Annotated in this window: 113 protein-coding genes, 1 tRNA gene, 1 pseudogene and 1 riboswitch (1 of these 116 cut by a window edge); of the genes and pseudogenes, 77 read left to right on the forward strand and 38 right to left on the reverse strand. The window is 53.8% G+C overall.

From position 1 onward, the window contains the following. Positions 1–484 precede the first annotated feature (484 nt). The 3 genes from AC6CHM_RS08230 to hrpB form a co-directional block, all read right to left on the reverse strand. The gene (locus AC6CHM_RS08230) at positions 485–1,048 is read right to left on the reverse strand and encodes an ActR/PrrA/RegA family redox response regulator transcription factor (protein ID WP_115051510.1); all 564 of its coding nucleotides are present in this window, start codon (positions 1,046–1,048) and stop codon (positions 485–487) included. Between the two features lie 95 nt (positions 1,049–1,143). Next, positions 1,144–2,445: an ActS/PrrB/RegB family redox-sensitive histidine kinase gene (locus AC6CHM_RS08235; protein ID WP_115051509.1), complete on the reverse strand. Its 1,302-nt coding sequence runs from the start codon at positions 2,443–2,445 to the stop codon at positions 1,144–1,146. Positions 2,446–2,581: 136 nt separating this feature from the next. Next, on the reverse strand, positions 2,582–5,029 hold the full coding sequence (gene hrpB, locus AC6CHM_RS08240) for an ATP-dependent helicase HrpB (RefSeq protein WP_498172689.1): 2,448 nt from the start codon (positions 5,027–5,029) through the stop codon (positions 2,582–2,584). A gap of 197 nt (positions 5,030–5,226) precedes the next feature. On the opposite strand from hrpB, the gene AC6CHM_RS08245 reads away from it, so the two are divergent. From AC6CHM_RS08245 to fghA, 4 genes are read left to right on the forward strand one after another with little or no spacing between them, the layout of a single operon-like run. Further along, positions 5,227–6,339, forward strand: coding sequence for an S-(hydroxymethyl)glutathione dehydrogenase/class III alcohol dehydrogenase (locus AC6CHM_RS08245; protein WP_307286334.1), 1,113 nt, complete (start codon positions 5,227–5,229; stop codon positions 6,337–6,339). Further along, positions 6,339–6,812: a GNAT family N-acetyltransferase gene (locus AC6CHM_RS08250; protein WP_498172691.1), complete on the forward strand. Its 474-nt coding sequence runs from the start codon at positions 6,339–6,341 to the stop codon at positions 6,810–6,812. Before AC6CHM_RS08245 ends, AC6CHM_RS08250 begins: the two co-directional genes overlap by 1 nt. After that, positions 6,812–7,468 (forward strand): DUF1345 domain-containing protein, encoded by a 657-nt coding sequence (locus AC6CHM_RS08255; RefSeq protein WP_336440729.1) that lies wholly within the window; start codon positions 6,812–6,814, stop codon positions 7,466–7,468. Before AC6CHM_RS08250 ends, AC6CHM_RS08255 begins: the two co-directional genes overlap by 1 nt. A gap of 19 nt (positions 7,469–7,487) precedes the next feature. Continuing rightward, on the forward strand, positions 7,488–8,321 hold the full coding sequence (gene fghA / locus AC6CHM_RS08260; protein ID WP_498172692.1) for an S-formylglutathione hydrolase: 834 nt from the start codon (positions 7,488–7,490) through the stop codon (positions 8,319–8,321). Here the strand turns inward: fghA and AC6CHM_RS08265 are convergent. The 3 genes from AC6CHM_RS08265 to AC6CHM_RS08275 all read right to left on the reverse strand — a co-directional run bounded on the left by AC6CHM_RS08265 (position 8,318) and on the right by AC6CHM_RS08275 (position 11,018). Beyond that, the gene (locus tag AC6CHM_RS08265) at positions 8,318–9,082 is read right to left on the reverse strand and encodes an RES family NAD+ phosphorylase (RefSeq protein WP_498172693.1); all 765 of its coding nucleotides are present in this window, start codon (positions 9,080–9,082) and stop codon (positions 8,318–8,320) included. The genes fghA and AC6CHM_RS08265 overlap by 4 nt on opposite strands. Then, complete coding sequence (locus AC6CHM_RS08270) at positions 9,042–9,425, reverse strand: MbcA/ParS/Xre antitoxin family protein (RefSeq protein ID WP_115051504.1); 384 nt, start codon at positions 9,423–9,425, stop codon at positions 9,042–9,044. The genes AC6CHM_RS08265 and AC6CHM_RS08270 overlap by 41 nt, the downstream gene beginning before the upstream one ends. 213 nt (positions 9,426–9,638) lie before the next feature. Then, positions 9,639–11,018, reverse strand: a complete 1,380-nt coding sequence (locus AC6CHM_RS08275; RefSeq protein ID WP_307282225.1) for a cytochrome P450 — start codon at positions 11,016–11,018, stop codon at positions 9,639–9,641. A 253-nt stretch (positions 11,019–11,271) separates the two neighbouring features. Here AC6CHM_RS08275 and AC6CHM_RS08280 point away from each other — a divergent pair, with 253 nt between their 5' ends. The 13 genes from AC6CHM_RS08280 to thiD all read left to right on the forward strand — a co-directional run bounded on the left by AC6CHM_RS08280 (position 11,272) and on the right by thiD (position 25,770). Continuing rightward, positions 11,272–13,014: a S10 family serine carboxypeptidase-like protein gene (locus tag AC6CHM_RS08280; RefSeq protein ID WP_354342743.1), complete on the forward strand. Its 1,743-nt coding sequence runs from the start codon at positions 11,272–11,274 to the stop codon at positions 13,012–13,014. After that, on the forward strand, positions 13,011–13,439 hold the full coding sequence (locus AC6CHM_RS08285) for a hypothetical protein (protein WP_354342742.1): 429 nt from the start codon (positions 13,011–13,013) through the stop codon (positions 13,437–13,439). The genes AC6CHM_RS08280 and AC6CHM_RS08285 overlap by 4 nt, the downstream gene beginning before the upstream one ends. A gap of 274 nt (positions 13,440–13,713) precedes the next feature. Further along, the gene (locus AC6CHM_RS08290) at positions 13,714–13,920 is read left to right on the forward strand and encodes a hypothetical protein (RefSeq protein ID WP_115051500.1); all 207 of its coding nucleotides are present in this window, start codon (positions 13,714–13,716) and stop codon (positions 13,918–13,920) included. Continuing rightward, positions 13,917–16,358: a DNA topoisomerase (ATP-hydrolyzing) subunit B gene (gene gyrB, locus AC6CHM_RS08295; protein ID WP_115051499.1), complete on the forward strand. Its 2,442-nt coding sequence runs from the start codon at positions 13,917–13,919 to the stop codon at positions 16,356–16,358. The genes AC6CHM_RS08290 and gyrB overlap by 4 nt, the downstream gene beginning before the upstream one ends. A 281-nt stretch (positions 16,359–16,639) precedes the next feature. Continuing rightward, positions 16,640–17,692 (forward strand): dipeptidase, encoded by a 1,053-nt coding sequence (locus tag AC6CHM_RS08300; protein WP_307282232.1) that lies wholly within the window; start codon positions 16,640–16,642, stop codon positions 17,690–17,692. Positions 17,693–17,763: 71 nt separating this feature from the next. After that, positions 17,764–19,371, forward strand: a complete 1,608-nt coding sequence (locus AC6CHM_RS08305; RefSeq protein ID WP_115051627.1) for an ABC transporter substrate-binding protein — start codon at positions 17,764–17,766, stop codon at positions 19,369–19,371. 31 nt (positions 19,372–19,402) lie between these two features. Beyond that, on the forward strand, positions 19,403–20,455 hold the full coding sequence (locus tag AC6CHM_RS08310; protein WP_115051497.1) for an ABC transporter permease: 1,053 nt from the start codon (positions 19,403–19,405) through the stop codon (positions 20,453–20,455). After that, complete coding sequence (nikC, locus tag AC6CHM_RS08315; protein WP_115051496.1) at positions 20,452–21,375, forward strand: nickel transporter permease; 924 nt, start codon at positions 20,452–20,454, stop codon at positions 21,373–21,375. Before AC6CHM_RS08310 ends, nikC begins: the two co-directional genes overlap by 4 nt. Further along, the gene (locus AC6CHM_RS08320) at positions 21,372–22,205 is read left to right on the forward strand and encodes an ABC transporter ATP-binding protein (protein WP_498172695.1); all 834 of its coding nucleotides are present in this window, start codon (positions 21,372–21,374) and stop codon (positions 22,203–22,205) included. Before nikC ends, AC6CHM_RS08320 begins: the two co-directional genes overlap by 4 nt. Beyond that, positions 22,202–22,972, forward strand: coding sequence for an ABC transporter ATP-binding protein (locus AC6CHM_RS08325; protein ID WP_307282238.1), 771 nt, complete (start codon positions 22,202–22,204; stop codon positions 22,970–22,972). The genes AC6CHM_RS08320 and AC6CHM_RS08325 overlap by 4 nt, the downstream gene beginning before the upstream one ends. A gap of 148 nt (positions 22,973–23,120) precedes the next feature. After that, a complete protein-coding gene (locus tag AC6CHM_RS08330; protein WP_498172697.1) occupies positions 23,121–24,089 on the forward strand; it encodes a TadE/TadG family type IV pilus assembly protein in 969 nt (322 codons plus the stop codon). Positions 24,090–24,139: 50 nt separating this feature from the next. Next, a riboswitch (TPP riboswitch) is annotated at positions 24,140–24,243 on the forward strand. 64 nt (positions 24,244–24,307) lie between these two features. Next, positions 24,308–24,973, forward strand: a complete 666-nt coding sequence (gene thiE / locus AC6CHM_RS08335) for a thiamine phosphate synthase (RefSeq protein ID WP_498173288.1) — start codon at positions 24,308–24,310, stop codon at positions 24,971–24,973. Then, positions 24,970–25,770, forward strand: coding sequence for a bifunctional hydroxymethylpyrimidine kinase/phosphomethylpyrimidine kinase (gene thiD / locus AC6CHM_RS08340; protein ID WP_337353981.1), 801 nt, complete (start codon positions 24,970–24,972; stop codon positions 25,768–25,770). The genes thiE and thiD overlap by 4 nt, the downstream gene beginning before the upstream one ends. Positions 25,771–25,792: 22 nt before the next feature. Here thiD and AC6CHM_RS08345 read toward each other — a convergent pair whose 3' ends face one another. Further along, entirely contained in the window at positions 25,793–26,566 is a 774-nt protein-coding gene (locus AC6CHM_RS08345) for a transglycosylase SLT domain-containing protein (RefSeq protein WP_370878774.1), read from the reverse strand. A gap of 304 nt (positions 26,567–26,870) precedes the next feature. Here AC6CHM_RS08345 and AC6CHM_RS08350 point away from each other — a divergent pair, with 304 nt between their 5' ends. The 9 genes from AC6CHM_RS08350 to AC6CHM_RS08390 all read left to right on the forward strand — a co-directional run bounded on the left by AC6CHM_RS08350 (position 26,871) and on the right by AC6CHM_RS08390 (position 34,517). After that, positions 26,871–27,614, forward strand: a complete 744-nt coding sequence (locus AC6CHM_RS08350; RefSeq protein WP_336440720.1) for a FadR/GntR family transcriptional regulator — start codon at positions 26,871–26,873, stop codon at positions 27,612–27,614. Positions 27,615–27,647: 33 nt separating this feature from the next. Continuing rightward, positions 27,648–28,622, forward strand: a complete 975-nt coding sequence (locus tag AC6CHM_RS08355; protein ID WP_498172699.1) for a sialic acid TRAP transporter substrate-binding protein SiaP — start codon at positions 27,648–27,650, stop codon at positions 28,620–28,622. 66 nt (positions 28,623–28,688) lie between these two features. Next, positions 28,689–29,261 (forward strand): TRAP transporter small permease, encoded by a 573-nt coding sequence (locus AC6CHM_RS08360; RefSeq protein WP_498172700.1) that lies wholly within the window; start codon positions 28,689–28,691, stop codon positions 29,259–29,261. Between the two features lie 3 nt (positions 29,262–29,264). Then, positions 29,265–30,671, forward strand: a complete 1,407-nt coding sequence (locus tag AC6CHM_RS08365; RefSeq protein ID WP_498172701.1) for a TRAP transporter large permease — start codon at positions 29,265–29,267, stop codon at positions 30,669–30,671. Further along, complete coding sequence (locus AC6CHM_RS08370) at positions 30,668–31,714, forward strand: L-idonate 5-dehydrogenase (protein ID WP_307282251.1); 1,047 nt, start codon at positions 30,668–30,670, stop codon at positions 31,712–31,714. Before AC6CHM_RS08365 ends, AC6CHM_RS08370 begins: the two co-directional genes overlap by 4 nt. Before the next feature lie 82 nt (positions 31,715–31,796). Beyond that, positions 31,797–32,654: a D-alanyl-D-alanine carboxypeptidase family protein gene (locus AC6CHM_RS08375; protein WP_336440716.1), complete on the forward strand. Its 858-nt coding sequence runs from the start codon at positions 31,797–31,799 to the stop codon at positions 32,652–32,654. 114 nt (positions 32,655–32,768) lie between these two features. Continuing rightward, a complete protein-coding gene (locus AC6CHM_RS08380; RefSeq protein ID WP_336440715.1) occupies positions 32,769–33,353 on the forward strand; it encodes a hypothetical protein in 585 nt (194 codons plus the stop codon). Beyond that, the gene (locus AC6CHM_RS08385) at positions 33,353–33,940 is read left to right on the forward strand and encodes a hypothetical protein (RefSeq protein WP_115051483.1); all 588 of its coding nucleotides are present in this window, start codon (positions 33,353–33,355) and stop codon (positions 33,938–33,940) included. The genes AC6CHM_RS08380 and AC6CHM_RS08385 overlap by 1 nt, the downstream gene beginning before the upstream one ends. A gap of 4 nt (positions 33,941–33,944) precedes the next feature. Beyond that, positions 33,945–34,517 carry a hypothetical protein gene (locus AC6CHM_RS08390; protein ID WP_498172703.1) on the forward strand — a complete coding sequence of 191 codons (573 nt, stop codon included), beginning with the start codon at positions 33,945–33,947 and terminating at the stop codon, positions 34,515–34,517. Between the two features lie 7 nt (positions 34,518–34,524). Here the strand turns inward: AC6CHM_RS08390 and AC6CHM_RS08395 are convergent, their stop codons facing one another. From AC6CHM_RS08395 to AC6CHM_RS08405, 3 genes are all read right to left on the reverse strand, one after another. Further along, on the reverse strand, positions 34,525–35,811 hold the full coding sequence (locus tag AC6CHM_RS08395) for a hypothetical protein (protein WP_498172705.1): 1,287 nt from the start codon (positions 35,809–35,811) through the stop codon (positions 34,525–34,527). 67 nt (positions 35,812–35,878) lie between these two features. Then, a complete protein-coding gene (locus AC6CHM_RS08400) occupies positions 35,879–37,063 on the reverse strand; it encodes an MFS transporter (RefSeq protein ID WP_498172706.1) in 1,185 nt (394 codons plus the stop codon). A gap of 218 nt (positions 37,064–37,281) precedes the next feature. Continuing rightward, positions 37,282–38,106, reverse strand: coding sequence for an aldo/keto reductase (locus tag AC6CHM_RS08405; RefSeq protein WP_498172707.1), 825 nt, complete (start codon positions 38,104–38,106; stop codon positions 37,282–37,284). Between the two features lie 138 nt (positions 38,107–38,244). On the opposite strand from AC6CHM_RS08405, the gene AC6CHM_RS08410 reads away from it, so the two are divergent. Genes AC6CHM_RS08410 through AC6CHM_RS08420 form a run of 3 tightly spaced genes read left to right on the forward strand, consistent with a single transcriptional unit; the run spans position 38,245 to position 39,829 of the window. Further along, positions 38,245–39,147 carry a LysR family transcriptional regulator gene (locus AC6CHM_RS08410; protein ID WP_115051478.1) on the forward strand — a complete coding sequence of 301 codons (903 nt, stop codon included), beginning with the start codon at positions 38,245–38,247 and terminating at the stop codon, positions 39,145–39,147. Positions 39,148–39,207: 60 nt separating this feature from the next. Then, positions 39,208–39,438 carry a helix-turn-helix domain-containing protein gene (locus tag AC6CHM_RS08415; protein ID WP_115051477.1) on the forward strand — a complete coding sequence of 77 codons (231 nt, stop codon included), beginning with the start codon at positions 39,208–39,210 and terminating at the stop codon, positions 39,436–39,438. A gap of 49 nt (positions 39,439–39,487) precedes the next feature. Next, positions 39,488–39,829: a hypothetical protein gene (locus tag AC6CHM_RS08420; RefSeq protein ID WP_498172709.1), complete on the forward strand. Its 342-nt coding sequence runs from the start codon at positions 39,488–39,490 to the stop codon at positions 39,827–39,829. A gap of 6 nt (positions 39,830–39,835) precedes the next feature. On the opposite strand, the gene AC6CHM_RS08425 is transcribed toward AC6CHM_RS08420, so the two are convergent. Together AC6CHM_RS08425 and AC6CHM_RS08430 are read right to left on the reverse strand one after the other, a co-directional pair. Next, positions 39,836–40,693 carry a DMT family transporter gene (locus AC6CHM_RS08425; RefSeq protein ID WP_498172710.1) on the reverse strand — a complete coding sequence of 286 codons (858 nt, stop codon included), beginning with the start codon at positions 40,691–40,693 and terminating at the stop codon, positions 39,836–39,838. Between the two features lie 10 nt (positions 40,694–40,703). After that, positions 40,704–41,117 carry a VOC family protein gene (locus tag AC6CHM_RS08430; protein ID WP_115051474.1) on the reverse strand — a complete coding sequence of 138 codons (414 nt, stop codon included), beginning with the start codon at positions 41,115–41,117 and terminating at the stop codon, positions 40,704–40,706. A gap of 170 nt (positions 41,118–41,287) precedes the next feature. On the opposite strand from AC6CHM_RS08430, the gene AC6CHM_RS08435 reads away from it, so the two are divergent. Then, entirely contained in the window at positions 41,288–41,449 is a 162-nt protein-coding gene (locus AC6CHM_RS08435) for a Thivi_2564 family membrane protein (protein ID WP_115051473.1), read from the forward strand. A 33-nt stretch (positions 41,450–41,482) separates the two neighbouring features. Here AC6CHM_RS08435 and gcvA read toward each other — a convergent pair whose 3' ends face one another. After that, the gene (gcvA, locus tag AC6CHM_RS08440) at positions 41,483–42,373 is read right to left on the reverse strand and encodes a transcriptional regulator GcvA (protein ID WP_115051472.1); all 891 of its coding nucleotides are present in this window, start codon (positions 42,371–42,373) and stop codon (positions 41,483–41,485) included. Between the two features lie 120 nt (positions 42,374–42,493). Here gcvA and AC6CHM_RS08445 point away from each other — a divergent pair, with 120 nt between their 5' ends. Continuing rightward, positions 42,494–42,733 carry a hypothetical protein gene (locus AC6CHM_RS08445; RefSeq protein WP_337353971.1) on the forward strand — a complete coding sequence of 80 codons (240 nt, stop codon included), beginning with the start codon at positions 42,494–42,496 and terminating at the stop codon, positions 42,731–42,733. 6 nt (positions 42,734–42,739) lie between these two features. Here the strand turns inward: AC6CHM_RS08445 and AC6CHM_RS08450 are convergent, their stop codons facing one another. The 3 genes from AC6CHM_RS08450 to AC6CHM_RS08460 form a co-directional block, all read right to left on the reverse strand. Then, positions 42,740–42,928: a hypothetical protein gene (locus AC6CHM_RS08450; protein WP_498172712.1), complete on the reverse strand. Its 189-nt coding sequence runs from the start codon at positions 42,926–42,928 to the stop codon at positions 42,740–42,742. Positions 42,929–42,991: 63 nt separating this feature from the next. Continuing rightward, entirely contained in the window at positions 42,992–43,393 is a 402-nt protein-coding gene (locus AC6CHM_RS08455) for a (R)-mandelonitrile lyase (RefSeq protein WP_354342715.1), read from the reverse strand. Then, a complete protein-coding gene (locus tag AC6CHM_RS08460) occupies positions 43,390–43,770 on the reverse strand; it encodes an ArsR/SmtB family transcription factor (protein WP_336440705.1) in 381 nt (126 codons plus the stop codon). The genes AC6CHM_RS08455 and AC6CHM_RS08460 overlap by 4 nt, the downstream gene beginning before the upstream one ends. 121 nt (positions 43,771–43,891) lie before the next feature. Here AC6CHM_RS08460 and AC6CHM_RS08465 point away from each other — a divergent pair, with 121 nt between their 5' ends. Beyond that, positions 43,892–45,067 carry an MFS transporter gene (locus AC6CHM_RS08465; RefSeq protein WP_307282280.1) on the forward strand — a complete coding sequence of 392 codons (1,176 nt, stop codon included), beginning with the start codon at positions 43,892–43,894 and terminating at the stop codon, positions 45,065–45,067. Between the two features lie 24 nt (positions 45,068–45,091). Here the strand turns inward: AC6CHM_RS08465 and AC6CHM_RS08470 are convergent, their stop codons facing one another. Further along, positions 45,092–46,123, reverse strand: a complete 1,032-nt coding sequence (locus AC6CHM_RS08470) for a fatty acid desaturase (protein WP_115051466.1) — start codon at positions 46,121–46,123, stop codon at positions 45,092–45,094. A gap of 229 nt (positions 46,124–46,352) precedes the next feature. Here AC6CHM_RS08470 and AC6CHM_RS08475 point away from each other — a divergent pair, with 229 nt between their 5' ends. Continuing rightward, positions 46,353–46,592 carry a hypothetical protein gene (locus tag AC6CHM_RS08475; RefSeq protein WP_115051465.1) on the forward strand — a complete coding sequence of 80 codons (240 nt, stop codon included), beginning with the start codon at positions 46,353–46,355 and terminating at the stop codon, positions 46,590–46,592. 86 nt (positions 46,593–46,678) lie between these two features. On the opposite strand, the gene AC6CHM_RS08480 is transcribed toward AC6CHM_RS08475, so the two are convergent. Beyond that, positions 46,679–47,071 carry a nuclear transport factor 2 family protein gene (locus tag AC6CHM_RS08480; RefSeq protein ID WP_115051464.1) on the reverse strand — a complete coding sequence of 131 codons (393 nt, stop codon included), beginning with the start codon at positions 47,069–47,071 and terminating at the stop codon, positions 46,679–46,681. 304 nt (positions 47,072–47,375) lie between these two features. On the opposite strand from AC6CHM_RS08480, the gene AC6CHM_RS08485 reads away from it, so the two are divergent. Continuing rightward, positions 47,376–48,578, forward strand: a complete 1,203-nt coding sequence (locus tag AC6CHM_RS08485) for an MFS transporter (RefSeq protein ID WP_354342712.1) — start codon at positions 47,376–47,378, stop codon at positions 48,576–48,578. A 76-nt stretch (positions 48,579–48,654) separates the two neighbouring features. Here AC6CHM_RS08485 and AC6CHM_RS08490 read toward each other — a convergent pair. Continuing rightward, positions 48,655–48,731 (reverse strand) — tRNA-Arg (locus AC6CHM_RS08490). Positions 48,732–48,868: 137 nt separating this feature from the next. On the opposite strand from AC6CHM_RS08490, the gene AC6CHM_RS08495 reads away from it, so the two are divergent. Further along, entirely contained in the window at positions 48,869–49,108 is a 240-nt protein-coding gene (locus tag AC6CHM_RS08495; protein ID WP_498172715.1) for a hypothetical protein, read from the forward strand. A 38-nt stretch (positions 49,109–49,146) separates the two neighbouring features. On the opposite strand, the gene AC6CHM_RS08500 is transcribed toward AC6CHM_RS08495, so the two are convergent. Then, positions 49,147–50,037: a LysR family transcriptional regulator gene (locus AC6CHM_RS08500; RefSeq protein ID WP_498172716.1), complete on the reverse strand. Its 891-nt coding sequence runs from the start codon at positions 50,035–50,037 to the stop codon at positions 49,147–49,149. 180 nt (positions 50,038–50,217) lie between these two features. Here AC6CHM_RS08500 and AC6CHM_RS08505 point away from each other — a divergent pair, with 180 nt between their 5' ends. The 3 genes from AC6CHM_RS08505 to AC6CHM_RS08515 all read left to right on the forward strand — a co-directional run bounded on the left by AC6CHM_RS08505 (position 50,218) and on the right by AC6CHM_RS08515 (position 53,079). Continuing rightward, positions 50,218–50,958, forward strand: coding sequence for a sulfite exporter TauE/SafE family protein (locus tag AC6CHM_RS08505; RefSeq protein WP_498173289.1), 741 nt, complete (start codon positions 50,218–50,220; stop codon positions 50,956–50,958). 90 nt (positions 50,959–51,048) lie between these two features. Then, positions 51,049–52,299 carry a serine hydrolase domain-containing protein gene (locus AC6CHM_RS08510; protein ID WP_498172718.1) on the forward strand — a complete coding sequence of 417 codons (1,251 nt, stop codon included), beginning with the start codon at positions 51,049–51,051 and terminating at the stop codon, positions 52,297–52,299. A 96-nt stretch (positions 52,300–52,395) separates the two neighbouring features. Then, positions 52,396–53,079 carry a superoxide dismutase gene (locus AC6CHM_RS08515; RefSeq protein WP_336440700.1) on the forward strand — a complete coding sequence of 228 codons (684 nt, stop codon included), beginning with the start codon at positions 52,396–52,398 and terminating at the stop codon, positions 53,077–53,079. Between the two features lie 68 nt (positions 53,080–53,147). Here AC6CHM_RS08515 and amaB read toward each other — a convergent pair whose 3' ends face one another. Both amaB and hglS read right to left on the reverse strand, forming a co-directional pair. Beyond that, positions 53,148–54,659, reverse strand: a complete 1,512-nt coding sequence (amaB, locus tag AC6CHM_RS08520) for an L-piperidine-6-carboxylate dehydrogenase (protein WP_307282302.1) — start codon at positions 54,657–54,659, stop codon at positions 53,148–53,150. A gap of 72 nt (positions 54,660–54,731) precedes the next feature. Next, complete coding sequence (gene hglS / locus AC6CHM_RS08525) at positions 54,732–56,120, reverse strand: 2-oxoadipate dioxygenase/decarboxylase HglS (RefSeq protein ID WP_498172719.1); 1,389 nt, start codon at positions 56,118–56,120, stop codon at positions 54,732–54,734. A 122-nt stretch (positions 56,121–56,242) separates the two neighbouring features. Between hglS and AC6CHM_RS08530 the strand changes: the two genes are divergently transcribed. The 3 genes from AC6CHM_RS08530 (at position 56,243) to AC6CHM_RS08540 (ending at position 59,449) form a co-directional block, all read left to right on the forward strand. Continuing rightward, positions 56,243–57,169, forward strand: a complete 927-nt coding sequence (locus AC6CHM_RS08530) for a LysR substrate-binding domain-containing protein (protein ID WP_115051458.1) — start codon at positions 56,243–56,245, stop codon at positions 57,167–57,169. 88 nt (positions 57,170–57,257) lie between these two features. Next, positions 57,258–58,541 carry an NAD(P)/FAD-dependent oxidoreductase gene (locus AC6CHM_RS08535; protein WP_498172721.1) on the forward strand — a complete coding sequence of 428 codons (1,284 nt, stop codon included), beginning with the start codon at positions 57,258–57,260 and terminating at the stop codon, positions 58,539–58,541. A gap of 41 nt (positions 58,542–58,582) precedes the next feature. Beyond that, entirely contained in the window at positions 58,583–59,449 is an 867-nt protein-coding gene (locus AC6CHM_RS08540; RefSeq protein ID WP_435530081.1) for an endonuclease/exonuclease/phosphatase family protein, read from the forward strand. On the opposite strand, the gene AC6CHM_RS08545 is transcribed toward AC6CHM_RS08540, so the two are convergent. Continuing rightward, positions 59,421–60,881, reverse strand: a complete 1,461-nt coding sequence (locus AC6CHM_RS08545) for a phospholipase D-like domain-containing protein (RefSeq protein ID WP_115051455.1) — start codon at positions 60,879–60,881, stop codon at positions 59,421–59,423. The genes AC6CHM_RS08540 and AC6CHM_RS08545 overlap by 29 nt on opposite strands. 17 nt (positions 60,882–60,898) lie before the next feature. Further along, positions 60,899–62,413: a sensor histidine kinase gene (locus AC6CHM_RS08550; protein ID WP_498172722.1), complete on the reverse strand. Its 1,515-nt coding sequence runs from the start codon at positions 62,411–62,413 to the stop codon at positions 60,899–60,901. 260 nt (positions 62,414–62,673) lie between these two features. Between AC6CHM_RS08550 and rpmH the strand changes: the two genes are divergently transcribed. From rpmH to yihA, 4 genes are all read left to right on the forward strand, one after another. Then, positions 62,674–62,808, forward strand: a complete 135-nt coding sequence (rpmH, locus tag AC6CHM_RS08555) for a 50S ribosomal protein L34 (RefSeq protein ID WP_040853797.1) — start codon at positions 62,674–62,676, stop codon at positions 62,806–62,808. Between the two features lie 47 nt (positions 62,809–62,855). Then, positions 62,856–63,218, forward strand: coding sequence for a ribonuclease P protein component (gene rnpA / locus AC6CHM_RS08560; protein WP_307282321.1), 363 nt, complete (start codon positions 62,856–62,858; stop codon positions 63,216–63,218). A 47-nt stretch (positions 63,219–63,265) separates the two neighbouring features. After that, entirely contained in the window at positions 63,266–65,104 is a 1,839-nt protein-coding gene (yidC, locus tag AC6CHM_RS08565; protein ID WP_115051452.1) for a membrane protein insertase YidC, read from the forward strand. Positions 65,105–65,324: 220 nt separating this feature from the next. Continuing rightward, a complete protein-coding gene (gene yihA / locus AC6CHM_RS08570; RefSeq protein WP_307286340.1) occupies positions 65,325–65,960 on the forward strand; it encodes a ribosome biogenesis GTP-binding protein YihA/YsxC in 636 nt (211 codons plus the stop codon). An 82-nt stretch (positions 65,961–66,042) separates the two neighbouring features. Here yihA and AC6CHM_RS08575 read toward each other — a convergent pair whose 3' ends face one another. The 3 genes from AC6CHM_RS08575 to AC6CHM_RS08585 form a co-directional block, all read right to left on the reverse strand. After that, a complete protein-coding gene (locus AC6CHM_RS08575) occupies positions 66,043–66,594 on the reverse strand; it encodes a fasciclin domain-containing protein (protein WP_115051451.1) in 552 nt (183 codons plus the stop codon). Between the two features lie 83 nt (positions 66,595–66,677). After that, positions 66,678–67,382, reverse strand: coding sequence for an anti-sigma factor (locus tag AC6CHM_RS08580; RefSeq protein WP_498172725.1), 705 nt, complete (start codon positions 67,380–67,382; stop codon positions 66,678–66,680). Continuing rightward, on the reverse strand, positions 67,379–67,918 hold the full coding sequence (locus tag AC6CHM_RS08585; RefSeq protein WP_115051449.1) for a sigma-70 family RNA polymerase sigma factor: 540 nt from the start codon (positions 67,916–67,918) through the stop codon (positions 67,379–67,381). The genes AC6CHM_RS08580 and AC6CHM_RS08585 overlap by 4 nt, the downstream gene beginning before the upstream one ends. A 172-nt stretch (positions 67,919–68,090) precedes the next feature. On the opposite strand from AC6CHM_RS08585, the gene argB reads away from it, so the two are divergent. Beyond that, positions 68,091–68,993, forward strand: a complete 903-nt coding sequence (gene argB / locus AC6CHM_RS08590; RefSeq protein ID WP_115051448.1) for an acetylglutamate kinase — start codon at positions 68,091–68,093, stop codon at positions 68,991–68,993. Here the strand turns inward: argB and AC6CHM_RS08595 are convergent, their stop codons facing one another. After that, positions 68,994–69,476: an Lrp/AsnC family transcriptional regulator gene (locus AC6CHM_RS08595; RefSeq protein WP_307282328.1), complete on the reverse strand. Its 483-nt coding sequence runs from the start codon at positions 69,474–69,476 to the stop codon at positions 68,994–68,996. 122 nt (positions 69,477–69,598) lie between these two features. On the opposite strand from AC6CHM_RS08595, the gene phhA reads away from it, so the two are divergent. Continuing rightward, a complete protein-coding gene (gene phhA / locus AC6CHM_RS08600; protein WP_307282330.1) occupies positions 69,599–70,432 on the forward strand; it encodes a phenylalanine 4-monooxygenase in 834 nt (277 codons plus the stop codon). Between the two features lie 6 nt (positions 70,433–70,438). Here phhA and AC6CHM_RS08605 read toward each other — a convergent pair whose 3' ends face one another. After that, the gene (locus tag AC6CHM_RS08605) at positions 70,439–71,194 is read right to left on the reverse strand and encodes a GGDEF domain-containing protein (protein WP_307282332.1); all 756 of its coding nucleotides are present in this window, start codon (positions 71,192–71,194) and stop codon (positions 70,439–70,441) included. Positions 71,195–71,378: 184 nt separating this feature from the next. Between AC6CHM_RS08605 and AC6CHM_RS08610 the strand changes: the two genes are divergently transcribed. Then, positions 71,379–72,116, forward strand: coding sequence for a pyrimidine 5'-nucleotidase (locus AC6CHM_RS08610; protein WP_307282334.1), 738 nt, complete (start codon positions 71,379–71,381; stop codon positions 72,114–72,116). Between the two features lie 36 nt (positions 72,117–72,152). On the opposite strand, the gene AC6CHM_RS08615 is transcribed toward AC6CHM_RS08610, so the two are convergent. Next, positions 72,153–72,995 (reverse strand): LOG family protein, encoded by an 843-nt coding sequence (locus tag AC6CHM_RS08615; protein ID WP_307282336.1) that lies wholly within the window; start codon positions 72,993–72,995, stop codon positions 72,153–72,155. 150 nt (positions 72,996–73,145) lie between these two features. On the opposite strand from AC6CHM_RS08615, the gene dapD reads away from it, so the two are divergent. Continuing rightward, positions 73,146–74,000, forward strand: coding sequence for a 2,3,4,5-tetrahydropyridine-2,6-dicarboxylate N-succinyltransferase (gene dapD, locus AC6CHM_RS08620; RefSeq protein WP_307282338.1), 855 nt, complete (start codon positions 73,146–73,148; stop codon positions 73,998–74,000). Here the strand turns inward: dapD and AC6CHM_RS08625 are convergent. Continuing rightward, a complete protein-coding gene (locus AC6CHM_RS08625) occupies positions 73,997–75,013 on the reverse strand; it encodes a 2-dehydropantoate 2-reductase (protein WP_307282340.1) in 1,017 nt (338 codons plus the stop codon). The two genes, dapD and AC6CHM_RS08625, sit on opposite strands and share 4 nt — an antisense overlap. Positions 75,014–75,096: 83 nt before the next feature. Here AC6CHM_RS08625 and dapE point away from each other — a divergent pair, with 83 nt between their 5' ends. Both dapE and AC6CHM_RS08635 read left to right on the forward strand, forming a co-directional pair. Further along, positions 75,097–76,284 (forward strand): succinyl-diaminopimelate desuccinylase, encoded by a 1,188-nt coding sequence (gene dapE, locus AC6CHM_RS08630; RefSeq protein WP_115051441.1) that lies wholly within the window; start codon positions 75,097–75,099, stop codon positions 76,282–76,284. Positions 76,285–76,291: 7 nt separating this feature from the next. Continuing rightward, positions 76,292–76,906, forward strand: a complete 615-nt coding sequence (locus AC6CHM_RS08635) for a hypothetical protein (RefSeq protein ID WP_354342684.1) — start codon at positions 76,292–76,294, stop codon at positions 76,904–76,906. On the opposite strand, the gene truA is transcribed toward AC6CHM_RS08635, so the two are convergent. From truA to def, 4 genes are read right to left on the reverse strand one after another with little or no spacing between them, the layout of a single operon-like run. Further along, on the reverse strand, positions 76,864–77,643 hold the full coding sequence (gene truA, locus AC6CHM_RS08640; protein ID WP_115051439.1) for a tRNA pseudouridine(38-40) synthase TruA: 780 nt from the start codon (positions 77,641–77,643) through the stop codon (positions 76,864–76,866). The two genes, AC6CHM_RS08635 and truA, sit on opposite strands and share 43 nt — an antisense overlap. Then, on the reverse strand, positions 77,643–78,137 hold the full coding sequence (locus AC6CHM_RS08645) for a GNAT family N-acetyltransferase (protein WP_115051438.1): 495 nt from the start codon (positions 78,135–78,137) through the stop codon (positions 77,643–77,645). Before AC6CHM_RS08645 ends, truA begins: the two co-directional genes overlap by 1 nt. Next, the gene (fmt, locus tag AC6CHM_RS08650; protein WP_337353924.1) at positions 78,134–79,063 is read right to left on the reverse strand and encodes a methionyl-tRNA formyltransferase; all 930 of its coding nucleotides are present in this window, start codon (positions 79,061–79,063) and stop codon (positions 78,134–78,136) included. Before fmt ends, AC6CHM_RS08645 begins: the two co-directional genes overlap by 4 nt. 9 nt (positions 79,064–79,072) lie before the next feature. After that, positions 79,073–79,603 carry a peptide deformylase gene (gene def, locus AC6CHM_RS08655; protein WP_115051437.1) on the reverse strand — a complete coding sequence of 177 codons (531 nt, stop codon included), beginning with the start codon at positions 79,601–79,603 and terminating at the stop codon, positions 79,073–79,075. Between the two features lie 241 nt (positions 79,604–79,844). On the opposite strand from def, the pseudogene AC6CHM_RS08660 reads away from it, so the two are divergent. Continuing rightward, positions 79,845–80,951: pseudogene (locus tag AC6CHM_RS08660) on the forward strand (DNA recombination protein RmuC); the annotation flags it as partial. 37 nt (positions 80,952–80,988) lie between these two features. On the opposite strand, the gene AC6CHM_RS08665 reads toward AC6CHM_RS08660, so the two are convergent. Beyond that, positions 80,989–81,951 (reverse strand): cation diffusion facilitator family transporter, encoded by a 963-nt coding sequence (locus tag AC6CHM_RS08665; RefSeq protein WP_336440687.1) that lies wholly within the window; start codon positions 81,949–81,951, stop codon positions 80,989–80,991. Between the two features lie 131 nt (positions 81,952–82,082). On the opposite strand from AC6CHM_RS08665, the gene AC6CHM_RS08670 reads away from it, so the two are divergent. From AC6CHM_RS08670 to AC6CHM_RS08745, 16 genes are all read left to right on the forward strand, one after another. Next, a complete protein-coding gene (locus tag AC6CHM_RS08670; RefSeq protein ID WP_498172731.1) occupies positions 82,083–84,098 on the forward strand; it encodes a hydantoinase/oxoprolinase N-terminal domain-containing protein in 2,016 nt (671 codons plus the stop codon). Between the two features lie 104 nt (positions 84,099–84,202). Then, positions 84,203–86,371 carry a malate synthase G gene (locus AC6CHM_RS08675; RefSeq protein ID WP_498173290.1) on the forward strand — a complete coding sequence of 723 codons (2,169 nt, stop codon included), beginning with the start codon at positions 84,203–84,205 and terminating at the stop codon, positions 86,369–86,371. A gap of 93 nt (positions 86,372–86,464) precedes the next feature. Continuing rightward, entirely contained in the window at positions 86,465–87,151 is a 687-nt protein-coding gene (gene tsaB / locus AC6CHM_RS08680) for a tRNA (adenosine(37)-N6)-threonylcarbamoyltransferase complex dimerization subunit type 1 TsaB (protein ID WP_498172733.1), read from the forward strand. Further along, complete coding sequence (gene rimI / locus AC6CHM_RS08685; protein WP_115051432.1) at positions 87,148–87,666, forward strand: ribosomal protein S18-alanine N-acetyltransferase; 519 nt, start codon at positions 87,148–87,150, stop codon at positions 87,664–87,666. The genes tsaB and rimI overlap by 4 nt, the downstream gene beginning before the upstream one ends. A gap of 1 nt (position 87,667) precedes the next feature. Beyond that, complete coding sequence (gene olsA / locus AC6CHM_RS08690; protein ID WP_336440741.1) at positions 87,668–88,531, forward strand: lyso-ornithine lipid O-acyltransferase; 864 nt, start codon at positions 87,668–87,670, stop codon at positions 88,529–88,531. Between the two features lie 10 nt (positions 88,532–88,541). Continuing rightward, positions 88,542–89,960 (forward strand): tRNA (N6-isopentenyl adenosine(37)-C2)-methylthiotransferase MiaB, encoded by a 1,419-nt coding sequence (miaB, locus tag AC6CHM_RS08695; protein ID WP_354342674.1) that lies wholly within the window; start codon positions 88,542–88,544, stop codon positions 89,958–89,960. 51 nt (positions 89,961–90,011) lie between these two features. Beyond that, positions 90,012–91,037 carry a PhoH family protein gene (locus AC6CHM_RS08700; protein WP_307282363.1) on the forward strand — a complete coding sequence of 342 codons (1,026 nt, stop codon included), beginning with the start codon at positions 90,012–90,014 and terminating at the stop codon, positions 91,035–91,037. Positions 91,038–91,046: 9 nt separating this feature from the next. After that, positions 91,047–91,535 carry an rRNA maturation RNase YbeY gene (gene ybeY / locus AC6CHM_RS08705; protein WP_354342672.1) on the forward strand — a complete coding sequence of 163 codons (489 nt, stop codon included), beginning with the start codon at positions 91,047–91,049 and terminating at the stop codon, positions 91,533–91,535. Between the two features lie 14 nt (positions 91,536–91,549). Beyond that, positions 91,550–92,632, forward strand: a complete 1,083-nt coding sequence (locus AC6CHM_RS08710) for a hemolysin family protein (RefSeq protein ID WP_115051430.1) — start codon at positions 91,550–91,552, stop codon at positions 92,630–92,632. 22 nt (positions 92,633–92,654) lie between these two features. After that, positions 92,655–94,244, forward strand: coding sequence for an apolipoprotein N-acyltransferase (lnt, locus tag AC6CHM_RS08715; RefSeq protein WP_498172736.1), 1,590 nt, complete (start codon positions 92,655–92,657; stop codon positions 94,242–94,244). A 100-nt stretch (positions 94,245–94,344) separates the two neighbouring features. Next, on the forward strand, positions 94,345–94,764 hold the full coding sequence (locus AC6CHM_RS08720) for a helix-turn-helix domain-containing protein (protein ID WP_115051428.1): 420 nt from the start codon (positions 94,345–94,347) through the stop codon (positions 94,762–94,764). A gap of 514 nt (positions 94,765–95,278) precedes the next feature. Next, on the forward strand, positions 95,279–96,544 hold the full coding sequence (gene metK, locus AC6CHM_RS08725; RefSeq protein WP_115051615.1) for a methionine adenosyltransferase: 1,266 nt from the start codon (positions 95,279–95,281) through the stop codon (positions 96,542–96,544). 22 nt (positions 96,545–96,566) lie between these two features. Next, a complete protein-coding gene (gene trmB / locus AC6CHM_RS08730) occupies positions 96,567–97,265 on the forward strand; it encodes a tRNA (guanosine(46)-N7)-methyltransferase TrmB (protein WP_115051427.1) in 699 nt (232 codons plus the stop codon). Between the two features lie 206 nt (positions 97,266–97,471). Next, positions 97,472–98,422: a Bug family tripartite tricarboxylate transporter substrate binding protein gene (locus AC6CHM_RS08735; RefSeq protein WP_115051426.1), complete on the forward strand. Its 951-nt coding sequence runs from the start codon at positions 97,472–97,474 to the stop codon at positions 98,420–98,422. Further along, entirely contained in the window at positions 98,419–98,910 is a 492-nt protein-coding gene (locus AC6CHM_RS08740; protein ID WP_337353525.1) for a tripartite tricarboxylate transporter TctB family protein, read from the forward strand. Before AC6CHM_RS08735 ends, AC6CHM_RS08740 begins: the two co-directional genes overlap by 4 nt. 5 nt (positions 98,911–98,915) lie before the next feature. Then, a complete protein-coding gene (locus AC6CHM_RS08745) occupies positions 98,916–100,460 on the forward strand; it encodes a tripartite tricarboxylate transporter permease (RefSeq protein WP_115051424.1) in 1,545 nt (514 codons plus the stop codon). Between the two features lie 26 nt (positions 100,461–100,486). Here the strand turns inward: AC6CHM_RS08745 and AC6CHM_RS08750 are convergent, their stop codons facing one another. Next, entirely contained in the window at positions 100,487–100,651 is a 165-nt protein-coding gene (locus AC6CHM_RS08750; protein ID WP_498172738.1) for a hypothetical protein, read from the reverse strand. Between the two features lie 268 nt (positions 100,652–100,919). Here AC6CHM_RS08750 and rimP point away from each other — a divergent pair, with 268 nt between their 5' ends. The 6 genes from rimP to truB all read left to right on the forward strand — a co-directional run bounded on the left by rimP (position 100,920) and on the right by truB (position 108,230). After that, positions 100,920–101,573: a ribosome maturation factor RimP gene (gene rimP, locus AC6CHM_RS08755; protein ID WP_115051423.1), complete on the forward strand. Its 654-nt coding sequence runs from the start codon at positions 100,920–100,922 to the stop codon at positions 101,571–101,573. A gap of 62 nt (positions 101,574–101,635) precedes the next feature. After that, positions 101,636–103,237, forward strand: coding sequence for a transcription termination factor NusA (nusA, locus tag AC6CHM_RS08760; RefSeq protein ID WP_115051422.1), 1,602 nt, complete (start codon positions 101,636–101,638; stop codon positions 103,235–103,237). 16 nt (positions 103,238–103,253) lie between these two features. Continuing rightward, positions 103,254–103,907 (forward strand): RNA-binding protein, encoded by a 654-nt coding sequence (locus AC6CHM_RS08765; RefSeq protein ID WP_115051421.1) that lies wholly within the window; start codon positions 103,254–103,256, stop codon positions 103,905–103,907. Further along, on the forward strand, positions 103,904–106,723 hold the full coding sequence (gene infB / locus AC6CHM_RS08770; protein WP_307282379.1) for a translation initiation factor IF-2: 2,820 nt from the start codon (positions 103,904–103,906) through the stop codon (positions 106,721–106,723). Before AC6CHM_RS08765 ends, infB begins: the two co-directional genes overlap by 4 nt. A gap of 79 nt (positions 106,724–106,802) precedes the next feature. Beyond that, a complete protein-coding gene (gene rbfA / locus AC6CHM_RS08775) occupies positions 106,803–107,258 on the forward strand; it encodes a 30S ribosome-binding factor RbfA (protein WP_115051419.1) in 456 nt (151 codons plus the stop codon). Then, a complete protein-coding gene (truB, locus tag AC6CHM_RS08780; protein WP_498172741.1) occupies positions 107,259–108,230 on the forward strand; it encodes a tRNA pseudouridine(55) synthase TruB in 972 nt (323 codons plus the stop codon). Here the strand turns inward: truB and AC6CHM_RS08785 are convergent. After that, entirely contained in the window at positions 108,227–108,574 is a 348-nt protein-coding gene (locus AC6CHM_RS08785; RefSeq protein ID WP_498172742.1) for a gamma-glutamylcyclotransferase family protein, read from the reverse strand. The genes truB and AC6CHM_RS08785 overlap by 4 nt on opposite strands. Before the next feature lie 241 nt (positions 108,575–108,815). Between AC6CHM_RS08785 and rpsO the strand changes: the two genes are divergently transcribed. From rpsO to AC6CHM_RS08800, 3 genes are all read left to right on the forward strand, one after another. After that, positions 108,816–109,085, forward strand: a complete 270-nt coding sequence (gene rpsO, locus AC6CHM_RS08790; protein WP_008122441.1) for a 30S ribosomal protein S15 — start codon at positions 108,816–108,818, stop codon at positions 109,083–109,085. Between the two features lie 217 nt (positions 109,086–109,302). Next, entirely contained in the window at positions 109,303–111,444 is a 2,142-nt protein-coding gene (gene pnp / locus AC6CHM_RS08795) for a polyribonucleotide nucleotidyltransferase (RefSeq protein WP_115051415.1), read from the forward strand. An 81-nt stretch (positions 111,445–111,525) separates the two neighbouring features. Beyond that, positions 111,526–112,156: the 5' portion of a class I SAM-dependent methyltransferase gene (locus AC6CHM_RS08800; protein WP_498172743.1), read on the forward strand. Its footprint extends 386 nt past the window's final position; only the first 631 of its 1,017 coding nucleotides appear in the window; the start codon lies at positions 111,526–111,528; its stop codon lies off the right edge, out of view.

The raw sequence follows: 112,156 nt of genomic DNA on the forward strand, positions 1-112,156 counted from the left end.
CTCGGCCTCAGCTATACCGGCCAGTTCTCCAGCCAGTCCCATGACAATGCCATCAAGGCCGATCTGAGCGTGCGGTTTTAGGAGCGGTAAACAAGGGCGGCAGATGATGCCGTCCTTGTTGCTTCTATATAACAGGAAGGCAGATTGACCTGTGGCAAGAGCCTTGTGGTTCGCCCTTTGACAGGCTCAGGAGGGCTCACCATGAGGAAGGCGGGGGCTGCAACAACCACCAAAGCCGTGGATATTGGCTCCCTGCTACGTTTATGAGGTGGTTGATCTAGCAGTAGACGCCCACAGAATAACCTCCCTGCAATCCTCAACCTTCCTCATGGTGAGCCCTCCTGAGCCTGTCGAAGGGCGAACGACGCACTGCATCAGTGCAATGGCGGTTATAATAGGGTGGACGGCTGTTATCCTGTGGGACGAAGCAGTGCAATACACAAGAAAAGGGTAGTAATAGATCGCCCGTAAAGCGTCCGGCAATCTAGCGCGGGGCGCGCTTGGCCAAAATACGCTGCAAGGTGCGTCTGTGCATGTTAAGCCGGCGTGCTGTTTCAGAAACATTCCGGTCGCACATTTCATAAACGCGCTGGATATGTTCCCAGCGCACACGATCGGCCGACATCGGATTTTCAGGCGGCGCCACCTTTTCACCGGAACGGCGGGTCAGGGCTGCGAACACCTCGTCCGCATCAGCCGGTTTTGAAAGATAATCGATTGCGCCGAGCTTTACGGCGTTAACCGCTGTCGCAATATTGCCGTAGCCGGTGAGAATCACCGCGCGCGTATCTTCGCGGCGAGCACGAATGGCTTCGATAATATCGAGACCATTGCCATCGCCAAGGCGCATATCGACAACCGCATAGGCCGGGGCATGGCTTTTGACGCTGGCAAGCCCCGCCTCCACCGAATCGGCAATCGCCACGGTGAAGCCGCGTGTTTCCATGGCGCGCGCCAGACGCTGCAAGAACGGCTTGTCGTCATCAACAAGAAGAAGTGTCGGATCGTTGCCAATGGCGGCAATATCGTCCTGATCCGTATTATCCATCAGGGTTTCCTGCTCATTTTGTAATAGTTAGTGATGTAATGGTTCGCAATGAAGAAAAAGTCAAAGGCTAGAGCAAGTTTTGTTTAACAGGCGAACTAGCCGCTGGTCGTCAATTCGCTGATTGGCCAGATCACGACTACCTCCGCGCCCTGTCCCGGATCATTGCGGTTGCGGAATGTTATTGTGGCACCGGAACGCTCCAGAAGCGTTTTTGCAATAAACAGACCAAGACCAAGACCGCCACCATGTTCATTCACTTCGCGGTCGCGGCCCGTCGTGTAGGGCTCACCGATACGGTCCAGAATTTCGGGAGCAAAACCCTTGCCATCATCGCTGACGATGATCTCGACGGTTTTGTCGTTCCAGCCCCAACTGACCCTAATCGTATGCTTGGCGAAATCGACGGCATTCTCGACCAGATTACCCAGGCCGTAAATGATGCCGGGGTTGCGGCGGATAAATGGTTCGATGCCTTCGCCGCGCAATTTGGTGACTTCAATGCCGATCCCAAAGTTCCTGTTCGGTTCAATGACTTCCTCGATAAGCGAGGAAATCTTCAACCGGGACATATGCTCTTCGCTGGTGGATGAAAGGCTGGTGAGACGTTTCAGAATCTCGCGGCAACGTTGGGTCTGCGAACGCAAAAGCTCGATATCTTCAGCAAAACGGTCATCCTGCTTCAGGCTGCGCTCCATCTCCTTGGCAACAAGGGCGATAGTGGCAAGCGGTGTACCAAGTTCATGGGCGGCTGCGGCGGCAAGGCCATCCAGCGCGGACAGATGCTGTTCGCGCTGGAGGATCAGTTCTGTTGCTGTCAGCGCATCGGCCAGCAGGCGTGCTTCCTCAGCCACGCGATAGGCATAGACCGCAGTGAAGGCCAGAGCGGAAACGACCGAGCACCACACGCCTGCAATGAGTATGAAAGGCAGATGCATGCTTTCGCCCGGATACCAGGGAAGCGGCAGGTAAATATAGGCAAGGACAGTGGCGCAGATGGTGACGAGAAGTCCAAGCAGAATGGTCGACCATGAGGGCAAAGACGTTGCCGATATGATGACAGGAACAATCATCAGAACAGCAAAGGGATTTTGCAAGCCGCCGGTCATGTAGAGCAGGCCCGCAACCTGCAAAATATCAAAAGCAAGCACGGGAATGGCCGCGCGTGGCTGTAACCGGTGGTTGATCGGATAGCGGAATGACATGAGCAGATTGAGCCATGCCGAACAGGCGATCAGCGCAAAACATACACTGACCGGGAAGGGGAATTTCAGGTAGAGCGCGACAAACAACACCGCGATGCTTTGACCTGCCACTGCGAGCCAGCGCAGGCGAATGAGCGTAGTCAACCGTAACCGGCGCGACAAATATGAAGAGCGTATGCCAAAATCCTGAACCATGAAGGTGCTTTAGATCAAATGTGGCAAAAATGGAATTGGAGAGTTCGGCGAGGGTAACGGAGGCTGCGTGTTGCGAGAATATAGTGCGTGGTTCGACGGGGCTTGTCTGTCGAGATGCAATTAGCTGGAAACCACCTCACGTTCCCCGTGGTTTGGCGCGGGCAGTGGGGGCAGCATTGGCAGGATCTTCCGGCCAGACATGGCGGGGATAGCGACCGCGCATATCGCTGCGAACATCAGCCCAGGAGCCTTTCCAGAATCCGGGAAGATCGCGTGTTATCTGGATGGGCCGGTGCGCGGGAGATAGAAGTTCCAGCAAGAGCGGTATGGTGCCATTGGCGATGGCCGGGTGGGTTGCCAGTCCGAAGAGTTCCTGCACCCGCACGGCAAGAACCGGCTCGCCCTCATCATAACGGATCGGGATATGCGATCCGGTCGGTACCTCGAAATGGGTTGGCGCGAGAGTTTCAATCTTGCGTTGCAGATCGTAGGGAACGGTAGAACGCAATCCCTCGATCAGTACATGCGCGGGAATTTGGTTAAGCTGCGCGCCACCCTTGAGGAAGGGTTTCAACCAATCGTCAAGCGTGGCAAGCAAGGTGCCATCATCCATGGCGGGCCAAGGCGCCCCCAGACCCTGATGCAGCCAGGCAAGGCGGCGGCGCAATGTCAGCGCCTCCTTTGACCATGGGAGAATATCAAGCCCATGGGTTTTGACAGCAGCAATCACCCCAAGATCAGCTTCCTCACCGGTTGGGGCGGGCATGGTCTTTTCTGACAGGGCTATGGCACCGATCCGCGTTGCATCGCGGGCCTGAAGCGCATTGCGGGAGGCATCATAGGTGACTTGCCGACCGCTGACGATCCGATCCGCCATAGCCTCGCGTATTTCCGCTTCACTTACCTCGGCAGCAGCAAGAATACGCGCGCGTCCGGCTCGTCCGGACAGATCAGCGACGACGAGCCAAGGGGATTTGGCAAGTGCAGAGCTAGGATCAACTTCGCCGCCGCGCCCATTGGCCAGAGTGAACTGGCCATTGCCACGCGATTTTGCCACGCGGTCCGGATAGGCACCGATCAGCAGCCGCCCAACGCTGTCGGCTTCCGCCGCAACGGGACCAGACCCTGCCAAACGCTTTGCTAATCCACGGGCACGGGTGGCGCGATCACCGCGCTCACGCTGGAAGCGGGAAAGCCTTACATCGAGATCTATGTCATTGCCGCCAAGTCCACGCTCGGTAAGCAGAACGGCAAGTTCCGCAGCCCGCCATGCCTGCCCCCGTTCGCGGGCTGTCAGCACCATATGGGCGAGCCGCGCTGGTAGCGCCAGCGCACGCATTTCATTGCCCATTGGCGTGACACGATGGTCCTTGCCGAGTGCGCCGAGATCTTCCAAAAGGCTCTTTGCTTCTTTGATCGCCGGGGCAGGTGGAACATCGAGAAAGGCGAGCGTTGCGGGGTTAGAAACGCCCCATGCAGCGCAGTCCAGCACAAGACCCGTCAGGTCTGCTTCCAGAATTTCAGGCGGAGCAAAGGCTTCAAGCGCAGCGGTCTGTTCGGCACGCCAAAGGCGTATTGCAATACCCGGCTCCGTGCGTCCTGCACGACCCGCGCGCTGATCCACGGCAGCCCGTGCCGCGCGCACAGTTTCCAGCCGCGTCAAGCCGGTTGCGGGTTCAAATTTTGGCAAGCGGGCAAGGCCGCTATCAATGACGACCCGAACGCCGTCAATGGTGATTGATGTTTCTGCAATGGAGGTGGCGAGAACGACTTTGCGCTTGCCCGGCGGTGCAGGTTTGATCGCCGCATCCTGATCGCGCCCCTCAAGCGCGCCATAGAGCGGCACTATAATTGTATTGGCAGGGACACGGCCTTGCAGCGCTTCCGCCGTGCGCTCGATCTCGCGCTGACCGGGAAGAAAGCCAAGAATGCTGCCGGTCTCATCGGCAAGCGTATCACGGATTGCCCGCGACATGGCATCTTCGATGCGCTCATCAGGCTTGCGCTCACGATAGCGGATATCGATGGGGAAAGAGCGCCCCTTGCTTTCAAGCACTGGCGCATCGCCGAGCAGCCTGGCAACGCGCGCGCCATCCAATGTTGCCGACATGACCAGCAATTTGAGATCGGGACGGAGGGCGGCCTGCACATCCAACGCGAGCGCAAGACCAAAATCCGCATCAAGGCTGCGCTCGTGAAACTCATCAAAGAGCACCGCAGCTATGTTTGTCAGATCAGGATCGTCGAGGATCATCCGGGCGAAAACGCCTTCGGTCACAACGAGGACGCGGGTCTTGGCAGAAACCTTGTTTTCGAGCCGCATGCGATAGCCGACGGTTGTGCCGACCTCTTCGCCCAGCAGGTTCGCCATGCGGCTGGCCGCAGCGCGGGCGGCAAGACGGCGGGGTTCAAGCAGGATGATCGTGCGTTCGCCGCGCCATGGCGCATCAAGCAGATGCAGGGGAATGAGCGTGGTTTTACCAGCACCTGGCGGGGCGACAAGCACCGCAGAATTGCCTGCATCCAGCGCTCTATCAAGAGCGGGAAAGATTTCGGTGACGGGCAGGGTTGGAAGAACTGTCACGGCATATCCGCAAATTGTTATCGTCGCCTTTGACAATTTTTCCCGAGCCAAGTCCATTGATTTCTAATGTTGAAGCGGAAAACAATCATCTGCGACAAAGCGGTTTCATGACGAGAAATGTCGCCGATTTGATTGACGATCCGGGCTGCGATCCTGATAGTGAGCAAATCACTGAAGACGCATTGGGAGACACATTCATGAAATCGCGCGCTGCCGTCGCTTGGGAAGCCAACAAGCCACTGACCATCGAAACAATCGAGATTGGCGGACCCAAGCCCGGCGAAGTTCTCGTCGAGATCATGGCGACCGGTGTCTGCCATACGGATGCCTATACTTTGTCGGGGTTGGACTCCGAGGGCAAGTTCCCGGCAATTCTCGGCCATGAGGGTGCAGGGATCGTGCGCGAAATTGGCGCCGGTGTCACATCACTGAAGGTCGGCGACCACGTGATTCCGCTCTACACGCCGGAATGCCGCCAATGCAAAACCTGCCTGTCGCAACGGTCAAACCTGTGTACTTCCATCCGCGCCACGCAAGGGCAGGGTGTCATGCCGGACGGCACAAGCCGCTTTTCCTGCGATGGCGGTGAAGTGTTCCACTATATGGGCTGTTCGACCTTCTCGAACTTTACTGTTTTGCCAGAGATTGCCTTGGCAAAAGTGCGCGAGGACGCGCCTTTTGACAAAATCTGCTACATTGGCTGTGGCGTCACTACCGGCATTGGTGCCGTGATCTATACGGGCAAAGTCTGGCCCGGCGCGAATGTCGTTGTATTCGGTCTGGGTGGTATCGGCCTCAATGTCATTCAGGGCGCTCGCATGGTGGGCGCGGACAAGATCATCGGTGTCGATCTCAACCCCGGCAAAGTGGCAATGGCAAAGCAATTCGGCATGACCCATTTCATCAATCCGACAGAGATTGGCAATGATAAGGTGGTTTCCGCCATTCAGGATCTGACCGACGGCGGCGCGGATTTTTCATTCGACGCAACCGGAAATACGAATGTCATGCGGCAGGCACTTGAATGCTGCCATCGCGGCTGGGGCACCAGTATCGTGATCGGAGTTGCGGAAGCTGGTAAGGAAATTTCAACGCGGCCTTTCCAACTGGTTACGGGTCGTAACTGGCGTGGCACTGCTTTTGGCGGCGCACGCGGACGTACTGATGTTCCGAAAATCGTCGATTGGTATATGGAGGGCAAGATCGATATTGATAGCTTGATTACCCACACCATGCCTTTGACAGAAATTAATACGGCTTTCGACCTGATGCACGAAGGCAAATCAATCCGTAGCGTTGTGACCTTCTGATGGAAACAAATGCCTATAAGGTCGTCCTTTGCGGGCTGGACGAGCTGTCGCCGCGCGATCTTTATGCCATGCTGAAACTGCGCGTCGATGTCTTTGTCGTCGAGCAGAAATGCGCCTATCCGGAACTGGACGGCAAGGACGCCGATGCCTTGCATCTGCGAATATTGAGCGGCAAGAATCTGGTGGCAAGCGCGCGTATCCGCAAACCGGCCAAAACCGATCCAGCGGCCCGGATCGGGCGCGTTGTGGTTTCGCCGGAACATCGCGGACAACGCCTGGGCGACAGGATCATGGTTGAGGCGATTGCGCAATGCGAACGGCTCTATCCGGAAAGCCCGATCAAGCTTTCGGCGCAAAGCCATTTGTCACGCTTTTACGCCTCGTTCGGTTTCGTGTCCGTGTCGGAGGAATATCTGGAGGATAATATCCCCCATATTGATATGCAGCGTCCAGCCGTTGTGACATCCGAGTAGTGGCCATGAACAAGCGGCATAAGCCTTTTTACATTGCCGCCCTCATCGGGCTTGCAGCTTTGGGATTGGGCTTGGCCTTTGTGCCACGCATTGCCTATGTTATCTCTGCCAATGCGTTCTTTCTCGTCTATTTGGGCTTTACAACGATCAGAATCCCAAAATTGACGGCAGATTATCTGCGCCGCAATGCGGCCAAATCCGACGAGCCCGTATGGATCATTTTCACGGTCACATTTGGCGCGGTGGTCGTGGCCGTGGGCTCGCTTTTTGTCCTGATCAATTCAGGCCAGAACCCGCAGCCCCTTGATCTCACATTGGCATTGGCCGCGGTGCCTCTCGGCTGGCTGACTATCCACATGATGACGGCAATTCATTATGCGCATCTTTACTGGCAGCCTGATGAGAGTGCAGAAGGCGCAAAGACAAAGACACGAAAACATGTTGGCGGGCTGGATTTTCCCGGTGGCAAGGAACCTGGCGGGATTGAGTTCCTGTATTTTTCCTATGTCATCGGCATGACGGCGCAAACCTCCGATACGGGTATCACCAGTACCCAAATGCGTAAGATTAACCTGCTACATGCGATTGTATCGTTCTTTTTTAACACGGTGCTTGTTGCCGCTGCGGTCAATGTTGCCGTCTCGCTTGGCCAATAAGATAGTCATAAGGACAGTCATGGAAACGCTTTCAGTCGCAAAAAGCTTTGATGGAACGCAGGGTGTTTATCGCCATCGCAGCGATACCTGCCTTTGCGATATGACATTTGCAGTGTTCTTGCCGCCGCAGGCAAAAGAAGGGCCTGTGCCCGTCTTGTGGTATCTTTCCGGCCTGACCTGCACGCATCAAAATGTCATGGACAAGGGAGAATATCGCCGCACAGCCGCAGAGCTTGGCGTTGCGATCATCTGTCCCGATACCAGCCCTCGCGGGGAGAATGTGCCGGATGAGAAGGACAATTGGCAGTTTGGGAGCGGCGCCGGTTTCTATCTCGACGCAACGCAATCGCCCTATGCCGAAAACTATCGCATGGCGACTTATATTGCCGAAGAATTGCCTACACTGATCGCCGCAAACTTTCCAATCGATATGCAGCGCCAGAGTATATTCGGCCATTCCATGGGTGGCCATGGCGCGATCACTTTGGCGCTGAAAAACCCCGGCCGCTTCAAATCCGTTTCCGCTTTCGCCCCAATAGCCAGGCCGATGGTTGCTGGCTGGTCACGCCCGGCATTCGAGAAATATCTCGGCAGTGATGAAACGGCTTGGCGTGCCTACGACACTGTTGCCTTGATCGAAGACGGATATCGCCTGCCGGAATTGCTGGTCGATCAGGGCAAAGCCGATGGTTTTCTGGACGATGGTCTGCGGCCCTGGCTACTTGAGGAAGCTTGTGAGAAGGCAGGTATTCCGCTGACGCTGAACATGCGTGACGGCTACGACCATTCATACTTCTTCATTTCGACCTTCATGGCCGACCACATTGCCTGGCATGCGGAAAGGCTGGGTTAATTGGTGCGTCCAGCCGCGGCCATCCTCGGATCGGCAGCGAATGTTTCCCGGTCAAAGCCTAGACGCAAATCTGGCTGGTCGCAGATTGCTTTGACGCCATAGCTTGAAAAATGCAGCCGCCAAGTTGTCATTTTGGTTGGTCGCGGCAGCGCGAAGCAGGCACATGAAAGCAGTGCTAGATTGGCACCGCCTTCAGGGTCGCGAACCGATTGATAGCGGATCAACTCAATATCTGCCTGTTGCGCCTTATCGGAAAGGTCGAGGCAGGCGGAATAGTCGCTGAGGTGAGTCCACTGCGCGGCCTGCTTCAGAAAAGGTGGCGCCATAAGATCAAGCGCTTTGGTGGTGGCATAGCGCGCCTCGAAGGCAGTGAACTCCAGTGCATTGTGCGGCCATGGAGTGCCGGGGCTTTCGGCAAAAAACAGCAGCCGGTAAAAGGCGGTTTCAGCAACGGCTGTTTCAACAGCCTCGCTGGCATAAAACACGCCGGGCGAATACCCTTCGCGCCGGAACCTTGAATTGCCGGGATATCGACCATAGCGAAAAGGTGTGGCCAGCAGGTAGTCAAGATGCGCACAATTGGCTGGCAGTGGCGGCTTGGTGGCCTCCAGCTCATCCTCAAGCAAAGCCTGCTCATCAAGCGTGTCGACAAGCTTCATTGTAGAAACACGGTGCTGCGCTTCGACCAGACGCCAGCAGGCGCCATGCAGGACATGGGCTTCAGATCGGAGCGCGTCGGGCGTCCAGATAGGCGAGGACATGGGTGAGACCGTCAATGGTTTTGATACGGTTGAGCGGTTTGCCGCCGAGCATGGTGTTATCGGTTCTTATCCACTGACGCGCCACAGCATCATCGCCGCCGACAATGGCATCCAGTGACCGGTAGAGGCGAATGAAGAGCAGGGCAAGCTCGTAACTCTTGCCGGTGAGCGGCGAGCCATCAAGGCTGCGCTTCAAGCGCGAAAGACTGGGTTCCGACAGGCCGACAATATTGGAAAGCTCCTTCGCGGTCAGTCCGAGCAATTCGGCAGAGCGCAGCAATGCCTTGGAAACAACGGTGGTCTTGCTGGGTGTTTCAGTTTTGTGTTGTGCGTTGGTTCGCATGGCATGTCCTTTCACTAGAAATATAACTACATTAAATTTCCTGTGAAATCAAGCGAATGCATGCATCAAAGTATTGCGTGGTTCTACAGGCTCACCATGAGGAGGGTGGGGTGGGCTGAACGCTAATCATCAATATTGCAGATACATCGCAAATACTGGCTCCCTGCAATCATCCACCTTCCTCATGGTGAGCCTGTCGAACCACGCAATACATCAACGCCTTGCAATAACACTCATTGGCAGACCTCCATTTGGCTGCGTTGTCAGCTTTTGCACCGGCCAGGGTTTTACCGAGCTTGCCATATCAAAGCGATAACGATGCAGCAGCACGGCCAATGCAATGATGGCTTCCTGCAGGGCAAAACTGGCACCAATACACACACGCGGACCGGCACCGAAGGGCAGATATTGGAAGCGATCAATCTTACCGCGGTTTTCCGGGTGAAAACGCGACGGTATGAACGCGTCAGGTTGATCCCAATAAAGACGGTGCCGATGCACGGTCCATGGCATGACCAGAACGGCTGACCCTTTAGGCAGTTTCAAGTCCTGGTACTGATCATCTTCAATCGGCTCCCGGTTGATTGATGGTGCGGGTGGGTAGAGCCGCATGGCCTCCTCGAACGCGGCGCGCGTAAAGGGCAATGCATCCAGCCATTCATGCGGCGGCGGCATATCGCGCTGGTCCATGAATGTATCAATTTCCTGTTCGATCAGTTCGCGCTCCCATGGCGCTCTTGCCAGCAGATAAAGCGTCCAGCCAAGCGCGCGTGCGGTCGTTTCATGGCCAGCACCGATGAAAGTAATGATATTGTCTTCGATCTCGGCGCGCGACAGGCCATCGGGCCCTTCCGCACGCAGGAGCAGAGTGAGAAAGTCGTTTGGAACCTTGTCGCCCTCTTTATCCATGCGTGCTTTGCGCATCTCAATCGTGTTGGCCACGATCTGCCGGAAGAAAGCGAGAGCACGGCGTCCGCGAATTTGGGTAAAGCGCGGCAACCATTCCGGCGCACCCAGAAGATCAAATGGATCAACCCGCCCCATGGTCTCGAAAAGCCGATCGACTTCATGCGAAAACTGGTCAGGATCGCCTGCAATTTCACCTGAAAACAGGGTTTCGGCCAGAATATCATAGGTCAGCATGGTCATGTCGCGCGAAACATCAGTTATGCCGCTATGACCGTCATAACGCTCAGCGAAATTTTCCGTCGCGCGCTGCATGCTTGTCGCAAAGCCATTAATGTGGCGCGGCGTAAACACGGGTGCCATGGCTTTGCGCGAGCGCTTCCACGTATCGCCCTCGGCCGTCAGCAACCCGTCGCGCAGGATCGGACGCAGGATACGCTGGCGTACAGCCGCCATCTTGTAGTTCTTGGCATTGTCGACAAGGACATGACGAATGAGGCCGGGATCATTGGCAATGATCGTATGGGCGAAAGACCAATCAATGGATACCCAAGGTTCGTTATAGGAGGGCTCACCCCACAGCTCCAGCGGATTGCGATAGATGGTGCGGATCAATTGCAGCGTACCGACAGGTCCGGTGCGGGGAACGGGTGCCGGTGGTGTGAATGCGGTTTTCAAAATATCCATTGCGCCTCCATAATTGCGATGTGGGTATGATTGCGTCTCATGTCCACAAGTTTCGCCCAGCCAGGGCGAAGAGAGGGGAAAATGGAAAGGCCGAAACAGCAGTAATTTTCTTGACCTTCAGACTCCTTTGAGCTCTAGTGAGATCGGTTTCGGGCAATATTTTATTTTAATTTCGGCATTATACGACCAAAGTATTACGTAATAATATCAATATCTTATTGCATAAATATTTATACTGTTGAGGTTTTTAATCATGCATTATCGCTTGTGCGGGCTGACGCTTGCAGTTTTTCTCTCAGCCTGTAGTGGTGGCTCAGATTCAGAGCCTGAAAAAGCGCCATCATCATTTACACCGCAGGTAACCGTTGTTCCCAAGATTGATGCGCCGACACCTGGCTCTGCTGTCTTTTCTTACGGACCTGAGGATGGCATTTCACGCTCGTCCGTTAGCGAGGAGCCGGCAAGCAAGTCGCAAAAAATTACCGTGAAGGGGATACCGGTACAGTTTACCGCAAGCGCTGGTCATCTGATTTCGACAGGCTCGATACCTATTGGAACGGGTCTGAACCATAGAGATGCCGATGCCGCTATTTTCTACACGGCTTATACGCGTGATGATCTGCCAAAAGAAAACCGGCCGGTTACATTTGTATTCAATGGCGGCCCGGGTGGCGCATCAGCGGCTCTTGATCTGGGCTTCCTTGGCCCCAAGAGTTACGATGACGATGCCTCGGACAAAGCGAAAACTCTGCTCTGGAAGGATAATCCCAATACGATACTGGACAAAACGGACCTCGTTTTTGTCGATCCGGTAGGCACGGGTTATTCTGAAGCTATCTGGCCAAATAAAAACGAGGATTTTTGGGGTGTCGACAGCGATGCAAAAGTTTTGCGCAGCTTCATCACACGCTACATCAACGCCAATAATCGCCAGAGCTCGCCAAAATATATTTACGGCGTTTCCTATGGCGGATTTCGCGTGCCGATCATCGCGCAGTTGCTGATAGAAAAGGGTGAAAGTGGTTATCTGCCTGATCCCAGCAAAAAACCAGCGAAGGTCTTAAGTGGTCTGATCCTGAATTCGCCAATTCTTGATATCAATAGCGATTGTTCTTCTCGCTACGTTTCCTGTCATGGCGTTCTGCCAACATATGCAATGGTAAAGGCATTTCATGACAAGTCAGTCGAAAAGCCAGACTTTGATCTGCCAGCCTTTCTGGGTGACGCAAGGCTTTTCGCGGTCACTTTCAACAATCTCTACAAAAGTGTGTTTAAAAGCGTTGACCAGAAAATATCCGATCGGTCGCAATGGAACATCTATCTTCAAAAACCAGAATCTGAAGTTTTCCTCAATAGATTGTATAAAATCACAGGGATAGGCAAACTGTACAAGCTGGGCGAAGGCGCGGACAGCAATCCATGGATTGCAAATCCGAATATGGATAGCAGGGAGTTTGTAAAGAGGTTCAGCCCTCAAGAGACATTACAGATGAATGATGGGCGATATTTTCTGGAGAAAGACACGGTCGATCCAGTCGTTGATCGCACTGACGTTAATTACGATCACATCAAATCCTATCTGGCAGGATTTGCCGACTATAAAGCGAAATCAAGATATCTCGGCAGCAATGGCAAAATTATCCTTCATTGGAACTATATGCCGGATCAGCATTTGTCAGTTACAGGCGACAGATTTGCAAGTGCCATTCCCGATCTGACTTTCGACGTAACACTAAATCCAAATCTGAAGGTTCTTATTCAGCACGGCTATTATGATCTCAATACGCCCTTCCATAAGACGGAGGTGGATATAGAGAATGCAAATCTGTCCTCCAGAATCCCGATAAAAACCTACCTTGGCGGGCATGGGATTGGTCCGGGCAGGACGGATGGCTATGAAAAGGTGCTCGCTGAACTCGATGCCTTTTATGACCAGCCAGCAGTGGTGAAGCTTGCCGCGTTCAATGCCGCTCTTCCGGAAGCGAGGAACCCATGAAGCGTGGAATGGTCTTTACCGTGGCGATTATATCTTCGGTTGTTTTGCAGGTTGCCGGATCGGCTGCTGACGATGTTATCACGCTGACAAAGCCCCCGGAATTTGGCGCAACAATGTCGGGGAGAATATACCCTCCAGCCAAGAGCGCGGTCGAAAGAACCGCTATGCCAATCACGCCTGAAACGGTGCTCAATGCGGTTGACGCGCGCATTCGTGCGCTTTTTGACCGCGCTGCGGATCCTTCGACGCATCTGGTGACTATCGAATCTGCCAATAGGGCAGGAGTGGGGTACTTTGTCGATAATTTCGCACTGATTGACCGTGATCAGGATGGCAGCCTCCGATACAGTGAGGTCAAAGGTTTCCTTGATGCGCAGTCGCCCATAAAAAGGCCGGCCTCAAAGGAAATACAGATTATCGAATAGTTGGGCGGCCCGGAATGGTTGCGGCCAGACGATGATGCCAAGAGCCGGGGCCAGTTCCCGGCAAGGTTCCAAATGCACAGCGAGCGGTTATTCAAGGCTGCTCGCCAGTGCGCTTGAAACCTTTTTCAAAGCGCTGGTGGTCGTGTTTCCACGACCCGTCCGTTCGGTCCCGTCAGTAGCCAAGCTCAAAATCAACAAAACCAAAGGTAAGTATATATTTCTAGTGGAGTTTACGCATTTGACATTTGCATAGGAGCCTGCGGGCGGATGGAGCATGAATGTCAAAATTACCCAGCTAGGACACAGATTATCCATAGTGCTGGCGCAGATTAACGATCATCCGTGGACAGCCATGCGGCATGAATTGGAAAAACCAACAGAAATCACTATATCTAAGCATAGGTTGGGCATGATTCGCCCAAGATATGCTATAAGGACAGATGCACTGTTCCTGCCTTTAGAAAAGATTGAATTTACATGAGTGAAACACCCGAGATGACAACCGAAACCTCGCCGGAATATGGCGCGGAGTCCATCAAGGTTCTCAAGGGGTTGGATGCAGTTCGCAAGCGCCCCGGAATGTATATCGGTGACACGGACGACGGTTCCGGCCTTCACCACATGGTTTACGAAGTCGTGGACAACGCTATTGACGAGGCGCTTGCCGGTCATGCGACCCGCGTTACAGTGACGCTCAATCCCGATGGTTCCTGCACTGTCACCGACAATGGCCGCGGTATCCCCACCGACATGCACTCGGAAGGCGTTTCCGCTGCCGAAGTCATTATGACCCAGTTGCATGCGGGCGGTAAGTTTGACCAAAACTCCTACAAGGTCTCCGGCGGTTTGCACGGCGTTGGTGTTTCGGTTGTCAATGCGCTGTCTGTCTGGCTGAAGTTGAAGATTCGCCGTCAGGGCAAGATTCATGAGATGAGCTTCACGCATGGTGTGGCGGATAGTCCGCTGGTTGTGACCGGCGATTCTGAAGGCCTCACAGGAACGGAAGTATCGTTCCTGCCTTCGACCGAAACCTTCACCATGGTTGAATTCGATTTCAAGACATTGGAACATCGCCTGCGCGAACTGGCCTTCCTGAATTCCGGTGTGCGTATTCTTCTATCTGACCGCCGCCATGCCGATCCGGTCGATCTGGAGCTGTTTTACGAGGGCGGACTGACTGCCTATGTGAAATATCTCGACCGCTCCAAGAAGGAGCTGGTCGGCGAGCCGATTTATATTCGCGGCGAGCGGGATGATACGACTGTTGAAGTCGCCATGTGGTGGAATGACAGCTATCACGAGAATGTCCTGTGCTTTACCAACAATATTCCGCAGCGCGATGGCGGAACGCATCTTGCCGGTTTCCGTGGCGCGCTGACGCGTCAGATGACCGGCTATGCGGAAAGCACCGGTCAGGCCAAGAAAGCCAAGGTAACACTGACGGGCGATGATTGCCGCGAGGGCCTTACAGCCGTGCTTTCGGTAAAAGTGCCGGACCCGAAATTCTCGTCGCAGACCAAGGACAAGCTCGTTTCTTCGGAAGTGCGTGCTGTCGTGGAAAGTCTGGTCAATGAGGCATTGTCGACCTGGCTTGAAGAGCACCCGACTGAAGGCAAGGTGCTGGTCGACAAGGTTATTCAGGCAGCCTCGGCCCGCGAAGCCGCGCGCAAGGCGCGCGACATCACCCGCAAGAACTCGCTCAGCATCAGCTCACTGCCGGGCAAACTTGCCGATTGTCAGGAAAAAGATCCGGCCAAGTCGGAAATCTTCATCGTCGAGGGTGATAGCGCCGGTGGTTCTGCCAAGGGCGGACGCTCGCGTCAAAACCAGGCCATTTTGCCACTTCGTGGTAAAATTTTGAATGTGGAGCGCGTGAAGCTCGACCGGATGCTTTCATCCGACCAAATCGGCACGCTGATCCTAGCGCTGGGCACGAGCATTGGCAAGGATGAGTTTAACCCGGACAAGCTGCGTTACCACAAGATCATCATCATGACCGACGCTGACGTCGATGGTGCTCATATTCGTACATTGCTGTTGACCTTCTTCTTCCGCCAGATGCCGGAATTGATCGAGCGTGGCCATATCTATATTGCACAGCCACCGCTTTATAAGGTCTCGCGCGGCAAATCCTCGCAATATCTCAAGAACGAAGTCGCCTACGAAGAATTCCTGATTGAATCCGGTTTGGAAGAAGCTTCGATGGAGCTGGACAGCGGCGAAGTTCGCGCTGGTTCCGATCTGCGTGCGGTGATCAATGATGCGATGGCTGTTCGCCATCTGCTGCAGGGCCTGAATACACGCTATGACCGGGCGGTTGTCGAGCAGGCAACAATTGCCGGTGCTCTGAACCCCGAAGCCATTTCCGATACGGCACGCGCTCAAGCGCTGGTGACAGAAGTTGCAGGGCGTCTCGACCTTATTGCCGAAGAAACGGAAAAGGGCTGGAGCGGCCGTCTTGCAACGCCTGATGATGGTATTGACGGCTATATTTTTGAGCGCTCATTGCGCGGCGTCAAAGAGACCGTAACGTTGGATATGGCGCTGATTGGCTCGGCTGACGCGCGCCAGCTGGATCGTTATTCCGCCCGTCTGCATGAGATTTATTCCAAGCCGCCTGTTCTGCGCCGCAAGGAAAAAACCGATATGATTGCCGGCCCGATCTCATTGCTCGAAGCGGTATTCGCCGCCGGCCGCAAGGGGCTTTCGCTGCAACGCTATAAGGGTCTGGGCGAAATGAATGCTGATCAGCTTTGGGAAACCACGCTTGATCCAAACGCACGTTCGCTGCTGCAGGTGAAGGTGAACGATGCGACCGACGCTGACAGCCTGTTCTCACGTCTGATGGGCGATGATGTCGAGCCGCGTCGTGAGTTCATTCAGGACAATGCGCTCAGCGTAGCAAATCTGGACGTTTAACAAACACAGCATCGCTTATCACCCCAAACATTCCGATCAATATCAAGGCGGTAATCAAAAGATTATCGCCTTGCTGCATCTTGGCTGCGCTCCTAGCCACGTTGAGTAAGTGCACAATGTGTGGGCAAATTGTCCGGCAGCCTTCTATTTATACTTTTGTCTAACAACTCCCTTGAATGTTCATTGCGGGCGTGATCTTTTGGCAGAATTGGTGCTGGGATATTCGACGAAATGATTATCCGCCGGTGCAAGGCTTTTGATAAATCTGAACGGAAATTGAAATGCAGCCAGTCTTCGATGGTCACAACGACGTGCTCTACCGGTTGTGGAAACATTCGAAAAGCGGAACGGATCCGGTTCAGGAATTCATCGAAGGAACAAGTTTAGGCCATATAGACAAGAAGCGTGCACTGAAAGGCGGTCTGGTTGGCGGGCTTTGCGCCATCTACGTTCCGTCCGGTGATTTGGCATTCAAGGCTCCGGATGCCAATGGCCATTATTCGACACCGCTTGCAGCGCCGCTTGAACGCGCTCCATCGCTCGATATTGCGTTGGAAATGGCTTCTATAGCCCTCCGGTTGCAGCAGGCAGGCGGATGGAAACTCTGTCGCAGTACAGCGGAAATCAACGAATGCATCGATCAGGATCAATTTGCGGCAGTTCTTCACATGGAAGGCTGCGAGGCGATTGGTGCTGATCTGACGGCACTTGATGTGTTTTATGCAGCTGGCTTACGTTCGCTGGGTCCGGTCTGGAGCCGGAACAACATATTCGCGCATGGCGTCCCGTTTGCCTATCCGATGGACCCCGATACGGGTCCCGGTCTGACAGGGGCAGGCGAAGAATTGGTCAAGGCATGCAACCGCCTCGGCATTCTGATTGATCTCGCGCATATAACTGAAAAGGGTTTTTGGGACGTGGCACGTCTCAGCGACCAACCCCTGGTTGCCAGCCATTCCAATGTGCACGCACTGACGCCTGTCGCGCGCAATGTTACCGACAAGCAGTTTGATGCAATCCGCGAAAGCAAGGGGCTTGTCGGCTTGAATTACGCCGTGGCCATGTTGCGTCCCGACGCCCGCGAAAATGCCGACACACCGCTGACGGATATGGTTCGTCATATTGACTATATGGTCAATCGCATGGGTATTGATTGTGTGGCACTTGGTTCTGATTTCGATGGTGCTAAAATCCCCGGCGAAATTGCTGATGCAAGCGGCAATCAGAAACTGGTCGAAGCATTGCGCGAGGCTGGCTATGGTGAGGATGATCTTGCAAAAATCTGTCGTAAAAACTGGCTGCGCGTGCTTGGCTCAGCCTGGCATGAACAATAAAAATAAACAAAGGTTCGGAACAAGCTCAAGAGATTCCGGCCAATAGCTCTAAACAGGGAACCAGAACAATGTTGATGACCAAGATGAACCCAAAGTTCCGCATGATGCTCGGTAGCGCGGCCATCTCCGCCGTAATGTTGTCGGGCATGCCGGCCTTCGCCGAAACGCCCGCCGATACGCTGGTCGAGGCATGGGCGATTGATGACGTCATCACGCTTGATCCGGGTGAAGCTTTTGAGCTGACCATGGGCGAGATCAACGGTAACACCTATGACAAGCTTGTACGGCTCGACATCAATGATCCATCGAAGATCGTTGCAGATGTCGCCGAAAGCTGGACGGTTTCCGATGATGGCCTGACCTATACATTCAAACTCAAGCCCAATCTGCAATTTGCTTCCGGCAACCCGCTTACCGCTGAAGATGTTGCCTATTCCTTTGAGCGTGCAGTCAAGCTCGATCTGAGCCCGGCATTCATTCTGACGCAGTTTGGCCTGAACAAGGACAATGTGACCGAAAAGGCAAAAGCGGCTGATCCGTCCACTTTTGTTTTCACTGTCGATCAGCCTTATGCACCAAGCTTCGTCTTGAATTGCCTGACATCGACCGTTGCTTCGGTTGTAGACAAGAAATTGATCTCCGAGCACATCGTCAATGATGATTTCGGCAATGCCTGGATGAAGACGAATTATGCGGGTTCCGGGCCGATGAAAATTCGCGATTGGCGCGCCAACGAGATTATCGTTCTGGAGCGTAATGACAATTACTATGGCACCAAGGCTCCGCTCGCCCGTGTTATTTATCGGCACGTCAAGGAAAGCGCGGCGCAGCGCCTTCTGCTTGAAAAAGGCGATGTTGATGTCGCCCGTAATCTTGAACCAAATGATATGGAGCAGGTTACCAAGAACAAGGACATCACCACGGTCAGTGCGCCGAAGGGAACAATTTATTATATCAGCCTCAACCAGAAAAATGAAAACCTGGCCAAGCCGGAAGTCCGGCAGGCGTTTAAATATCTGGTCGATTATGATGCCATCGGCGAACAGCTGATCAAGGGTGCCGGTGATATCCACCAGACCTTCCTGCCAAAGAACATTCTGGGCGAGCTGGATGAAAAGCCGTTCAAGCTGGATGTGGCTAAGGCCAAGGAACTGCTCGAGAAAGCCGGGCTGAAGGATGGCTTCTCCTTCACCATGGATGTGCGTAACAACCAGCCGGTGACGGGTATCGCTGAATCAGTCCAGCAAACCCTCGCACAGGCAGGTGTAAAAATGGAGATCATCCCGGGCGACGGTAAGCAGACCCTGACCAAATATCGTGCCCGTACGCATGATTCCTATATTGGTCAGTGGGGCGTGGATTATTGGGATCCGAATTCCAACGCCGAGACCTTCACCAGCAATACGGACAATGCCGATACCGGCACCAACAAGACACTCGCATGGCGCAATGCCTGGGATGTGCCGGAGCTGACCAAGGAAACCAAGGCAGCCCTGCTTGAGCGTGATAATGCCAAGCGCGCGGCAATGTATCAGGACCTGCAGAAGAAAGTGCTTGAAACCAGCCCCTTCATCATCATCTTCCAGCAGACGGAAGTGGCAGGACTGCGTGCGAACATCAAGAACTTCAAGCTTGGTCCATCATTTGATACCAACTACGTTTTCAATGTAACGAAGTAATCCGGAATCCGTACCGGTGAGCACATCTGACATGCAATTGGAGGCCAGGCGCTCAGGCGCCTGGGCTTCAAACTTCGCTTGGGCCGTGGGCAGGTTTCTGCTCATTGGCGCCATCACATTTCTTGGTCTTCTGGCCGTCACGTTTTTCATTGGCCGTGTCATCCCGATCGATCCCGCGCTGGCCATTGTAGGCGATCGCGCGCCTGCCCACGTCGTGGCGCGTGTGCGTGAAGAGCTCGGACTGAATCTGCCGCTCTACCAGCAGTTTTTCCTTTATCTTAAGGGTGTCCTGCAAGGTGAGTTCGGCAATTCCGTTCTGACCAGCAATCCGGTTATGACCGATATTATCCGCGTCTTTCCCGCTACCTTCGAATTGGCAACACTGGGCACGCTTATTGGCGCGTTTATTGGTGTTCCGCTTGGAGTGCTTGCTGCCGTCAAGCGGGGCACGATCCTCGACCAGATTGTCAGAGTTATCGGACTTATCGGCTATTCAGTGCCGGTGTTCTGGCTGGGGCTGCTCGGTCTCGTGCTGTTTTACGCCAAGCTTGGCTGGGTATCGGGACCAGGACGTATCGACGTTGTCTACGAGTACACGTTTACGCCGATTACCGGCCTTTATCTTCTCGATGCGATTTTGCAGAATAATTGGGAAGTCTTCCGCAATATTTTCAGCTTCATCATCCTGCCCGCCTCAGTGCTGGGTTATTTTTCGCTGGCATATATCAGCCGGATGACGCGTTCTTTCATGCTGAACGAGCTTGAGCAGGAATATATTGTTGCGGCGCGCGCCAAGGGCCTGTCCGAAACCCGTATCATCTGGGCTCATGCCCTGCGCAATGCGGCAGTGCCGTTGCTGACTGTGATTGTGCTCTCCTTTGCCAATCTGCTTGAGGGGTCAGTGTTGACCGAAACGATCTTTTCCTGGCCAGGCCTTGGCAGCTACATCACCAATTCGCTGCAAAATGCCGACATGAATGCGGTGCTCGGCGGCACGATTATCATTGGTGCCGTGTTCATCGCCATCAACCTTCTTTCCGATCTTCTGTATCGGCTACTTGACCCACGGACACGCGCACGATGAGCGAGATCGCAAAACCAATTTCCCGCCGTGAATGGCTGATGAGCGACCGGCCGCAATCGCGTATGCAGGCCCGGCTTGGCCGCGCTTATTTGATCTGGAGCCGTTTTGCCAGCAACAGGCTCGCCGTGATCGGGCTTGGCATCATTTTTGCGCTGGTGCTGGTGGCGCTATTCGCTCCTCTGCTTGCGCCGCATTCACCGGTTGCAGGCGATCTGCGCAATGCACGGCTTTTGCCGCCCGGTGGCGATTATTGGCTCGGCACAGACGATCAGGGCCGCGATATTCTTTCGCGCCTTATCTATGGTTCGCGTCTGACGCTCTATGTAGTTGTCCTCGTGGCTATCATCGCCGCGCCGATTGGGTTGCTTGTCGGCACCATTGCCGGTTATGCCGGAGGCTGGGTAGACGCAATTCTTATGCGGCTCACCGATATCTTCCTGGCATTTCCAAAGCTCATTCTGGCTCTCGCTTTGGTGGCGGCGCTGGGACCTGGCATTGAGAATGCCGTCATTGCCATAGCAGTCACCTCGTGGCCGCCCTATGCACGCATTGCCAGAGCTGAAACGCTGACCGTGCGCAATTCCGACTATATTGCCGCCGTGCAGCTCATGGGTGCATCACCCATGCGTATCGTCCTGCGCCACATCATGCCGCTTTGCCTTTCATCTCTGATCGTCCGTGTGACACTCGACATGGCCGGAATTATCCTGGTCGCCGCAGGCCTTGGTTTCCTTGGTCTGGGCGCACAGCCGCCATTGCCTGAATGGGGTGCGATGATCGCATCCGGTCGCCGGTTCATCATGGATCAATGGTGGGTGGCGGCCGCACCGGGTTTTGCAATTCTCATCGTCAGTCTGGGCTTTAATCTTCTTGGCGATGGCTTGCGCGATGCGCTCGATCCAAGGGGGAACAACCAATGAGCGCCTTGCTGACAGTCAAGGATCTTCGCGTGCAATTTCCGACCCGCACGGGCGTCGTGGATGCTGTGCGCGGCGTTTCGTTCGCGCTTGGTCGCGAAAGGCTCGGCATTGTTGGCGAGTCCGGTTCAGGAAAATCCCAGACCGGGCGCGCAATCATGGGGCTGACGCCACATCACGCAAAGATCACTGCCGATACGTTGAATTTTGACGGAATGGATCTTCTGGATATTTCGGCAAAGGAGCGGCGAAGCCTGCGTGGAAACCGCATCGCCATGATCCTCCAGGACCCGAAATATTCGCTCAATCCTGTGATGAGCATCGGCAGGCAGATTGTTGAAACGCTGCGTACCCATGAAAAGGTGAGCAAAGCCGAGGCGCGCAAGCGCGCGCTCGACATGCTTGCTGCTGTGCAGATACGTGATCCGGAACGGGTCTTTAATCTGCATCCGCATGAAGTTTCCGGCGGCATGGGACAACGCGCCATGATCGCGATGATGCTGGTGACCGGACCGGAGCTGCTGATCGCGGATGAACCGACTTCCGCGCTTGATGTGACGGTGCAGCTGGATGTGCTGCGAATCCTCGACAATCTGGTGCGGGATCGCGGCATGGGTTTGATCTTCATCTCCCATGATTTGCGGCTGGTCTCCTCCTTTTGCGACCGCGTTATCGTCATGTATGCAGGACGGATCGTCGAAGAAATCGCCGCTGCAGACCTTAAGAACGCAAAACATCCCTATACACGCGGGTTGATGAATTGCATGCCGCAGATCGGCACCGACCGGCATCCGCTGCCGGTCCTTGACCGCAAGCCGGAGTGGGCCGCATGAACAATCTGCAAGTGGCGGCTCTCAGCGTCGAAAATCTTGAAGTGAAGTATGATCGTTTTCGCGCATTGCGCGGCGTCAGTCTTGATGTCCAGCAGGGCGAGTCTTTTGGTCTGGTGGGCGAGAGCGGCTCGGGAAAGTCAACCTTGCTGCGAGCCGTCGCGGGACTTGCACCTGTTACCGGCGGCGCGATCACAGTCAATGGCAAGACGCTTGGTTCGTCGCGTACAAAAGCATTTTACCGTGAAGTGCAAATGGTGTTTCAGGACCCCTATGGCTCGCTGCATCCGCGCCAGACCGTGGATCGCCTGTTGCTGGAACCATTGGTCGTGCATGGCTTTGCCGATATCGAAAAACGTATCCTGCGCGCGCTTGATGAAGTGGGCCTTGGTTCAAGCTTTCGCTTTCGCTATTCGCATCAGCTTTCCGGCGGTCAACGCCAGCGTGTCGCCATTGCCCGTGCATTGATCCTGGAGCCTTCAATCCTGCTTCTTGATGAACCGACATCAGCCCTTGATGCTTCGGTACAAGCGGAAGTTCTCAACCTGCTGGAGCAGATAAGGCGGGATAGAAAGCTGACCTTCCTGATGGTCAGCCATGATCTGGCGGTGGTCACCCATATGTGCGACCGGCTGATGGTGATGCAGAATGGCGCAGAGGTGGAACGCCTGTCGGCGACAGACCTTGCCCGCCATGCAGTCAAGGAAGATTACACGCGCAATCTTCTTTTGGCGAGCGAGGGCTTTGTCCGGCCGGAAGCATCCATATAGAGCTGTAAGGTTCACCGGATTTTTACCATTGCTGAACATTCAGGCGCTCTTTACTGCCTGAATGCAGAATGGTGAAAATCTGAATGAATTTCATAAGCCGTCATTCACATGGCTGAATCAATGGTCTGCCCAGCGACTGGAGTGGGCCATGAAAAAAATAAGAAACTTTCTGAAAGACCGTAGTGGCGCGACAGCCGTCACATTTGCATTGTTGCTCGTACCTATGGTGGGAATGACCGGGCTTGCCGTGGATTATACCCGCGCAAGCGGCGATCGCTCACGATTGCAGGGCATTGCAGATTCCGCGGCATTGGCCGGAGCCTCCGTCTTTACGGGTGAAAACAAGGCTGCTGCCGAAGCAAGTGCACGCGCCTATCTGCGTGCTCATCTCGGCGCCGAGATGGATAAAATGCAGGTCGGCTTTGATACGAGCAATCAACGCGTGATTGTATCGCTCGCGGGCGAAACAAATACGCTTTTCATGAAGGTCCTAGCCAAGGAAAAAGTAGCTATAGGTGTGCTTGCGGAAGCATTGGCACCATTGAAACCGTCAAGCGCTGAAATCCAGATCGGAGCAGCGTATGGACATTGGGCTAAGAAAGTTTCTGTGATTGTCATTCGTCCTGGGACGACAAAAGAGGTCGTGCTGGGAACGGTAATATATGAAGCATCTGACCTCTCCGCTGAAGATGGTCGAGGCACTGGAAAAACGATAATAGACCCGGCTGACGGCAAGATCTTGCTCGGTGAATACAAAGAGTTCTTTCTTCGCATGGAGGTCAAAAAGAAGCCCTGCAATATCGGTAGATATGATTCCAATACCAGTAGCAGGTATGTTACATGCAGCCCGACAACGAATAGCGAATATAAAAACTATGATCTGAAGTTCACAACGAACGACCCCGCGCAATCAAAGTATCTTTTTGTAGGGGACACAGCGGACACGCTTAAGCAACTAGAAGATGGCGCAACGCTTGAGGAGTTGCTGGACTGCGATCAGCAATGGCATTTTCACGGATGGGAAGATGGAGGCGGTTGGGATAAGCAGGACTTCTTTTACAAGATCAAGGCCGCATGCAAGGCCGTTGACGGGGAATATGTCCGCCTGACGCGTTAAGCCAAATAACACCGGCGCATTGACTTCCATGATGCGCCGTCTCATCATGATTTCATTCCGAGGGGGGCATCGTACGATGCTGAGATGGCGCTGAGCCAAGACCCTTGAACCTGATCCGGATCATACCGGCGTAGGAACGGGAATTGAGCAATTATCGCGCTGGTTCGTCTTTCTTCGCACATATCCGGGTCTCCAGTTTTGAAAATGGAGTCCGTGACGTGCCAAAAGTAGATTACCGCCTGAATGCCATTGTCGATTTTGATGCTATTGGCCCTGATAAGGATTTGGGGGCTCTGGCTCTGGCTGCGGCGCGTGGTGGTGCAACAATTATCCAGTATCGTGACAAAAACTCCGCAACGCGTGACATGATTGATCGTGCACGGCAGATACACGCCGCGATCAAGGCGACAGGCGTTCCGCTGCTCGTCAATGACCGGATTGATGTTGCGCTTGCCGCTGGCGTTGAGGGTGTCCATGTGGGGCGCGAAGACATGGCGGTTGCCGATGTCCGACATCTGCTCGGGCCAAATGCGATTATCGGACTGACCGTCAAGAATGAGCCGGACGCGCAAGCAGCGATTGATGGCGATATTGACTATGCCTGTATTGGCGGACTGTTTGAAACACCCACTAAGGAAAACCTGCAACCGATCGGCTTTGACGGGTTCAAGCGCCTGGCTGCCATCATACGCAAGGCAAAACCGCATTTGCCTATAGGCGCTATCGCCGGTATTGGGCTGGAGCGCACGCCGCTTGCCATTGAAGCGGGTGCTGATGGTGTAGCGGTCATTTCTGCGATCTTCCGTCAGGACGATCCGCAAGGAGCGGCGCACGCATTGCGGTCGGCGGTGGATGAGGCATTGCAGGTAAGAGAGCCAGCATGACCGCAATAGCGCTGACTATTGCCGGGTCTGACAGCGGCGGCGGGGCAGGAATCCAGGCCGATTTGAAAACCTTCTCGGCGCTCGGTGTTTATGGAGCGAGTGTGCTCACCGCAATCACTGCGCAGAACACCCATGGTGTTACGGCCATTGAGAATCTTTCGCCCGATATCATCCGGGCTCAGATGGACGCGGTTCTTTCCGACCTTGAGGTGAATGCAATCAAGATTGGCATGGTCTCGACAGTATCAACCATAGAGACAATTGCGCAGGGGCTTGATCGCTGGCAGCGCAAAGCGGTGTTCGACCCTGTCATGGTTGCAACTGCGGGTGACCCTTTGCTGGAGCCGGCCGCAATCGACGCTCTGCGCCAGCTTCTCTTGCCGCGCGCGCTGCTGCTGACTCCCAATTTGCCGGAGGCGTCCTTGCTAACAAATATGCCGATTGCTGAAGATGAAGCCCAGATGGTGCGGCAGGCGGAAAAGCTGCTCGAACTTGGTCCCTCAGCCGTACTCATAAAGGGCGGACATGCCAAGGGGGATATGAGCACCGATATCCTGCTTGATGGGTCCGGAATGGAGCGATTTTCGACGCCGCGTATCAAGACAGTCAATGATCATGGTACTGGATGCACACTGGCGTCTGCCATTGCCGCTGGCCTGGCAAAAGGAATGGCTCTGCATGGTGCCGTTAGTGAAGCCAAGGACTATCTGACGGCTGCCATGGCGGCTGGCGAAATGCTCAAAGTCGGCAGCGGGCGTGGGCCGGTCCACCACTTCCATCGCTGGTGGGCGGCCTAGCAGCACCGGTGCAGTTTTGATTTCAGAGTGGAGCGGCGGTGCTGGCTGGTGTCGCGTTGCTCAAGCCTGTGGTTGCTCCACTGGTGGAGGCTGCCGAAGCAATGTCAGGCCGTTGCATCGGCAACGGGATCGCTGCCGGAAACGCCACAGCGGGTTCTTCTGAATAAGCGAGTTGCGCCGGCATGGCAGCCGGTGTTTCAGCGGGAGCCATCGCCGTCATCGTCGCGGGTGCAACAGGCGTGCTTGACGGTTTCAGGCCGGTCTCTTCCAGAAGGCCCTTTTTCTTGGCCTGATAATAATAGCCGCGAGCGTAAAGCCGCACGGCCTGATCAGGATTGTTATCGGCAACCTTGTAGGCGCCAGCAAGATACTTCACGCCAAATTTGAGATTTGTTTCTGCATCCAGCAAATCTTGCGCAGAGCCGGTGTGACCCATGCCGCGTGCTGTCGCGGGCAACATCTGCATCAGACCCCAATAGGGACCGTTGCGAGCCTGTGGATTACCGCGGCTTTCCCGATGCACAATGCGGCGAACGAGCGATTCAGGCACTTCGTAGGCAACCGAATATTTTGAAATCAAACTGTCGAGCGGCGTACCGTTATCTTTGAATTCAGGGGCGCTTTTCGTGCTTGTGGCAACGGTGACGGTGCTCTTGCTGTCCGTGGCCACATCGGAATTAGCGGGTGCTTCGGCCGCAGCAACACGCGGAGATTGTTCAGGAATTGGCAGTGATGCAGCCTCGGGCAGCTTGGGATCAGTCGTGGTGCAAGCGCCCAAAACCAAGGCGAAACTCAAGCAAGCAAATGTCCGAAGTGATCGTGTATCAGGCAGCATTTATCACCGGTTTGACGAAGCATCTCTTTTAACGATTGGTTTCTCATAGCGCGTTCGTTCGGTTTAGAGGCAATCACTTTCTGATACAAAATGTAACAATGCTCATGGGCGCCCTGTCAAGGTGAGACAAGTTGCGAAAACCTGCCCTGTTAAAACCGATCCGAACCAGCGGTTGACTCGCTCATATATATCAATGTATCAGTTATATATTGGTAAGGCCAGTTTACCAGTTGCCGGAAATGGGAAGCCGGGCGGGGAGGTTTAAATGTTCGCAGCCATTCAGTCACGCCGGCTTTACCGGCAGGTGGCAGACCAGATACGAAGCCAGATCGAACATGGTCAGCTTGGTGTCGGAGAGCGTTTGCCCGGTGAGCGTGAACTGGCGGAGGAACTTGGCGTTTCCCGTCCCACCATTCGTGAGGCTTTAATTGCCCTCGAGGTCGAGGGGCTCATCCATATTCGCATGGGATCAGGTGTTTACGTGGCGCGGTCGCCGCGGGAGAAACACCTGCGGATTCAGCCTGACGAGCTTGAAGGGCCGTTCGAGCTATTGCGGGCACGCGCGCTGATCGAGTGCGCTATTGCCGAAGAAGCCGCCCGCACAGTGACAACGAAACATATAGAAGCGATGGACGATGTGCTGACGCAAATGGCGCGCACATTCAACAACCCGCAGGTGTCGATTGCGCTCGATCGCACCTTCCACACGACCATTGCCGGCATCATGGAAAATTCCGCGCTCGACCGCGTTGTCGGAGAGTTATTCGACCAGCGCATGACGCCTTATTTCACCAGGCTGGCCAGTTATTTCGAGAGTGCGGCTTCATGGCGGGAGGCTTTTGAGGAGCACCGTGCAGTACGCGATGCCATAGCAGGTGGTGATCCCGCTCGTGCAAAATCTGCGATGCAATATCATCTGCATCAATCGCAGCTGAGATTTTCCAGAAGTTTCGACGAGGAGCTGGAAACGGAAAGAGACCAATCTGCAAAGATGTCTCGACAGAAATAACGCGAACTAAATTCAATAAGGGAGGAAATAACAATGAAATTCAAACTGGCTACACTTCTTGGTGCTGCTGCGGCGCTTGCCATTTCGGCAGTGGTTGCACAGGCGCAGACCACGCTGAAATGGGCGCACGTCTATGAGACGTCCGAACCATTCCATACGGAGTCCGTATGGGCGGCGGAAGAAATCGCCAAGCGCACCAATGGCCGTTACAAGATCGACGTGTTCCCTGCATCTCAGCTTGGTAAGGAAGCTGACATCAACCAGGGATTGAAGCTCGGTACAGTCGATATCATCATTTCGGGTTCAAGCTTTGCTGCCCGTGATTCCAAGCCGATCGGCGTTACCTATTTCCCCTATATCTTCCGCGATTCCGACCATCTGATCGCCTATACCAAAAGCGATGTCTTCAAGCGGCTTGCCGCTGGCTATGAGGAAAAGACCGGCAATCATATTGCATCGGTCAGCTATTATGGCACGCGTCACACTACCGCCAACAGGCCCATCGCCAAGTGTTCGGATATGGCCGGGTTGAAAATCCGTGTCCCGGACGTTCCAGCCTATCTGGCAATGCCGCGTGCCTGCGGCGCCAACACAACGCCAATCGCTTTTGCCGAAGTCTATCTGGCATTGCAGAACGGCACTGTCGAAGCTCAGGAAAATCCGCTGACGACGATTGAGGCCAAGAAGTTCTTCGAAGTTCAGAAGAACATCATTTTGACCGGCCATATTGTCGATCACCTGAATACCGTCATTTCCAAGCAGCTTTGGGCCAGCCTTAGCGACGAAGACAAGAAAATCTTCGGCGATGTGATGCAGGAAGCGGCTGAAAAGACCACCAAGATCATTGCGGGCAAGGAAAAGGAACTTGTTGCGAGTTTCAAGGAACGTGGCCTGTCAGTCACCGATGTCGACAAGGCAGACTTCGAAAAAACCGTTCTGGAGAAGGTGAAGTTCGAAGACTTCGGTTACGAAAAGTCCGACTGGGAAGCCATTCGCGCCATCAAGTAACCTATCAGTCTGGCCGGGTAGCCTTGGCTCCCGGCCTCATTTTCTGCCCTGAGGACGGAGACAGCCATGTCCAAGGAAGTTCATACACAGATCACAGCGGAAGAAATTGCCCATTCATTCGAGGATGCGGCGCCGGTTATTAACCTGCGCGAATACGCCGTAGAGGATTGGCTGACGCTCGTCGTCTTCTGGCTGATGACCGGCTGCGTTTTCTTGCAGTTTTTCACACGCTATGTCCTCAATGACAGCTATGCCTGGACTGAGGAAATCGCGATCAACTGCCTGATCGGCGTCGTATTTCTCGGATCCGTCATGTGTGTTCGCGTCTCCCGCCACATTCAGGTCGATGTGCTTTATCACTATGTGCCAGCCACCGTTGCGCGTGTCCTTGCGACCTTTGTCGATCTCGTGCGCATCGGCTTCTTCGTTTACGCTGTATGGTTGATGTGGCGCTATGTCGAGATTGTTGCCGACGAAATGATGGTGACAATCGATCTGCCCCGCAACATCGTTTTTTATGGGGTTCTCTTATCTTTCGTCCTGATGCTGCTTCGTTCCATTCAGGTTTTTATTGCCAATATCCGCCGTGGCTATTCCGTTCTGGAACGTCCCGAAGAATTCCAGAGCGTCGAGGGCTGATCAATGTTGCTGCTTGTTGGTTCATTTCTACTATTGATGATTGTCGGTGTGCCGGTCGCAATTTCGATGGCCGTGGCGTCTGTGCTCTATCTCGTGTTTTTCGGCGTTGCACCCGACATTATTGTCGCCCAGCGCATGATTGCCGGGGTTGAGAGCTTCCCGCTGCTTGCGGTTCCGTTTTTCATTCTCGCCGGCAATCTGATGAATTCGGCCGGTGTGACAGGCCGCATCTATTCCTTTGCGGTTTCGCTTGTGGGATGGATGAAAGGCGGACTGGCGCAAGTCAATATTATTGGCTCGGTAATCTTCTCCGGCATGTCGGGAACGGCACTGGCCGATGCCGCCGGTATCGGCACAATCGAAATCAAGGCGATGAAGGATCACGGCTATCCGGTGGAAGCAGCGGTTGGCGTTACGGCAGCTTCGGCAACGCTTGGCCCTATTTTCCCGCCATCACTGCCTTTTGTGATCTATGGCATGATGGCCAATGTTTCGATTGGCGCGCTGTTTATGGCCGGTATCGTCCCGGGAATTGTCATGACCGTCTTGATGATGATTACGGTTGCTATCTTCGCTTATGTGAAGCGCTGGGGTTCCGACACGCCATTCGAACTCAAGAATCTGCTTGAAGCGTCGCTGGAAATCGTCGTCGTCGCCTGCGTGCCAGTCCTCATCTATCTGCTCACGCTTACCGGCTTGTCTATAAATGCTTCGGTCGGCATTGCACTTGTGGTTCTGCTGGCTGCCGACTGGTATTTCGACTTTTCCGCCGTCATGGCACTGATGACACCTGTGATCCTTATTGGCGGCATGACCATGGGTTGGTTCACGCCAACCGAGGCAGCAGTTGCCGCAGTTCTCTGGTCACTATTTCTTGGGTTGGTACGCTATCGTACAATGACAATGGCTAGTCTCGCCAAAGCGAGCTTTGATACAATCGAGACCACCGCTTCCGTGCTGTTTATTGTCACTGCCGCTTCGGTTTTCGCTTGGCTCCTGACGGTCAGTCAGGCGGCGCAGCTTCTTTCTGCAGCCATCCTCTCGATTACCGACAGCAAATGGGTGTTCCTGATACTGGTCAATATACTGATGCTGTTTGTCGGTTGCTTCCTCGATACCATTGCGGCAATCACAATTCTTGTGCCGATCCTTTTGCCGCTGGTCTTGGGTTTCGGCATTGATCCGGTTCATTTCGGACTGATCATGACGCTTAATCTCATGATCGGTCTGTTGCATCCGCCACTGGGCATGGTGCTGTTTGTACTGTCCCGCGTCGCGAAGCTTTCCGTGGAGCGAACCACCATGGCAATTCTGCCCTGGCTGGTGCCGCTCTTCATCGCACTGATCGCCATTACCTTCATTCCGGCGATTACACTTTGGCTCCCAACCCAACTAGGCCTGATAAAATGAGTAATAAAGGTATCGCTGCCACGCTTTTTGCAGCGGAAGATCTCCGCGTCGTTGACATTGAACTTGGAGAACTTGCGCCCAATATGGCGCGGGTCAAGTTCGGTGCCGGCGGGATATGTGGCTCTGACATGCACTATTTCCGGCATGCAAAGACGGGCGATTTCGTGGTCACTTCGCCGCTCATTCTCGGCCATGAAGTTGCCGGTGAGATCATCGAAATCGGCCGCGACGTTACTGGTATTGCCGTTGGCGACAGGGTTGCCGTAAACCCGTCCCGTTGGTGCGGAACCTGTGCCTATTGCCATGAGGGACGCCCGAACCTGTGTGAAAATATCTATTTCATGGGTTCTGCATCCAAGACGCCTCACATGCAGGGCGGTTTCGCCAGTGTGTTTGACGCGGTTGCTGCGCAATGCGTCAAAGTGCCGAACGATCTGCCATTTCAGGCTGCTGCATTGGCTGAACCCCTTGCGGTCTGCCTGCATGCCGTTCGGCGCGCAGGGCATGTAAAAGGGACTTCAACGATCATTTTCGGCTCCGGACCAATCGGACTGTTGACATTGCTGGCACTGAAACATGCGGGGGCGGAATCCGTGACAATGGTCGATATCGCGGCTGCACCGTTGAAGTTTGCCGAAGAGCTGGGCGCAGACCAGATCGTCGATGTCTCCGGCGGAGAGGAGAGATTGGCCGAAGTTGCTGCGGCGACACCATTCGACATTGCTTTTGAAATCTCCGGCACGCCGGCAGGTCTCGCCTCGGCCATTCGCACGGTGCGGCGCGGTGGCACAGTTGTTCAGATCGGCAATCTTGCCGGTGGATCAATTCCCGTGCCTGCCAATGCGGTCATGTCCAAGGAACTCGATCTGATCGGCACATTCCGCTTTGGCGATGAATTCTTCGAGGCTGTGGAATTGATTGTTGAAAACAAGATTGATGTCCTCAAGCTGGTAACAGGCGAATACAAACTCGCCGACGCGCCAGAGGCCTTCCGTACGGCGCTGGACAGGTCGCGCAGCGTCAAGGTTGTTCTGACAGCCTGATGCTCATGCGACCGCTTGGCGTTGCCGCTGAAATCAGCTAACAAGGCGCATCTGGTCCAACCACAATATGCCGCGAGTATCCATGTTTTTGCATCCTGTCGTGAAATTCGTAGCTGTGTTGGGTCTGACCTTAAGCGTTGCAAGTGGATGCACGACGGCAACGTCGCTCGATTCCGTTGGGGCAATTACGCCAGCCCCAACGACTGAAAAATCCGCTGCCATCGTGGTTGATGGCAGCACGGGTGCCGTGCTTTATCAAGCGGGTGCCGATCTGCCGCGCATACCGGCATCGCTTACCAAAATGATGACGCTTTATCTGACATTCGAGGCGTTGCAATCGGGGCGGATCAGCAAGGATACGCAGATACCGATTTCGGCTCGTGCGGCCTCGCAGGCACCAAGCAAGCTTGGTCTTAAACCCGGCAGAACGATTGATGTGGATACAGCAATCAAGGCGCTGGTGGTTAAATCCGCTAATGATGTTGCCGTGGCTTTAGCCGAGTATCTGGGCGGAACTGAAGAGCAATTTGCGGCCCAGATGACCGCAAAAGGCCGACAGCTTGGTATGCGCGGCACGATTTTTCACAACGCTTCCGGGTTGCCCGACGCGCAGCAGATTACCACTGCGCGAGATATGGCTTTGCTGGGCTTGTCTTTGCGTAAGCATTATCCGCAGCAATATCATTACTTCGGAGCACAGGATTTCATGTTCGACGGCAAAATCATCCGTGGACATAACCGTGTTCTGGCCCAGTTGAACGGCGCAGATGGCATCAAGACAGGCTATGTTCGCGCCTCCGGTTTCAATATCGTCACATCGATCAGTGATAATGGCCGCCAGCTCGTCGCTGTCGTGATGGGCGGCGAAACTGCCAGACAGCGCGATGCGCAAGTTGTAAGTCTTGTTAATGCCTATCTGCCGCAAGTCGCACACAAGTAGCCTTATCGGGACGGTTTCTCCGCAGGGTTGAAAAACACCCCCTTGCTGTTGCATGGTCTGTCCAGCGCGACTCATTTTCTGGGTTACGGAACGGTTGTGGAGAGACGCAGATAGATGTGGTCCCATTTCGTCACGTTTCGCAGCAAGGCTACGGCCTGGCTGACAGCAGGGCTTGGTTCATTCGCGGCGTTGGGGCTCGCCTTTGTATTGGGAGCATTTGAAGCGGCTGAAAAGCCGCAGCTTCCGCAAATTACAGCCGGTCAATCCATGGAGGCGGGAAAGTGGCTTATCAAGCCTCTTTCAATTCGGGTAACTGACCAGAAAGTTTACAGCACGACACCGAAGGACGGGCAAAAGGCGATCATCCTTGAAGTGGAATTGATGAACCGCACGATCGAGTCCGATAGCGGCTATTACAAAATCTTTCAATGGCCTGCCAATATTGCAGAAAAGACCGAACAACCGATGGTCTATCTTACGCGCGATGAATCCATGTCGCCAAATCTGCAACCCGGAATGCCGGAGAAAATGGTTTATGTCTGGCTGATGCCCAGCGATGTGGTGGCGGGCAATGATGTTGAACTGGCAATTGAGGCTTGGGGATTCAAGCATCGCAACAATTTGACCGGAACGCCGGGGTGGTGGAGCAAAAGCATTGTGGGTTCGGTGCGCTTGCCGCTGCAAAGGGAGCAGGGCTGATGCGCCGCTTGGCGAATATTGCCGTCATCCTTGTGGCGGTGGCCTTGCTGTACGGCATGTGGGTGACGAAACCGCGTTATGGCGAACTCACAGGGCCGATTGCTGCCTATGGCAAGATGCATGATCGAGTGCACACACGGGAATTTGACGTAACGCTCAATCAGGTGATTTTTGCGCGCGAATTGACTTATACACAGTTCGGAAAAGAAAAGGTGCTTACGACCTCCGGTCTTTGGGCGGTCGCCTTGGTAGAGCTTGCTGCAACAACCAAAAGTACGGGTGTTTCAACGGCCATCTGGCGAGGACCTACCGGCCTCAGATTTGCACAAAGCAATCGCGTTGGCTGGTTGCCCGGACAACCGCCTTACATGCTCGAGCCCGGATTGCCGAAACAGGTGCAACTGGCGTTTGAGATATTGCCCGATCAGGTCAATGGCGCGACGCTGCTTCTATCGGCGCAGATGAAACCCTCATTGGATTCCGAAGCGCGGATCAAAATCGACGACTTCAAAAAATTCAATGATGGCATGCCGTTGATCGTCGATCGTTTCGACATATCACGTCCACAACCGGCTGCGGGAAGCTGACGCGATGGCTGTGACGGATTATGATACCCAACCTTCCGAGCGCCGCTGGCGCCGCCGCAGCCTGTGGGCCCTGCTGGTGATTGTCCCGGTCTCATTGTTCACCATCAGTTATGGCGACTATGTGGAAATGAGCCGTTACACCGATCTATACCCCACTGAAGTGGTTGCGGGTGAGGTCAAGCATTATGGTGGCAGCGACTGGCAGTTTTACGGGACGCGGAAGGTGCAAGAGGGCATTCGCCCCGGCTCGCTGCCCGCAGGTTCCGTGCCTGTGATTGCAAGATTTCTCGTGGAGATCGGCGATACCAATTTGCAGGAGCGATGGCTCATGTGTGCAATCCGACTGACAGACAAGGCTGGTCGCTCTTGGTCTCCAACGTCCATTCCCGGAATGCGCCCTGCAAAAGAGGGTATCCAGACATGCACGTCGGCCATATTTTCAGGAGCGGAAAAAGGCACAAGAATGGTGATCGAAGAGCGGTTCCTCGTGCCGGTAGCGGTCGCGGATGAACTGCGCCCGACATTGGGGATGTATAGCGAGCGGCCCAACTATCTGAAATTTGCTCGCACGGAATAGGCCGCTTTTACCGCGCCCCTTCAAGTGAGGTTGAAGCAAGTGCAGGGTTTCTTCTCATCGAGAAGGCTGTTTCCAAAATCGCGGCGAGGAAACAAATGCGCAAGGGCTCCACGAGCAGGCCGGTGGAAGAATCCTGCATCGGGCTGCCCAATAAAAAGACAATCGCATTGCCAGCAAATTCCCAAATCCTGCCGGGTTGCGGGCCGATTATATGGGCTGCGCCCAGCCATGCCCATGCTGCCACCCATTCGATAAAGCGATAGCCGAGGATGAGCGTGACGATGAGCAGCAGCCCGGAATTCAGTGTCAGCCGCACGCCATTGGCGATTGGAAGATAACGCGAGCGGTAGCCGCTGACGAAGTGATTGATAAAGTCTCGGATAAATTTAGGCACTGCCTGGTAGCGTTCGCCAAAACGCTCGACCCGGTGATGCACCCGCATGAGTTCTTTCTGGTCACGAACATCATAGCCATAGACCAGCGCAATCATGACCAGCCAGATCACGGGTAAAAGCGTGTGGAAAAACAGGTTGGTGGCAATTGTGCCAAAGCTTTCGGGAATCTGTTCTACCGGGATCATTGTCGCCGCATAGGCAACCGAAACAGGTTGCGCGATCCCGGCAAGCAATTGCTCAAACCATGACCATAGTTTGCCATTGACCAGTGCCTGCATCCAGTCATCTTTCCAGCGGCTGATAATGTAGAGACCGATGAAAATCCAGTTGGTTTCGCAAACCACAATGACGATTTCCCAGAAAGATCGCTTTGTGCGTTCTTTCATGGTCTTGGCAAACCAGCGAACAAGCCAGGAGAGCGCAACGGACAGCAATATCCATTTGGAGTCTAGGACATCCAGAACATTGCCATTTCCGCCAAAGGGCATCATCGACAGGGCCAAGCGGGAATATTGGCGAACCGTATCGCCAAGAAAACCCCAGGCTGCGTAATAGGCAAAGAACGGGATAAGAGCGACAGCGATAATCGTCGTCAAACGGGAGAATCCGGAGCCGCTGCCCGCCGCTGCCTTGTCGGATTGTGCTTGGGCAGCGCTGACAGAAGGCAGTCCCGGGCGCACAATCTGGATCATGGAAACAGTTGTTACCAGCTGCGTAAGCGCAACGAGGGTCAACACGCCAAGCCCGGCATAATGGTTCATATAGGCTGTTTTAACGGCCAGATACATCAGGATGTGAGAAGCAGAAAGCCCTAGAAGCACCACGGCCACCAATTGGGGCCAGAAGCGCAACCAGAGCTTGAAAGTCAGCTTGATGGGCAGTGCCACTTCGGCCAGCATGAAAAACCTCTTGCGAATCTCATGCTGACCTTACCGATTTTTACAAGGCTGCCAAGTTTTGAGCCTGTCAGGCGTGGGCGAGAACCCGGGCAGACTCGCGTCGGTCGAGCATCTGGCTCCAAAGGGTAAGGCCAAGCGCACCGATAACAAGCAGCGAGCCAACCCAGGGTGTGGCACCAAGGCCAAGCGGCGAAGCAACGACAATGCCGCCAAGGAAGGCACCACCGGCAATGCCAAGGTTGAAGGCAGCGATGTTCAGCGCCGAAGCCACGTCAACCGTTTCAGGTGTATGGATCTTGGCGAGTTGCACCACATAGAGCTGGAGGCCGGGCACATTGGAGAAGGACAATGCCCCTAAAGCGGCCAGAGTTATTAGCGCCCAGACCGGCGATGTGGCGGTGAAGGTGAACGCCGCCAGAACGATGGCCTGCAATAGGAACATGACTGCAAGCGCTCTGACTGGATTGCCATCGGCGACGCGTCCGCCGACCATATTTCCAACGGCGATGGACAGGCCATAAAGTACAAGGATCAGGCTGACCGTGGAATTGGCATAGCCAGTGATCTGTTCGAGAACAGGTGCAAGGAATGTGAACATCACAAAGGTGCCGCCATAGCCAAGCGCGGTCATGGCAAAGGCAAGCAGAAGACGGCCACTGCCCAGAACACGAATCTGATCAATGATGCGGGCAGGGGCGGCTTTTGCGATCTTGGATGGCAAAAGGAATGCAATGGCAAGGAATGCGATGATGCCAAGCACGGTTACGGCCCAGAAGGTTGCACGCCAGCCAAGTTGCTGGCCGATAAATGTGCCGAGTGGAACACCTGTGACGATAGCAACAGTCAGGCCAAGAAACATCATGGCGATTGCTGAGGCACGGCGATTGGGCGCAACCAGATCAGCGGCGATTGTTGCGCCTACCGAGAAGAACACGCCATGGGCAAACGCACTGATGACGCGGGCGACGAGCAATAGCTCATAGGTAGGCGAGAGTGCTGCCGCCGTGTTGCCGACGACGAACAGGGCCATGAGACCGAGCAGCAATGGCTTGCGCTCGATTCTGCCTGTGAGGGCGGTCAGTATGGGTGCGCCGAAGGTGACGCCAAGCGCATAAACGCTGACGATAAGCCCGGCGAGCGGCAACGTAATGTTGAGATCTGTGGCAACTGTGGGCAAGAGGCCGACAATGACGAACTCTGTGGTTCCGATGGCATAGGCGCTGATCGTCAGCGCCAGAAGTGCGAGAGGCATGATCCTATCCTTTGATTGGATGCTGCGTTAAGCCAGCCCTCAAATAGAAATTACTGATGGCCGGTTGGTTGCCCCCAATATGAGCCATCGCAATTCCATTGATAATGACCAGATCATGCTCAATGGTTATGAATTCAATTCACAGATAGGACTAAACGCGACTGCGGCACCTCCTCGGTTGAGGAGATGCCGCGTTCCAATAGCAAAGTTGGGGAGAGTTAATCCCACTTTGGAGCAAGATGGCCCGGATTGACAATCCGTCCATCTGGCTTGGCAAGTGCATGCAGGGCCTGCATTTCTTCATTGGTCAGTTCGAAATCAAAGATCTCGAAATTGCTCTTGGCGCGTTCTTCGCTGACAGTTTTGGAAAGCGTGATGACGCCTTCTTGCTGAATGATCCAACGCAGAACAACCTGCGCTTCGCTCTTGCCATGGGCTGCGGCGATTGCCTTGATGACCGGATCGCCAATGATTTTGCCATCGGCCATGGCATAATAGGCGGTGATGCTCATGCCGCTATCCCGCGCGGCCTTCAACACAGTGCTTTGATCAAGATAGGGGTGATATTCCACCTGATTTGTCACGATCGGAGCTTTGCTCAACTTGACTGATTCAGCCATGAGGGCTGAACTGAAATTGCTGACGCCGATATTGCGGACCTTGCCCGCATCGCGGACTTCGTTGAGCGCTCCAATGCGTTCGGCCAGAGGCACATCGCTCTTTGGCCAATGCAGCAACAGAAGGTCAACATAGTCTGTCTTTAGTTTCGACAGGCTCTCATCGACCGACTTGATGAAATCATCATGCTTGTATTTATCGACCCAAACCTTGGTGGTCAGGAATATATCGCCGCGCGAGACGCCGGAGTTCCTGATTGCTTCACCCACCTCAGCTTCATTGCCGTAGATCTGTGCGGTATCAATATGGCGATAGCCGAGCTTCAGAGCAGCGGGAACCATGCGAAGCACATCCGCGCCAGGCATACGGAACGTGCCAAACCCGATTGCCGGAATTTTTGCTCCATGAGCGCTTACATTGAACATTCTTTATTCCTCTCATTTGCGGCAGCTACAAAATCTGATGATCCAAAGCCTCATATGGGCTTAAACAGCCAGTGTGATAATTCCTTGTTATCGACCAGCTGTTGTGAAACTAATTCATAAGCGGTAGCGGGGTCTGATATGGATAATAGAGCCGGAGAAATGGACGTCTTCGTGACGGCGGTTGAATTGGACAGTTTTTCTGCGGCAGGCAGAAAGCTTGGCCTTTCGCCATCGGCGGTCAGTAAAATGATCCGCCGTATCGAGGATCGGCTCGGTACACGCTTGCTCGTACGCTCAACACGTTCATTGCAGTTAACGCCTGAAGGCGAGATTTACCGCCAGCGTGCGCTACGGATCATTTCTGAAATAGAAGAAACCGAGCGCGTCGTCGCCTCTGGTGCATCGGTCGCGCCGCATGGATTGTTGCGGGTCAATTCGTCGGTTGCGGTCGGTCAATTTCTCATCCTTCCGCTTATGCCGAAATTTCTGGAATTATACCCCGAGGTAGAACTTGATTTCACCCTGAGCGAGCGCGTGGTTGATCTTATCGGCGAGCGAGCAGATATCGCAATTCGCGTTGGCCCGATGCGCGACTCGAACCTGAAAGCACGCAAACTGTGTGAAAGCCGCAAGGTTGTAGTTGCATCTCCGGACTACATTGCAAGGCGAGGCAGGCCCAAGCAGCCAGCCGATCTAGAGAAGCACAATTGCCTGAATTTCAATTTCCGCCGCGCTCTTGAGGAGTGGCCCTTCAAAAATCGCGATACCGGTGAAATCGAGCGGATGGGTATTTCCGGCAATTTTCTGGCGAGCAGCGGCGCAATCGTGCGGCAGATGTGTCTGGCTGGGTTGGGCATAGCGCGCCTCGGATATTTTCATCTGGCCGATGACATAGAAGCCGGTCGGCTGGAGGTCATTCTGGAGGATTACAATGCAGGCGATATGGAGCAGATCAATGCTGTATTTGTCGGGCATGATTACCTGGCTACTCGCGTGCGCACATTTATTGATTTTCTGGCGGAGAATATGCCGAAAGCATAGGAACCAAATTCGCGGCGGCGCATTACCGGAGACGCAAATTTTCCAAACAAGGAGATGACAATGGCCGATGTGATTGAAACAACAGCCTCCGCGATCACTGCCGGGGTCAATCTTGTAAAAACAATCAAGGAAAAATTCGGTTATACGGTCGAAGATCTCGCAATTGCCAGCGGCCTGACCGTGGAAGAGCTCAATGGTATCGAGACGGGCGCTGAGGCCGAGCCAAGCAAGTTACATCGGATAGCGCATTCGGTTGGGCTGCCCGACGTGACACCCCAGATTCAGCATTAATTAGCAATATGGGCTGTCTTTCGTGCCGGATGCAGGCGAATATGCAGCCATGACAGAAGATGGAAAGATACAAAACACTGGGGTCGCGCGGCTCAAGCAGCATGCCGATCTGGTTCAGCAGCTTGTAAAGCAGGTTCCCGCGGCACTTTCAAAGCCCAGCCTTACGCTGGAACAGGTTTCCAGGCTGCACCGGGTAATTCAAAAAGGTGTCGACGATTTCAAGGAGGTTCAGGAACTGGTCAACAAGCCGGGGCTTGACGAAACCTATAGCCGCGCCGCTGGCAGCCTTGCAAAAATCTGGTCGCATCTGTCCTCTGCTGCGGAAGCGCGAATGCAGGATCTGGCCAAGAATGACGCCGATGCATCAGACATGCAGAAGCCCGACGAATAGACTTCTCTAGGCCTTGCGATTCTTGAGGTTGAGCAAATTGCCCGAAAGGATCAGCGCCGCGCCGATGGCAGTATAGACATCGATATGTTCGGAATAGACCAGCCAGCCGACGATTGCGGTGAGGGGCACGCGAAGAAAATCCATGGGAATGACCACAGTGGCATCGGCATAGAGCAAAGCTTTCGCCATGCAGAAATGCGAGAATGTGCCGGTGAAGGCAATAATGATAACCCATGGCATGACGTGTAGGCTCGGCCATTGCCAGCTATGCAGGGCAGGTAAAAGACCGATGCCCGACTGAATGACCAGCATCCAGAAAATGATTTTGACTACGCTTTCCGTGCGCGTCAGAGATTTGACCATAGTGAAAGAAATCCCGAAGGTAAAAGCGGCGCCAAGCACGATCAATTGACCGATTTCAATGGTGCCGATACCGGGGCGAACGATGATGATCACGCCGATAATTCCAAGCGCTATTGTAAGCATGCGCCAGATATTGAGCCGCTCGCCCAAAAACGCCACGGCCATGATGGCGGTCCAGGCTGGCGTGGTGAATTCGATTGCAATGAGCTGCGCCAATGGGATCATTGACAGCGCCATCAACCATGCAAACTGACCGGCATAATGTGCGGTATTACGGCCCAAATGCTGCCAGATGCGGCTGGTTCGCATCGCTCTTATACCGCCCGATGAGCGGATAAGCGGATAAAGCATGGCGAGGCCGATCAACGACCGCATCTCCATGATCTGAAAGACATTCAGCTCTTTGGAAGCTTCGCGACCGGAAACCGCCATCAGAATGATGGCTGCCAGCGATCCGGTCATCCAGAACGCAGCCTTGATATTGGACGGCGGCACTTCCATGGATTTTAAGCTACTTGGCGTAGATGCTGGCGAAGTCGGCAAAGCCTTTGACTTCGATGGGATTGCCCGACGGATCGCGGAAGAACATTGTCCATTGTTCGCCCGGCTCGCCTTTAAAGCGTACAACCGGTGGCATGACAAATTCGACATTTGCAGCCTTCAGCCGATCTGCCAGCCTGTTCCAATCCTCAAGCGCAAGTATGATGCCGAAATGCGGCATGGGCACCATGTGATCACCCACCTTACCGGTATTGGTTGTCTCGAATGGCTTACCCAAATGCAGCGAAATCTGATGACCAAAGAAATCGAAATCAACCCATGTTTCCGTGCTGCGACCCTCCTCGCAGCCAAGAATCTCGCCATAGAAGCGACGAGCTTCATCGAGATCGGTTACATGATAGGCAAAATGAAACAAGGAGCGCATGGGTATTTCCTGAAAGCATGGCGGTTGCCGCAAACTATCAGTGCAGCCCGGAGCAAACAATGCAGGACGAGCACAATGCACTCTTTACGTGCATTGCATGGAACAAAAGCCGGCTCACGAGAGTTTCTAAGGGCTACACTCGTATTGATCCCGAAAACAGGAAATAAATAATGTCGATTTTGATCAGTCTTTTGATCACCGTTCTGGTGATTTTTCTCGTGCTCTATCTCATCCAGATGCTGCCACTGGATGGCCGTGCCAAGCAGATTATTCAGGTCATCGTGGTGGTGATCGGTATTATCTCGCTGCTGCGCTATCTCGCAGTATTTTAAAGATCGGAGCGGGCGGGATTAAACCCGCCCTTTTCAATTGCCGTTGCTGCCGATTTGCTCCAGCATCCAGTCGCGAAAAGCGCGGATCTTTGGGACATTTCTGCGTGCTTCAGGATAGACCAGCCAATAAAAATGATCCGCATCTGCACCAACCATATCGAATGGTTGGATAAGCTGACCTTGTTGAATTTCGGATTGATAAAAGGCGGGAGTGAGAATTCCAACGCCCATGCCAGCCAAAACAGCTTTGCCCTCCAGATGCTGATCGCCAAAGCGGTTGCGAGGGTCGCCTTTCAGATCCGGATTATCAATGCCTACCGACCTGAACCATAATTTCCACCAATAATCTCCCGTGTCGACAATTGGTAATTTGAGAAGATCCCTTGGAGTTTCTATCCCTCCGACCGAGGCAGCTAATGCCGGTGTCAACATCGGAGAAAATTCCGCAGCAAAAAGCTTATGGCTCGTCAGGCCAGGCCATTTTCCATTTCCCGACCTGATGGCAACATCGACCTGATGGCGGTTAAAGTCGATCAATTCCCGACTCGCCTGCAATCGTACCGCCAATTGCGGGTGTGATAGCTGGAAAGACCCCAATCGCGGCACCAACCAGTTTGAAGCAAAAGTCGGTATTGTATTAACGGTCAAGACGCCGTCAGCATTTTCACGTGTGGCGGCGATGGCAGCGCGCATAAGCTCAAACGCTTCGCTGATCGCTGGAGAAAGCCGGACGCCCACTTCAGTAAGCACAACCTGACGCGGTTTGCGTAAAAACAGCAGCGCCCCAATACGCTCTTCCAGCAGCTTGATCTGATAGCTGACAGCCGCTTGGGTCATGCCCAGCTCTTCGGCGGCCTTGGTAAAATTGCCGTGGCGTGCAGCGGCTTCAAAAACCCGGATGGCAGATAAGGGAGGGAGTTGCATCAAGTTTCTCGCATAAGCTGTCCTTATGCATACTACTTGCCGTTTTGTTGGAAAACAACTGGGGTATGGCGCATCTTCGCTTCAACAAAGGGCCGACAGCCTTTACTCGGAGTTAGAGAAATGAACATGTCAAAAGCGCATACACCACCCAAACCAGTATTCTCCGCATGGATAAATTGGATCAAGGGATTGAGAACCGGGCACGGCAAAAACGCGCCTGTCAGTCATGTCCGTCTGGATGAGTTCTCAGACCATATGATGCGCGATATTGGAGCCCTGGATGGCAGGAGCTCAACGGGCTACAGACGCAGGCACTCTGTCGACGGACGGCTCGACGATAATTTCAATGGGCCGCTATAATGGCGATTATGAATCGAAATCAGTCTCGAGCTTGCGTTCAAGCGCTACAAGGTCATCGGGCAAGGGCATGCCCATGGCCCTGAGCTCATTCAAATGTTCGCGCAAGGTTTCATGGATTTCATGAGCATCCGCTGGCCGCTTGACCATCTCTTCAACCAAAAGTGCGATTCTGGCTTTGATGTCTTCGAATGCCATGATTATTCCCTTTCATGCGAACATACATTTCCAACCCGAACAGGGTAACAGAAATGTAGCAGACTAATCGTGGCCGGAATATTGCGTATCTGAAACCTTTTCCATCCATTCCACCGCTTTGCCGTCGAGCGCTTCCTGCATGGCAATATGGGTCATGAAAGTAGTGGGGCTAGCGCCGTGCCAATGCTTTTCGCCCGGGGGAATCCAGATTGTATCCCCAGCCTTGATCTCCCTTATTGCTTCGCCCCAAACCTGAGCAAGCCCGGAGCCGGATGTCACGTGCAAAGTCTGGCCGAGTGGATGGGTGTGCCAGGCCGTACGAGCACCTGGCTCGAAACGGACAATTACAGCGCGCAATCGCGCAGGTTCTTCCGCTTCAATGATTGGATCCTGCCAGACAGTTCCGGTAAACCAATCGGAAGGAGGGCGGCGCGAGGGGACAGAGCCGTTTGGCGTTATTCTCATGATGGCAATCCTGATTGTTTCGGAAATTCAGTGGAGGAGGGAGCAACGCCAGGTGAGAGCTGCGTTGCTGATGCCAGAATTGAATCCAGAAAACCGGGAAACCGCTTTTCCAAATCCGTGCGCCGCAAGGACAGCAAGCGTTTTGTCCCTTCAGGGCGAACGTAAATAATGCCCGCCTCACGAAGCTTGCCAATATGATAACTCAACGCGGTTTTGGATCCGAGGCTTAGAAAATAGCTGCAGGTCATATTGCGCTCGTCTTCGCCAAATCTCGCAAGCATGGAGATGATTGTCAGGCGGGTTTCATCGCCCAGTGCTGCAAGAACAGCTGGCAGAGCGATTTCTTCCGGAGCAGGATGATACAGAGCGTTCGTCATACCTATGTAATAGCAATTGGCAGGAGAGATTTCAATGTTCAATAATTATTGAACTTACCGCTTGACTTTGATTTGGAGGAGGCGAATAGTTCAATGATCGTTGAACATCTAGGTATTAGCCATGGACATTCGTCTTGTAGGACTGGCGCTGGGCACATTTGCAATCGGCATTGAAGGCTTTGTCGTGGCAAGCCTTCTGCCCGAGATCGCTGGAGACACGGGGGTAAGTCTTGTTCAGGCAGGCTATCTGGTTGTGACCTATGCTTTCGCCTATGCAATTGGAGCGCCCATCGTCGCTGCCCTCACAGGTGCGCTGGATAGGCGTATCGTGCTGGCTGGAAGCGCATTGGTTTTTGTTCTCGGTGCTATTCTTGCTTCAATATCCCCGACATATATTCTCTTGCTGATAGCACGCCTCCTGATTGCAGTGGTTGCCGGGCTTTATGCCGCGACAGCGCAGGCGACAGCCGTTGCAATATCGCAGCCGCATCATCGCGCCAGAGCGATCTCTGTGATCGTCGGGGGAACAACTCTGGCCGTGGCGTTTGGCGCGCCATTGGGGGCATTTATAAGCAGCTTTGCGGGCTGGCGCGGCACATATCTGTTCATTGCCCTGATCGGTGTTCTGGCCACGTTGATCGTTTGGCTATTGCTGCCACGCGGCCTTTACGCAGATAAAATGACCTTGGCCAAGCGCCTGAGCGTCATCCGTCATCCGGGCCTGCTGCCCGCACTCTTGACCATGCTTCTCTATATGACCGGAGGCTTTGCCGTATATACCTATATCGCGGCTGTTGCACTGGAGGGGACAGGTCTTTCCCGTGAATACTTGCCGATTATCCTTTTGGCTTTTGGAGTTGGCGCGGCATTCGGCAATTTTCTTGGCGGGCAGTTGGCCGATCGCTTCGGTGCCACCAAAACGGTGATTGCTGCATCCATTCTCAATACAGTTGCCCTGATCCTGGTCAGTTGGATCATGACCTTGCCACATGAGTTTGCCGGTATTGTCTTGATCGCGCACATGGTGGTCTGGGGCGTTATCGCCTGGATGTTTCCACCGGCGCAGGCAAGCCGCATATTGGCGATAGCGCCGGAAAGTGCGCCGCTCGCTTTATCGCTCAATTATTCCGCGCTCTACCTTGGGGTTGCCATAGGATCAATGATCGGAGGGCTGGTCATCACCAATCTGGGGCTGAACTATCTGGGCACTGTTGGCAGTATATTCTCAATCCTGGGTCTTGCGGTAATAAGACTGGCCCGCACCGCGAGGCCCAAAGAGCATCTGTCGATTGCGTGATCGCGCGAGGGCCGGGCGCTGATATCAGACCTGCGCCCTTGCTTCCCTGAAAGAAATCAGTCTTTTGCGGTTTTCATCCCACAATACAAGCTTCACGCAGCGCAGGCTTTCCATGATTGTAATACGGCCAATATCGGCAAGCTCCGGATAGTCCTTCAGAACTTGCGGAAGCCGGTAGCAGGGAACCTTGCTGGAAAGGTGATGAACATGGTGAATGCCAATATTGCCGGTGATCCATTGGAGAAAACCCGGCAATATGTAATGCGAAGAACCATGCAGGGCGGCTTCATGGAACTGCCATTCCGGTGCCGATGACCAATGCGTCTCTTCGAATTGATGCTGAACGTAAAACAGCCAAATACCCGCCGCTCCCGCAAGCGTAACGATGGGCAGGTGTATCAGCAGAAATGGACCGACGCCGACAAGCCACATCAGAAATATGGCGCAGACAGCGATGCCAAGATTGGTTGCCATGGTTGAAATCCACGGCGCAGCACCAGACCGCATCATGCCGAAGGGCAGACGCTGCTTGAAGAAGAACAGCCAAACAGGCCCCACACCAAACATGACCGCCGGGTGGCGATAGAAGCGATAGCCAATCCGGCCCCAACGCGACAGCGCGCGATATTCGGCAACCGTCAGCGTAGTAATGTCACCAATGCCGCGTTCATCCAGATTTCCCGCCGAGGCGTGGTGAATAGCGTGGCTGCGTCGCCAATAATCATAAGGTGTCAATGTCAGCACGCCAATGACCCGGCCAGTCCAGTCATCCGTGTGGCGGTGAGCAAAGAATGATCCGTGGCCGCAATCATGCTGGATCATGAACAATCGCAACAGGAAGCCTGCTGCTGGAATAATGAGAACCAAACCCCACCAATAGCCATAATGGACAGCGGCCCAGCACAAAGCCCAGAAAATAGCGAAAGGAACAAGCGTAACCGCAAGTTCAAAGGCGCTCCGGCCTCTATGCGGTTTGCGATATTGGCTTAGAATTTTAAGCCAAGGACGAGCATCAGAGCTTGCTGCAGGGCTATTTTTTTGTGGAGGAGTTATCATCCGCTATTATATGGCCGCCGAATAAGATCACGCAAGGTGCGCTTTGAAATAAAACGTTACCAAAAGCAGTAACATAGTGCCGCTATTGGAACCGCTGTTAGTGCTTGGCGTTTAGTACCAAATAGGGCACCTATGGCCTCATGTGTTTACTGATGTTTTCTGGATCGAAGGCCTGCCTTTGAATTCTTGGGTCAGTATTAAAATTATCGTTTGACGTAAGGCTAGTGTAATGGACCCAGTGCAATTGATTGTCGTCATAGCGTTCGACCAAGGGGATGCTGGCGAGCTTTTCCCGGTTGGAGAACCGCAGCAATTCGAAACAAAAGATCGCGCCATCCGCACCGCCAAGGATTTGGCTTCAAAACATGCTGGTGTTATCGCTTGGGCCCGGGAAGCGAAGCCGGATGTTGGCGAGTATGGCCCGCCGGAAATTATCTATACAGCGGGAGAGGTGCTGGAGCTCGAATAGAGCAGTTTCCGCACATTGAATCATTGATCTGCGACTGGGGTGAGTTGGCTCTGGTCCCAGCTATCGCGGTACTTAAGACGGATAACTCACATCGTAATTCTGGTGCTGTGGATGAGGATCAATGTCCACCGCCCGTCAGTTCGTGACCAGACCCGGCTATAAGCGAGCTTTTCGGAAAAGCTTTCCCCGTAATATGTTCCGGCGATTTTTCCGAACCATGAGACTGTCGCGGCATTTTCCATGAGTCGCACCGAGCAATCCAACATGTCAATCTGATCAAGTTTAAGGATATTGGCACGATGGAAATCGAGGTTTTCCTGCTTGTTCAGCCTGCGTCCAAAAGGATCTATCGCGATGAGATTGTCGTCGAGACATTCATCCAACGCGGCAGTATCGCTGGAAAGCATCGCCTTGCGCAGGCTGTCTTCAAGCTGCTCAATATCAGTGATGGAGAAGTTCAAGTCGGATTCCAGTGTCATAATGAGCTCTGTCGTTGACCAGTCATGTTAGCCGTCCAGCAATAATCGAATGCCGATTAAGGTCTGATAAACGGCCATGTTGGGTGCCCGATGAAGGCAAGTCAACGCATGCCGTCTTGCCGTACACATTGCAACAGTATTTTTGACGTTTTGTTCCATTCCATCTCGTTGAGGCAGGGCCCGGACCCCCAGAAGCATTGCGAGAATGAGCCGCCATGGTTTTCCGGCAATTCTATACTTTTGATAATTGGTGATTGTTGTTAGAGATGTATATCAACTTTAAGCTGCATTGAAGGGCATCCGCATGATCGGCAATCCCATGCATCGGCAGGTATTTTTGCTAGCGAGCGCGCAAGCGCTCTTTCAAACGGTCACGGTACTTGTCGTGACTGTCGGCGCTCTGGCCGGCGGTCAGGTCGCCTCGCGTCCGGGGCTGGCAACTATGCCGATCGCTGCGATGTTTCTGGGCACGGCGGCAGCGACATTTCCTGCATCAATGTGGATGGCACGGGTCGGCCGCCGGACGGGCTTTGTCGCCGGGGCGCTGCTTGGTGTTGTTGGCGGGCTCTGCGCGGCACTGGGCATCTGGCTGGAATCGCTACTTCTTTTGTCATTCGGCACGTTTCTGGTCGGAGGTTATCAATCTTTTGCACAATTCTACCGATTCGCTGCGAGCGAGGTCGCTGACGAGACCTTCCGCTCCCGGGCGATCTCGCTCGTGCTGGGAGGCGGTGTCGTCGCGGCTGTGGCGGGTCCCATGCTTGCACGCCTCGGTGGTCCGCTGCTGCAGCCCGAATATGTCGGTTCATTTCTGCTTTTGGCACTGGTCTCTCTGGTTGCCGCCGGAGCGCTGCTCTGGCTTCGCGTTCCCACCCCGCAGGCCATTTATAGTGATGCGGATAAGGGGCGGTCCTGGGGCCAGATCGTTACTCAGCCAGTCTATCTCGTTGCGCTTTTCGGGGCCGTGACCGGCTACGGAATCATGATTCTTGCCATGACTGCAACGCCGCTTGCGATGGCGCATCATCATCACGACCTCCCAGCCACTGCGACAGTCATTCAACTCCATGTGCTTGGGATGTTTTTGCCGTCCTTCTTTACAGGCTCGTTGATCGCGCGCTTCGGCGTGCTGCCTATTATGCTGACGGGCCTGGTTCTCTTGGCCGGTCATGTGACCATGTCATTGACGGGAACTGGTTTCGGTTCGTTTGCAGGCGCGCTTGTCCTGCTCGGAATCGGTTGGAACTTCCTCTATATTGGCGGTACAACATTGCTGACCAGCACCTATACGCCAGCCGAAAAAGGGCGTGCGCAAGCGACCAATGACATGACGATCTTTGCCTGTGGGCTTATGTCTTCGGTGAGCGCAGCAGCGCTGCTGGAATTCCTTGGATGGCAAATGCTCAACCTGTTACTGCTGCCCTGGATGGGTGCTGCCGCGCTCGCCCTGATCTGGCTTGGCTGGAAACAGCGCAAAGTTTTGCCATCGACCACTATTGTCAGGTGACTGTCTCAAACGGTCCCGAGCAGGCTACGCCCTCCCAGCGGGCGAAGTCCGCAGTTCCAGCAGTTCTCTACTGAAATGGCGCACCCGACAGGATTCGAACCTGTGACCTCTGCCTTCGGAGGGCAGCGCTCTATCCAGCTGAGCTACGGGTGCATGGGGGCTGCGACAGCTCGCATGCGCGAAGCGGTTCTAGCCGATGCGCGTCAAGGCTTCAATGGCGAATTTTGAATATGAACGGTATTAAGGTTCTAGCGCTCTCATTGGCGCTGCGCTGAATTGGAGGAGAAATTATGATCACACTTGGTCCAGCACTGGCGTTCGTGAAGACTTGGACGGCGCAGAACGTCCACCTTGATAAGCTTGGTGATGCGGAAAAGCGAGGAGAGGAGCTTGCGCGCGCGTTGCTCGCCGATGCAAAGGCTGCTGGCTATGACGAGACGGAAATCGAAGAGGCAGTAGGGGACGATGTTGTTGATTACATGATCGAGGCTCTTGGCAAGGCGGGCGATCCGAAAGTCGTCGGGTCGTAGACGCCCCGCAGGGCATCCTGGCTTTCAACGCCGCCGTCTTATCCCGTTTGAGACAAAATATCAGCAAGGCGTGCTGCCTGCGGTGTGAGGTCACTGAAGCGACGGGCACAGAGGCACAGGCGGCGTGTGGCCCAATCATTGCTGAGAGGAACTATCCTCAATTTGCGCGTGCGAGAGGACTTGCGTGCCGCCCCTTCCGGGACAATGGCAATTCCAACATTATTCGAAACAAGTTGGATGACAGTTTCCAGCGTTGTCACACGCACCCGAAAGTTGAGGTGCCGTCCCAGCTGTGCTGCCCGCCGGATGATGTGCTCCTGTAAGGCATTGCCGATGTTGAGGCCGATGAAGGGTTCGTTTACCGCATCCTCGAAGCGGATTGAGCGGGCACCGGAAGCAAATGGGGAATTATGCGCTGCGATGATTGTGAGGCGGTCGGTGCAAAAGGGCCGTTGTTCGAGATTCGACAGATCGGCCCAACTGGCAGCAATGCCAAGATCCGCATAGCCATTGACAAGCTTTTCAGCAATCAGGTGGCTGGGATGTTCCTCAAGGTCCACATCAATATGAGGATTTGCCACGAGAAAAGTCGATAGAAGTTCAGGAAGAGACTGTGTAGCCGCCGCCGTATTTGCCAGTAGACGAATGCGCGCCCTGAAACCATCGGCGTGCTCGCCAAGATCCCCTGTCATGGCCTCGATCTGATTCTGAATTGTTCGCGCGTGATGAAGGAGTGTATGCCCAGCCGAGGTGAGGGTGACGCCGCGCCGTTTCCGCTCAACCAGCGCTACGCCAAGCATATCCTCCATGCCCTTGATGCGGGCACTTGCCGATGCAAGCGCGAGGCCCGAGCGGTCTGCACCCGCAGTGATGCTGCCGCTTTCAGCGATATGCAAAAACAACCTCAGGTCAACCAGATCAAATCGCAAACCAACACCTCGTGACTTCGGCCATAACGAAGGCTGGCCCGGGCAATTCCAGATTGTGGACTTGATAGGGAAAGGTCAAGAGTCGGCGTGGAATAGCTCAAAAGAACAGGAAGTGCTGCTATGATGGAAGTCGCCGGAAATCTGGTCAATCTCGCAACTGGCCATCTTGTCTCCTTTCCGATGATCTGGATTACCGTTGCATCGGTGTTTTTGTTGGCCGGCCTTGTAAAGGGTGTCGTGGGAATGGGCTTGCCCACCGTCGCAATGGGCCTTCTGGCAATTACCATGCCTCCCGCACAGGGCGCGGCAATCCTGATTATTCCATCCTTCGTCACCAATATATGGCAGTTGCTGGCAGGCCCATCGTTCAAGCGGCTTTTCAAGCGTCTCTGGACCATGATGGCGGGTGTTGCTGTTGGAACCGTTGCTGGAAGCGGTTGGCTGACAGGCGGTCACACCGGCGTTGCGCTCTCCGGCCTTGGTGCAGCTTTGACGATCTATGCAATGCTGGGATTGCTACAAGTCAGGTTTCAGGTGAGCGTGCGTTATGAAAATCTGCTCTCGCCGCTGGTCGGGCTGATAACGGGGCTCGTGACCGGTGCAACCGGCGTATTCGTTATTCCGGCGGTTCCTTATCTGCAGGCGTTGATGCTGGAAAAAGAAGAGCTGATTCAGGCATTGGGGCTGTCATTCACAGTATCCACGATCGCGCTGGCTCTTGGGCTCGCGCTGCATGCCGATGATCAAATGGCATCTGTGCCGTTGCTTGGTGTCTCGCTGCTTGCGCTGATTCCCGCTTTACTGGGCATGTTCATTGGACAAATGCTTAGAGCGCGAATGAGCGCCGAAGCATTCAGGCGTGTCTTTTTCAGCGGGCTGCTCTTGCTCGGCATATATCTGGCGATCACGTCCCTGAGCTAATGCACTCTATGATGGAAAAAACCGGTTTCAAGCATTGAACCGAAGCGAAGAACACCGCACTCTCGCCTGGCAACAAAGGAGGAGATGTGAATGTTTCGAAATTATATGATTGTGCCGTCATTCAGAGTCACGATGTTTAGTACGGTAGCGCTTCTTATAGGGGCGACTTCGCCCATGATGGCGGATGAAAGCACATATCCGCATGGCAATGAGCCTATTGGGACTGTCGAACAGGTTTATGATGGCGCACTCTTGCCGGATCTGGCAGTCAGCACCTACCGGAACATTGACCGGCTTTTTCCAACACGCACGATCAAGGCTGGAACGAAGCCTCTCGATCTTCCAAAAGCTGACAAGCAGCTCACGAATGTCAAATTCAAGTATGAGGAAAAGGATTACGATCTCTACGATTTCGTGGCGCTGGACAATATTACAGCCATGCTCGTCATCAAGGACGGCAAGATTGCCTTTGAAACATATCAACGCGGCAATACGGAAAAGACACGTTGGATGTCGATGTCGGTGGCAAAGTCCATCAGTTCTACCCTTGCGGGCATTGCGATAAAGGATGGGCTGATAAAGGGCCTCGATGCGCAAGTCGTGGACTATGTGCCTGAGCTGAAAGGCAGCGCCTATGATGGCGTTTCGGTTCGGGATGTTTTGATGATGTCGTCTGGCGTCAAATGGAATGAAACCTATACCGACCCAAACTCTGACCGGCGCGCCCTGTTAAAAGCGCAGATATCGCAAAAGCCGCGCTCTGCCGTAGAGCTTATGGCGAAACTGCCGCGAGCTGCTGAGCCTGGCACATTGAATACCTACAGCACGGGCGAAACACAGATTCTTGGTGAGATAGTACGGGGTGCGGTGAAAAAGCCGCTTGCGGATTATCTGTCGGAGAAAATCTGGGCGCCGTTCGGAATGGAAACCGATGCGACCTGGTGGTTGGATTCGCCCGACGGGGTTGAGATTGGCGGCAGTGGGATTAGCGCGACCTTGCGCGACTACGGGCGTTTCGGCCTCTTCTTCATGAACAATGGCGTTATTGATGGAAAGTCCATATTGCCGGAGGGCTGGGTAAAGGAAGCGACTACGCCAAAGACGCTTAAAGGCGGCAAAAAGCTCGATTACGGCTATATGTGGTGGACCGCATGGACAGAACCTTCCATCAAGGATGGCGCATTTTCCGCCATCGGGATTCAAGGTCAAAACATCTATATTGACCCGGCTGAAAAGGTCGTCATTGTCACTTTTGGCGCGCAACCCAAACCGGTGGGCAAGGAGCCGATCGATCCAAATGTATTCTTTGATGCAGTCGTTGCAGAATTGAAAAAACCATAAATTGAGCTGCACAAGCAGATGTGTACGGTGGAACTCTGGCGCTTTGCAGTCGTTTGCGATGTATCTGGAGATTCACCGAACGCAGGAGAATGAAAAATGAAAATGAACCGCCGTCATATGCTCGCGCTATCCGGCGCGGCAGCCGCCACGACGCTTTTCTCTCCCTCGGTTCGTGCCCAGGCTTCAATGCCTTTCAAGCAGTCTGAACTGCCCTATGAAGAAGGGGCATTGAGCCCGGTCATTTCAGCTCGCACTGTCGGCCTACATTTTGGAAAGCATCATGCGGGCTACTACAAAAAGCTCAATACGCTGACCGAGAAAACGCCTTACGCGGAACTGCCTCTGGAGGAGGTTGTCGTGCGCGCCAAAAAGGAAAATGAAACGGCGATTTTCAACAATGCTGCGCAGGCGTGGAATCACAATCTGTATTGGGAACAGTTCAAAGGTGGACCTGCCGCCGCTGAGGGTGCTTTGCTTGATGCGGTGAAAAGTTCATTCGGCGGCATTGACGAATTGCAAAAGCAGATCGTCGCGGAATCGGACAAGGTGTTTGGCACCGGCTGGGTGTGGTTGGTAAAGGATGGCGATAAACTTGCCGTCGTTGGAATGCAGGATGCAGGCAATCCGCTGGCAGATGGCAAGAAGACGCTACTCGGTATCGATGTGTGGGAACATGCCTACTATCTCGACTATGAGAACAGGCGAACCGAGCATGTTGCCGCACTGCTGGCAAAGCTGGTCAACTGGCAATTTGTTGGAGAGAAATTCCAGTCCGCCTAGGCGGGTTTATGGAAGTATCGCTCCCGCCGTTTGAACAGCGGGAGCAACAATATCGCAGTGAAGTTCAATCAATCAATATCGAATGACACGCCTTGAGCGAGTGGCAAAGCCTTGGAATAGTTCACAGTGTTGGTTGCGCGGCGCATATAGGCCTTCCACGCATCCGAGCCGGATTCGCGCCCGCCGCCAGTCTCTTTTTCGCCGCCGAATGCGCCGCCAATCTCAGCGCCGGATGTGCCGATATTGACATTGGCAATGCCGCAATCCGAACCGTCCGGGCTGAGGAAGCGTTCGGCTTCCTGCAAATTAAGCGTGAAAATCGACGATGACAGACCAGCACCGACGGCATTGTGCTCGACAATCGCCTGATCGAAATCGCTATACTTCATCACATAAAGGATTGGAGCGAAGGTCTCTTCAACGACAGGTCCTGTCTGTTTTGGCATTTCAATCAGGGCAGGGCGCACATAATAGGCGTTGGCATGATCTGTGTCGACGCGTGCGCCGCCAGTAACCTTGCCGCCATGCGCAACAGCTTCGCTGATTGATTTTTGCATATGGTCAAATGCCGCCTTGTCGATCAATGGACCGACCAAAGAAGGCGTATCAAGCGGGCTGCCGACGGAAACGCTTTCATAGGCCTTTTTGAGGCGCGGGACGAGCGTGTCATAAACACTCTCATGGACGAACAGACGACGAAGCGTGGTGCAGCGCTGACCGGCTGTTCCCATGGCCCCAAAAGCAATGGCACGCAGCGCCATATCGAGATCAGCCGATGGGCAAACGATACCGGCATTATTGCCGCCCAGCTCAAGGATTGAACGGGCAAAACGCTTGGCCAGACGCGGACCGACTTCGCGGCCCATCCGTGTGGAGCCTGTGGCTGAAACCAGTGCCACTTTCGGATGATCGACAAGGGCTTCACCGATCGTGCGGTCGCCCATGAGCGTTTGCGCAAGTCCGGCGGGAACGTCACCGAAACGCTTGGCGGCACGATCAAAAATTGCCTGACAGGCGAGACCGGTCAGCGGGGTTTTTTCTGACGGCTTCCAGACAACGGAATCGCCGCACACGAGGGCAAGTGTCGTATTCCACGCCCAGACAGCGACAGGAAAGTTGAAGGCGGAAATAACGCCAACGACGCCGAGCGGATGCCAGGTTTCCATCATGCGATGGCCGGGACGTTCCGTGGCAATGGTGAGACCATAGAGCTGACGCGAAAGACCAACCGCGAAATCGCAGATATCGATCATTTCCTGAACTTCGCCCAGACCCTCTGACGGGATTTTGCCAGCTTCGATGGAAACAAGGCGGCCAAGGTCATTCTTGTGCGCGCGCAGTTCTTCACCAAAAAGGCGTACCAGTTCACCACGTTTCGGCGCTGGAACAAGACGCCATTCGCGGAAGGCGGCGTCAGCAGCTTCGATTGCTTGTGCAGTATCTGCGGCGGAGTGAACTGCAACATCGGCAACTTTTTCACCAGTAACCGGGCTGAATGAAGCCATCGTGCCGCCCGTATAAGCCGCGTCTGCGACGCCGAGCTTGGAAAGGAGTGTCTTTACTTCCTGAGCAATAGTCATCTTGCTTACCTTTTATTATCTGTCGAATGAGCTGACCGGCTTTTATCAGCCGGCGCGGATTATTGAAACGGCCTAGCTGGCAAGCGCGACCGGGCGCAATTGCTGTAAACAGGCTTCGATGGACGCGTTCTCAAGATTGGCATAGTGCTCGAATTCATCAAGGACCGGAGCACCGAGGTGGAGTTCAAACTCTTGCTGGCTCGGGCTGGCCGCAAAGTTTTGAGCCGTCGTATCGCCAAGGTTTGACTGGAAGATGCCTGCTGCGCTAACGGGCAAGAAATCCTCATAGACAATGGGATCGAACTGCACCGCACCCTTGCGGATAAGCTCTTCAAGATCGCTGCCACGAATAGTCGAGGTGGCAACCGGGGAATAACGGAAATAGCCGAGTTTCTCCGTGCGAATGGTTGCCCAATCATCGGGGAAGCCGGCGAACGCATCCTGCAGGGCGTCAATATAGGCCTGCGCGTTGGAGCCATCCGCCGCCGGCCGAATGACCTCGCGTGACTTCGTCAGCAGCCGGTCATATAGCGCGCGGCCCTTGGGCGTGAGTGCAATCCCGCGCTGTTCGATTTCACCGAAACGTGCAGTGTGGGAGCCTTTCTCCCAATTGCCTTCAGCATTGACGAAGGAAACGCTCTCCTCCAATGCCTTGAATGATGTCTGGCGCAAAAGGATGGGGCAGTTGCGCGTGGGAGGACCCTCAATGACCGCTTTCGGCGAAATGCCATTGGCGGGCATCAATGCCTGAACAGCATCAATATCGAGAGTGCGGGGTGTCAGATGGTTGATGTGCGGTCCCTTGAAGGACACGACATCGGCAATCAGGCGGTGGGCATCGTGCAGACGCCGATAGAGGTCGTTGCTGACGCTTGCATGATCATGCCAGCGGAAAGTTTCGAGTATCTCCTGGACGAAGGATGCAGCATCAGCTGCGTCAAGCCCGCCATTCATTTCAGCCTTTTCGAGAAGCGAAATAGCCTTTGCCGTAAATATCTGACGGGAATCAAGGGTCTTGCGCGCCTCTTCGCGCAGCGCAGCATCTTCGATAAGATCAAGGCGCAACAAGGAAGTGAAGACCCGGAAAGGATTGATCTTCAAGGCCGCATCGCCAACGGGACGGAATGCGGTGGAATGTACCGGTACACCGGCCTCACTCAGGTCGTAATAACCGACAGGATACATTCCCATGACCGCAAAAACGCGGCGAAGCATGGAAAGCTCGGCTGGGGTTCCAACGCGAATGGCGCCGTGACGCTCTTCCGATATACGTTCAAGCGTATCGGTTTGCTCAAGGCGCTGTGCCATTTCGGGCGAGGCTGCGAGTGTTTTTGCATTCACTTCGGCAACCAGTGACAGCAATGTTCCATAAGCAGGCACCTCAGTGCGATACATGGAAGACATGGCCGAAGAGAAAGACGCCCGGATCGCATCCGGCGAAAGAAACGTCGATGAATTCATAATGATCGATTCCGCATTGAATTTGGACAGCAAATCTTTTCCTGTCATGCTCAATATGGATTATACAGATTATCAGCCCCCACGTATTACGACGATTCAAACTTGGTTGATGCGAGAAGAGAATGAAGTTAACGAGACGCCTGATCCCCGACATCGATATTCTTCAAACATTCGAATGTGCGGCCCGCCATGGCAGTTTCACCCAGGCGGCAAAGGAGTTGAGTCTCACACAAAGCGCCGTGTCGCGGCAATTGAGCGAACTTGAAAACCAGATCGGCGTGCTCTTGTTCGAGCGCATACGTCAGCGGGTTGTACTGTCCGATGCGGGACAGAAGTTTTTGCCAGAGGTCAGGCGTCTGCTTGGTTTGACGGAAGAAACAATGTTGCGCGCCATGGCTGCATCGCAATCCGCATCATCATTGAGCATTGCGACATTGCCGACATTTGGCAGCCGGTGGCTCATGCCAAGACTGCCAAATTTTTTGAATGATCATCCGGAAATGGCGTTAAGCGTCGCATCCCGCTCCCAGCCGTTTGATTTTGATGAAGAACCTTTCGATCTGGCAATCCATTATGGTCAGCCGGTCTGGGCGCATGCCACATGCACCTATCTGTGCAGCGAAATGATTGTCCCTGTTGGCAGCCCGGAATTATGCCGCGCCAATCCTGTTGATACGCCTGCCGGATTGGCAAATTCGGCACCATTGCTGCATTTATCCACGAGACCGAAAGCTTGGGCGTCGTGGTTCGAGACACAGCAAGCCGAAGTCATCAGTCCCTATAAGGGACATCGGTTCGAGCATTTTTCCATGGTTATTGAAGCCGCTCTGGCGGGACTGGGATTTGCGCTGCTTCCGCGCTATCTCATCGAAAAGGAGCTGGAGACGGGCCGCCTGCAGGTGCTCTTTGACCAACCACTGCAAACCGAGAACAATTATTATCTTGTCGTGCCGGAGCACAAAAAGGAGAATCCTCTTGTGCAAAGCTTTATAAGCTGGATTGCGGCGCAGGTTACTGACCAACAACCAGATATGTCAGTCATTCGCTGAAAGCATCATGTCTTCCAAGAATTTCATTTTCGCAAAATGAAACCCGATCTATAACGGCAATCTATAATACTGGCCAAACGGTGATGGTATGCTGAACGATGAACACTCGCACGGCCTATGGGAAAAAACGGCGCCTCCCGCACCGAAAACAGAACCGTTGCGTGGCGATATTTCCGTCGATGTTGCGGTAATCGGCGCAGGCTTTACCGGCCTTTCGGCGGCATTGCATCTTGCTGAAGCCGGAACGAAGGTTGCAGTTGTCGACGCGGTGGACATCGGCTTTGGTGGTTCTGGCCGCAATGTTGGCCTCGTCAATGCGGGCATGTGGGTAATGCCAAATGATTTGCCTGCCGTGCTTGGGCAATTGCATGGCGAGCGCCTGCTTGAACTTCTGGGCAACGCGCCGCAATCCGTTTTCAATCTCGTGGACAAACATCAGATCGAGTGCGAACTGGTGCGCAAGGGCACCTTGCATTGCGCTGTGGGCAAAAGCGGGATGAAGCAACTCGAACAGCGTGCAGAACAATGGCAGGCGCGTGGCGCTGCTGTTCATCTTCTGGATGCGGCGGAAACGGCAGCTAAGGTAGGATCGAGCGCATATACTGGCTCACTGTTGGATAATCGGGCAGGTACGATACAGCCGCTTGGTTATGTGCGTGGCTTGGCCAGAGCAGCACAGGCAATTGGCGTTGCGATATATACCAGGACAGCCGTGAGCGCGACTGAGCGATCCGGCTCGCGTTGGCTTGTGCGGACGCCTTCTGGCACCATTTCCGCCGACTGGGTAATTGTCGCCACCAACGCCTATACCACATCGCCATGGCCCGCTCTCAGAGCTGAACTTTTGCACTTGCCCTATTTCAATTTCGCCACGACGCCTTTGCCGGAAAATGTGCGCGACACGATTTTGCCTGAACGTCAGGGTGGCTGGGATACGAAGGAAATTCTCAGCTCATTCCGGATGGACCGTGCCGGACGCCTTGTTTTCGGAAGCGTCGGTGCGTTGCGCGGAACAGGAATGGCTGTTCACAAAGCCTGGGCTGCAAGATCGATCCGCAAACTCTTCCCCCAAATCAAGGACGTGACCTTCGAAGCTGGCTGGTACGGCAAGATCGGCATGACAAGTGATAATCTTCCAAGGTTCCACACGCTCGCGCCCAATATTATAAGCTTCAGTGGCTATAACGGCCGCGGCATTGCTCCAGGAACTGTTTTTGGGCGCTTGCTTGCCGAACATATTACCGGCCGCGTCAGTGAAGCCGATCTGCCGCTTCCGGTGTCCCAGCCGAAAGAGGAGGGGATGCGCGGTCTTCGGGAAGGTTATTACGAGGTAGGCGCGCAATTGGCGCATCTGGTTGGTAACAGGCTCTAAAACACCTGCTTGCCATTCGGCGCATACCGACTTATCTCTATTTGATGGATAGCAAGAAACCGGCGCGGCCAATCAAGCCAAGCGTCTCAGCAAGTATTTTGGCAGCTGTCAGAAATCGCAACAAGCGCCCTACAGGCGTGACCCGTGTCGTGCGCAATGATTTGCTGATTGCCTCTTACAATGTTCATAAATGCGTCGGGATAGACAAGAAATTTGATCCGGACCGCATCGCACACGTCATCAGTGAAATCGGCGCGGATGTCATCGCCATTCAAGAGGCTGATAAGCGTTTTGGCGAGCGTACCGGATTGCTTGATCTTGCGCGTTTGCATCGCGAAAACAGCCTTGTGCCTGTGCCTGTCACGTCGCTTCATCCCAAAGGTCATGGATGGCACGGCAACCTTCTTTTGTTCAGGGAAGGGGTTGTGCGTCATGTGCAGCAGCTCGTCCTGCCGGGACTTGAGCCGCGGGGCGCATTGGTCGTTGACATTGATCTCGCCGCCGGACCTTTACGGATAATCGCGGCACATTTCGGATTGTTGAGGCATTCGCGCCAGCAGCAGTCAGAAGCGATTTTACGGGCTGTAAATGCCGATCCTTCGCGGCCAACGCTGCTGATGGGCGATCTGAATGAATGGCGCATTGGCAAGGGTTCTTCCTTGCATTTCTTATCGCCGATCTTTGACCCGGTAAAAAATGCCGTGCCAAGCTTTCCGTCACGCTTTCCGGTATTGGCGTTGGACCGGGTATTGGGGCATCCCCATAGTCTGGTGACAACTATCGAAGTTCACGACACGCCCCTGGCGCGCGTTGCCTCCGATCATCTCCCGATCAAGGCCTATGTTGATTTGAAATCAGCTGTAGCGGATGCCGCCTTTGTCAAAGATAGGGTGAGCCTAGCCAGATAATCCTGTCCAGCAAACGTTCCCAGAACGAACGGGCGCGCAGGTCCTGAAGCAGGACAGGTTTTGCATCGTTCAGAGCTTTCTGAACCAATCCCTCTACCTTCGATGCAAACTCTGCATCCATGACCTCAAGATCCACCTCGAAATTCAGGCGCAGCGATCGGGGGTCAAGATTGGATGAGCCCACATAGGCCCAAACGCCATCGACTGAAAGCAACTTTGAATGATTGAAGTTGCCGCTGGCGCGCCATATCCGGCAGTGACTTTTCAAAATCTGGTCGAACTGTGCCGTCATGGCGCGATCCACCAGTTTGAGATTGTTGTTGGATGGAATGACGATATCAACTTCAACGCCACGTCGAGCCGCAGTGACCAGGGCGCTGATAAGCTCCCGGTCCGGCAGAAAATAGGGCGACATGATGCGAATGTGGCTTTGCGCTATGGAGAACGCACCCATGAGCATCTTGTGATTGGCTTCAAGGCTGCGGTCCGGCCCGGAGGGTACAGCACGGATGAATACCGGTTCACCAGATTGCTTTTCCGGAGGAGCGATGTGCCAGGCCTCTCCCGTCAAAGCTTCGTTTGTGGAAAACCGCCAGTCTTCAGCGGCTATATGGAAGAGATCGGTGACGATGGGACCAGTCAAGCAAAAATGCGTATCGCGTGCATTGTCTTCGCCTGCAACCTCGGCCGAGAAACCGGCTCGAATGTTCATGCCGCCGGTGAAGACCACCCTTCCATCAACGACCAATATCTTGCGGTGAGTTCGAAGATTGGCATAGGGCAGGCGGAGGCCAATGATAATATTGCCATTGAACACATCCACCTTGACGCCGTGTTTGGAAAGGTAGCCGACAATACTCGGAATGGAATAACGCGCCCCGACCGCATCGATTAAAACCCGAACTTCCACTCCACGCTTTGATGCAGCGATAAGCGCGTCCGCAAGGCGCAAACCAATCTTGTCGCGATCAAATATATATGTCTCGACGAGTACGCTTCGCTCCGCCGAGCCCACTGCTTCCAGCATTGCATGATAGGCATCGTCGCCGGTCTGAAGCATGGTGATAGTGTTGCCGGTGGTGAGGCGGCAGCGGCTTACGCGATCGCCTAATGTCTTCATTGCCGAAAGGCGTTTTTCGAAATGTGCCAGAACATCTTTTTCAGTAGCATCAAAACGCAGGAACTGGCCTTGCCCGATCTCATGCAAGAATGCGCGCTGCGATGAAATGGAAGAGCGCCGTATGCGGTTGATGCCCACCACGGCATAAATGACAGCGCCAATGACCGGCGAGAGGATAATAACGCCAACCCAACCAATTGCTGCGCGCACTTCCTCCTTGGTCATGGTCGCATGGATGGCTGCGGGAACGCCAAGAACAATCGACAGGACGAAGAAAATTTGCGGCCAATAAGCAGGGAGGTATTCAGACATTGCGCTTGAACTTCATGTCAAGAAATTGAACTGCGGCGGGATCGCCATTCAGCAAGCGATACGGGCTGATTAGGAATGCGGACTTCAAAACTGGTTCCAGCGCCCTCATGATCACGCAATTCTATGGTGCCGCCATGAGCTCGAACGAGTTCGTGAACAATTGCAAGGCCAAGGCCGGTGCCTCCTGATCGCGCCGAACCCTTGAACGCGGTAAAGAGATTCTCGCGCGCCTTCGCAGGCAGACCGGGGCCGGTATCGTCTACGCCAATGATTGACGTCGTGCCGATTTGTCCGGCCGTGACCGTCAGCCGCCGGACCAATGATGGATCGCTACGGGTATCTCCGAGCATGGCCTGGACAGAGTTTCGGCAGAGATTGGAAATAATTCGGAAAAATTGATCGGGGTCGACATCAATTTCGAATGTTTCCGGCACAAGATTCTTGAATTCGATAGTTGGTTTCGTCTCGGCTCCCGCCTTTGCATCAAGATCGAGCATTTCCTCAACGTCATTGACGATGGCGTGGAGCTTGACCCTGCGTCTTTGCGGCGGAGCTTCCTGTGTCCCCCCATAGGCGAGAACAGTTTGTGAATAGTTGATGGCCCGGTCGATTGTCCGTACGAGCTTGGGAACAAAACGCTGTATTGCCGGATCGCTGGAATTGGCAAGGTGATCGGATATCAGCTGGGCGGATGCGAGAATATTGCGCATGTCATGATTGATCTTCGAGACGGCAAGGCCGAGATCAGCCAGATGTTTCTGCTCGGAGAGGGTGCGTTGCAGCCGGTGCTGCATATCGGCAAGCTCACGCTCTGCAATACCCAGCTCATCCTCCCGTTTTCCGGGTACGATGATACGCTGAGGGTCATCGGGCTGCTGAGCAAAGGCAAGCATATTATCACTCATTCGCTGTATCGGGCGAATAAGCAGGCGGCTGATGGCGAGGAAAACGAGACTGGCTGTAATGACCGAGATGAACAAAGAGATCAGGGCAACGTTGCGGGCATAAAGCAGCATGGCATTGCGCAACGGAGCGTCGGATGTGAGTAGCTCTATGACCTTTCCCGTATCGCCCACAGGGCCGTAGACCCGGATAATGCGGTCGCCGCCATAGATGAGTTCGTCAAATGCACCCCGGATCATTGTCAGAGGGTCGGTTACGGTAATGTCGATGTGTTTGTCGACCTTCGAAGGCATGTCGGATACCGCTAGCAAGCGGGAAGCTCCATTTTCCTTCAATGCGATGGCCTTGGTGCCCGTCGCCAGCAAGACATCATCCTGCACAGATTGCGGAACGTCTTTGGCGTCGCTGGCTGCCAGAACCACGCTTGCGGCAGCAACAGTATTGAGCCTGTCAGATAGCCAGCGAATGCGCATATCTGCGATGGTGGGAACGAAGATCATGACCTCGGCCAGCAGGCCAAACAGAAGGGTCAGGCGCAGCAACTTGCCAGAAAGACGCTTCAGCACAGGCAAACGCCTTCCCACACTCATTTGCGGGCTTTGTTCCGGCTTTTGCTGACTGATGACCATATAAGCTCCATTGACCCTACATTGTGTAGGTCAAATGCCCATGCCATACAATAAATCACTTGTGCGAATTTGCCTATTTTTGAATCACGTCCATCAATTGACTTATAGGCCTCACGCATCTATAAGCCGCGCACGTCCGGGTTGACCGCCCCGCGTGACGTTTTATCAACGGTGTATTTTTAATACGCTAACGGCGGTCCTGATATGCTCCTGTCATAGAACAGACCACAAGAAGGGCCGCACACCGCGGTATTTAACAAATGAAGCGTACTTATCAGCCATCCAAGCTTGTCCGCGCACGTCGTCACGGGTTTCGTGCCCGCATGGCAACGGCAGGCGGCCGCAAGGTTATTGCAGCGCGTCGCGCTCGCGGTCGCAAGCGGTTGTCGGCATAAGTCATTCCGCGCGATTTCGTGCGGATGGCCAAAGTTGGCACTATAGAATGAATGAGCAAAAGCCACTCCGCCTTCGCAAGAGAGCGGAGTTTTTGGCTGTCCGTAACGGGGAAAAGCGCCGCGGTGCTTATTTCCTTGTTGAAGTCAAACAGCGGGACGATCAGGACGGTCCCACCCGCGTAGGCTTTACGGTCACCAAGAAAAACGGAAACGCTGTTGTCCGCAACCGCATAAAACGCCGCCTGCGAGAAGCTGTGCGCGTCAATGTTGCTGATGACATGGCTGCCGGAACCGACTATGTGATCGTTGCCCGCCCCGACGCCCTGAAGGCATCGTTTGCGGATTTGACCCGGGAACTCTCAAAACGGGTTGCCAAGAAATCAATGACCCGGCGTTCATCCAAGCCCTGACAGGCGCAGTTGAACCCGACCCGACTGGATTAGACCAAGGACTGACAATGGAAACCAACCGTAATTTCTTCATCACCATTGCCTTATCCATTGTGATCCTGACGCTGTGGCAAGTGTTCTATATGAACCCCCGCGTTGAACAGCAGCGAGAGCAAGCCCAGATCGAAGCTACCCGCCAGGGGCAAACGCGTGTTGACGGGCAGGCCAGCGCGCCCGCTGGGACAAATCCTGACGGAACGGCCACTCTCCCATCATCGACACCAGCGGCCCCCGGCGCAAATATTCCAGGTCAGTCCCCGGAAGCGGCAGGAACTGTGACCCGTGAGGCAGCGCTGGGTCAGACAAGTCGTATCCAGATCGATACGCCCAGCCTTAGCGGTTCGTTGAGCCTGACGGGCGCACGTTTGGACGATCTGCGGCTGAAGCAATATCACGAGACCGTCGATGATAGCTCGCCGACTATTCAGCTTCTCAGCCCCTCGCAGATGGTCGATGGCCAGTTTGTCGAAATCGGATTTACCGGCAACGACACCACGGGTGCGGTCCCGGGACCAAGCACGGTCTGGACAGTGGAGGGCAATAATAAGCTGACGCCCGCAACACCTGTCACGCTTGCCTTTACCAACGAAAAGGGCCTGACATTCAAGCGCACAATCAGCGTTGATGACAATTACATGTTCACGGTGAAGGATGCCGTGACCAATGGCACCCAAACACCGATCTCCTTGGCGTCCTATGGCCGTGTAACCCGTTTCTCCAAGCCCCTGCATGCAAGCACCTATGTCATTCAGGAAGGCCCTATTGCCGTAACCAACGGCAAGCTGCTTGAATACAAATTCGCAGCCATTGAAAAAGAAAAAGAAGTTTTGCCGGAAAAGACCAATACCGGTTGGATAGGCATAACCGATAAATATTGGGCTGCGGCACTTGTACCATCTCCGGCAAAGCCGTTCCAAGCGCGCATGTCCTATTTCGACAGTGGCCGTCCCTTGTACCAGAGTGACTACCTTTCGGACGCAACGACGATTGAGCCAGGTCAGTCGACAAGCATCGAAAACATGATTTTCGCGGGTGCCAAGGAAGTTGGCAAGATCAGCGCCTATGAAAAAGAACGCAACATTCCTCAGTTCGATCTTCTTATCGACTGGGGCTGGTTCTACTTCATAACCAAGCCAATGTTCTACCTCATCGACTGGCTTTATAAGGCAATCGGCAATTTTGGCGTCGCCATTCTTGTTGTCACCGTTCTCCTGAAAGCGCTGTTCTTCCCGCTTGCCAACAAGTCCTATGCTTCAATGGCGCGCATGAAACTTGTGCAGCCCAAGATGACTGAAATCCGTGAGAAATATGCGGATGACAAGGTCAAGCAGCAGCAAGCCATGATGGAATTATACAAGACCGAAAAGATCAATCCGATCGCCGGTTGTTGGCCAATTCTTATCCAGATTCCGGTGTTCTTCGCGCTCTACAAGGTACTGTACGTCACCATCGAAATGCGCCATGCGCCATTCTTCGGCTGGATTCAGGACTTGGCAGCGCCCGATCCCACATCGATCTTCAACCTCTTTGGTCTTATCCCCTGGACAGTTCCAGCATTCCTGATGATCGGCATCTGGCCGCTGATCATGGGCGTGACGATGTTCCTGCAGATGCGCATGAACCCGACACCTCCAGACCCAACACAGCAGATGATCTTCAACTGGATGCCCGTTATTTTCACATTCATGCTGGCCAGCTTCCCGGCTGGTCTGGTGATCTACTGGGCCTGGAACAACACGCTATCCATCACACAGCAGGCGATCATCATGAAGCGCCAGGGCGCGAAGGTGGAGCTTTGGGACAATCTTTCGGGGCTGTTCCGTAAAAAGCCAAAACCAGCCGAATAACATCGGCTCGGCAAGAGCTTAGGAGCCCCCGGCATAATCGGGGGCTTTTCTTTTGATGGCTTCCGGTTGATAACAACCCGATCAATATTGAATGCAGTCTAAAGCAAATTTGACATTTGCGTCCCACCGGTCGCAGACCACTGGTACCGACCGCCTAACGAATGGAAAAGACGTGAACGAAGCGCAAAACAATATAAACAGGCTCATCGAAAAGGGCCGGATGCTCTTCGCCAAGGGATGGGTTTTCATCCGCGGGGTTCCTGCGATGAAATTCCTCCCGCCGGAAGGGCCGCTTGAGATCGCGTTTGCCGGACGTTCAAATGTCGGTAAATCCTCATTGATCAACGCGATAATTGGGCAAAAGGGCCTGGCACGTACGTCGAATACACCGGGCCGGACCCAGGAACTGAATTACTTTGTTCCCGAAGGCTATTCAGGCGAAGATGGTGATCTGCCACCACTCGCCGTTGTCGACATGCCGGGCTATGGCTTTGCAGAGGCGCCGAAAGAGCAGGTCGATGCCTGGACGCGACTTGTTTTTGATTATTTGCGTGGACGCACAACGCTTCGACGCGTCTATCTTCTGATAGATGCCCGCCACGGCATTAAGAAGAATGATGCCGAAGTGCTTGATCTGCTGGACAGAGCGGCGGTCTCGTATCAGATCGTCCTGACGAAGATCGACAAGATCAAACCCGCCGGTGTTCCACGGTTGATGGATGAGACGGCATTGGCGATCAAGAAGCGTGCAGCCGCCTATCCGCACATATTAGCAACGTCGTCGGAAAAAAGCTCTGGTCTTGATGAGTTGCGGGCGGCAATTGCCCAGCTGCTGGAAGAGCAGGAAAATCGATAAAAAGCCCCGCTGATCCGGGTGTCGGTGGATTCTGCGGGGCAATTATGCGCAGATGCCAGTCTGCACATGTCTGTTGCTCAGATTACATCTTTGGCAACAATACTTTGTCGATAACGTGGATCACACCATTCGATTGATTGACGTTAGCAATGGTTACATTGGCGACGGTGCCATTCTCATCGGTAAGTGTGAGCTTTTTGCCTTCATATTTTGCAGTCCAGACACATCCGCCAACAGTCTTTACCGGATGCGCGCCCTTGTCATCATCGACCATCTTCATGATTGCCTTTGAAGACGCATTGGCCGCAACAACGTGGCAGGTCAGGATTTTGGCGAGCTTGTCCTTGTTTTCAGGCTTGAGCAAAGTGTCTACGGTGCCTTTTGGCAAAGCGGCAAAGGCCTCATTTGTCGGGGCAAACACGGTAAACGGGCCTTTGCCTGACAAAGTTTCGACCAGTCCGGCAGCTTTGACAGCGGCCACGAGCGTGGTGTGATCCTTGGAGTTAACGGCATTTTCGATGATGTTCTTGTTTTCATACATGGCAGCGCCGCCGACCATAGGGTTCTTTGCGTAGGCTACGCCGGCAATAAGCATTGTCGAAAGCGCGATCAGACCAAGTGATTTCTTTAACATGTCTCTCTCCACTGTTTGTTTCCCTCGGTTGAGGTCAGATGGAGATACGGGGCCGGTTTGATTTAAGTTTCAAAACACCTACATTAAATTTCACGCACGGTACCGGCCGCAACAATTGCGCCAGTTGCTGTCTTGTTAGGTGAGCCGCCGAGAGGCTCCAATGTAATGGCGAGCGTTGTCCCTTCCTGCAGCTTTCCCGCAAGTGATCTGTCGAGGGGAAACTCAGTAAGTTGTGCTGACTTGATGAGGCCAAGCGAGACAGGCGCGTCGGTGCCGGCAATCAGCCATAGTTCAAGTGAACGATCTGCTGGCAACTCGCCTGCCACGAGGCTGACCTTCAATTGCTTGCGATCCTGATTATACACAGCAACCGTGCGGTAGGCGCTACCACTTGCATCCATTGACGCAATGAGCTGCCTATCGGGCGCAGAAGAATTGTTCAGGAAATCGCGGCCGAAGCCGATAGCAGCGAGAACCAGCGCGGCAAAGGCAACGGTGCGCCAGAAGGCAAGATTACCGAAGAATGGAGCAGATTGCTGACTAACGGTCCCAAACAGGCGTTTGTCGATAAGAGCCTTCATATGCGATGGCGCAGTTACCGGATCAAACTCTGCATTCATTCCATCGAACTGCTGCTGCCAGCGGGCCACAAGCCGGGCGAATGACACATCAGTGGCGATACGCCGTTCAACGCTTTGCTTCTCGTCCAGTGCAAGCACGCCCAGCACATACTCAGCGGCGATGAAATCATCGTCCGGCGGCGTGCTATCTGTTGGGGTCGCGCTCATGCTTCGAGACATTCCTTCAATTTGAGAAGACTGCGCCGCAGCCAAGTCCTCATCGTATTCAGTGGTACTTTGTGCCGCGCCGCCAAATCCTCATAGCTGTCGCCATTCAGATAGGCACCTCGCACGGCACTTGCTCTGGCTTGATCCAATTGGCCGAGGCAATCATAGATACGCCGTGACTCACTCGCAGCGATAGAAGATTGTTCCGGGTTGGCTGAAGGTTCTGCGATGTTGGCTGCCTGATCGAGATCGCTGGACGATGGTTTGCGTGCACGCAAGATATCGATGCAATGGTTCCGGGCAATTGCAACCAGCCATGAAATAGGGCTGGTTTCGGCGATCGCAAATCGGTCGGCTTTGTTCCAGATCTTGACGTAGATGTCTTGTAGTGCGTCTTCAGCCTCCGTTCGGTTGCTCAAGATACGCAGGCACACACCAAAAAGTTTCGCGCTCGTTGATGAATAGAGGGCATCGAAAGCATTGCGGTCCCGAAGCGAGACTCGTGTTATGAGCTGGGAGATGCCTTCAGGCGTCATACGACAGCGTTTCCAACTTTCTTCTATTTGAACCAAGTTAAATCTGCCTGACAGACTTGCTGTCAATGGTCATCGGGCAAAAACATTCGCAAATAGCCGAAATCATGTTTGCCCCGTCTCGACTTTAGCGTTAAGAACCCACCGTCCTTGCAAAACTGGAGCTCTCGCATCCATGTCATCCCCTACTGAAGCCGACCGCACTGCTGAAGTTCAGGCCAGCCTGCTTTCTGCAGCGCTTCCCTATATGCAGCGCTATGAAAACAAGACCGTCGTGGTGAAATATGGCGGTCATGCCATGGGGGATGCGGCATTGGGCAAAGCCTTTGCACGCGATATCGCCCTTCTAAAACAGTCGGGAATCAATCCGATTGTCGTCCATGGCGGTGGTCCGCAAATCGCGTCAATGCTCGCAAGAATGGGCATTGAATCAAAGTTCGAAGGCGGATTGCGCGTTACCGACGCAAAGACGCTGGAAATCGTTGAGATGGTACTGGCAGGATCGATCAATAAAGAGATCGTAGCTCTGATCAATGCCGAGGGTGAATGGGCTATCGGGCTGTGCGGCAAAGACGGAAACATGGTCTTTGCCGAGAAGGCAAAGAAAACCATCATCGATCCGGACTCCAATATCGAGAAGATCGTCGATTTGGGTTTTGTCGGAGAGCCGGTTGAAATAGACCGTACGCTGCTTGATCTGCTGGCCCGGTCCGAAATGATTCCAGTCATTGCTCCCGTTGCGCCGGGGCGGGATGGAAACACCTACAACATCAATGCTGACACCTTTGCTGGCGCGATTGCCGGTGCATTGGCGGCATCACGTCTATTATTCCTCACAGATGTGCCGGGCGTTCTCGATAAGAACAAGGAACTCATCAAGGAGCTTTCCGTCGGACAAGCGCGTGCGCTGATCAAGGATGGCACAATTTCCGGTGGAATGATCCCGAAGGTGGAAACCTGTATTGACGCGATCAATCGCGGCGTTGAAGGCGTTGTCATTCTCAACGGCAAGACACCTCATTCAGTGCTTCTGGAACTGTTCACCGAGCGGGGTGCCGGAACGCTCATCGTCCCCTGATCATTTTTTCAAGTGATCAAGAGGGATTTTCCCGGGACCTTTGATATTCTGTAAAACCAGCTGGGTGTGCACATCGCGCACACCCTTTAACCGCATGAGCCGATGCATGACGAAGGCGTTGAGATCATCAACGTCTGGAACCATCACATGCAACAGAAAATCATGCGTGCCAGTCATCGTCCAGCAGGATGAAACTTCGTCCAGCCGTTGAATTTCTGCGATGAAACGTTCCGGCGAATCGTCGCTATGCGTATTCAGACGCACTTGAATGAACACTTCCACCATCAAGCCAATGGCTTTTCTGTCGATAATGGCAGCAAAGCCTTTGATTGCTCCGCTTTCCTGCAGCGCTTCAAACCTTCTGGCGCAGGGAGTGGCCGAAAGGCCGACAGATTGCGCGAGGTCCGTAACCGGAATACGACCATTATCCTGCAAGGATCGCAGCATTCTGATTTCAAATTCATCAAATTGAGGTTCTTTCACCCGATTCTCCCAAATTATAGGTGTGATTGCCTCCAAATATTCGCTTAAGGAGATGAATAGGTCAAATTCACCTCAAGCCTCGCTCTAATCTGATTTCGATACAATTGGAGGAGGAGGGTATCATGACCGTTTCGGTAGAAGCATATGCGCGCGAATGTGCCGAGCAGGGACTGCGTGGTAATTATACGGTTTGTCAGCCAGATTTTACCGTGGAGCAAAATTACGATTATTCAAACGAGGATCAGGAGGTTTGGCGCACCCTTTGCGACCGCCAGACCAAACTCACCTCAAAGCTTGCTCATCGCTCCTATCTCGATGGTGTTGAAGCACTAGGCCTATTGGAGCAGATCCCGGATTTTCACGAGGTCAGCGAGCGTCTGCACAAGCTGACAAATTGGGAAATTGTTGCTGTTCCGGGTCTCATCCCGATCGAGCCATTTTTCGATCATCTCGCCAATCGCCGTTTCCCGGTGACGAACTGGCTGCGCAGCAAGAGGGAACTCGATTACATCGTCGAGCCGGACATGTTTCACGACTTTTTTGGCCATGTGCCAATCTTGAGCCAGCCGGTCTTTGCGGATTTCATGCAGCTCTACGGACAAAAAGGCGGTGAAGCCGTAAAAATGGGCGGCGATCAGATGGTTTCGCGGCTGTACTGGTATACGGCCGAATTCGGCTTGATCCAGGAAGAAGGCGCACCGCTCAAGGCATTTGGTGCCGGGTTGATGTCGTCCTTCAGCGAACTGCAATTTGCGGTGACAAGCTCTGATGCCCATCATGTGGCATTTGATCTGGAAACAGTCATGCGTACCGGTTACGAGATTGACAAGTTCCAGCGGGCATATTTTGTGCTGCCAACATTTGACACGCTACGGGATGCGTTCAGCAATGCTGATATGCCGGCCTTGATTGCGAAATGGAGGGATGCAGAACCGCTGGACGCGGCTGCCGTGTGAGTTTTCTCAGGCCGCTTCTTTCATCCCGGACTGGATGAATACACAATTGCGGCCATTGCGCTTGGCCTCGTAGAGTTTGCGGTCGGCGGTCTGAAAATGATCGACGACCGCGCCGCTGGATATGTCGACGATCCCGCCAATGCTGACGCTCAGTCTGACGCGCTCGCTATGGGGTGTTCGGTAATCCATGCGGTTTACCTCAGCCCGGATTATCTCGGCAACCGCAGTTACGCGGCTGTTTTCTTTTGTCGCCAGATAGACGCCGAATTCCTCACCGCCGATGCGTCCGATACTATCGTCTGTGCCAACGCAATCCGTTATGCAACGCGCAATAGCCATCAGGGCACCATCGCCCACATAATGGCCGTGAACATCGTTGATCTTCTTGAAATGGTCGACATCAATGATGAGAAGCGAGCAGGGCTGACGTGTCCTTACTTCGTCAAGATGATCGAAAAATGCCTCACGATTAAGCAGGCCCGTCATGCTGTCGCGTGATGATTTCTCAAAGAGCTTTGCATTTGTGACTTCCAGCTCTTCTTTCACTCGCCTGAGCGCTTCCAAAGCGCGGCTTAGCCGCTCGGATTGCCGGATGACGATAAAGGAGAGGATCGGAGAGATCAGCACCGGACAAACCGTCGCGATGACATAACCCATCGCATTATGCATGTCATTGGCATGCATAATGATCCCGGTGATCAACAATGAGCATATCACCGAGACGATCGTTATGGTCAGACATTTGAGAAGAATTCTGGACATTAATGGGTCCTGACCCTAACCTCGGAAGCAACAACACGGTTTACTACGACGAATTCATGAAACAGCAGTTAGCGAAAAACTTAAAAGCGGTCGCAGTTAAGTCGGTTTTCTCCTATTGCTTCAAAAGAATGAGCAGAGTCTCCAATTTTCTATGATGGAAAGCTGAGCGGAAACCCAATCGAATATGACAAACCAACCAGATCCTTTAAGTTTTGCCCATGTGACAGATTGGGTTTTCGATCTCGACAATACCCTTTACCCGCATCATTCCAACCTGTTTTCACAGATTGATATGAAAATGACGGGTTATGTAGCCGATTTGTTGAAGCTTTCGCGTGCAGATGCGCGCATTGTACAAAAACAATTTTACAAAGAATATGGCACGACCCTCAAGGGATTGATGGATCGTTATGATATTGATTCAGATGACTTTCTGCAGAAAGTGCATGATATCGATTATTCTTGGCTGGTTCCCGATCCATCATTGACCATCGCGCTTCGCCAATTGCCGGGCCGCAAATTTATCTTCACCAATGGTGATCGCGGTCATGCGGAACGCGCCGCCAGACAGCTAGGCGTTCTGGACGAGTTTGACGATATTTTTGATATTGTTGCCGCGCAGTTGATGCCCAAGCCTGAAAGGGCGACCTATGACCGGTTTCTAGACCTGTATAAGATAGACCCCGGCTGCAGCGTCATGTTTGAGGATCTTGCTCGTAATCTCATCGAGCCTAAAGCGCTGGGCATGAAAACAGTATTGATCGTGCCGCACAATTTCGAACCAACTTTTTCAGAAATTTGGGAACGCGATCCTGGTCAAACGGATCATGTTGATTATGTCACCGATAATCTGTCGGCATTTTTGAGCGCGATCCTGCCGGGTCAGGTCGACAGGCAGGTTCCCGCTCAAGTTGAGGAATGAGAGCCGCTTGGAGTTAATGCGCGGCCATCATTGCGTTCAAGGCAAATCGTAGAATTTACGAATGACGTCCCATGCTTCTTCCGCCTCATCCACGAACGTAATCAGTTCGAGATCAGAAGGAGAAACGACACCTTGTTCCGCGAGAAACTCAAAGTTGATCGTCTTTTCCCAGAATGATTTGCCGAAAAGCAGGAATGGTATGCGCTCCATACGACCGGTCTGAATCAAGGTCAGCGCCTCGAATGTTTCGTCCATTGTCCCGAACCCGCCCGGGAAAATGGCCATTGCTTTGGCCCGCATCAGGAAGTGCATCTTGCGGATCGCGAAATAATGGAAATTGAAACACAAGTCCGGTGTAACATAAGCGTTGGGCGCCTGTTCATGCGGCAGCACGATGTTAAGACCGATCGTCGGCGCGCCAACATCGGCAGCACCGCGATTGCCCGCTTCCATCACGCCGGGGCCACCACCTGTCACAATGACGAATTCACGGTTGTAGGTGGTCGCCGAATAGACGGAGCAGAGCTGCGCAAACTTCCGTGCTTCGGCATAATAGCGTGAGTTTGCTTCAAGGTTTTTCTTCTGAACCTCGTTTTTGGCCGCCCATGCCTCACCGCCGGGCTCCGGAATGCGCGCCCCGCCAAACAGCACGACTGTCGAGCGGATGCCACGCTCGGTCAAAGCCATTTCCGGCTTGAGCAATTCGAGTTGCAGCCGCACGGCACGCAATTCACGTTTGGTCATGAAATCGGGATCGGCAAAGGCAAGACGATAGGTGTCGGACTCGGTCTGCGGTGTTGAAGGCGCTTCGCCTACACGGCGAACCGCTTCAGAAGAGTGGGAAAATGGCGTCCAGCCGTTTTTTTCGTCAGTATTCAATTTTCACTTCTCCTTCTGCGGCGTAGATGACGCTGGCAGACATCCAATCGGATTCCTTATCCAACATTATGGTGCTGCGATTGACCCTCTCGCAGACTTATCTTACTAGGCCATTGATATTAATTGCCCGTGTAATGGAGTGACCTTAAAATGTCCAAGCCCGATCTGAATGGCCTCGAAAAGACGATTGACAAGGCCTTCGACGAACGCGATGCGATCAGCACTGAAACACGCGGTGAAATCCGCGATGCGGTCGAGACATCGTTGCTTCTCCTTGATAGCGGCGAAGCACGCGTGGCAGAGAAACAGGCCGACGGAAATTGGAAGGTCAATCAGTGGCTTAAAAAGGCTGTACTCCTGTCATTCCGCCTCAACCCAATGGGCATCATCGAAGGTGGACCCGGTGGCGCAACCTGGTGGGACAAGGTGCCATCCAAGTTCGATGGCTGGGGCGCGACTGAATTTGCCAAGGCTGGCATACGCACAGTACCCAATGCGATCGTTCGCCGTTCCGCCTATATTGCGCCAGGCGCAATCCTCATGCCGTCTTTTGTTAATCTGGGTGCTTATGTCGGCGAGGGCACTATGGTCGATGCGTGGGCAACAGTTGGCTCCTGCGCGCAGATCGGCAAGCACGTGCATCTTTCAGGCGGTGTAGGCATTGGCGGCGTTCTTGAACCCATGCAGGCCGGCCCGACGATCATCGAAGATAATTGCTTCATTGGCGCCCGTTCGGAAGTTGTTGAAGGCTGTATCGTTCGCGAAGGTGCCGTTCTCGGTATGGGCGTCTTCATCGGCAAATCGACCAAAATCGTCGACCGTGCCACGGGCGAAATCTTTTATGGTGAAGTGCCGCCATATTCTGTCGTGGTTGCAGGAACGTTGCCTGGAAAACCTTTTCCAAATGGTGAGCCGGGGCCAGGTCTCTATTGCGCCGTCATCGTCAAGCGCGTCGATGAAAAGACCCGCTCCAAGACCTCGATAAATGAGCTTCTGCGCGATTAAGACCGGATTTCTTCAATGGAATGGCTGCGGAGGGGTTTCCCCTCCGCTTGCTTGACGCAGGACAGAACTTTACGGGCGAGCGTAGCCGATAGGCCCTTCTCCCTTGCCATTTGGATAATCACTCCTTGGAGATAATCCACTTCCGTTGGCCGGCCACGCGCAAAGTCTTCCCACATGGATGATCGTGCCCTCGGATCAATGGCCAGCATTTTGCGCGCGACGACGCGAAATAAAAAATTTGGCAATCTTAAAATCCAGGGAAGAAGAGCGGGCTTTACGCCCTGGATTTTTGCCGGCTCGATGCCATGCGCCGTCATGATGTTGAGGGCTTCGCTCATCTGGTCGGCTACAAGCTGCCGCCATTTGCGATCTGCCAGCTGCTCGGCAAGCGGTAAGTTTGACAGCGCATTTGGCGCATTGTTGAGGTTCATCAGCAATTTTCCCCAAAGAACACCCTCTATATCCGGGTGCGCTTGCACCGGCAGGCCGGGCACCGAAAGGACGCGGGGCAGTTCAGCCAAAACCTTGTCGATGAGGACCGTGCCTTGAGTGGTTCGCCTTACCGTGAGCGGTTCTGCGGAATTGTCGGACAGGACGACATTAAATGGCACCATTCCGGCAATGACGACCGTTCCTTCCGGCAGTATGCGGCGTAAAATTTCCGTGTTGCCGACGCCGTTTTGAAGGCTGACGATAATGGCACCAGCAGGCGCATGTTTTGCGGCAAGTCCGGCCATTTCCTCGGTGGCGCCGCTTTTAACTGTGATCAGAACAATGTCGGCATCCGCAAAGGCTACTGCAGGATCGCTGCTCAGTTCGAACTCATGATGTGGAATGAGTTGCTGTGTCCCATCAAGGTCGATGACCTTAAGTCCGGCCTCTCGAAGCTTTGCCTCGGTGCGAGGCCTCGTCAAAAAACAGACCGCGCGTCCAGCTGCTACCAAGCTTCCACCGACATAGCACCCGATTGATCCTGAACCAGCGACGACAATGCGCGACTTGTTGGAGACCATGACACATCCTTCAAGCAAAAAGCGGCACGAAATCAGTCACGTGAAGCGTGACAGGATCGCGCTTTTCCATTATCGCATTACACATGAAATCCTCTGCTGATCCAGTACAAAACCTCGCCCGGCTCATCGCCTGCCCTTCCGTGACGCCTTTGGAAGGCGGAGCACTGACGACAGTCCAATCCCTGCTGGCACCGTTGGGATTCTCGGTCGAACGACCCGTTTTCAGCGAAGATGGGACGCCCGATGTAGAGAACCTTTATGCACGGCGTTCCGGAAACGGACCGCATTTGATGTTCGCGGGACATACGGATGTGGTTCCTGTGGGCGATGAAGCGGCGTGGACCTATCCACCATTCTCTGCGACCATTCATAATGGCGAGATGTATGGGCGCGGGGCTGTGGATATGAAGGGTGGCATCGCCTGTTTCGCCGCAGCTGTTGCCCGCTATCTGGAGAAAAACGGTGAGCTCAAAGGCTCAATCTCATTTCTGATAACCGGGGATGAGGAAGGGCCTTCCATCAACGGTACCGGTAAATTGCTCGAATGGGCAAAAGCCAAGGGAGAAAGCTGGGACGCGGCAATCGTTGGTGAGCCGACCAATCCGGATACGCTCGGTGATATGATCAAGATTGGCCGTCGCGGTTCTCTATCGGGCACGATTATCGTGCGCGGTATACAAGGGCATGCTGCCTATCCGCATCTTGCGGATAATCCGATCCGTGGCCTGACCATGCTCGTCGACAGCCTTCTCTATCCCGCCTTTGACAAGGGCACCAAGAATTTCCAGGCGACCAATCTGGAAGTAACGACGATTGATGTTGGAAACCCAGCAGTCAATGTTATCCCTGCCGAAGCCAGTGCGACCTTCAATGTCAGGTTTAACGACACGTGGACCGATGAGACGCTGATGGCCGAGATACATAACAGGCTCGACAAGGCGGCAGGCCGCCGCAAGCTACGTCCGGGCAGGAAGACGCCGGTGAACTACGACCTGGTCTGGCGCGATCGTCCAAGCCACGTATTCCTGACGCATAATGAAAAGCTGATCGGAACTTTGACCTCGTCGGTTGAAAAGGTGACGGGAAAGCGTCCTCAGCTCTCGACATCCGGCGGCACATCAGATGCCCGTTTCATCAAGGACTATTGCCCGGTGGTTGAATTCGGTCTTGTTGGCCAGACCATGCACATGGTCGATGAACGCGTATCGGTTGCCGATCTTGAAACCTTGACGCAGATTTACGAGCGGTTCATTGCGGATTTTTTTGCGTGACGAGTTGATGAACGACATACCCGACTGGAACGAAATACAACGCTATCTTCGCGGCACCTGGCGCATGATGAATGGTCATGCAGACGGTCTTGAAGAGCTTGATTTTTCGGAAGACGGTTTTTGGCAGTCTTTTCACGCCATAACAATATCGCTGCCGCCGCTCATTCTGGGCTGGATTGTTTTTGCCAATGACCTTGTCGCTCTGCGTCCGGGAACTGGAAGCCGCCTTTCCATAATCGGAAGTGCTGCCTTTATCGATCTTGCAAGCTGGGTTCTGCCGTTGGTGATAGTGGCATTGCTTGCCCGACCATTGGGAATCGTAAAGCGTTTCAGCCCTTATGTCGTCGCCACCAATTGGGGATCTGCGATAGGTGCGTGGCTAACGGTGCCAGCTACGCTGGTACGAATGCTTTTTCCTGACTGGCCAACTCTGATTAGCAGCATGAGCATGATGGTTTATGCGCTGATTATCGTTTTTACCTACAGGCTGGTGCATGTGGCATTGAAAAAACCCTATATTTGGTCAGCGACGTTTTTCATCGCATTCATCATCGGTTCGATATTGATGGTGATCATGTTTCAAAATGCTCTGGGAATTGCGATGCCGTCGGTGAGCGGGTAGTCTACGCCGATCAGGTATAAACCGTGGGGTGGTGCTACAGGACCGCACGCCTGCCGATCGCGCGCTTCAAGAGCAGCGCTCACATCATCCGCATCCCATCGCCCACAGCCAACTTCCTGTAGTGTTCCAGCGAAAGAGCGAATTTGATTGTGCAGAAATGACCGCGCGGACGCCCTGATCTCGACAATTTCGCCCTTGCGGCTGACGCTCAAGAAATCGAGCGTTTTAACAGGGCTTTTTGATTGGCACTGCGTTGCACGAAATGTGGTGAAGTCATGTGTTCCGATCAACCTCTGCGCTGCAGCGTGCATGGCTTCTGCATCAAGCGGCTTTTTCACCCACCATGCGCGATAAGCCTCCAGCGGGGCAGGGGGGCGGCGGTTGACGATCCGGTAGAGATAGTGGCGGCCCGTTGCTGAAAATCGCGCGTCAAACTGAGAACTGACCAGTTCTACATTTATGATACTGACAGTTTCGCCCGCAAAAACGAGATGGGCGTTGAGCGCTTCGCGAATTTTTGAACTGCTCCAGTCCTTGACGAGATCGACATGGGCAACCTGCGCGCTGGCATGAACGCCCGAGTCTGTGCGTCCGGCTGCGCCAAGAGATATGCTCTCACCGCAAAACTTGAAGATGGCCTGTTCGATGGCGGCCTGGACGGTGTGGCCGTTTTCCTGACGCTGCCAACCTGCATATGGCGTACCATCATACTCGACAGTAAGCTTGTAGCGGGGCATTAGAGTGCTCCAAAAGCTGGAGCATACTGCAGGACGCCGGTCGATGGCGCATCGGCAAAAGCTAAAGCTTGCAGATATTTCCCTTGGTAAGCGCTCTCAAAACCTGCAGCGCGCAGATGCTCATAGCCAAATCTGCCGTAATATGCGGGATCGCCAAGAACGAGCGATAAGGTCTCTCCTGCAGCGACGAGCTTCGTATGGGCTGTCTGAATGAGGAGACTTCCGACACCTTGCTTTTGAAACTCCGGCAATACTGCCAAAGGCGCCAAAGCGACGGCGTCGTGGTTCTTACCGGTAATCTTCACGCGTGAAAACAGGATGTGTCCTGTCAGAATCCCGTTTTTCCGGGCAACAAGCTCGAGCAGAACATCGTTATTTTCTCTCAACCGAGAAATCAATTCAACTTCGCCGGTTCCCCCGAAGGCACGCTCGACAAGGTTGGCAACTTCAGGATAATCGTCAGGGCTTGTAGTCTGGACCGTGACATCACTCATGGCAGTCGTGTGCCTTGCGCGATTTTAGCTCCGCGCTGAAACTCCTGCCCATCCATGGCTTTGCCGCCTGCACGCTGCAATGTCCGCAGACGGACAGCTCCTTCGCCGCAGGCAATGCGCAAATCGTCGTCCAATACGGTTCCGGGGGCACCTACGCCTGTGGCGAGCACTGAGCGCAGAAGTTTGACACGCTCCAGATCGTCGCCAATTTCCATTTCACACCAGGTACCGGGAAACGGCGCCAGACCACGAATACGGTTATGGACGTCAATGGCAGGCTGGGTCCAGTCGATACGGGTTTCGACCTTGGTAATCTTGGAGGCGTAGGTTACGCCCTCATCGGATTGCGGTGTGAGGGTCAGGCTGTCGCGTTCCAGAGCAGCAATGGCGCGAACCATCAGATCAGCGCCGGCCATGCTAAGCTGGTCATGCAGTTCGCCCGCCGTCATGTCAGCCGTAATGTTGATTTTCTCGACCATGGCGACCGGCCCGGTATCGAGACCTTCATCCATCTTCATGATCATGATGCCGGTTTCAAGGTCACCAGCCATAATGGCACGCTGAATTGGCGCAGCTCCCCGCCAGCGCGGAAGCAATGAGGCATGTCCATTATAGCAACCGAGGCGGGTGCCCTCGAGAATTTCTTTCGGTAAAATCAGGCCATAGGCGACAACAATCGCAACATCGGCCTTAAGGTCGATAAAGGCCTGCTGCTCATCCGGATCTTTCAGGCTCTTGGGTGTGCGGACCTCGATGCCGAATTGCTCCGCATTCCGGTGAACAGGCGAAGGGGTCAGCTCAAGTCCACGCCTGCCAGCAGGGCGTGGTGGCTGGCTATAGACCGCGACAATTTCATGGCCCTGACCGATCAGCGCATTGAGAATAGGCACGGAAAAATCCGGCGTGCCCATAAATATAATTCGCAAACTCATCGCCTAAACCGCCAATCGACTTGTGGGGCGATCCTTGGCGAGTTTCTTGAACTTCTTCACCACCATTTCACGCTTCAACCGCGAAATATAATCGATGAACAAAATACCGTTCAAATGATCGATCTCATGTTGAAGGCATGTGGCCAAAAGTCCGTCCGCTTCGACTTCTTGGGGCTTCCCCTCAATATCGAAATAGGAAACGCGAACCTGTTTGGGCCGCTCGACTTCCGCATAGTAATCAGGGATGGAAAGGCAGCCCTCTTCGTAAATATTCCGTTCGTCGCTGGACCAAAGCACCTGTGGATTGATGTAAACCTGCGGCGCCTTCGGCTCGTCTTCTTTGGCAAGATCAATCACCAGCATCTGGATCGGTGTGCCGACCTGAATGGCCGCCAGACCAATGCCAGGCGCATCATACATTGTGTCCAGCATGTCAGCGGAAAATTTGCGCAAATCCACGTCAAAACTTTCGACAGGTTTGGAAACTTGACGAAGCAGCGGATCGGGAAGGATAACGAGCGGTTTGATTGACATGTCCTTCACCTAATATCTCGATTTTCAGCCGTCAATGCGGCATCAGACCCAATCATAAAAATGTTCATGTTTTGATCTCACATTTGCCAATCGAATCGGTTACTCTAGGGTTATGGAAACTTCAATTTCTCTCGATCAAACGCTGTTTCAGCTCGGCGCGACCTCAATATCTGTAGGCGCAACACTGTTTACAGTGGCGCTTGTCATGGCTTTGGTGGTGATTTTTGCCATTGTTGCTGTCATGCGGGCAGCACGGATGCGGCTTGTCGCGGAGATACAGGCAGAAGATCGTGCCCGAGACGCGGAAGCACGAATGGGGGAAATTCTTAAAAGCCAGTCTGAAATGCAAGGTCGCATGCAAACAATGGCTGAACTTTTCGGTTCTCGTCAGGCAGAGCTTAATCAATCCATTCGGGAGCGGCTCGACGGCATGACCACCCGGATTGGCCAGACCATGACCGATCAGACCAAGTCCACGCACGAAAATCTCGCCAAACTGCAAGAACGGCTGGCGGTCATCGATACGGCGCAGAATAATATTCAAACGCTTGCGGGTCAGGTCGTCCAATTACAGGCAATTCTTGCCAATAAACAGACGCGTGGGGCCTTCGGTCAGGCGCGGATGGAAGCGATTATCGCCGATGGTCTGCCGCAGGGCGCTTATGAGTTTCAGGCAACCCTGTCGAATGGAAGCAGACCTGATTGCGTGGTTCGCATGCCCAATGGTGCAGCAAATCTGGTCATTGATGCCAAGTTTCCCCTGGAAGCCTGGAACGCCATACGTGAATCCGAAACGCCGGAAGGCAAGAAGATCGCCGCTACACAGTTCCGGCGCGATATCGAGATTCATATTCGTGATGTTGCAGAAAAATATCTTATCAATGGCGAGACGCAGGATACGGCGTTTCTGTTTGTGCCCTCGGAATCGGTCTTTGCTGAAATTCATGAGAATTTCGAAGGCGTGATCCAGAAGGCGCATCGCTCGCGTATCGTGATCGTATCGCCCTCATTGCTGATGCTATCCATTCAGGTCATTCAGGCTGTGCTCAAAGACGTACGCATGCGGGAACAGGCGCATTTGATACAGGGCGAAGTCATCCGGTTGATGGAAGATGTTGGCCGTCTTGATGATCGTGTGCGGCGTCTGCAAACCCATTTCAGTCAGGCAAACAAGGATATTGACGATATTCTGGTATCTTCCAGCAAGGTGACCAAGCGCGGCCAGAAGATCGAAGCGCTGGAATTCGCGGAAGCGCCAGTGGGCGAAACAAAAGCGCACGATACAACGCGGTCGGCAACTTCCACGACAGGCCAGTTGCGCTTGCGGGTGGTCGATGGCGAGGAGTAAGGCCAGACTGCATCTGACCTGACGGATAATTCCGATCTTAGCCAGCTTCGATGGTTTTGCGCCGAACCTCCCAGGTTCCGGTCGTCTGCGGCTTGACGAAGAGGCTGATAATATCAGGATTGGCTTTTTTCAGAGCCGCTTCGATGCGTTGAACACAGGCTTCGATTTCTGGCGCGCGCATGTGATCTTCGAATTCCACACTGAGGCTCGCCGCGATCTGTTTTGGACCCATGTGGACTGTTAGCACCCCATTGGCGCGTTGAACTGCCGGGTCCTGGTTGGCAATGTCGAGGATTTGCTGATCCACCTCTGGGAGTGCAGCCTCGCCCATCAGCAAGCCCTTGCTCTCTCGCGCCAGAAAAATCGCGGTTCCGCCAAGTATGATCGAAATTCCGATAGAGGCGACACCGTCCAATTCTGGAATATTGAAGAGTTGCGCGGCGGAAATGCCAACAAGAGCAATAACAAGCCCGAGCAGGGCAGCTGTGTCTTCGAACAATACCGTAAAGACGCTTGGATCTTTGCTAATCCGCACCGCCTCGACGTAACCAAGGTCGCCTTTAACAGTGCGAAATTCCTTCAACGCTATGTACCAGGAGGTTCCCTCGAACAACATGGCAAGGCCAAGAACAACATAGTTGATGATTGGGTTTTCAACGGGCTCCGGATCAAGAATATGGATGACGCCCTCATAGAAGGACACTCCGGCACCCACGGCAAAGACCAACAAGGCGACGATGAAACTCCAGAAGTATAGCTCCCGGCCATGGCCGAGCGGATGACTACGGTCGGCAGGTCTGGCCGCTCGACGCAGACCAAAGAGGAGAAGCGCTCCATTTCCGGTATCAACCAGAGAGTGGACACCTTCCGAAAGCATGGCGGAACTGCCGGTAAAGAAAGCCGCGACAAACTTGGTAACGGCAATCAGAAGATTGCCAAGTATCGCTGCGTAAATAACTTTTTTGGATCCGGCATGCGCTTTCGCCGATTGTGTTGCCATGGTCTGCCCCCTATCCTTCGGAGAACGCCAAATGTTTTGTAAGGTTCCGGCTTGCGGCAGTAAGTGGTCGGTATGATGCTAGTGGTTTTGTATCTCATGCGCTAACTCTTCCACAAACAGTGTAGGGCGACATGACTGATTCCACAGTAGAGCAAGCAATATTTCTAGGGTTGGATACGGGCGGGACCTATACCGACGCCGTACTCTGGTCGGAAGAGCGCGGCGTTATTGCCAAGGCAAAAGCGCTTACGACACGCCATGATTTGAGTGTTGGCATTTCTGGCGCGGTCGATGCCATCATTGCCGAAGCTTCTGTGCTTCCAGCCGACATCCGGCTTGTGTCAATGTCGACGACACTGGCCACCAACGCGTTGGTTGAGGGCCAGGGCGGGCGCATCGCATTGGTGATGATCGGATTTTCCGATGCTGATCTGGAGAAGGCAGGATTGAAAGATGCTCTTGGCAACGATCCTGTCATATTTATCCCGGGTGGTCATGACGTCTATGGTCGTGCTCAACCTTTCGATGCATCATCCCTTGAAAAGGCATTGCCACATCTGAAATCTGAAGTGACAGGCTTTGCCATTTGCGCCTATTTTGCCGTGCGCAATCCGGAGCATGAGATTGCCGTGCGCGATCTTGTGCATGATAAGACAGGGCTGCCAGTCACATGCAGCCATGAATTGTCGGCCAAATTGAACGGTCCCAAACGGGCATTGACGACAGTACTCAATGCCCGGCTGATTGCGATGATTGACCGGCTTGTCGCGGCCACGGAAGGTTTTCTGGACAAGCGCGGGATTCACGCACCTTTAATGGTCGTTCGCGGCGATGGTGCGCTGGTTTCTGCCGCATTTGCCCGCCACCGGCCCATTGAAACCATTCTTTCGGGGCCGGCAGCAAGTCTCGTTGGCGCGCGTCATATGACCGGCCTCGACAATGCGATTATTTCCGATATTGGCGGCACGACGACTGATGTCGCCGTGCTGGATGATGGCCGCCCCAGGCTTGATCCCAATGGTGCCACAGTTGGTGGGTTTCGCACCATGGTTGAAGCCGTGGCGATGCGTACCTTTGGCCTTGGCGGGGACTCGGAAGTGTCGCTGGACGACAATGCCATGACACCTGGGATCAAGCTTGGACCAAGACGGCTTGTGCCGCTGGCGCTTCTCGCGGCCAATCACGGTTCCATGGTGATTGAGCATCTGGCCCGTCAGGTTAAAGCGGTCAATGCAGGGCGGTTAGATGGACGTTTCGCCTTGCGCACAGGTGTGCCGGTGCAAATGGCGTCTGGCCTGAGCAAGGGAGAGGCCGAGCTTTACGAGCGTATGACCACAGAGCCACAGCCGCTTGATCGTCTATTGGCCTCGGTTTCGCAGACGGCTGCAATAACACGGCTGGTCTCTCGCGGATTGGTTCATCTTGCGGGGTTCACGCCCTCGGATGCCTGTCATGTTTTGGGCCTTCAGAACAATTGGAATGCCGAAGCAGCGCGGTATGGTGCTATTCTTTATGCAAGGCGTAAGGATGGGGCGGGTCGTCCTTTTTGCGATACGCCGGAAGAAGTTTCACGTCGAACCTATGATGCTCTTATCAGGCGTTCATCCGAGGTCGTTCTTGAAACAGTCTTTGCGGAGGACGGGCTTGAGGGGCAGGAAACCGTCGCAAGTGCACTCGTTCAGCGAGCATTATCTGGGGTGGGCGGTATTGCCGGTATCAAATTGCATATCGACCGGCCCCTAATCGGACTTGGAGCGTCAGCACCCGTCTATTACCCTGCTGTGGGCGACGAGCTTGGTGTTCAATGTATCGTTCCCGTTGATACGGATGTGGCAAACGCTTTAGGAGCCGTAGTCGGACAAGTCCGGGTGTCACTGGAAGCGCATATAAGCCAGCCTGTTGAAGGTCTTTATCGGGTAATGGCGGGTGAAGCTGTTCAGGATTTTCAGCTTGAGGAAGATTCAATCGCATTTGCCGAATCAACACTGAAGAATCAGGTGCAGCGACTGGCGCTTGAGGCCGGAACAGACGAGCCTCAGATCACAATTATTCGCAATATCAGCGCGGCAACAGTGGAGGATCAGCGAAAATTCATTGAAGCGGTCTTGATCGCTACAGCGTCAGGGCGTCCGCGGATCGCACACTAATCGATTTCAATCGATACAGATTTCAACTCAGACCATCGGAGAATTGACTGCACTGGCCTTGGCGTGTTCAAGGATATGCAATGCAAATCTATAAGGACATTATCATGGGCGAACGTATCGAAATGAATGGTCTGAAAGTGGCTCCAGAGCTTCACGATTTCGTTGTGAATGAAGCCATTCCCGGAACAGGCGTCGATGCGGCACAGTTTTGGTCAGGTTTTGCGCAGATCGTTGATGATCTGGCGCCGAAGAATCGCGCTTTGCTGGCAAAACGCGATGCATTCCAGCTTCAACTCGATGATTTCTACAAGGGCAGGCGTGACAATGGTTACTCACCGGAGGAATATGAAGCATTCCTGCGTGAGATTGGTTATTTGCTGCCCGAAGGCGACAAATTTGCTGTCTCGACCAGCAATGTAGATCCCGAAATTGCAGTGACGGCCGGTCCCCAGCTTGTCGTTCCTGTCATGAATGCCCGCTATGCGCTCAATGCTGCCAATGCGCGTTGGGGTTCGCTCTATGATGCGCTTTACGGTACGGACGCAATTTCGGATGAAGGCGGGGCGGAAAAAGGAAAAGCATTCAACCCGGTACGCGGTGCGAAAGTCATTGCCTGGGCCAAGTCTTTTCTTGACGAGAGTGCGCCATTGCAAGGTGCGCAGTGGGCGGATATTTCCGCGCTTACTGTTAAAGACGGTAGACTTGCGCTCAAATCAGGGAATGAGGCTGTTTCCCTTGCGAATGAAAGCCAGTTCGCGGGCTATCGCGGTGGTCCGGCAAGCCCGACGGCAATTCTTTTGATCAAGAACGGGCTGCATGTGGAGATCGTGATTAACGCCGATCATCCAATTGGCACAACAGACAAGGCGCACATTGCCGATGTTCTGTTGGAATCTGCCCTAACAACGATTCAGGATTGCGAAGACTCTGTCGCGGCAGTGGATGCGCAGGATAAGGTCATTGTCTATCGCAATTGGCTCGGTCTGATGAATGGCGATCTTGAAGACAGTTTCGAAAAAGGCGGGAAGACAGTCACCCGCAAGCTCAACCCGGATAGGGAATATACGGGCAAGGACGGCAAGCCGCTAACGGTACCGGGACGCTCCCTCATGCTGGTACGTAATGTCGGGCATCTGATGACCAATCCTGCAATCCTCGACAAGGATGGCAATGAGGTGCCTGAGGGCATTATGGACGCGGCCATCACGGCCTTGGCGGCACTTCACGATATTGGTCCAAATGGCCGGCATATGAACTCCCGTGCCGGATCAATGTATGTGGTGAAGCCAAAGATGCATGGCCCAGAAGAGGTTGCTTTTGCGGCTGAATTGTTTGGGCGCGTAGAAGCACTTTTGGGAATGCAGCCGAATACGATGAAGATGGGCATCATGGATGAGGAACGCCGGACGACGGTCAACCTGAAGGAATCCATCCGTGCTGCAAAAGAACGGGTCGTTTTCATCAACACCGGTTTCCTTGATCGCACTGGCGACGAGATTCATACTTCCATGGAAGCTGGACCGATGATCCGCAAGGGCGACATGAAGCAGGCGTCGTGGATCGGAGCCTATGAGAACTGGAATGTTGATATCGGCCTCGAATGTGGTCTTTCCGGTCATGCCCAGATCGGCAAGGGCATGTGGGCGATGCCTGATCTGATGGCGGCAATGCTTGAGCAAAAGATTGGTCATCCGAAGGCTGGTGCAAATACGGCTTGGGTGCCATCGCCAACAGCCGCAACGCTGCACGCCACGCATTATCACAAGATAAATGTTGCTGAGGTTCAAGCCGCGTTGAAATCGCGGGGGCGTGCAAAGCTCAGTGATATTCTATCTGTGCCTGTCGTATTGCGCCCCAACTGGACGCCGGAGGATATTCAGCGTGAACTCGACAATAATGCGCAAGGCATTTTAGGCTATGTGGTGCGCTGGGTCGATCAAGGGGTTGGTTGTTCCAAGGTGCCCGATATCAACAATGTCGGATTGATGGAAGATCGGGCAACTTTGCGTATTTCTGCCCAGCATATTGCCAACTGGCTGCATCATGAAATCACCAATGAAGCTCAGGTGTTGGAGACGATGAAGCGTATGGCAGCGGTCGTCGACAAGCAAAATGCCAATGATCCTCTTTATCAGCCAATGGCTGGTAATTTTGACAAGTCGGTAGCGTTTCAGGCCGCATGTGATCTCGTTCTCAAGGGCCGCGAACAGCCCAATGGCTATACAGAACCTGTCCTGCACCGCAGGCGCCTGGAGTTGAAAGCAAGCCAATAGACCTTTTCAATGCCGGGCGGCGATCAACATGAATAGCTGCCCGTGCCGAGTGTGCTCTTGTTTGCCGACTGATTCTTGTTTAGGCGATAGCACATGAAATTGCTTGCGCTCGACACCGCCGCCAATCTTTGTTCTGTTGCCATCTTCGATGCTGAAAGCGGCACGATGCTGGCGCAGATCAGTGAAGATATTGGTAAAGGCCATGCCGAGCGGTTGATGGCAATCATGGAACAAGCCGTTGCCAATGCTGGGATTGCAATCAACGAAATTGGCAAGGTCGTCACCAGTATTGGACCGGGATCCTTTACTGGCGTGCGGGTAGGGGTGGCAACGGCGCGCGGTCTGGCTTTGGCTTTGCGCTGTCCGGCAATAGGCGTTACCACGCTTGAGGCTCTGGCTTATGATGCCGGAAAAGCCCTCTCCGGAAGACCAGTTCTCAGTGTGATCGATGCGCGCCGCGATGAGTTTTATGCGCAGTTTTTCGCAAGCGATAGTACGCCTGCCTCCGAGCCCATGATTGTTACCTTGCCCGGGATCGTGGAACAACTGGCCGGCCATGGGCAAAATCTTGTTCTTGCCGGTTCCGCCTCAGCACTGGTCAATGCAAAGCTCGAACGTCCATTGGACGTGGCGTCGGCAATGGCGACCGGTACGATCGAAGCGTTTGCGCAACTCGGAATACGATCACAAGACACAGCCTTGCCCAGTCCCCTTTATTTGCGTGGTCTCGACGTTAAGCCGCAACAGGGTTTCGTATTGAAGCGGCAGGTCGCAGAATGATGGGCCTGCCTTTCGATAATCTGCGTCAGCGCAGCTTCGTAATCGAAACGCTTGCGCGGGAGGACGCAACTCATCTGGTACCAATTCATGCCGGTACGTTCCGGCAGCCGTGGAGTGAAGACGATTTTCACGCGCTGCTTGGTGAAGCCAACGTCTTTGGTTTTATCGCGCGCGAAGAGGGAAATCGTGCGGCGCAGCCCGGTGGTTTTGTTCTTGCACGGCTTGTTCTGGATGAGGCCGAGATACTAACCATTGCCGTCGCTCCGCAGTTTCAGCGCAAGGGCGTCGGTCATGCCTTGATGGACGCGGCATTGCGCCATTTGTACAATGCGCGTGCGACCATGCTGTTTCTTGAGGTGGATGAGCTGAACGCACCGGCGCTCGCCCTATATCGCAGACTCGGATTCAAACAGGTGGGAAAACGGCCCGGCTATTATGAAACGCCCTCAGGACGCTCAGCGGCCTTGACGATGCGCCGTGACCTGGGACATCGCGAAACGGGTTCTGGCCGCTAAGATGATCGCATATCTAAGACTTATTCTGGCAGCGGCCGGCTTTGCACTCATCACAATAATCTTGCTGCCGGTCCAACTGCTTTTCGTTAAGACCGGCTGGTCATTACAGAAAAAGCTTCCTGTGCTTTTTCATAAGGTTGTTCGCCATTTGCTTGGAATTCGCATTCATGTGCACGGCAAAATGGCGCAGAATCGGCCATTGCTGCTTGCAGCCAATCATTCCTCATGGGCCGACATAGTCGTTTTATCGGCTATCGCGGAAGTCTCTTTCATAGCCAAGTCTCAGGTGGCTACCTGGCCATTATTCGGTCTCTTCGCCAAGTTGCAGCGCTCTGTCTTCGTTGAGCGTGAAAAACGCGGCAAGACCCATGATCAGGCAAGTGAAATAGCAACGCGTCTTGCCGATGGCGATGTCATGGTGCTTTTTGCGGAAGGCACGACATCAGACGGTAACCGTATATTGCCCTTCAAGACATCGCTGTTCGGTGCTGCGCAGGTAGCAATCCGCGAAACCAGCGTCGAAACAGTCACGATCCAACCTGTTGCCATCGCTTATACGCGGGTGCACGGACTGCCAATGGGCAGGTTTCATCGCCCGATCATCGCATGGCCGGGGGACGTGGAGCTTGGTCCCAGCCTTATCGGGATGCTCAAGGAGGGCGCCTATGATGTTGATGTCCGATTTGGCGAGCCAGTTGTGATTGACAGCAAGTCTGACCGGAAAGCCTTGGCGCGGTTGATGGAAGAGAAAGTGCGGGCGATGATGCAAAGGTCGCTGCAGGACCGTGACTATATCGAGCCGGAGATCGCAACTGCCACGAATCTCACCGATCCGGCTATTTTCAAAGAGGCCAAAAAGCTTTAGAAGCCTCTGCATGGACGATATCATTATTAAACATCAGCTGGACGAGACGTTGGGAGCGCTTGCCCATTCGCCATCACTGGCCAATACCCGCAAGGTCTATGTAAAGACCTATGGCTGCCAGATGAATGTCTATGACAGCCAGCGGATGACTGACAGTCTCGCAGCTGAGGGTTATAGCCCGACAGACACGGCGGATGATGCCGATCTGGTCTTGATCAATACCTGTCATATTCGTGAGAAGGCGTCTGAAAAGCTGTACTCGGCGCTTGGCCGGCTACGCAAAATGAAAGATGCGCGCGCCAAAGAGGGTCGCGAACTCACGGTCGGCGTTGCTGGATGCGTGGCGCAAGCCGAAGGCGATGAAATTACGCGGCGTGCGCCCGTTGTTGATCTGGTTGTCGGCCCCCAAACATATCACCGCCTGCCACAGGCGCTTGCGCGTGTGGCAAAAGGCGAGCGTGTCGTCGAGACTGAATATGCGATTGAAGACAAATTCGAGCACTTGCCCGCTCCCAAAAAGGAGCAGACGAGAAGCCGCGGTGTGACGGCCTTTCTCACTGTGCAGGAGGGGTGCGACAAATTCTGTACGTTCTGCGTGGTCCCCTATACACGGGGATCTGAAGTTTCGCGCCCTGTTGCCCAGATTCTGAAAGAAGCCGAAAAACTCGCCGATGCCGGTGTACGTGAGCTGACGCTGCTTGGGCAGAACGTCAATGCGTGGCATGGCGAGGGGCATGATGGCCGCGAGTGGGGGCTGGGCGAATTGCTTTACCGGCTGGCCGAGATACCCGGCATTGCGCGACTACGCTACATTACCAGTCACCCGCGCGACATGGATGACGCTTTGATCAATGCGCATCGTGATCTCGATATGTTGATGCCCTATCTGCACCTGCCGGTTCAGGCTGGTTCGGACCGTATTTTGAAAGCGATGAATCGCAAGCATACGGGCGACGATTATCTGCGTCTGATTGAGCGGATACGAAACGCCCGCTCCGATATAGCCCTATCGGGTGACTTCATTGTTGGCTTCCCCGGAGAAACGGACGAGGATTTTGAGGCGACGTTGCAGCTGGTTCGGGACGTTACCTACGCCGCAGCCTATTCGTTCAAATATTCGCCGCGACCAGGAACACCCGGTGCCGATCTGCCTGACCATATTGATGAAGCGGTAAAAGACGAGAGATTGCAGCGTTTGCAGGCTTTGCTCAGCGAACAGCAATATGCCTTCCAACGCAGCCTTGTGAATAAAAGCTTTGATGTGCTCATTGAAAAGGCCGGAAGAGTGCCTGGACAGATGGTTGGACGATCTCCTTGGTTACAACCTGTAATTATCGATGTACACGGCGGCAGAATCGGCGACATTATCAATGTACGAATCATCGACACGGGTACCAACAGCCTTATCGGTATCCGGGAGATGGTTTGAGGAACAAGTAGCGACTATATGAACAGGCGAATACTTTTTTAGGAGAGCCGTTTGAACGCCACCGAAAAACTGAAACCCGCTCCTTCCGGAGCCTCGGACCTGGCGCATATCGTACTGACATTTGATAACAATCGGCTGGCGAGTGCGCTATTCGGCCAGTTTGACGAGAATCTTGCTCGTATCGAAAAGAAGCTGGGCGTTGACGTCCGTTCCAAAGGCAATCAGCTCGCTATTCGTGGTGAGCCAGGAGCAACGGAGCAGGCTCGGCGCGCTCTGGATCAACTCTACGAACATTTGCAAAAAGGCCATGATATATCCGCATCGGATGTTGATGGCGCTTTGCGAATGGCTATCGCTGCCGACGATCAATTGACGCTTCCCACAATGGAAAACAAGAGCAAGATGGCTGTAGCCCAGATATCGACCCGCAAGAAGACGATCTTCGCTCGCACGCCGACGCAAGATGCTTATATGCGCGCGCTTGACCGGTCGGAAATGGTGTTCGGCGTAGGGCCAGCGGGTACGGGTAAGACCTATCTGGCGGTCGCCCATGCGGCGATGCTGCTAGAGCGTGGTCTGGTGGACCGCATCATCCTTTCCCGCCCAGCCGTCGAAGCTGGTGAGCGGCTTGGTTTTCTTCCCGGCGACATGAAAGAGAAGGTCGACCCTTATCTGCGCCCTCTCTATGACGCGCTTTACGACATGATGCCTGCTGATAAGGTTGAGCGTGCCATCGCCGCAGGCGTTATCGAAATCGCACCGCTCGCCTTCATGCGCGGGCGTACACTGGCTCATTCTGCAATTATTCTGGATGAGGCGCAAAATACGACTGCAATGCAGATGAAGATGTTCCTGACCCGCCTTGGCGAAAACGGACGTATGATTATTACTGGCGATCCGAGCCAGATTGATCTACCGCCAGGCCAGAAGTCCGGATTGGTGGAAGCGCTCAATATTTTGAACGATGTTCAGGGTATCGTCACCGTAAAGTTTACGGATGTCGATGTGGTTCGTCATCCGCTGGTTGCGGCGATTGTTCGTGCTTACGATAAGGAAGGCGCCAAGCCTAAAGCTTGACGGAGTATCTTGATCGACATTGACATATTGGTTGAAACCGATGGCTGGCCAGGGGAGGCGGCGCTGTCGGACCTTGCATCAATTGCTATTGCTGCAGTTTGGGACGAGCTGGCTAGCGGAAACCAGCCCGACAGCGAGCTAAGTCTGGTTTTCACCGATGATGCGGCGATCAAGGAACTTAATAATGATTGGCGCGACAAGGACAAACCTACCAATGTCTTGTCCTTTCCGGCCTTTCCGATCAAACCGGGTCAAGCGCCCGGACCGATGCTTGGCGATATCGTTATTGCCCGCGAAACCGTTGTGCGGGAAGCGGAAGATGAAGAAAAATCCTTCGACCATCACCTCACGCATCTGATCATTCATGGGGTTTTGCATCTCCTCGGATATGACCACGAAACAGATGATGAAGCCGAAGAAATGGAGCAGCTCGAGCGCAAAATTCTTGCGCGGCTTGCAATTCCTGATCCATATGCGCTATCGGTCATAGACGATTAATTTGATTGAGGACCATGTCTGACACGTCGCACCAAAACGATCCTGCCGCGCCAGCCAAAGGCATGAATGGGCAGGAAAGTGATGCCGAAGGGCAAAGTATCACCAGAGCGCCTGTTTTAGAAAAGCGCTCGCTCCTTTCCACGATCTTTCCATTCTTGCGCGCGCGCCCCGGAACGTCCTTAAGGGACGATCTTGATGCTGCGCTTGCCGAGGATCATCATGGTGACACGGCCTTTTCTCCTGAAGAGCGCGCAATGCTTCATAACATTTTGCGCCTGCGGGAGCTGCGGGTCGAAGATGTGATGATTCCGCGCGCTGATATTGAAGCGGTCGAAATCAGCACAAGCCTTGGCGATCTCCTGGAAATATTCGAGAAGTCCGGTCATTCGCGTATGCCGGTCTTTGCTGAAACGCTGGATGACCCGCGCGGCATGGTTCATATCCGCGACGTGGTTAATCACATTACCAAGACGTCCCGGGTTAAAACGCCACGAAAAACGGCGCGCGCGCCCAAGTCCCCGGTTGCGGCAAAATTTGATCTCTCCAATGTTGATCTCACCAAAACGATTTCAGATTTGAGCTTGATGCGCACGATCCTGTTCGTGCCCCCTTCCATGCTTGCCAGTGATTTGATGGGGCGCATGCAGGCGCAGCGTATCCAGATAGCGCTCGTGATTGACGAGTATGGCGGCACTGATGGTCTGGTTTCGCTGGAAGATATCGTGGAAATGGTTGTCGGTGATATTGAAGACGAACATGACGATGATGAAGTGATGATCGTCGAGGATCCGGAGGGTGTGTTCATTACGGATGCCCGGGCGGATCTTGACGAAGTGTCTGAAAAGATCGGTTCAGGCTTCGTCGTCGGCGAACATGGTGAGGATGTTGATACGGTCGGTGGCCTGATCTTCTCGATTCTCGGACGCATTCCCGTGCGCGGCGAAATGGTCCAGGCCGTTCCCGGATATGAGTTTCACGTTTTGGAAGCCGATCCACGCCGCATACGTAAGGTTAGAATTGTTCCCCTGCGTCACGCAGAACGCAGGCCGCGTAGCCAGCGCCAAGGTGTTGTCGAGCCATCAGCGGATGACGAATGATCTTGTGTAAATTGGTCAAGGCATGATCCGGGGTCTAATCGATAGGATCGTGCTTCTGTCGGGTTGGCGGCGTTGGGGGCTGGCATTTCTTATGGGCGCTCTGGCGAGCTTTGCCTTGCCGCCCTACGACTTTTTTGCCGTAGCATTTGTTGCTTTTCCTGTTTTGGTCTGGCTGCTTGATGGCGCAGTGGATAATGCCGGAAGCGGCCCGATCCGTCGGCTGGTTCCCGCCGCAATAGTCGGCTGGTGGTTCGGCTTTGGCTATTTTGTTTTCGGGCTGTGGTGGATCGGCAATGCTTTGCTGGTCGATGCTGCAAATTTTGCCTGGGCAATTCCCTTGGCAATTTTTGGCCTTCCTGCATTTCTCGCATTTTTCTATGCTTTTGCATCAGTGATTGCGCGTCTCATATGGAGCGACGGGATCGGGCGCATATTTGCGCTCGGCCTTGGTTTCGGCCTCGCCGAATGGTTGCGTTCCTTTGTGCTAACCGGTTTTCCCTGGAACGCCATCGGCTATGCCGCAATGCCAATACCGGTTCTGATGCAATCGTCTGTTATTGTGGGCTTGCTCGCAATGAATATTCTGGCGGTAATCGTATTTGCCATGCCTGCGGTTTATAATGCCAAGCAAGGCCGGATAGCTGGACTTGCCGTTGCACTCATCCTGATCATCGCTCATGTCGGCTTCGGCGTTTTCCGGCTCTCCACAGCGGATATCAAACTCGACGGCCCGCATATTCGTATCGTGCAGCCCTCCATTTCGCAGGATCTCAAATGGGACGCAGAGGCGCGGCGCGGTATATTTGACAAGTACCTTGCCATGACCGCTGAAGAGCCAGCAGAGGGGAAAGTTAAGCCGCAGATTATAGTTTGGCCGGAAACAGCAGTTCCCTATATTCTGACGAAAACTCCAGAAGCACTGCAAGCTATCGCCGATAATTTGGCTGACGGGCAGACTCTTTTGGCTGGTGCCATCAGAATGGAAGAGCCTGGCGGGGCGGAGGAACCTCTCTACTACAACACCATCTATACCATCGACAGCTCGGGAGAAATTACCGGAGCGGCCGATAAAGTTCATCTCGTGCCCTTCGGGGAATATGTGCCGCTTGAGAGCATTCTCCGAAAGATCGGCATTAGCGAAGTGGTGGAACTGCCCGGCGGGTTCAGCGCAGCTTCGGTGCGCCGCTCGCTTGAGGTTATCAGCGGTTTCTCAGTACTGCCGCTCATATGTTATGAGGCCATCTTTCCGGGTGAGATGTTCTACCAAGGCGCAGCCGCCAATGCCATTGTCAACGTCACCAACGATGCATGGTATGGCGATACTCCTGGTCCTTACCAGCATTTCAGACAGGCGCAATTGCGCGCAGTGGAACAGGGGCTGCCGATGGTGCGGGCCGCCAATAACGGTCTTTCAGGGGTCGTTGACCCCTATGGACGAATCATTGATGCGCTTGCACTCAATGGGGTGGGTGTGATTGATGCTCAACTTCCAGGACGCGTAGAACTACCTTGGGGAGAGGGGGTTCATACGGTTCAATTTCTGGTTGTATTAATAATGGTTCTAATTGTGGCGTTGGGGTATTTTTTGCGCGGTAGAAGGCGTGTTGGTTGACATTTCCGATACAGCCCTGTCGAATAAAGTGATATTTGGTACGTTGATACATTGATGGTAAAATTCATTTTCAATTCCATTTCATATGAATGAGATTTTCATGTCTGATAATAGTAAAAAGAGTCCGAACCCCGTTGATATCCATGTTGGCGCAAGAATTAGATTGCGACGCAATATGATAGGCTTGAGCCAGGAAAAACTCGGTGAGAGCCTAGGAATAACGTTTCAGCAGATTCAAAAATATGAAAAAGGCATGAACCGTGTGGGTGCCAGTCGCCTTCAGGCAATAGCCAATATCCTCAACGTGCCGGTTACATTCTTTTTTGACGACATGCCCGGTCAGTCAGACAAACCTCGTGGTTTTGAGGAAGAAAACGAGACAACCTATGTCGTTGGTTTCCTGAACAGTTCAGAGGGTATCCAGTTGGCGCGCGCCTTTGCAAAAATTGGCGACGCGAAAATCCGGCGTAAAGTGCTCGACCTCGTACGCACGCTTGGCCAAGAGGATGATGCGGTCTAGAGGCCTTTCTGCTTAAAGAAAAGCAATTCTGTTCCGCCAAAGGCGTGACAAGGGACACCGAAAGTGGCGAGGGCGACGTCTCTCCGAAGTTGCGTGACAAAGCGGCTGGACGCGCGCTGAAACCCCAAGCTGGTTGGTTTGCAAAAGCAAACCAACCAGCTTTCAAATCCGCCGGTCGCGCTGACTGGATTCGTAACAAATGCAGTTCGATCCGTGGCGCGTGCAATTGGGCCAAATCCTTCCGGTGCACCTACGCATAATGGGGCGAGATCAACCTCGCTAAACCCTTCGATTTTGCCCCAAGATTCCCTTCAGTAGAAGGATTCTCCTTAAGCAAGAAAGGCTCCAACCATAACTTTTCATCTGTTTATGGTGTGAAACGGGAAAAAAATCCTCTTGGCGCGATCCTTTTAAAAGTGAAAGCAATTGACGGAACCGCTGCAGCTTGGCAAACACTATGCAGCCAGTCGGCATATGCCTGCTGGCGTTCGTTTGCTTTCAAGAGGGGTTCCCCGTGACGCGCAGTTCTTATCTTTTTACCAGTGAGTCCGTTTCGGAAGGTCACCCGGACAAAGTCTGTGACCGTATTTCCGATGAAATCGTTGACATGATCTATAAAGAAGCGAAGAAAACAGGAGTTGATCCCTGGACTGTTCGTATTGCCTGCGAAACTCTGGCGACAACGAACCGGGTCGTAATAGCTGGCGAAGTCCGGGTTCCGGATACATTGCTGAAGAAAGATAAAAACGGCGCTGTCGTCAAGGATGCCAAAGGCCATCCGGTTATCAATCCTTCCAGATTCCGTGCTGCCGCCCGTCGCGCCATTCGCGACATTGGTTATGAACAGGAAGGCTTCAACTGGAAGACGGCGAAGATTGAAGTTCTGCTGCATCCCCAATCGGCAGATATTGCCCAAGGCGTCGATAATGCAGCCGATCGTCAAGGTGAAGAAGGCGCTGGCGACCAGGGCATCATGTTCGGCTACGCATGCCGCGAAACACCTGATCTCATGCCTGCTCCAATTTATTATTCCCATAAGATTCTGGAATTGCTGGCAGCAGCCCGTCACAAGGGCGAAGGCGATGCTGGCAAGCTTGGACCTGATGCCAAGAGCCAGGTTACTGTCCGCTATGTGGACGGTGTGGCGGCAGAAGCAACCCAAATCGTGCTTTCAACGCAGCATCTGGATGCAAGCTGGGACTCAAAAAAGGTCCGCAGCGTCGTTGAACCCTATATTCGCGAAGCCATGGGTGATCTGAAGATTGCTGACGATTGCGTCTGGTACATCAATCCTACGGGCAAGTTCGTCATTGGTGGTCCAGACGGCGATGCTGGCCTCACTGGCCGCAAAATCATTGTCGATACCTATGGCGGTGCTGCCCCTCATGGCGGCGGCGCTTTCTCGGGCAAGGACACAACCAAGGTTGACCGTTCTGCGGCATATGCAGCACGTTATCTTGCAAAGAACGTTGTAGCCGCGGGTTTTGCTGATCGCTGCACGATCCAGCTTTCCTATGCAATTGGCGTTGCCCAGCCGCTTTCGGTCTATGTTGATCTGCATGGCACGGGCAAAGTAAAGGAAGATGCGGTCGAGGAAGCCCTGCGCAAGGTTATGGACCTGTCGCCCTCCGGCATTCGTAAGCATCTTGACCTCAACAAGCCAATCTATGCCAAGACTTCGGCCTATGGCCATTTCGGACGGAAACCCGGCCGGGATGGGTCTTTCTCATGGGAAAAGACAGATCTTGCCAAGCAATTGAAGACAGCATTGGCCGCCTAAGCGGCCAATGTGGATAAATGGTATGACCGAGCCCAGACGCGAGCGTTCAACAGAAGCATTCTTCGGCAGGAGAAGCGGCAAGGCGCTGCGCCCTTTGCAGCGTTCCATCAGGGATGAACTCCTGCCTGAATTAAAGCTCGATCTTACTTCCCCAGCGCCCGGCGACCTCCGCAGTCTTTTTGCTGCCGAGGTTGACGTGGTACGTATGGAGATTGGCTTCGGGGGCGGCGAGCATCTTGTGCATGAAGCCGCGCGTCACCCTGAAGCGGGCTTTATCGGCGTTGAGCCATTCGTCAACAGCATGGCGAAGCTGGTTGTTGATCTTCACGACAATCCGCTCGCCAATATCAGGCTTTACGACGACGACGCAACGCAAGTGCTCGATTGGCTGCCGGAAGCATCACTTGATGGAATAGATCTTTTCTATCCTGATCCCTGGCCCAAGAAGAAGCATTGGAAGCGCCGTTTTATCAGCCAGAAAAATCTCGGCCGCTTTGCTCGTGTGTTGAAATCGGGCGGACGCTTTCGCTTTGCATCCGACATAGATACCTATGTAAATTGGACATTGCAGCACTGTCATGAACATAGTGAGTTCGATTGGCTTGCTGAAACAGCCGCTGATTGGCATACACCTTACGAAGCATGGCCGGGCACCCGCTATGAGCAGAAAGCTCATCGCGAAGGCAGGGTCGGCGCTTATCTGACATTTCTGCGACGCTAAGCCTCTTTGCACGCTATTTCGCGTGACAGCTTCCTGACAGTTTTCTAGTATCATTCTAAAGACGAGGAGACCGCTGGGAGGCTGTCCATAGATATGCGCGTTAATCGTGGCAACAATGCCTGCGCAATCCTATGGCGACAACTTTCCAATCTTCGAAAAACTGAAAAAATCGATGGCCGAGGGCCGTTTTGGGAGGACTTCACACAATGCGTAAGATGTTGCTCGCTTTTGTAGCTGCCGGTGCAATGGCTATTTCCGGAAATGCCTTTGCCGCAGATTATAAAATAATGGCGCCAGCCGCACCCGGCGGCGGTTGGGATCAAACCGCCCGCACTCTCCAGACAGTGCTTCAGGAAGAGAAAATCTCGGGCAATGTGCAGGTCGTCAACGTGACCGGCGCGGGCGGTACGATTGGTCTCGCACAATTTGCAAACTCCGCCAAAGGCGATCCGTCGCAGCTCATCGTGGGCGGTTACGTGATGGTTGGTGCAATTCTCACCAATGCATCGCCAGTTACTTTGGAGCAGGTAACGCCAATTGCGCGCCTTACTGGCGAATACGAGGCATTGGTCGTGCCGGCTGCTTCTCCAATCAAGTCGATAGCCGATCTGGTCGAGAAGCTTAAGGCTGATCCCGGCGCAGTATCCTGGGGTGGCGGTTCGGCTGGCGGTACAGATCATATCACTGCAGGTCTTTTGGCCAAGGCAGCGGGTGTCGATCCAACCAAAGTAAACTACATTGCCTTTTCTGGCGGCGGCGAAGCACTTGCAGCCATTCTCGGTAATCAGGTGACGGTTGGTATCTCGGGTTACGGTGAGTTCGAATCGCAGATCAAGTCAGGTACTCTCCGTATTATCGGTATTTCCAGTGAGACCAAGGTTGAGGGCATTGATGCGCCAACCTTCAAGGAAGGTGGCCTCGACGTTTCCATCCAGAATTGGCGCATGGTCGCCGCGGCCCCCGGCATCACTAAGGAGCAGGAAGCGGCTATTGGCGCCGACATCGAAAAATTGGTTAAGTCCAAGGGCTGGCAGGAACAGTTGAAGGCCAAAGGTTGGGCTGACACATATCTTGCAGGCGATGCATTCAAGGCACAGCTGGCCAAGGATACGGAAGCAACGTCCGCTATCCTGAAAGATATCGGCTTGGTAAAATGACGCAGCAGTCATCACCCTCAAAAACGCGCCGCCCTGATCGGGCGGCGTTGGGCATTGCCGCCTTTCTGGCGGTTCTGGCCATCATAATCGGATACAGCACGGCCACCACTCATGGCGGCAGCGTCACACGGATTGGCCCCGCTGTTTTCCCATACGCCATCAGTATTGTTTTATTTATTTTGGCTATCTGGACTGTGTTCGAAGCCTTCCGTGGAGAATTTCCTGAGCGCGAGGCACAGGCGCCGGGCCCGGTCCTGTGGATTGTCGGTGGACTCGCCGCTCAAATGCTCCTTCTTAACGTTGTCGGCTTTTCAATTGCCACGGGCCTGTTATTTGCCGCGACAGCGCGAGGCTTCGGCAAAACGAAGCTTTGGGTAACGATACCTGCGGGCATCGTCCTTTCCTTTGTTGTCTGGGTACTCTTTGCCAAGGGGCTTCAATTGTCTCTGCCGGCAGGGCCGCCAGAACACTTCTTTTTTGGGAGTTAAGGTCAATGGACACGTTTGGATTGCTGTTCCAGGGCTTCGCCGTTGCGATGGACCCGATGAACCTTCTCTACGCCCTAATCGGCGTGACATTAGGCACCGCTGTTGGCGTGCTTCCGGGCATCGGCCCGGCTTTGACGGTGGCGCTTTTGCTACCCGTCACTTACAAACTGGACCCTGCCGGGTCACTCATCATGTTTGCCGGTATTTACTACGGGGGCATGTATGGCGGGTCGACGACATCCATCCTGCTGAACACACCGGGCGAAAGCTCTTCGATCGTCACGGCGCTTGAAGGCAACAAGATGGCCCGCGCGGGACGCGGCGGACCGGCTCTTGCCACGGCAGCAATTGGTTCCTTTGTGGCAGGTTTGATTGCGACCATCGGTCTGGCGCTTGTCGCGCCCTGGATAGTGAAGTTCGCCTTGTCGTTTGGACCTGCGGAGTATTTTGCTCTCATGGTTCTGGCGTTCATGACGGTTTCCGCGGCCTTTGGTGATTCTACTTTACGCGGCCTGACAGCGCTGTTCATCGGACTGGCACTGGGTCTTGTGGGGCAGGACCAATTGACAGGACAAGCAAGGCTTGCCTTCGGCATTCCCGATTTGCTTGACGGGATTGAAGTCACCACCTTGGCAGTCGCTCTTTTTGCGATTGGCGAAACACTTGCCGTTGCGGCCTCACGCTCTTCAATGGACGAAAAAATCGAAGCGGTTAAGGGTTCGATCTGGATGACCAAGGAAGATTGGTCACGTTCGTGGAAGCCATGGCTGCGCGGAACATTTATCGGCTTTCCTATCGGGGCAATGCCTGCCGGCGGTGCTGAAATCGGTACGTTCCTTTCCTACTCCGTGGAAAAGCAACTTGCGAAAAAGCCGGAAGAGTTTGGTCATGGCGCGATTGAGGGTGTGGCAGGACCGGAAGCGGCCAATAATGCCTCTGCCGCAGGTACATTGGTTCCACTGCTGACGCTTGGTTTGCCGACAACTGCAACTGCAGCGATCATGCTTGCGGGTTTCCAGCAATTCGGACTTCAGCCCGGGCCATTGCTGTTTGTAACAAGCCCGCAATTGGTGTGGGGCTTGATTGCCAGCCTTCTGGTAGCCAACCTTATGCTGCTGGTGCTGAATCTGCCACTTATCGGCCTTTGGGTGCGCTTGCTGTCTATTCCCAAGCCATGGCTTTATGCGGGCATTCTTGTTTTCGCGACGTTAGGCACGATAGGAGCAAATTCCGCAGTCTTTCAACTTGGATGGCTCGCCTTCTCGTTCGAATTGGCAATGCTGATACTTTTTGGATTGTTTGGCTACTTCATGCGGCAATTCGGTTATCCGATTGCGCCGGTTGTTGTCGGCCTTATCCTTGGCCCGATGGCTGAAACGCAATTGCGTCGCGCCATCCAGATCAGTCAGGGCGACTTCTCTGTATTGGTCGGGTCACCAATCGCGGTAACCTTGCTGGTTCTGGCTGTCTGTGCGGTGGTTATACCGCTCATCATGCGTGCCCGAGGCCAAGGTAAAGTTCTGGCCTCGCTTGCAGCGAACGAAGACTAAGCTTCATTCACCGTCCACCGGACCGATTAGTTCCGGTGGATGGAGCTGAACTGAACCGGATCAATGCCCAGCGTGCGCAGATCCGAAGCAATTGGCTGGTGGCCAGTGCGTGTGGCTGATGCAACTGCGACGGCGCTGCCGAATACGTTCAGCATCCGGCCGATCTTGGAACTTGCGGAATTCTTGCTCATTTTATTCATCCTTTTCGCGTTTATATTGCGATGCAACAAAGATAGGGATGAGAGGCAAGTTTAGTAAGAGCTTCTTATGCAAGGCAGCTATGCGAATTGACCTATACAGACCACAGGAGGTCTGGGTTCGCAGAAATTTGTCACGGCGCTTGAAAGTCTCCGCCCGTTTCGGTATATAGATCGTATATTCTTGGTCGTTAGAACAGGGGTGGGTCCACACAGGTCCCGCTCTTTTTTGTTTCTTGGGGCCAAAACAAGGAAAATTTGCGTGACAGACGGCACCAATACAGAAGAGCAAGCTATACCGGCAACTGGCCTGGAAGAGCGTATTATTACGGAAACCGGGATTGATGCACGTGTAGCTTCAATTATTGAGCCGGTACTTCAGTCTATAGGTTTCCGGCTTGTTCGGGCGCGTCTTTCAGGTCTTAATGGACTTACGCTACAGATTATGACTGAGCGGAACGATGGCACCATGACCGTTGAAGATTGTGAGCTTGTGAGCCGCACGCTGTCTCCGGTTCTTGATGTTGAAGATCCGATTGACCGGAATTATCATCTGGAAGTGTCCTCCCCGGGGATCGACCGTCCGCTCGTGCGGAAGTCGGATTTTTCGGTCTGGAGTGGGCATATCGTAAAGGTTGATACTTCCGCAGTTCTCGATGGCAGGAAAAAGTTTCGCGGCCGGATCGCCAACGTTACAGATCAATCAATAACGATCGAAAGCGATCAGGCGACCTATGGCGACAAGCCAGCTGTCGAGGTTCCATTCGAAATGATTGCCGATGCCCGTCTTATTTTAACGGATGATCTCATTCGCGATGCATTGCGCCGCGACAAGGATCTGCGCGAAGGCCGCATACCAGAAGATAATAGCTCGGACGCTGACGAAGCGAACGCTTCGGACGAAGAGCAGAGCTAACAACCGGATTGAATTTCATACGCCCGCAGAGGAAGCGTGGTGGTGAACCCAAGGAGAAGAAAATGGCAGTCAGTGCAAACAGGCTAGAACTTCTGCAGATCGCCGACGCGGTTGCGCGCGAGAAGTCGATTGACCGCGAGATCGTTATTGCGGCTATGGCCGATGCCATTCAGAAAGCTGCGCGCTCGCGTTATGGCCAGGAAACCAATATCCGCGCCGACATCAACGCCAAGACGGGCGAAATCAAGTTGCAACGCCTGCTTGAAGTCGTCGAAACCGTTGAAGATCCGGTCACGCAGATTGGTATGGATGCCGCCCGCGATCGTAACCCTGATGCGCAGCCAGGCGATTTCCTTGCGGACCAATTGCCTCCGATGGATTTCGGTCGCATCGCGGCACAGTCTGCAAAACAGGTTATCGTGCAGAAAGTGCGCGAAGCAGAGCGCGACCGCCAGTATGACGAATACAAGGATCGCGTCGGCGAAATCATCAATGGTAGCGTCAAGCGCGTTGAATATGGCAATGTGATCGTCGATCTCGGTCGCGGTGAAGCTATTGTTCGTCGTGACGAATTGATCCCCCGCGAAACTTTCCGCTATGGGGACCGTGTTCGCGCCTATGTTTATGATGTGCGCCGCGAACAGCGCGGTCCGCAGATTTTCCTGAGCCGCACGCACCCGCAATTCATGGCGAAGCTTTTCACCATGGAAGTACCGGAAATTTATGACGGCATCATTGAAATCAAATCAGTAGCCCGTGATCCGGGTTCACGCGCCAAGATTGCTGTTATTTCGCGTGATTCGTCGATTGATCCAGTCGGCGCTTGCGTCGGTATGCGTGGTTCGCGCGTTCAGGCTGTTGTCGGTGAGCTTCAGGGCGAAAAGATCGACATTATTCCTTGGTCACCAGAGCCTGCTTCCTTCATCGTTAATGCATTGCAGCCGGCGGAAGTTTCCAAAGTTGTTCTCGATGAAGATGCCGAGCGTATTGAAGTTGTGGTTCCGGATGACCAATTATCACTAGCGATCGGTCGTCGCGGTCAGAATGTCCGCTTGGCCTCGCAATTGACAGGCTGGGATATCGACATCCTCACAGAGCAGGAAGAGTCCGAGCGCCGTCAGAAGGAATTTGTCGAACGCTCCAACCTGTTCATGGAAGCCTTGGACGTTGATGAAATGGTCGGTCAGGTTCTTGCCTCCGAAGGTTTTGCCAGCGTTGAAGAAATCGCTTATGTTGATAGCGACGATATTTCCTCGATCGATGGTTTCGACGAGGACACGGCGACTGAAATTCAACAGCGCGCGCAAGAATATCTGGGCCGAATCGAAGAAGAGCGTGATGCCCGCCGCAAGGAATTGGGTGTCTCGGACGAACTTCGTGATCTGCCAGGCATGACCAACGCGATTCTGGTTGCCGTCGGTGAAGACGGTGTCAAAACCGTGGAAGACTTTGCTGGCTATGCTGTTGACGAATTGACCGGATGGCGTGAGCGCAAGGACGGGGAAACTGTAAATTTCCCCGGCATTTTGTCGGCATTTGAAGTAAGCCGTGCAGATGCGGAACAGATGGTGCTCGCTGCTCGTTTGAAGGCTGGATGGATCACGGAAGATGATCTCGTTGCAACCGAGACCGAAGCCGACGCTGAAGAAGAGGTTGCTGGCTGAGCCCAGTAGCTTGAAAATGGAAGCGGATATGAACGACAGAACGTGCATCGTCACGCGTGAAGCAGGTTCTGTCGATGACATGATCCGGTTTGTAGCTGGCCCCGATGGATCGGTTGTTGCTGACTTAAAGCACAACCTTCCCGGACGGGGATGTTGGGTCAAGGCCCAGCGGCGCTATATTGACGAAGCGGTAAAGCGAAAGCTTTTCCCGCGTGGACTGAAAACAGCGGTGACAGTTCCCGATAATTTCGGGCAGATCGTCGACCAGATGCTGGTAAAATCGGCTTTGGGAAGTTTTGGGTTGGCGCGAAAGGCCGGTGTTGTGATAACAGGGGCCGCAAAAGTGGATATCGCCATCCGCAACGGCACAGCAGGACTTGTGCTGCATGCTTCTGAAGCAGCGGAAGACGGCGTCCGAAAGCTTGACCAGGCCCGGCGTTCGGTAGTTTATGCCGACGGACCTGATATACCCGCCCTTTCATTGTTCAGTAGCGATGAAATGGATTTGGCATTGGGTGGGGTTAATGTGATACATGCTGCCGTACTCAGAGGGAGGGCAGCTGCCGGACTCATGAAACGAGTCTGGATGCTACAGCATTTTCGCGTGGGTCTGGACGAGCAGACCAGCGCTAAAGCGGCAACTGCTGCGAAGGAAACGGAAACGGAATGAGCGATATAAAATCGACAGACGACAAGACGCTTGGCGTCAATAAGAAAACCCTGACCCTGAAGCGGCCCGGTATCGAACAAAGCACGGTGCGCCAGAATTTCAGCCACGGGCGGACGAAGTCTGTTGTCGTTGAAACGAAGAAGCGCAAGTTCAGCCTGCCGGACCAGAAGCCGGAGGTTGCACCTGTTGCTGCTCCGGCTCCAGCGCCAGCACCTGTTCAGACAGCGCCTGCTGCGCCAGCGCCTGCTGCGCCAGTGACGGCGGCACCAGTTGCGCCGGCTGTATCCCAGCCAGCTGCCGCTGCGCCTCAGCCAGTTGCTGCTGCTCCTGCACCTGCGCCAGAACCTCGCTCGGCTGCGCCGGCACCCGCTGCCGCTCCATCCAGCAAGGCTACGGCACCGGCCACCCCTGCTCGCCCTGCACAGCGCGGCGGGGCTCAACCATCATCGCCGCAGCGTCCCGGACAGCCATACCGTTCGTCCGGTCAGCGGCCGAATGATCGTTCAGGCATGGTCTTGAATACGCTATCGGCAGCCGAGCTTGAAGCGCGCCGCAAGGCTCTTGAAGGGTCTAAAGCACGCGATATTGAGGATCGGGCCAAGGCAGCTATCGAAGCTGCCCGCCGCGCAGAAGAAGATGCGTTGCGCGCCAAGGAGCGTGAAGAATCCGCTCGCCGTCAGGCAGAAGAAGAAGAGCGTCTGCGCAAGGAAGCTCAGGCCAAGCAGCGCGCTGAAGAAGAATCACGCAAGCGTCAACCCGAGTCTGCCGCTACTGAAGAGGCTAGCTCGAAAGTATCCGTTCGCAAGACCAATGTTGCGGAAGAAGAAGAGACCCGCCGCGGTAGTCCGGCAGGCGCGCGTCGCGGCAGCAGTGCTGCCCCGGCAAAGCCTGAAGTTCGCACCCCTAAGGTTGTCAAAGGTGAAGATGAACGCCGTCGCGGCAAGCTGACATTGGGCTCTGCGCTCAATGATGAAGGCCGCAGCCGTTCGCTTTCCGCCATGCGCCGCCGCCAGGAAAAGTTCAAGCGCGGCATGCAGCAGGAAACACGCGAAAAGATCGCGCGTGAAGTCGTTCTGCCGGAAACCATCACCATTCAAGAACTTGCCCAGCGTATGGCTGAGCGTTCGGTCGACGTCATCAAATATTTGATGAAAGAAGGCCAGATGATGAAGCCGGGCGATTTGATCGATGCCGATATGGCTCAGCTGATTGCCGAAGAATTCGGTCACACGGTTCGCCGCGTTGCCGAATCGGATGTTGAAGAGGGCATCTTTAACGTTCAGGATGATCAGGGTGCATTCGTATCACGGCCACCTGTTGTCACCATTATGGGTCACGTCGATCACGGCAAGACGTCATTGCTGGACGCTATCCGCAAGGCGAACGTTGTATCCGGTGAAGCCGGTGGCATTACCCAGCATATTGGTGCTTACCAAGTCGAGCAGAACGGTCAGAAGATCACCTTCATCGATACGCCGGGCCACGCTGCCTTCACGGCAATGCGCGCACGCGGTGCCCAAGCAACCGATATCGCCATTCTGGTGGTTGCGGCTGATGATAGCGTGATGCCGCAGACGATTGAATCAATCAATCATGCCAAGGCGGCAGGCGTTCCGATCATTGTCGCGATCAACAAGATCGACAAGCCTTCTGCCGATCCGCAGAAGGTGCGTAACGGATTGCTTCAGCACGAAGTTTTCGTAGAATCGATGGGCGGCGAAACGCTGGACGTTGAGGTGTCTGCGAAAACCGGCGTTGGCCTGGACAAGCTTCTTGAAACAATCTTGCTTCAGGCAGAAGTTCTGGATCTCAAGGCCGATCCAATTCGTACGGCGGAAGGCGTGGTTATCGAAGCCAAGCTTGATCGCGGTCGCGGTTCGGTGGCTACTGTTCTCGTGCAGAAGGGTACTCTGCACCCTGGCGACATCATTGTTGCCGGTAGTGAATGGGGCCGTGTTCGCGCACTGATCAATGACCGTGGCGAAAACATGAAGGATGCCGGACCGGCCATGCCGGTTGAGGTTCTCGGTCTTGGCGGACCGCCACAGGCGGGTGATCGTTTTGCCGTTGTTGAAAACGAAGCCAAGGCACGCGAGATTTCCGAATATCGCACACGTCTGGCCCGTGAAAAGGCTGTGGCCAAGCAAGCCGGTTCTCGCGGATCGCTTGAGCAGATGATGAGCCAGTTGCAAGTTACCGGCTTGAAAGAGTTCCCATTGCTCATCAAGGGTGACGTACAGGGCTCAATCGAAGCCATTGCCGGCGCTCTCGACAAGCTGGGTACTGAAGAAGTACGCGCGCGCATCATCCATTCGGGTGCGGGCGGAATCACCGAAAGTGATATCGCGCTTGCAGAAGCATCGAACGCTGCAATCATCGGCTTCAACGTACGCGCCAACAAGCAGGCTCGTGATCTGGCTGAACGCGAAGGCATCGAAATTCGCTACTACAACATCATCTACGATCTGGTCGATGATGTGAAAGCAGCAATGTCCGGTCTTCTTTCTCCAGAACGCCGCGAAACCTTCATCGGCAATGCGGAAATTCTGGAAGTCTTCAATATCACGAAGGTCGGCAAGGTCGCCGGTTGCCGTGTCACGGAAGGCAAGGTCGAACGTGGTGCAGGCGTACGCCTCATCCGCGACAACGTTGTCATCCACGAAGGCAAGCTCAAGACGCTCAAGCGCTTCAAGGATGAAGTATCCGAAGTGCCGATGGGTCAGGAATGCGGTATGGCGTTTGAAAACTACGAGGATATTCGCGCAGGCGATACAATCGAAGCTTTCCGCGTCGAACATGTAACCCGCACGCTCTAAACTCAAGCGTCTCGATTATTGATAACAGGATCGCCGGAATAATAATCCGGCGATCTCTTGTTTGTCTGGATAGGTAATAATGGCTCGTTTTGCTACCGGATCAGGTCCATCTCAACGCCAGCTACGCGTCAGCGAGCAGGTGCGCCATGCGGTTTCACAAGTGCTGCAACGGGGCGATGTCCGTGATGACAAGCTTGAGAATGCCGTCATTGCAATCTCCGAAGTGCGCATGTCACCGGATTTGAAGATTGCTACCTGTTTCGTATCGCCCGTCGGTGCAACGGATAGTGAAGGTGTCATTACCGCCTTGAACAAGCATGCTAAATTTATCCGCGGGCGTGCAGGCACATACCTTAAATCCATGAAATATATGCCGGAGTTTCGCTTTCGCATTGATACAAGCTTCGATAATTACGCGAAGATTGACGCTTTGCTGCGCAAACCGGAGGTCACACGCGATCTGGATGATGACCATGACGATGATGATGGCGGTGATCCGAATCCGGGTGATGTGCCGGGACATGGCGATAATTAAATGGCAAGACAGCGCAAGAAAAAGGGCCGTCCGGTATCCGGCTGGCTGATCTTTGACAAGCCGAAAGGCATGGGCTCGACGGAGGCCGTCTCCAAAATAAAATGGCTGTTCAAAGCGGAAAAAGCTGGTCATGCGGGCACGCTTGATCCCTTGGCTTCGGGCATGTTGCCGATTGCACTGGGCGAGGCGACCAAAACCGTGCCCTATGTGATGGATGGCACAAAGATTTATCGCTTCACGGTGAGCTGGGGTGCCGAACGCACGACAGATGACCTGGAAGGTGAAATCAGCGCTACATCGGATAATCGCCCAGACGAAGCGGCGATCAAGGCGGTACTGCCGAAATATACTGGCGTGATTCAGCAGACCCCACCGAAATTCTCAGCCATCAAGATCGCTGGCGAACGGGCCTATGATCTGGCACGCGGCGGCGAAGAGGTCGAGATACCTGCGCGAGAAGTCGAGATTGACCGGCTTGAGCTGATTGAACGCCCTGACGAGGCTACTGCAATTTTTGAAGTTGAGTGTGGCAAAGGCACCTACGTGCGCTCGCTCGCCCGCGATATGGGTCGTGATCTTGGGTGTTACGGCCACATTGCCGATCTGCGTCGAACGGAAGTTGCGCCTTTCGATGAGGCAGATTTTGTAACACTCGAAGAACTTGAAGCTGCACATCCCCCGGCACCTGCCGAAGGGGAGGGTGACGAAGGCTCATATGAGAGTCTTGCCGAACGTTTCTCTGTTATGGATGCCTTTTTGATCGATACGGGCGCTGCGCTGGAAAGTCTGCCGCAAATTGCCATATCTGACGATCAAGCGCATCGGATTCGCATGGGCAATCCGATTATTTTGCGAGGCCGTGACGCACCTGTGGAGGCTGATGAGGCCTGTGTAACAGCCAAGGGCAAGCTTCTAGCCATTGGCTTTATCGAGCATGGACAATTCAACCCCAAGCGGGTTTTTGCGCATTAGGCCTTTACATAGACCCAGGCTTTGATGCCGGATTTCAGGCGAACTTCAATTCGCTTGTAGTCTGAAACCTCATAGGCATCGGCAGCAGCGAGTTCTTGCTCGGTAATGTGAAATAGGGTTCCCTCTACCTCGTCTGCAGGATTACTGCTCGGGCCGACAATGGGATGAACATTGCTACCGCTTGCCCGAATGACATCGGGATCAGTGATTTCCACCATTGAGCGGCTGAACCCCGGAATGGCATCCTTGTAACCGGTAAGCAACCGCCCGAACGACGATATTTGAACGCTCTCCAATTGCAGGGTCCCGTAGGAGAACAGGTTGATCCAAGGAGTGTCATTCATAATGCAGGCTTCCCAATTTAGTTGGGAGCATATTTGCGGCAAATGCTTTCACATTCGCAATAGCGAAAATCAGCGCTATCGGCCGGAAAAGCTCCAAGAATCATTTGCGACTGGTAATTCGTCACAATTTCGACTATACGGCCCCAAGCTTCAGGCTTTGTCTGTCGCTTTAACTGGCCCCCGCTGGACGACATCCCGGCCGTGGGCATCCTGTTTTCCTCTTCAAAAGAAAGGATATACGATGTCGATAACCGCTGAACGCAAGCAGGCAGTGATCACTGAATATGCAACGAAGCCAGGCGATACCGGTTCTCCGGAAGTCCAGGTTGCAGTTCTGACAGAGCGCATTGTCAATTTGACCGAACATTTCAAGGACCACAAAAAGGATAACCATTCCCGCCGTGGTCTTCTCAAGCTCGTCTCGACGCGCCGCAGCCTTCTTGATTATCTCAAGAAGATTGATCAGAGCCGCTACCAGACGCTGATCGAAAAGCTCGGCCTGCGCCGCTAATAACGGATTGAAACCGGCGGTGACATTTCTGTCCCGCCGGTTTCTACTCATTCCTTCAAGGAATGAAGAATACCCATGAGACAGGTCATGGGGCAGGATTGCTGGCAACTCGTTATGCGAGTTGCAAATTGTCTTGCCCGTGATTGGTCTAAACGAAACGGAAGAAAGATGCTGCGATCCAAAGGGAAGCGCGTTTTTCTCCACTCAAGGACAAGATATGTTTAATCAACACAAAGTTGAAATCGAATGGGGCGGACGTCCGCTCATTCTGGAAACCGGCAAGATCGCCCGCCAGGCTGATGGCGCGGTTCTGGCCACTTATGGTGAGACAGTCGTGCTTGCCACTGTTGTTTCCGCCAAGGCACCAAAGGCTGGTCAGGACTTTTTCCCACTGACTGTCAACTATCAGGAAAAGACCTACGCAGCCGGCAAAATTCCTGGTGGTTACTTCAAGCGTGAAGGCCGTCCCAGCGAAAACGAAACACTGGTTTCGCGCCTGATCGACCGTCCGATCCGTCCTCTCTTTGCTGACGGCTACAAGAATGACACCCAGGTCGTTCTGACTGTTATCCAGCATGATCTTGAAAACAATCCGGACATCATCTCGCTGATCGGCGCTTCCGCTGCTCTGACACTTTCCGGCGTTCCTTTCATGGGCCCGATCGGTGGCGCACGCGTTGGCTACATCAATGGCGAATACCGCCTGAACCCAACTGTCGATGAAATGCCTGAATCGAGCCTAGATCTGGTCGTCGCCGGTACAGGCGAGGCAGTTCTGATGGTTGAATCGGAAGCCAAGGAATTGGCTGAAGACATCATGCTCGGCGCTGTCATGTTCGGTCATCGTAGCTTCCAGCCGGTTATCGATGCGATCATCAAGCTTGCTGAAGTTGCTGCCAAAGAGCCACGCGATTTCCAGACCGATGACCTTTCAGCAGCAGAAGCTGCTGTCCTCAAGGTTGTTGAGGCAGATTTGCGCGCCGCTTACAAGATCATTGACAAGCAGGATCGCTACAACGCGGTTGACGCTGCCAAGGCTAAGGTGAAGGCGCATTTCTTCCCTGAAGGCGTTGAAGAGCCAGAATTTTCCGCAGAAGAAATCGCGACCGTATTCAAGTCAGTTCAGGCGAAGATCGTTCGCTGGAACATTCTCGACACAGGCAGCCGCATCGATGGCCGCGATCTTTCAACAGTTCGCCCTATCGTTTCGGAAGTTGGTCTTTTGCCTCGTACACACGGTTCGGCTCTGTTCACCCGTGGTGAAACACAGGCCATCGTTGTTGCTACGCTCGGCACAGGCGAAGACGAGCAATATATCGACTCGCTGACCGGCATGTACAAAGAGACATTCATGCTTCACTACAATTTCCCGCCCTACTCGGTCGGTGAAACAGGTCGCATGGGTTCGCCAGGCCGTCGTGAAATCGGTCATGGCAAGCTTGCATGGCGTGCTATTCATCCGGTTCTGCCTGCCAAGGAACAGTTCCCTTACACGCTGCGTACAGTCTCCGAGATCACTGAATCCAATGGTTCATCCTCGATGGCTACGGTTTGCGGAACATCGCTTGCCCTTATGGATGCTGGCGTTCCACTGCTGCGTCCCGTTGCTGGTATCGCAATGGGCTTGATCCTGGAAGGCGAGAAATTCGCTGTTCTTTCCGACATTCTCGGCGACGAAGATCATCTTGGCGATATGGACTTCAAGGTGGCCGGTTCTGAAAATGGTATCACTGCTCTGCAGATGGATATCAAGATCGACGGCATCACCGAAGAGATCATGAAGGTTGCTTTGGCTCAGGCCAAGGATGGCCGTCTGCATATTCTTGGTGAAATGGCAAAGGCCATCACTGAAGGCCGTTCGGAACTCGGTGAATTTGCACCACGCATTGAAGTCATGAACATTCCGACCGACAAGATCCGTGATGTTATCGGTTCAGGCGGCAAGGTCATTCGCGAAATCGTTGAAAAGACGGGCGCGAAGATCAACATTGAAGACGATGGTACAGTTAAGATTGCATCGTCCTCAGCCAAGGAAATCGAAGCGGCCCGCAAGTGGATCCACTCCATCGTTGCAGAACCTGAAGTAGGCGAGATCTATGAAGGCACAGTTGTAAAGACTGCTGACTTCGGCGCCTTCGTAAACTTCTTTGGTCCACGCGACGGCTTGGTTCACATCTCGCAGCTTGCTTCCGATCGCGTTGCCAAGACTTCAGATGTTGTCAAAGAAGGCCAGAAGGTCTGGGTCAAGCTCATGGGCTTTGACGAACGTGGCAAGGTTCGCCTGTCGATGAAGGTTGTCGATCAGGAGACCGGCAAGGAAATCGTTCAGGAAAAGAAGGCTCAGGAAGACGCTGAGTAATCTTTCTTCCATGTAATAATAAAGGCGCGCCCCAGTGGCGCGCTTTTTTCTTGTTATAACTATCTATAGATGGACTCACTCATGGCCAACGGCGCTCTCCAGACACTGTTCCTTCCTTTCGAAGACGAGATACTGCCCGTGCCTGGTAAAGGCGCGTCATGGTTGTTTCTCGGCGCGGAAGCTGATCGCACTATTGCAGATGAGTGGAAGTCTATCCTGACCTGTCTTCAACCGTTCAAACCGGATTATCTCACCTTGCAGAAGGCAGGATTTAACGCTGTTCCAAGACTACAGGGCGATGAACAGTTTGATGGCGCTTTGATCTTGCTTGGCAAGCATCGTGGCCGCAACGAAGGCTGGTTGGCCCAGGCATTGAATCAGGTCAAAGCAGGCGGGCGAATAGTTGTCTGCGGCAATAAAAAACTGGGTGTAGACAGCTTCCGCAAGACCGTAGAAAGCATTGCTCCGGTAGAAGACAGGCTGTCAAAAAACCACGCTGTTGCCTTCTGGTTTGTTCGTGCTAATGGAATAAATGCTGAAAAAATTCAAGAGCTTGCGCCAAAATCAACGCAAGTTGAAAGTCGTTTCAATACGTCGCCAGGCATGTTCTCACACACTGCTATCGACAATGGTTCAGCAATGCTGGTCAAGCATTTCGCAGGACGCATCAGCGGTCATGTAGCGGACTTTGGAGCGGGCTGGGGTTATCTTG

This window comes from Phyllobacterium sp. GQ127 (assembly GCF_059758635.1).

Bases quoted from the DNA above. Each gene is read 5' to 3' on its own strand.
- AC6CHM_RS08245 (WP_307286334.1), top strand. From the start codon at position 5,227: ATGAAATCGCGCGCTGCCGTCGCTTGGGAAGCCAACAAGCCACTGACC.
- AC6CHM_RS08235 (WP_115051509.1), bottom strand. From the start codon at position 2,445: ATGGTTCAGGATTTTGGCATACGCTCTTCATATTTGTCGCGCCGGTTA.
- AC6CHM_RS08350 (WP_336440720.1), top strand. From the start codon at position 26,871: ATGTTCGCAGCCATTCAGTCACGCCGGCTTTACCGGCAGGTGGCAGAC.
- AC6CHM_RS08290 (WP_115051500.1), top strand. From the start codon at position 13,714: ATGAATGTCAAAATTACCCAGCTAGGACACAGATTATCCATAGTGCTG.
- AC6CHM_RS08325 (WP_307282238.1), top strand. From the start codon at position 22,202: ATGAACAATCTGCAAGTGGCGGCTCTCAGCGTCGAAAATCTTGAAGTG.
- AC6CHM_RS08605 (WP_307282332.1), bottom strand. From the start codon at position 71,194: ATGTCCAGAATTCTTCTCAAATGTCTGACCATAACGATCGTCTCGGTG.
- AC6CHM_RS08505 (WP_498173289.1), top strand. From the start codon at position 50,218: ATGATCTGGATTACCGTTGCATCGGTGTTTTTGTTGGCCGGCCTTGTA.
- AC6CHM_RS08405 (WP_498172707.1), bottom strand. From the start codon at position 38,106: ATGTTCAATGTAAGCGCTCATGGAGCAAAAATTCCGGCAATCGGGTTT.
- AC6CHM_RS08370 (WP_307282251.1), top strand. From the start codon at position 30,668: ATGAGTAATAAAGGTATCGCTGCCACGCTTTTTGCAGCGGAAGATCTC.
- trmB (WP_115051427.1), top strand. From the start codon at position 96,567: ATGACCGAGCCCAGACGCGAGCGTTCAACAGAAGCATTCTTCGGCAGG.
- AC6CHM_RS08390 (WP_498172703.1), top strand. From the start codon at position 33,945: ATGGCTGTGACGGATTATGATACCCAACCTTCCGAGCGCCGCTGGCGC.
- fghA (WP_498172692.1), top strand. From the start codon at position 7,488: ATGGAAACGCTTTCAGTCGCAAAAAGCTTTGATGGAACGCAGGGTGTT.
- AC6CHM_RS08250 (WP_498172691.1), top strand. From the start codon at position 6,339: ATGGAAACAAATGCCTATAAGGTCGTCCTTTGCGGGCTGGACGAGCTG.
- AC6CHM_RS08365 (WP_498172701.1), top strand. From the start codon at position 29,265: ATGTTGCTGCTTGTTGGTTCATTTCTACTATTGATGATTGTCGGTGTG.
- rbfA (WP_115051419.1), top strand. From the start codon at position 106,803: ATGGCTCGTTTTGCTACCGGATCAGGTCCATCTCAACGCCAGCTACGC.
- AC6CHM_RS08610 (WP_307282334.1), top strand. From the start codon at position 71,379: ATGACAAACCAACCAGATCCTTTAAGTTTTGCCCATGTGACAGATTGG.
- AC6CHM_RS08460 (WP_336440705.1), bottom strand. From the start codon at position 43,770: ATGACGAACGCTCTGTATCATCCTGCTCCGGAAGAAATCGCTCTGCCA.
- rnpA (WP_307282321.1), top strand. From the start codon at position 62,856: ATGAATGAGCAAAAGCCACTCCGCCTTCGCAAGAGAGCGGAGTTTTTG.
- AC6CHM_RS08510 (WP_498172718.1), top strand. From the start codon at position 51,049: ATGTTTCGAAATTATATGATTGTGCCGTCATTCAGAGTCACGATGTTT.
- AC6CHM_RS08375 (WP_336440716.1), top strand. From the start codon at position 31,797: ATGTTTTTGCATCCTGTCGTGAAATTCGTAGCTGTGTTGGGTCTGACC.
- def (WP_115051437.1), bottom strand. From the start codon at position 79,603: ATGTCAATCAAACCGCTCGTTATCCTTCCCGATCCGCTGCTTCGTCAA.
- AC6CHM_RS08270 (WP_115051504.1), bottom strand. From the start codon at position 9,425: ATGCGAACCAACGCACAACACAAAACTGAAACACCCAGCAAGACCACC.
- AC6CHM_RS08765 (WP_115051421.1), top strand. From the start codon at position 103,254: ATGGAAGCGGATATGAACGACAGAACGTGCATCGTCACGCGTGAAGCA.
- AC6CHM_RS08425 (WP_498172710.1), bottom strand. From the start codon at position 40,693: ATGGAAGTGCCGCCGTCCAATATCAAGGCTGCGTTCTGGATGACCGGA.
- AC6CHM_RS08530 (WP_115051458.1), top strand. From the start codon at position 56,243: ATGAAGTTAACGAGACGCCTGATCCCCGACATCGATATTCTTCAAACA.
- phhA (WP_307282330.1), top strand. From the start codon at position 69,599: ATGACCGTTTCGGTAGAAGCATATGCGCGCGAATGTGCCGAGCAGGGA.
- AC6CHM_RS08450 (WP_498172712.1), bottom strand. From the start codon at position 42,928: ATGGCATTCGAAGACATCAAAGCCAGAATCGCACTTTTGGTTGAAGAG.
- AC6CHM_RS08585 (WP_115051449.1), bottom strand. From the start codon at position 67,918: ATGACGCCTGAAGGCATCTCCCAGCTCATAACACGAGTCTCGCTTCGG.
- truA (WP_115051439.1), bottom strand. From the start codon at position 77,643: ATGCCCCGCTACAAGCTTACTGTCGAGTATGATGGTACGCCATATGCA.
- AC6CHM_RS08445 (WP_337353971.1), top strand. From the start codon at position 42,494: ATGAACATGTCAAAAGCGCATACACCACCCAAACCAGTATTCTCCGCA.
- AC6CHM_RS08310 (WP_115051497.1), top strand. From the start codon at position 19,403: ATGCAATTGGAGGCCAGGCGCTCAGGCGCCTGGGCTTCAAACTTCGCT.
- rimI (WP_115051432.1), top strand. From the start codon at position 87,148: ATGATGGGCCTGCCTTTCGATAATCTGCGTCAGCGCAGCTTCGTAATC.
- AC6CHM_RS08435 (WP_115051473.1), top strand. From the start codon at position 41,288: ATGTCGATTTTGATCAGTCTTTTGATCACCGTTCTGGTGATTTTTCTC.
- AC6CHM_RS08635 (WP_354342684.1), top strand. From the start codon at position 76,292: ATGAACGACATACCCGACTGGAACGAAATACAACGCTATCTTCGCGGC.
- AC6CHM_RS08275 (WP_307282225.1), bottom strand. From the start codon at position 11,018: ATGGATATTTTGAAAACCGCATTCACACCACCGGCACCCGTTCCCCGC.
- AC6CHM_RS08400 (WP_498172706.1), bottom strand. From the start codon at position 37,063: ATGCCTCTCGCACTTCTGGCGCTGACGATCAGCGCCTATGCCATCGGA.
- AC6CHM_RS08395 (WP_498172705.1), bottom strand. From the start codon at position 35,811: ATGCTGGCCGAAGTGGCACTGCCCATCAAGCTGACTTTCAAGCTCTGG.
- AC6CHM_RS08665 (WP_336440687.1), bottom strand. From the start codon at position 81,951: ATGGCAACACAATCGGCGAAAGCGCATGCCGGATCCAAAAAAGTTATT.
- dapD (WP_307282338.1), top strand. From the start codon at position 73,146: ATGTCCAAGCCCGATCTGAATGGCCTCGAAAAGACGATTGACAAGGCC.
- nikC (WP_115051496.1), top strand. From the start codon at position 20,452: ATGAGCGAGATCGCAAAACCAATTTCCCGCCGTGAATGGCTGATGAGC.
- AC6CHM_RS08735 (WP_115051426.1), top strand. From the start codon at position 97,472: ATGCGTAAGATGTTGCTCGCTTTTGTAGCTGCCGGTGCAATGGCTATT.
- tsaB (WP_498172733.1), top strand. From the start codon at position 86,465: ATGAAATTGCTTGCGCTCGACACCGCCGCCAATCTTTGTTCTGTTGCC.
- AC6CHM_RS08300 (WP_307282232.1), top strand. From the start codon at position 16,640: ATGCAGCCAGTCTTCGATGGTCACAACGACGTGCTCTACCGGTTGTGG.
- AC6CHM_RS08380 (WP_336440715.1), top strand. From the start codon at position 32,769: ATGTGGTCCCATTTCGTCACGTTTCGCAGCAAGGCTACGGCCTGGCTG.
- AC6CHM_RS08480 (WP_115051464.1), bottom strand. From the start codon at position 47,071: ATGACACTGGAATCCGACTTGAACTTCTCCATCACTGATATTGAGCAG.
- AC6CHM_RS08420 (WP_498172709.1), top strand. From the start codon at position 39,488: ATGACAGAAGATGGAAAGATACAAAACACTGGGGTCGCGCGGCTCAAG.
- olsA (WP_336440741.1), top strand. From the start codon at position 87,668: ATGATCGCATATCTAAGACTTATTCTGGCAGCGGCCGGCTTTGCACTC.
- AC6CHM_RS08545 (WP_115051455.1), bottom strand. From the start codon at position 60,881: ATGTCTGAATACCTCCCTGCTTATTGGCCGCAAATTTTCTTCGTCCTG.
- AC6CHM_RS08320 (WP_498172695.1), top strand. From the start codon at position 21,372: ATGAGCGCCTTGCTGACAGTCAAGGATCTTCGCGTGCAATTTCCGACC.
- AC6CHM_RS08410 (WP_115051478.1), top strand. From the start codon at position 38,245: ATGGATAATAGAGCCGGAGAAATGGACGTCTTCGTGACGGCGGTTGAA.
- AC6CHM_RS08485 (WP_354342712.1), top strand. From the start codon at position 47,376: ATGATCGGCAATCCCATGCATCGGCAGGTATTTTTGCTAGCGAGCGCG.
- AC6CHM_RS08645 (WP_115051438.1), bottom strand. From the start codon at position 78,137: ATGAGTGATGTCACGGTCCAGACTACAAGCCCTGACGATTATCCTGAA.
- AC6CHM_RS08785 (WP_498172742.1), bottom strand. From the start codon at position 108,574: ATGAATGACACTCCTTGGATCAACCTGTTCTCCTACGGGACCCTGCAA.
- AC6CHM_RS08625 (WP_307282340.1), bottom strand. From the start codon at position 75,013: ATGGTCTCCAACAAGTCGCGCATTGTCGTCGCTGGTTCAGGATCAATC.
- AC6CHM_RS08280 (WP_354342743.1), top strand. From the start codon at position 11,272: ATGCATTATCGCTTGTGCGGGCTGACGCTTGCAGTTTTTCTCTCAGCC.
- lnt (WP_498172736.1), top strand. From the start codon at position 92,655: ATGATCCGGGGTCTAATCGATAGGATCGTGCTTCTGTCGGGTTGGCGG.
- dapE (WP_115051441.1), top strand. From the start codon at position 75,097: ATGAAATCCTCTGCTGATCCAGTACAAAACCTCGCCCGGCTCATCGCC.
- AC6CHM_RS08710 (WP_115051430.1), top strand. From the start codon at position 91,550: ATGTCTGACACGTCGCACCAAAACGATCCTGCCGCGCCAGCCAAAGGC.
- AC6CHM_RS08720 (WP_115051428.1), top strand. From the start codon at position 94,345: ATGTCTGATAATAGTAAAAAGAGTCCGAACCCCGTTGATATCCATGTT.
- AC6CHM_RS08415 (WP_115051477.1), top strand. From the start codon at position 39,208: ATGGCCGATGTGATTGAAACAACAGCCTCCGCGATCACTGCCGGGGTC.
- AC6CHM_RS08330 (WP_498172697.1), top strand. From the start codon at position 23,121: ATGAAAAAAATAAGAAACTTTCTGAAAGACCGTAGTGGCGCGACAGCC.
- AC6CHM_RS08675 (WP_498173290.1), top strand. From the start codon at position 84,203: ATGGGCGAACGTATCGAAATGAATGGTCTGAAAGTGGCTCCAGAGCTT.
- AC6CHM_RS08750 (WP_498172738.1), bottom strand. From the start codon at position 100,651: ATGAGCAAGAATTCCGCAAGTTCCAAGATCGGCCGGATGCTGAACGTA.
- AC6CHM_RS08465 (WP_307282280.1), top strand. From the start codon at position 43,892: ATGGACATTCGTCTTGTAGGACTGGCGCTGGGCACATTTGCAATCGGC.
- amaB (WP_307282302.1), bottom strand. From the start codon at position 54,659: ATGACTATTGCTCAGGAAGTAAAGACACTCCTTTCCAAGCTCGGCGTC.
- miaB (WP_354342674.1), top strand. From the start codon at position 88,542: ATGGACGATATCATTATTAAACATCAGCTGGACGAGACGTTGGGAGCG.
- AC6CHM_RS08430 (WP_115051474.1), bottom strand. From the start codon at position 41,117: ATGCGCTCCTTGTTTCATTTTGCCTATCATGTAACCGATCTCGATGAA.
- AC6CHM_RS08495 (WP_498172715.1), top strand. From the start codon at position 48,869: ATGATCACACTTGGTCCAGCACTGGCGTTCGTGAAGACTTGGACGGCG.
- pnp (WP_115051415.1), top strand. From the start codon at position 109,303: ATGTTTAATCAACACAAAGTTGAAATCGAATGGGGCGGACGTCCGCTC.
- gcvA (WP_115051472.1), bottom strand. From the start codon at position 42,373: ATGCAACTCCCTCCCTTATCTGCCATCCGGGTTTTTGAAGCCGCTGCA.
- AC6CHM_RS08670 (WP_498172731.1), top strand. From the start codon at position 82,083: ATGACTGATTCCACAGTAGAGCAAGCAATATTTCTAGGGTTGGATACG.
- AC6CHM_RS08580 (WP_498172725.1), bottom strand. From the start codon at position 67,382: ATGAGCGCGACCCCAACAGATAGCACGCCGCCGGACGATGATTTCATC.
- hglS (WP_498172719.1), bottom strand. From the start codon at position 56,120: ATGAATTCATCGACGTTTCTTTCGCCGGATGCGATCCGGGCGTCTTTC.
- rpsO (WP_008122441.1), top strand. From the start codon at position 108,816: ATGTCGATAACCGCTGAACGCAAGCAGGCAGTGATCACTGAATATGCA.
- AC6CHM_RS08230 (WP_115051510.1), bottom strand. From the start codon at position 1,048: ATGGATAATACGGATCAGGACGATATTGCCGCCATTGGCAACGATCCG.
- AC6CHM_RS08265 (WP_498172693.1), bottom strand. From the start codon at position 9,082: ATGTCCTCGCCTATCTGGACGCCCGACGCGCTCCGATCTGAAGCCCAT.
- AC6CHM_RS08285 (WP_354342742.1), top strand. From the start codon at position 13,011: ATGAAGCGTGGAATGGTCTTTACCGTGGCGATTATATCTTCGGTTGTT.
- AC6CHM_RS08475 (WP_115051465.1), top strand. From the start codon at position 46,353: ATGGACCCAGTGCAATTGATTGTCGTCATAGCGTTCGACCAAGGGGAT.
- AC6CHM_RS08455 (WP_354342715.1), bottom strand. From the start codon at position 43,393: ATGAGAATAACGCCAAACGGCTCTGTCCCCTCGCGCCGCCCTCCTTCC.
- AC6CHM_RS08575 (WP_115051451.1), bottom strand. From the start codon at position 66,594: ATGTTAAAGAAATCACTTGGTCTGATCGCGCTTTCGACAATGCTTATT.
- AC6CHM_RS08360 (WP_498172700.1), top strand. From the start codon at position 28,689: ATGTCCAAGGAAGTTCATACACAGATCACAGCGGAAGAAATTGCCCAT.
- gyrB (WP_115051499.1), top strand. From the start codon at position 13,917: ATGAGTGAAACACCCGAGATGACAACCGAAACCTCGCCGGAATATGGC.
- AC6CHM_RS08515 (WP_336440700.1), top strand. From the start codon at position 52,396: ATGAAAATGAACCGCCGTCATATGCTCGCGCTATCCGGCGCGGCAGCC.
- AC6CHM_RS08745 (WP_115051424.1), top strand. From the start codon at position 98,916: ATGGACACGTTTGGATTGCTGTTCCAGGGCTTCGCCGTTGCGATGGAC.
- AC6CHM_RS08385 (WP_115051483.1), top strand. From the start codon at position 33,353: ATGCGCCGCTTGGCGAATATTGCCGTCATCCTTGTGGCGGTGGCCTTG.
- truB (WP_498172741.1), top strand. From the start codon at position 107,259: ATGGCAAGACAGCGCAAGAAAAAGGGCCGTCCGGTATCCGGCTGGCTG.
- yidC (WP_115051452.1), top strand. From the start codon at position 63,266: ATGGAAACCAACCGTAATTTCTTCATCACCATTGCCTTATCCATTGTG.
- AC6CHM_RS08535 (WP_498172721.1), top strand. From the start codon at position 57,258: ATGCTGAACGATGAACACTCGCACGGCCTATGGGAAAAAACGGCGCCT.
- AC6CHM_RS08470 (WP_115051466.1), bottom strand. From the start codon at position 46,123: ATGATAACTCCTCCACAAAAAAATAGCCCTGCAGCAAGCTCTGATGCT.
- AC6CHM_RS08355 (WP_498172699.1), top strand. From the start codon at position 27,648: ATGAAATTCAAACTGGCTACACTTCTTGGTGCTGCTGCGGCGCTTGCC.
- infB (WP_307282379.1), top strand. From the start codon at position 103,904: ATGAGCGATATAAAATCGACAGACGACAAGACGCTTGGCGTCAATAAG.
- thiD (WP_337353981.1), top strand. From the start codon at position 24,970: ATGACCGCAATAGCGCTGACTATTGCCGGGTCTGACAGCGGCGGCGGG.
- AC6CHM_RS08550 (WP_498172722.1), bottom strand. From the start codon at position 62,413: ATGGTCATCAGTCAGCAAAAGCCGGAACAAAGCCCGCAAATGAGTGTG.
- nusA (WP_115051422.1), top strand. From the start codon at position 101,636: ATGGCAGTCAGTGCAAACAGGCTAGAACTTCTGCAGATCGCCGACGCG.
- rpmH (WP_040853797.1), top strand. From the start codon at position 62,674: ATGAAGCGTACTTATCAGCCATCCAAGCTTGTCCGCGCACGTCGTCAC.
- yihA (WP_307286340.1), top strand. From the start codon at position 65,325: ATGCTCTTCGCCAAGGGATGGGTTTTCATCCGCGGGGTTCCTGCGATG.
- AC6CHM_RS08740 (WP_337353525.1), top strand. From the start codon at position 98,419: ATGACGCAGCAGTCATCACCCTCAAAAACGCGCCGCCCTGATCGGGCG.
- argB (WP_115051448.1), top strand. From the start codon at position 68,091: ATGTCATCCCCTACTGAAGCCGACCGCACTGCTGAAGTTCAGGCCAGC.